This is a genomic window from Blastopirellula marina DSM 3645, from assembly GCF_000153105.1.
Taxonomy (GTDB): domain Bacteria; phylum Planctomycetota; class Planctomycetia; order Pirellulales; family Pirellulaceae; genus Blastopirellula; species Blastopirellula marina.
The window spans coordinates 1893489-2006611 of sequence record NZ_CH672377.1; the positions used below are offsets into that span (position 1 = coordinate 1893489).

Sequence of the window (113123 nt, forward strand, 5' to 3'; positions counted from 1 at the left end):
ACGATCCCCGGATCGTACTGGTAAAAAGCTTCTCCAGATGAAAAAGAGATTGCCCCGCCGACGGTCGCTCGTTTGCGCCCCACGGTTTATTTTCACGGATGAAGATAATTCCAAGGCGAATTTGGCAGCAACTCCTTCGTACGATTCGACCCTGATCGCGAATCTATGTACTCACATCGTTTGATAGGGAGAGAAAACGATGAGCAAAGTTGTCATTCTAGCAGGCGGCCGTGGTACTCGGCTGGCGGAAGAAACGTCGCTGCGTCCGAAACCGATGGTCGAAATTGGCGGAGTACCAATTCTTGCGCACATCCTGGCGACCTACGCTCACTTCGGACATCAGGACTTCTTGATTGCTTGCGGCTATATGGGCGACTACATCGCCAATTATTTTTCCCAATGGCAGGCGGGAAAGCTGCACAATCAGGATTGCGCCCCCTACATTCGTTCGATGCAAAATCAGTGGTCTGTCGGTTGCATCGACACCGGTCTTGATTCGCTGACCGGCGGTCGCGTCTTGCGACTTCGCGAATATCTGCAAGACGATCGATTCATGGTCACTTATGGCGACGGCGTCTGCAACGTCGACATTGATCGGCTGCTCGCATTCCACAAGTCGCATGGTCGTCTGGCCACCGTGACCGCCGTCCGCCCGCCGGCTCGCTGGGGAGCGCTGGTGATGGAGGGCCAACAGGTACGCGCCTTCACCGAAAAATGCTCTGGCATGGAAAATTGGATCAACGGCGGATACTTCGTTTTTGAGCCGGAAGTTCTCGATTATATCACCGATGACTCGACTATTCTCGAAAGAGGTCCGCTGGAAGCACTAGCCCAACAAGGCGAACTGATGGCCTATAAGCACGACGGTTTCTGGCAACCGATGGATACGATTCATGAACGGGATTTGTTAAGAAAAGCGTGGGACACAGAGTCCGCTGAATGGGCAACCAGCGCCCATGAATTTGAGAAGTGGGCGATCCAAGCGTACGGCATCTCGACATCTCGCAAACAAGCCGCCTAGCCGCCTACTGGCGAAATGGACAAGGAGGTCCAGCTAAAAATGATTACCGATACTGACGCATTGAAGCGTGAAAAAGCGCTCGCCGCGTGCCGAGAATATCATGAGTCGCTTCCCAAGCCGAACTTCGTTCCCGGCGAGACCTATGTGCCGGTCACGGGCAAGATTGTCGACGCGGATGATCTAACGCATCTAGTCGACGCTTCGTTAGATCTGTGGCTCACGACGGGTCGCTTTAATACCCGCTTCGAGGCGGCGCTAGGCGATCGATTGGGACTGAAACATGTCCGTTCCACCGTTTCCGGCTCGGCGGCAAATCTGTTGGCGTTCACTGCGCTGACTTCACCCAAGTTGCGAAATCGCCGCATCAAGCCCGGCAGCGAAGTGATCACCGTCGCAGCAGGCTTTCCAACCACCGTGACCCCCATCGTTCAAAACGGCTGCGTACCGGTCTTTGTGGATGTCGATCTAGAAACCGCAAATGCGGACGTCAGCCGAATTGCGGACGCGATCACCGACAAAACGCGGGCCATCATGCTGGCTCACACGCTTGGCAATCCGTTCAACCTGGCGGCGATCAGCCAACTGTGCAAACAGCACGATCTGTTTTTGATCGAAGACTGCTGCGACGCGTTTGGCGCAACGTTTGAAGGACGCGGCGTCGGCACGTGGGGAGACCTGGCGACGCTTAGCTTTTATCCCGCTCACCATTTGACCACCGGCGAAGGGGGCGCGGTTTTAAGCGATCACGGCTACATGATGAAGCTAGTCGAATCGTTCCGCGACTGGGGACGCGACTGCTGGTGCGCACCCGGCGAAGACAATTCGTGCTGCCGTCGATTTGAATGGCAACTCGGCTCGCTGCCAAAAGGCTACGACCACAAGTACACCTATTCCCATTTGGGATACAACATGAAGATCACCGACATGCAGGCGGCGATCGGATTGAGCCAGCTCAACAAAGTCGACGGGTTTATTGATCGCCGTCGCGAAAACTTCGGGGAACTGACGAAGGCGTTTGTCGCCGCTGGAATGGAAGAACACTTCATCTTGCCGCAGGCGACGCCGGGCTCCGATCCTAGTTGGTTTGGATATTTGCTGACGATTCGCGACTCGTCGCCGCTGGATCGGACCGAAGCGGTTCGTTATCTCGAGAAACATCGAATCGGCACGCGACTATTGTTCGCCGGCAATCTGACTCGCCAACCAGCGTTCGCCGATGTCGAGCACCGCGTTGTCGGCGGTTTGGAAAATACCGACAAAATCATGAACGATTCGTTCTGGATCGGCGTTTGGCCTGGGATCGACGCTCAGCGTCGCCAGTACATCTGTTCGACCATGGAAAACATGGTGCAAGAACTGACCGCTGCGAAAGCCGCCTAGTTTGATTTTCCACGATCGCCAAATAGTACCGCAGAGAAACGCCGATGGGTTTTGAACCAACGATAGATTTTTGGTCTGGCAAACGCGTGCTTGTTACCGGGCACACCGGATTCAAAGGCGCCTGGCTCACTTGTTTGCTGCATGAATTGGGCGCTAATGTCTGCGGCTATTCTTTGCCGCCTGAGACCACTCCCAGCGCATTTGACGCGATGGAAGTCGCGGCGATTTGCGATCACCATCTTGGCGATATTCGCGATCTGTCAAAGCTCAAGCAAGTCTTTCAGGACTTCGATCCCGAAATCGTTCTGCATCTTGCCGCTCAACCGTTGGTGCGACTTTCGTACGAGATCCCGCTCGAAACGTTTGACGTCAACGTGCTCGGAACCGCCAACGTTTTGGAAGCCTGCCGCGGTTTGCAATCGCTACAAGCTGCCGTCATGGTGACGACCGACAAATGCTACGAAAACCGAGAATGGGATTGGAGCTATCGCGAAACCGATCCGCTGGGCGGCAAAGACCCCTATAGCGCAAGCAAAGCGTGCGCCGAGATCGTCACCTCCTCGTATCGCGATTCGTACTTTCCGACCGATCGGTTCCAGCAACATGGCGTTGTTGTCGCGAGTGCTCGCGCCGGTAACGTATTCGGCGGCGGCGACTGGGCGAAAGATCGTTTGATTCCAGACTGCATTCGCGCTTTTACCGCCGGAGACGAAGTCGTCCTCCGTATGCCTAGCTCCGTTCGTCCTTGGCAGCATGTCGCGGACGCGTTGTCTGGCTACTTGACGCTGGCTCGCGCCTGCGTCGAAGGGGGCGTCGATTTCGCTCGCGGTTGGAATTTTGGCCCTCCGGCCGAACAACTTTTGACTACTGAAGAACTGGTTCGCCTGACTGCCGTCGCTTGGGGCGATGGCGCCGCCTACCGTTGCGATCCGCCGCAAGACATGCCGCGAGAAGCGGGCTTGCTCCTGCTCGACTCTGGCCTGGCCGCTCGCGCATTACGTTGGAGCCCTCGGCTAACAATGGAAGCCGGCGTAGGCCACACCGTCGCTTGGCACAAAGCGCATGTCGATCGCGCCGACGCGGCGACGCTACGAGCGATGGCGACCGAAACGATCCTGTCCGCTCCGCAGAGGATCCTGAAATGCGCATAGCCATTACCGGCGCAACGGGCTTTGTTGGCCGACATTTGGTGCGACGACTTGTCGAGCGCGGCGAAAGCGTCCGTTTGATCATGCGCAGTGAATCGGACGCGGCGGTAATCGGTGAAGCGCTCTTTCACTGCGAAGTCTTTCGCCACGACGGCAATACAGAATCCCTCTCTAACTACTTTCAACAATCGCGACCGGAGGTTGTGATCCATCTGGCGTCTCTCGTCGCAGCGGAGCATCAACCAAGTGATGTCCGCCAGCTAATCGAGTCGAACGTCACGTTGGCGACGCAACTAGTTGAAGCGATGTGCGCCGCCGGGACAGGCAAATTGATCAACACTGGCACATCGTGGCAGCACTATCAAAATGAAAGCTATAACCCGGTCAATCTCTACGCCGCGACGAAGCAAGCGTTCGAGTCGATCGTCCGGTACTATGTCGAAGCGCATGAATTGCAAGTGATTCATCTGAAGCTATACGACACCTATGGCCCCGATGATCCCCGTCAAAAGCTAATTCCACTGCTGAATCATTGCCGGCAGAGTCGTGAACTGCTTCGTCTTTCGCCCGGCGAGCAATGGATCGACATTTTGCATGTCGATGACGTCGTCGATGCCTATGTTGCCGCGATCGCTCGATTTGACGTAAGCGCATTACCGGAAGAGACTTTCGCTGTCTCGTCAGGCGCTCCGGTCAGCCTGCGAAACCTGGTTGGCCAATTTGAACAAATTGTGGGGCAGAAGCTGAACGTCGACTGGGGATCGCGTCCCTATCGCAATCGCGAAGTGATGCGTCCCTGGTCATCAGGAACGCCGATACCCGGGTGGCGTCCCAAAGTCAAATTCCACTCAGGTATCGCCAATCTCCTGGGAACAGATCTTCGCGCGGCCTGAATCTTCCTTGGACTCGAACTCATACTTTGGCATTTAAAACGAAATCATGAACGCTTGCCCCCCCATTTCAATCAACGACGATCCACGGCCATTGATTACCATTGTCGTTCCGGTCCTGAATGAGGAAGCGAACATTCAACGGCTCTATTCGACCGTGAACGAAACGATGCAACCGGTTGCAGATCGGTACCGAATTGAATTTCTTTTTACAGACAATCACAGCACGGATCGTTCCTTCGAATTGTTGAGCAATATTGCCGCAACCGATTCTCGCGTGCGTGTGCTGCGTTTTTCTCGAAATTTCGGTTATCAGCGGTCGATCTTAACCGGTTATCTCAACGCTTCAGGGGAAGCCGTTATTCAACTTGACTGCGACTTGCAAGATCCGCCGGCAATGATCCTTGAATTTCTCGCGAAATGGGAAGTTGGGTACAAGGTTATCTATGGCGTTCGCAAACAGCGGCGAGAGGGAGTTGGGATCACGCTCGCTCGTAAAGCTTTTTATCGCTTGATCAATTGGCTCAGTGACGATCCGTTACCTTTGGATGCCGGCGACTTTCGCTTGGTCGACCGACGGATTGTGGAAGTTCTGCGCAAACACCAAGATGCAACCCCTTACTTGCGCGGTCAGATCGCCGCGATGGGATTCCGTCAAATTGGCCTCGAATACAGTCGCAGTCCGCGTTTGGATGGCGAAAGCAAATTCGGCTACTACGATCTGATCAACCTAGCGATCGATGGCATCCTCAACCATTCGCCGATCCCCCTGCGTTTGGCCAAATATGTCAGTCAAGCGGCCTTCGTCGTGACTTGCATATTTATCGCGGTATACGCCTCAATGAAACTAACGGTGGGAACTGACTGGACCGCCGGCTTTGCCACGTTGGCCGTGCTGACTCTTTCATCGATCTGCATTAATTCATTGCTGATCGGAATTCAAGGAGAGTATATCGCCAGGATCTATAAGCACACCAAACAACAGCCGTTGACCATTATCGAAGAATCGGTCAACGGTTCGACCGAGTGGACAAGTTCATCGTCCTACAACGCTGAAGAAGCAACGCGACCACAACGCGATGACTTGGCCAAACAATCGCACGCAGCGTAAGCCATCCTCACACAATAAGACTAATACTTCACTAGTTTGGACCAGGAAGATCATCATGGAAGCTTTGTCCAAAAATACGACAAACGCTTCTCCGAACGCCGGAGTAGAATCGATCACCTTACCTGCTCGACTCACCGGAGTTGTTTTGGCGACCGTGAAGAACCCTGTCTTCTGGTCTGCCTGCGTGTTTGCCTGCTCCTTCGTTCTACTCTATTTGCGAATTGGCACTCATTCGGACATGTACGGGTGGTATCAAGGGGACAGCTTGTTTCCCGTGCATGTAGCCCAGGACTTTTTACTTCAGGATTTCTCGTTACGAGGCTGGCGGTTCTGCCCCTCCAATTATGTTTTTCCGGACGCCGTCATCGCCGGAGTGTTTTACCTGTTCACTGGTAATTCTATACTTTCCAGCTTCTTGTCCGGAGTCTTCTTCGTCACGATGACGGTCCTCGGCTATTGCTACCTGGGCCATGTCTGCCACTTGGGTGAAGCACGCACCAGGAACACGTTGGTCCTGTTGGGCGGTGCAATATTCATCCTTTTTTTCGTCGCAACGATGCAATTCGAGGTGTATTTCGTCTTGTTAATTCCGGCAATTCACTCCGGCGCCTACATGTTAATCATCTGGATGACAGGGCTACTGATCTCGATCATTTATGAACCACGCGGTACTCCACGTCGCAAGAAACAACTTTGGATCTTGGCGCTTCTGACATTGCTGACGGCGACCGGCGAACCCCTTATTTTGCCGATGTTCGTTGCCGCTGCAACGGCAGCTGGACTCGCATGTTGGCTGGGCGGTTTGATCGAGCGCCGCAAATTGGACGGCCCGATTTGGATGCTGTGGAGCGTAAGCATCGTCGGTATCCTTGGCTCCTTTTTGCTAATAGACGTCTCTTCTCCGCGAGCGTTCGCTCGCCCCGGGCTTGGCCGATCATGGATCGCGTTGAAAAACTTTATAGGCCTCTTTAGCGAAAGACTGGCCGCAGGAGATCTGATGCACTGGCTAGGCGTCATTTGGATGGTCGGCTGTCTAGGAACCTTCCTCTATTACGTCATTCAGCGAAAACCGAACGAAGGCAACGCAATTCACGCCGCCAAAGGGCGAGTCGCATTCTTAGCCGCATATCTTCTGCTTTCGGCCCTTGGCATGCTCGCTGCGCCGATTGTGGGAGGGCATAGTTCGCTCGTCGACTCTTTAAATTATGGTTATTTGCTTCACTATTGGCACCCGTTTATCTACGGTCCCATTTTCACACTACCGTTGTTGTTGGCTGTGGCGTTTCGCAATATTCATGTACCCAATTGGATTAAGAATTGGTCAGGCGTTACCGTTGGCGCGCCAAGTCTGATCGCGATGATTGTGGTGATGTCGCAAATCGGAATAGGCGACTACTTGCCGCATACCGGACGGACCCAATTTGTCGTGGAAGTAGACGCAATCATCGCTAAACACAAGCTCCATCGCGGCGTTACCAATTTTTGGAAGTCTCGTGCAATTACGACCATGACCAACTCGGACGTGCGGACGGTTCCAATCATGCCGAATTTTGAGTTTCACGACTGGATGCACAACTCGCGAGACATAACCGAAAATAGATTCAATTCAGGAGAATACGTTCCTTTCGATTTCGCCGTCGCGAGCGCAAGTTTCGAATTGCCTGCCAGTCTGTTCATCGCACGATTCGGTGAACCTGCCTGCATTGAAAAAATTGGAGCTGATATCGAAGTCCTCATTTACAACCGTCCCGAGGACGAACAATTCCATCGTTTATTCCGCTCTCCCTATGAATCACCCGGCTATCGAAATCTTTTTGCAGCCGCGGATTTGCCATCACTAGTTGGAGAACTCGAAGACGAAGAACGGGTCGCTGAGTTTGGTCGGGATGACGCCGGAGTCTTGACCTATGGCCCTTGCATCAAGCTTCCAGCGGGAAATTATTCGATCGCGTTCCAATTTTCTGCGGAAAATGAAACGAAAGCGCCGGTCGGAAGCTGGGACATCCTGCTTTCCGAACAAAATGGAAAAGCAGTAAAATCTGTCGCGAGCGGAACTATCTCACCCGACAAAAATGAAATCCGGTACGAATTGAACGTCGAGCCAAACCAAGAGAATAGTCTTCTCGAAGCTCGCGTTCACTATTCCGGCAGCGGTCGCATAGCAGTGAAGGGCATTGAATTACTGCGCCTGCGCTAGGATAAACCGCGTCTGGAAATCACTATGAGTCGATTTTCATGATGACCTATTTTTTGACGACAAGCTCCGAACCCGGTCGTCTCGACTTCAGTGTGACTGTCGCCGGAGCGAATTAATTTGAGCACTTGGCCGAGCGTACTATGAACGGCGCTGGCGGCGAAGCCCGCGCCGAGATTGACATTTTGTAAAACGACGCCTACAGCAGTTCGAATCGCGGATCCGTTCCCCGGAGAATGGCCATCATGGCGCAATCGCCGTGCGCTGTCCGCCTATTTCAAGAGAACTTTCCTCAACATTATTCTAGCGAATCTTGGCTTTTATTGGTCGCTTAACGATCACTCAGGAAGTCTTGAAAGCCGCTGTTTTTCCCGTAAGCGGGCGAAAATCTTATCTGTGAGAGTTTTGCTGGAGCGAATGTCCGTGCGTTCTCTGCGGAAATGCTCTAACGGCCACAAATAGGTCGTTTTTCAATTATTTCTTGGGGCCTTTTCTCCCGCAATCTTCTCAGTTCGAGACGTTCATTCCTGTTTTTCATGAATCGGCATAGAGGTTGCATCTTGGTCCGCCCAAATTAAATGGTCGAACGTAGATTGCCGACTAGAAAGACGGGGTCGGCGATCTAATAGTTAGGGGGAAATTGGTCATGGGCAATTCACCAGAGCTGCCGCGTTCTCGTGATGGTCACGCGGATGAAATCGTCCGGGAACTGCGCGACTTGGACGAGACGGAAGAGGGCGAGATGCCCCTGGATGGTGATTCTAACTCTACCCGAATGTCTCAGTTTTCTGTGGTTGGTTTAGGCGCTTCGGCTGGCGGCTTAGAGTCACTAGAAATCTTCTTCGCCAACATGCCTTATGACTCCGGAATGGCGTTCATCGTCGTTCAACATTTGTCGCCTGACTTCAAGAGCGTGATGGACGAACTGCTGGCGCGGCAAACGAAAATCCCGATCTATCGCGTCACTGATGGAATTGAAGTCAAGCCCAACTCGATCTATCTGATCCCCCCCAAAAAGGAAATGATCATCGCCAACGGCAAGTTGCTGTTGAGCGACAAAGATCCAAAATCGGGTTTGGCGCTGCCGATCGATATCTTCTTCCGCTCGTTGGCGCAAGACTGCGGTCCGCGCTCGATCGGGATCGTCTTGTCCGGAACCGGCAGCGACGGGTCGCGGGGAATCCGTGATATTCATGAGGCAGGCGGTTTGGTGATCGCGCAAGAATCAGATTCCGCCAAATTCGATGGAATGCCGAAAAGCGCCGTCGAAACTGGCGAAGTGGATTTAATTCTCCCCCCTGAGAAAATCCCGCCAGCGTTGTTGTCTTACGTTCGGCATCATAGCGCCGAGGGATACGCACTAGAGCAGGCGCAAACAAATCCGTCGATTCTGGAAGGCTTTGACGCGATCTTCCAATTACTGCGGACCAACTATGACATCAACTTCTCGTTCTACAAACGGACGACGGTCACGCGCCGCGTGCAGCGCCGTTTGCTGATGAGTCAGATCACCGATTTGGAAGAATACGTCGATCGCCTGCGCGAAGATCCGGAAGAGCTTAATCGGTTGTACAAAGATCTGCTGATCGGCGTGACGAAGTTCTTTCGTGATGGCGAAGCATTCGAGCGACTGCAGAAGGAGATCTTACCGTCGCTGATTGAGAAGGTTCCCGACGATGGGGAACTCCGGATTTGGGTCGCCGGCTGCGCGACGGGAGAAGAACCGTATTCGATCGCGATTTTGGTGCAAGAGCTGCTAGAGCAGTTGAAGCGGCCGCTCCAGGTCAAGATCTTTGCGACCGACGTCCACCGAACTTCGTTGGAGTTCGCCAGCGTCGGGATCTATAGCGAAGCGTCCGTTTCTGAGGTGCCGATCAGTCGCATGGAACGCTTTTTTACACGGGTTAAAGGAGGCTATCGCGTCTCCCAAGAGCTTCGTCAGATGATCGTCTTCGCACCGCACAACATCATCAAAGACGCTCCATTCACCAAGATCGACTTGATCACCTGCCGCAATTTGTTGATCTACCTGGAAACCTTGGCGCAGAAAAAAGCGATCTCGTTGTTTCATTTTGCGCTGAATACCGGCGGCGTCATGATGATGGGGCCCAGTGAGAGTCCTGGTGAATTGGCCGAAGAATTTGAGGCCCTCGACGAGCGTTGGAAAGTCTATCGCAAGCGACGCGACAAGCGTTTGCCGCCTGACATGCGTTTGCCGCTTTCCGCCGGATATGCGAAGCCGCAAGGAGTCTCACGATTTAGCGTCGCCTCAGCGGCGGTCGCTCCGCCGGACGGTCCGCTGCTGCGAGCGTATGACGAGTTGCTGAAAGAGCATGCGCCCCCCAGCTTGCTCGTCAACGACCATCGCGAACTGATCCAATCGTTCGGCGGCGGATCGGACTATTTGAAGATGCGCGATGGTCGTCCTTCGCACGACTTCCTCGATCTGATGATCCCTGATCTGCGAATTCCCGTGACGACGGCGATCCAACAGGCCGCAAAAAAGCGAACGCCAGTCAGCTTTCGCGGGATTCGAATTCAAGTCGGCGACACGCAACAAGTCGTTCATCTGGCGGTCAAACCGATCCAAGATCGTCAAACGGGCGGCGAGTTTTTTCTCATCACGTTCCAACCGCTGACGTCTCGCTCCACTGCAGAAGTCGCCGCCGAGGCCGATATCGGCCTCGGTATTGAGGAGGCCTCACGCGATCAGATCGTGGCGCTCGAAGGAGAACTGCGCTACACGAAAGAAAATCTGCAAGCGACAGTCGAGGAGATGGAGACCAGCAATGAAGAATTGCAAGCGACTAACGAAGAGCTGGTCGCATCGAATGAAGAGTTGCAGAGCACCAATGAAGAACTGCACAGCGTCAATGAAGAGCTCTATACGGTCAACGCCGAATATCAGAAGAAAATCGCTGAGCTGACGGAGATGACCGCGGATCTCGACAGCTTGTTGTATAGCACCGACTTGGGCGTTATTTTTTTGGATCGCGAACTTTGCATTCGAAAATACACTCCCAAGATCGGCGATGCGTTTCATCTCGTCGCTTCCGACATCGGCCGCCGGATCGACAGCTTTTCGCACAACATCGAACACGCCGGACTGATGGACGATCTGAATGCGGTCCTGGAGAACGGCGAGCCGATCGAAAGGGAAGTTCGCGCCGGCCAGTCGCAGACGCTGTTACTGCGAGTATTGCCCTATCGGCCCAAACAAACGGTGCAAGGAGTCGTACTGACGCTGATTGACATCAGCCGATTGAAGCAAGCCGAAAACGAATCGCGGCTCATGTCGAAAGTATTTGTTGACGCAGCGGATCCGATCGTCGTCGAAGACCTAGAGGGCCGAATCACCGATTTAAACGCCGAAGCGCAGCGTGTGTACGACTATTCGCGCAGTGAGTTGATTGGACAGAGATTCGAACTGTTGGTCCCGCCGGAGGATTCTCTCCGATCGCGCGAGCTGCGCCAGCGCTGCTTGGAAAAAGGGGGGCTGCGCAATATCGAAACGGTCAAACAAGATCGTCAAGGAAATGTCTTTCCCGTCTTGTTGACGCTCTCTGTTCTGACTGACGAGCAAGGGAAGCCTGTCGCGATCGCCAGCAGCGCGAAGGACATCACCGATCGAATCAATGCCGAGAAAGAGGCGCGAGCCGCCGTGAACAATCGCGACCAGTTTCTGGCGATGCTCTCGCACGAACTGCGAAATCCGCTAGGAGCCACGCTGACGGCGACCTATGTCTTGGATCTAGAGCCGAACCTCTCGCCCGATGTGCGCGAAGTATGCGACGTAATTCAAAGACAAACGCTGCAAGCGGCGCGGTTGCTGGACGATTTGCTGGATGTGTCGCGCGTCATGCGAGGAAAGATCGAGATTCGCCCGCAAGTGGTCGACTTGCGAACCTTGGTCGAGGACGTCACCCAGGCGGTCGCCCCACTCATTCAAGCGCGAGAACATAACCTGGTGATTGAAGTGCCCGAGACGCCGGTGCTGGTCGAAGGAGATCCGACGCGTCTACTGCAAATTCAGGAAAATCTGTTGGCGAACGCGGCGCGGTACACCGCGCCAGGGGGCGAAATCCGATTCTCCCTGTCACGCGAAGATGGAGAGGCCGTCAATCGCGTCAAAGACAACGGAAGTGGAATACCGCCTCACATGCTGGAACGCATTTTTGAGTTGTTCGTGCAATCGGATGATACCCTGGATCGAACCGATGGCGGGATGGGGCTCGGCTTGACCTTGGTGAAGACACTGGTCGAGTTACATGGTGGACGGGTTTCGGCCCATAGCGATGGACCGGGGAAGGGGAGTGAGTTTGTTCTGCGATTGCCGCTGTTGGCCGATGGACGAATCCAGCAACACCCCGATGCGAACGGGAGTCCGAGCATCACCCAAACTCATCGACGCATCGTATTGATCGAAGACAACAAAGATTGCCGCGAAATGCTGGAGACAATGCTCCGACTTGATGGGCACGATGTCTGCACCGCCAATGAAGGGCAGCAGGGGCTTGACCTGATCTTGCATCAGAATCCTGATGTCGCGATCGTCGATATTGGCCTACCGCAATTGAGCGGCTACCAAATCGCCCAGAATGTTCGCAAAAAACTCGGCGACGCGATCTACTTGATCGCGCTGACCGGCTATGGCCGCACGGAAGATCGCAAAGCGGTGCGTAACGCCGGTTTCGACATGCATTTAGTCAAGCCGCTAAAGCCGGCCGAATTAACCCGCGCCCTCGAAGAGCTAAATCGCTCCCAATAATCGGGCTACCAGTTCACGCCGACCGAAGTGACCACGCCGAAGAAGCCGACATTACCTTCTTCGCTTGTCGCGTTGCCGACGCCGTTCCAGAATTGCCCTTCCATCGCGACGGTCGCAAAAGGTTTCCAGATGCGGCAAGTCTGGCCGCCGCTCCATTGCAGCCCCAACTGCAATTCGCCGATCGACAACAGGTCATCGCGACTGGAAGTGCTGGTCGTCGTAAAAGGGGTCGTCAGATCGAGATCTTCGCCAGCATTCAAGTTGCTGTGGGCATCGCCAAACAATAGCGAACCACGGCCGCGCGTGAACAGGGACCAACAAGGCGCGACAGGAACCGATGCGAACATCGACAACGTCGGACCGAATCCGCTGAGGCCATGTTGATAGTCGATCTGCCCCGCAAGCGTGCCTGCGGCGTCGACCGTCTGTGAGAGATAACTCTGGTTGATCTCGGCATAACGAACGCCGCCGGCGACCCCAAAGTTCCAGCACGAAAAACAGCCTTTCTTCGTTAACTCGAGATCGATCGTGTAGGCGGTCAGTCCTGAGTTGGCGGTAAATGTCTCGCCGGGAATCGTGGTCGAGGTATCAACATCGCCAAACAGCGGCGGCGTTATTCGGCCAAATCCATCGGCCGGCGGCTGCGCGGTGATGCTGGCGGGATCATGAGAGAAACGCCACCAGGTCGCCTGAAAGCCGATGTTGTCGTTGAGTTGAACTCCCGTGAAAACACGCGGAGCAAACGCCATCTTCGATTCGAACTCGACCTGCTGATACGACTCGAAACTCGCGCCGTCTGACTGCATCAAGTTATAAGCGGGGTTTTCGCTGAACCGCGGCGCCAAAAAAGTCGCCTCGAAGCCGGCGTACCAGTTGGAGCGACAAGGGACGCATTCATCCATACAACCGCCTGACATGTCTTCGCCGGTCATCATCCTCGAATCACCGGGCGAATAGGTCGTCTCGGTCGGCATCATCGTCGTCGCGTGATAGCTGACCGGCGCAACGTGATCGTTAGTGGCGATCATCGCCACCGACTGCGGGCTAGCAGTCCGCTTGGGCGCCGTCGTCATGGGACGCGCGACGGCCGGTTGTCGGAGCCGCTGCGGTTGGGCGTTGGAACGGGCGCCGCCCACGTTATGAGCCGACTCCGCAAAAGCGGCGGTCGTAAAAACTCCGATGAGCAGCGCGACGGCGAGTAAGCGAGTAAATGACATCCAACAGTCTCCACAAACGAAGCTCGGGATTGAGCCAGAAACGGACTCTAAATTTCCCTACAATCGTCTATCGGTAGGCTGCGCAGAATAATCCAGCTTTTCCGGTTGTATCAATTTTGCAGCTGCTAGCAGCTATCAGACAGGAGCGGAGAGCGTGACGACAAACTCCTCGTCGTCGGCAAGTGGAGGTTCGCCGTTATCGATGACAAGCACGCGGAAAGAGACAGGGCCAGGTAGGTCCGCCGCCGTCGGAGTCCAACGAATAATTGCGTGGTTGTTATCTATCTTTTCAATGGTCGCACCCGCGGGCGAATCTTCGGCGTCGAGAATGTAGGTGAGCGTATCCCCGGGGTTGGGATCGGTTGCGGTAATTTCGATGACCAGTTCGACCCCGACTTGGGCCATTTGATCGGGGATCGGCGCGAGATCAGGCGACAAGTTGACAACCGCTTCCGCCGGGACGCAGAGCAAATAGACTCCGTCGTGATCGACGACGCCATCTCCGTTCCATGCGATCGCAAACGCGGCGTCCGATGCGGCGATGTTCGGAGCACGCTGGTGACCGAACTGCGGCGTCGCGGTCGACGCGTTGACAAAAAATTCATCTGCAAGCGCCGGCGTCGGCGTCGAGAGATCAATGCTGCGGGCTTTCACATTCCAGCCGGTTCCATCCAACACGCCATCGGTCCAGGCCGCGATGATCGCCCCGTCGGCGGTCGCCGCCAAATTCACTTCGAATTGCTGCCCCGCGGTCGCCGCATTGATCAGGAACTCGGATCCGATCAGCCCGGTCGAAACGCCGACTTGTTGGGCATAGATTCCCCAGCCGTCGCCATCTTGATTGCGACTTTGCCAGGCGACCGCGAAACTATCGCCGAGCGCAACGACGCTCGCCGCTTCTTGACTTTGAGCCGTGTTGGCGTTGACCAGAAACTCGCTCCCCAGCTTCGTTCCGTCCGCGCTGAATCGCTGAGCGTAAATGCCCCAATCGCTGCCATCCTGGTGGCGACTGCTCCACGTGACCAGCATGATTCCGTCCGCGTTGATCGCGATGTCGGCGTACGCTTGTTCGCGAAAGGTCGTCGTGTTGACCAGCATTTCCCCAGACAGCGCGACGCCGGCGCTGCTGAACCGGCGAGCAAAGATTCCATCAAAATCGCCGCTGCCGACTCCTTGCCAAACGAAAGTCGCCGTGCCGTCGGACGCGATCGCGACCTCCGGGTTTTCCTGCACGCCGCCGGTCGTTTGATTGATCAGCACTTCGCCTGTCATCGCATTGCCGGAAGCGTCGTACCAGCGAGCAAAAACGCCGGACCGATCTCCAACTCCGCGGCCTTGCCAGACGGCGAGAAATCCGCCGCTGGGGAGCAGCGTGATCGAGACATTTGATTGCTCGCCCGCCGTGGTCTGATTGATCAATTGCGAAGAACCAAGCGGTTGCCCCGATTCATCCAGAAGGCGAAAGAAGACGCCGTCGCGATCGCCGAACCCCACGCCGGAGTAAGCGACAACGATTGATCCATCGTCCAAAAACGAGGCCGAATTTCCGGCATCCGTAATTTGGTCCCCGATGCTCGGCTCGTTGACCAACTGTTCTACGCCGGTCGGAGAAACGCTCAGCAGTTGGCGACCTTCCAGCCGCTCACAAGATAAAGCTCGTCGGTAGGACATGCAGAAATGAATCTTTTGAGGGTGAAAGGGGGGCTGACAACACCATGATAATCACGACCTTTCAACGATCATCCTGAATCTGCTGTTTGGTTCGTAATAAAAGAAAGGACACCTCGATTGAGATGTCCTTTCTCCCAAAAAAATGAGACAGGTCTAACGACTTCGCTGACGGTTACAGCCAAGGTTCGTCTAGGACTTCGGTCAGGGCGAGATCAAATTCATCGTTGTTGATCGATTCCCCTTCCAAAGGAGGTTCGCCTGCCGTGACGATCGTCACGGTACCGACAGCGGCCACGCTGGCGAGCGTGCCGTCATCGACGACCACTTCCACCAGGCGATCGGTTTCGTCCGGATCTTCCGCACTGTTCTCGTAGGTGAGCGTTCGCAGCACTAGCTCGTAGTTGGCCAGCGTATCTGCTCCGCTTAGCGTCAGCACGCCGTTCAGATAACTAGCGGTAATCGCTGTCCCGGTCGTGTCGACCGCAAGGGTTTCGGCGGCGCCATCGAGCAGGTTGGAGATGGTTACCGTCGCCGAGGCCAAGGTGGCGTTGTCGACATCGGTCACCGTCAGATCGGTATCGACAATCACAACCGGCCCAGCATCCTCGGTGAAGGTTGCGGCGAAACCGGTTCCGGCGTCCTCCCCGTTCAGGTCGACTTCCGGAGCGTTATTAACGGCGACAACCGTGACCGTGCTGACCACTGCGACGCTGTCGTCCGTCCCGTCGTTAACCGTCACTTCGACCAGACGATCCGCTTCGCTCGGGTTGCCTGAGGTGTTCTCGTAGGCGAGCGTACCCAGCACCAACTGGTAGTTGGCCAACGTATCTTCTCCGATCATCGTCAGTACGCCATCCACATAGGTCGCGATAATCGACGTGCCGGTAACATCGACAGTCAGCGCCTCGGCGTCGCCGTCCAGCAAGTTTGTGATTGTCACCGTGGCCGAAGTCAACGTCAGGTCGTCGGTATCAAACACCCCTAGGTCAGAATCGACGATCGTTACCGCACCACCATCTTCAGTAAAGGTGACGGCAAAGCCGGTTCCCTCGTCCTCACCGTTCAGATCAACGATCGGCAAAGCGTTCGTCAACGTGACGGTGAATGACTCCGAGTCGGTTCCCGGAGCGTCGGGGTCGTTATCGGTCACCAACACGACAAACACAAACGGGCCGGCGCCTTCTTCCACAGTCGGAGTCCACTCGATCAATGCCGTCGTATCACTGGTTTTCGTGATCGTCGCCGAGGCTGGCATGCTGCTGCTCGGATCATCAAAATCAAGTTGGAACGTCAGATCGTTCCCCTCCAGATCGGACGCGGTGACAATCACCTGCATCGCGACGCCAACTTGCGCTTCCTGATCGGCGATCGCTTCCAGATTCGGCGATTCGTTCACGTCCACAACGGTGACCGTGCTGACCGCCGCGACGCTATCGTCGGCGCCATCGTTGACGATCACTTCGATCACCCGAGCGGTCTCGGTCGGTTCTTGCGACGTGTTCTCGTAAGTGAGCGTACGCAAGACCAACTCATAGTTGGCCAGCGTATCTTCGCCGGTCAACGTCAACACGCCGTCGACGTAACTGGCCGTGATCGCTGTCCCGGTCGTATCCACCGCCAGCTCTTCGGCGGCGCCGTCCAGCAGATTGGTGATTGTGACGGTGGCCGAAACCAGCGTCGTATTGTCGACATCGGTCAGCGTCAGATCGGTATCAACGATCGCGACGGGACCTTCGTCTTCAGTAAAGGTCGCCGTGAAGCTGGTCCCTTCATCTTCGCCGTTCAAATCGACGATCGGCAAAGCGTTGATGAGCGTGACGGTGAAGGTCTCCGAATCGGACAGCGCATCCGTCGCATCATCATCGGTTACCAGAACGACAAACACGAACGGGCCGGCGCCATCTTCAATACTCGGCGTCCAGGAGATCAACGCCGTCGTATCGCTGGTCTTGGTGATCGTCGCCGATGCAGGCATGTTGCCGCTGGGATCATCAAAGTCGAGCTGGAATTCCAGCGCATCCCCTTCTGAATCGGAAGCGGTGACGATCACTTCCATCAATTCGCCGACCTGGGCGTCTTGATCGGAGATCGCTTCCAGATTCGGCGCGTCATTGACTCCCACGACGGCGACCGTACTAACCGCCGCGACGCTATCGACAGCGCCATCGTTGACAGTCACTTCGATCAGACGAGCGGTCTCGGTTGGATTCTCCGACGTGTTCTCGTAAGTGAGCGTACGCAAGACCAACTCATAGTTGGCCAGCGTATCTTCGCCGGTCAACGTCAACACGCCGTCGATGTAACTGGCCGTGATCGCTGTCCCGGTCGTATCCACCGTCAGTTCTTCGGCGGCTCCATCCAGCAGATTCGTTATCGTGACGGCGGCCGATGCTAACGTCGTATTATCAATGTCCGAAATCGTCAGATCGGTATCGACGATCGCGACGGGACCTTCGTCTTCGGTAAAGGTCGCCGCGAAGCCGGTTTCTTCATCCTCACCGTTCAGATCGATGATCGGCGGATCGTTGACGAGCGTGACGGTGAAGGTCTCCGAATCGGAAAGCGCATCGGTCGGATGATCATCAGTTACCAACACGACAAACACAAACGGCCCGGCGCCATCTTCAATACTCGGCGTCCAGGAGATCAACGCCGTCGTATCGCTGGTCTTGGTGATCGTCGCCGATGCAGGCATGTTGCCGCTGGGATCATCAAAGTCGAGCTGGAATTCCAGCACATCCCCTTCCGGATCGGAAGCGGTGACGATCACTTCCATCACCACGCCGAGATGAGCTTCTTGATCGGAGATCGTCTCCAAATCGGGAGCGTCGTTCACGCCTACAACCGTGACCGTGCTGACCGCCGCAACGCTATCACTTTCGCCATCATTGACGATTACTTCGATCAGACGAGCGGTCTCAGTCGGGTTTTCCGAAGTATTATTGTAGGTGAGCGAACGCAAGACCAGCTCATAGTTGGCCAGCGTATCTTCACCGGTCAATGTCAGCACGCCGCCAACATAGCTGGCCGTGATCGCCGTCCCGGTCGTATCGACCGCTAAGATTTCGGCGGCGTCGTCCAGCAGATTGGTGATCGTCACGGTCGCCGAAGTCAACGTCGCGCTATCGGCGTCGGCGATCGCCAGATCGGCGTCGACAATCGCGACGGGGCCTCCATCTTCGGTGAAGGTCGCACTGAAATCGATGCCTGCGTCGTCGCCGTTCAGATCGACGCTCGGCGCATTATCCTCAAGCAAGATCGAGACGGTGCTGATCGCGGCGACGCTATCGTCGACGCCATCGTTGACGACCACTTCGATCACGCGAGCGGTCTCGGTCGGATCAAGCGAGGTATTGTCATAGGTAAGCGAACGCAGGACCAGCTCATAGTTGGCCAGCGTATCCTCGCCGCTCAAGGTCAATACGCCGCCGACATAACTCGCGGTGATCGCCGTGCCGGTGGTGTCGACCGCCAAGACCTCGGAGTCGCCATCCAACCAGTTGGTGATCGTCACGGTCGCCGAAGTCAACGTCGTGTTGTCGACATCCGCTAGCGCCAGATCGGTATCGACAATCGCCGCCGGACCATCTCCTTCGGCAAATGTCGCTTCAAAACTAGTTCCCGCATCGTCGCCGTTCAGGTCGACCGTCGGCGCATCGTTGACCGGAACGACCGTAATCTTCGACGCAGCTTTGACGCTGTCAGAAACCCCGTCGTTGACCGTCACTTCAATCGTGCGAACGGTGGAGTCCGGATCTTGCGACGTATTGTTGTACTGGAGCGTTCGCAGGACTTGCTGGTAATTGGCCAGCGAATCAGCCCCCGAGAGGAGCAGTTCTCCGGTGTTGGGGTCATAGCTGGTCACGACGATGCTCGTGCCGGTTACATCCACCGAAAGCGACTCCGCCGCTCCATCGGGACGATTCACCAGCACAATCTTGGCCGAGTCGAGCAGCGGACTGTCCGCATCCGTCACCGTCAGGTTTGCCCCGACGGCGGCGACTGGCCCGCCATCTTCCGTAAATTGGCCGTTGTAGCCGGTTCCGGCCGTGGGGCCGTTCAGATCGACCGACGGGGTCTGGTTTCCTGCGGCCGAAACGACAATCGTGAATGTTTCAGCGTCCGCTAGCGGCGTCGTTCCCCGGTCGATCGCGATGACGATGATTTTATGAGACCCCACCTGATCTGCCGTCGGCGTCCAAGTGAAGATGCCGGAGGTCGAAATCTTCGCTCCTTCCGGCGTGTCGGTGCCGACATCGGGATCCAGCACCAGGCGAATCTGATCGCCGGTCGGATCTCCGCTCGCGTCCAAGTCGACAACGGTTGCGCCATTGGCGAACAAATCGATCGTGAACGCTTGCCCCACGACCAGATTGATCTGGGGAACGTCCGCGAGATTGAGGTCCGGAGCGCAATCATTGCCAGGCACGCCGGAAGCCGTCAGCACCACGCGCGGCTCCAGCGACTCCAATTGTGAGACATGGTTCCGGCTTCGGCGAGCTTTGGGGGAGGAGGCGCGGAAGGGACGCAATGAGTTTAGATCACGGCGATTTTGCATAGAGATGTTTCTGTAGGTCTTCGTTGGAATAGGGGAAGGAACGGAGGCCGACCAGATTCCACCTGGTCAGTCTAGGTAAAGCGTGGCAATTCTAACGGATAGGGTGCGAAGTCAACTAATCCACTTTCACGCATGCTTTACCCAGCCAAGCGGGACGCTGAAATGGCCGATCGCGCCGAATCTGTCACCCTGGATAAAAGGGGCAATTTGCGGCCATGTTGTCTGGTGAATCTTCGTCTTTAGTTCGACTTAACAACGCGAAAATTGGTTCCACCGACGCTGGTTTACTCCTCCTAAAATCCCAAGATTCTTGAAAATTGCGCATAAGATTTATTCGGACAATTCTTCGCAAACACCCAAGACGTCAACGCTAGCATTCGCCAGTTGGTATGCGCTGCGTAACAAGTTCTCGGCGACGGAGCGGCGATCGCGTTTTGATTGAAACACCAAACGCGTTCCTTCGAGTCGCCAAATTTTCCCCAATCTCGCCAAGCGGACATTTCTAATGGACGCGAAGTCGCCGCTCGAAACTCCTATGCCTTAAGCCGTAGACCACTCCAACACCTGCCAATCGCCCCGCGGTTCGCCCTAGCGAGCGTTTCTCGGCGCGATTTGCGTCACTGCTTCCGTCCAGGAATAATGGCGAGGACCAACTTGCCCCCGTCGCTCGTCTTTTGTGTGAGCCTGCTATGCGAAATGCCCTCCTGACGCTTTGTCTTGCCGTTGCCGGCGCCGCCTACGCCGAAGCGGCGGAGCGCCCGAACTTTGTCTTCTTCCTGGTCGACGACCTCGGCTGGGCTGACGTAGGGTGCAACGGCAGCACGTTTCACGAAACGCCGAACATCGACAAGTTGGCCGGCAGCGGCATGCGTTTCACCAACGGGTACGCCGCTTGTCCCGTTTGCTCGCCGACGCGGGCCAGCATCATGACGGGTCGGCATCCGGTCCGGGTCGACATCACCGATTGGATCCCGGGGATGAAAGCGAAGGGGGCGAAGAATCACCGCTTCCAACATATCCACGATCGCGATGATCTGGCGCCGGAAGAAACGACGATCGCCGAGTCGCTGCGAGCCGACGGTTACTCCACCTTCTTCGCCGGCAAATGGCATTTGGGCGACCAAGGAAACTGGCCGACCGAGCAAGGGTTCGACATCAACATCGGCGGGCACGACCGAGGCTCCCCTCCCGGCGGCTACTATTCGCCCTGGAACAATCCGGTGCTAGAAGCGAAACATGACGGCGAGTATCTGACCGAACGGTTGACCGAAGAGTCGATTCACTTTTTGGAGACGCGCGACCAGGCGAAACCATTTTTGCTGTACCTGGCCTACTACAACGTTCACACGCCGATCCAGCCCTATCAAAAACGGGTCAAACACTACCAAGAAAAGGCGAAGCAGTTTGAGGGGGAAACGCCCGTTCAAAAAGAAGGGGGCGGAAAGTCGCGCATGCGACAAGACAACCCGCAGTACGCATCGATGGTCGCCGCAGTCGATGACAGCGTCGGAGCCATTTTGGCTGCGCTCGATCGTTTGAGTCTGACCGATAATACGGTCGTCATCTTCTTCTCCGATAACGGCGGGCTTTGCACGACCGGCGGCGCGGGACCGACCAGCAACTTGCCGCTCCGCTCTGGCAAAGGCTGGCTGTACGAAGGGGGGGTCCGCGAGCCGATGATCATTCGTGCCCCCGGCGTGACCAAGGCCGGTTCCGTTTGCGATACGCCGGTCGTCAGCATGGATTTCTTCCCCACCATCCGCTCGCTCGCCGGACTGCCGGCGCAGCCGAAATTGCACGTGGACGGGCAAAGCCTGGTTCCGCTGCTCGCAGGGAAGTCTCCCTCCGAGGACCGCACGTTCTATTGGCACTATCCGCACTATCACGGATCGAAATGGACGCCGGGAGCATCAATTCGCGACGGCGACTGGAAGCTGATCGAATTTTATGAAGATGACCGAGCCGAGTTGTACAACCTTCAACACGACCCCGGCGAGTTACAAGACTTGAGCCAATCGAACCCAGAAAAAGCGGCCGAGTTACGCCAGAAGCTTCAAACCTGGCAAACGAAAATGAACGCCAAAATGCCGCAGGAAGTCGACGGACAGCAATAAAGTTAGCTGGCTTACAAGCCGCTTGTTCGAGGTGAGCTAACCTAACGGAAATGTTATTCTGGGCGGAGCGATGTTCGGAATATTTCACGGTAAAAAGAGCAAACATCATGATCGCGCGACTTATCCTCCTGAGCGTCGTTTTCGTTTCGTCTTCCACAATGCTGCAAGCTGGCGACTGGCTCCATTGGCGCGGACCGCACGATTTGGGAATCGCCGAACCTGGGCAGAGCCCGCCGACCAAGTTTAGCGACAGTGAGAATGTGGTTTGGAAAACGTCGGTCCCAGGTCGCGGGCACTCGTCCCCGATTTTGGTGGGCGACAAAGTCGTGCTGACAACCGCCGACAAAGAAAAGCAAACGCAGTCGGTGCTCTGCTTTGATCGTAAGACCGGCAAGTCGCTCTGGACGACGGTCGTCAATACCGGCGGACTGCCGCCTGAGATTCACTCGAAAAACACTCACGCTTCACCGACCGTCGCGTGCGACGGCAAGCAGTTATTCGCACTATTCAATAACAACAACTCGGTGCAATTAGCGGCGTTGGATCTCAACGGCAAGCTCCTCTGGAAGAAACAGGGCCCCTTTACGCCGCAGCAGTTCAAATTTGGTTTTGGCCCTTCACCGCTTCTTTATGGCGATCTAGTGATCTTGGCCGCCGAGTACGAACAAGGCTATATCATCGCGCTCCGCAAGAAAAACGGCGCGATCGCTTGGAAAATTGATCGACCGCAAATTAGTTTTTCATCACCGATCGTCGCCAAACTCGCCGGTCGAGACCAGATGCTGATTAGCGGTCTCAGCAAGGTTTGCAGCTATGATCCGCAAAGCGGCAAGCTCCTTTGGTCGGTCGATGGGCCGGCGCTGGCGACATGCGGCACGTTGGTCTGGTTGGGCGATACGGTCTTCGCCAGCGGCGGCTATCCCGAGAAAGAAACCATCGCCGTCAAAGCGGATGGTTCAGGCAAGATCTTGTGGCGCCAACCGGTTAAGTGTTACGAGCAATCGCTGGTCGCCGCCGATGGCTTTGTCTACGCGGTCAGCGACGATGGGATCGCCTATTGCTGGAACGCCGTGACTGGGCAAGAGATGTGGAAACAGCGACTGGGAGGAGGTTCGGTCAGTTCTTCCCCCACGCTGGTCGGCGATTCGATCTATCTGTTCAACGAGCGCGGCAAATGCTTCGTCTTCAAGGCGAATCCGCAGAAGTTCGAGCTGGTCGCAGAAAATCAACTCGGCGACGAGGCGTTCGCTTCCCCCTCATTTTGCGAAGACCAAATGTTCATGCGGACCGCCGATTCCAGCAGCGGAACCCGGCTGGAGACGCTCTATTGCATCGGGCAATAGAGCGCGGCGACTTACGATTCTGGCTTCGTCGGATTATCGATCGGCTTCAAGCTGATGCCGCCAGAGGCGCGTAATTCCAACTCGTACGTCTTTCCTTCGAGCATCTGAATACTGGCCGCTTCTCCATGCGCGGCGCGGATCCCCTTTTCTTGGGCCGCTTTGGGATCGTTGGCCAGTTTCCAAAAGTCAGACCAGAGCTCATTTTCAAATTCGGTCGCTTCGGGATTTTGACCGTAGACCAGGGGACGATCACCGACCTTATCGATATCGGGAACTTCGTCCGCCGATTGCGAGTCTCCAAAGATCTTGCGGAAGAGAAAAATAGACGTGTTACGAAAGGGATCGTTTTCTTCGACGAATTTGTCCTCGAACTTGACCACCCAATAATCGATGTAAACCACGTCGCCTTTGACGACAAACTCGCGCGGCGCACCAATCGTCTCTCCCTGGCGATCGACTTCGACAAAACGAATCTTCGAAGTCTTCTTGCCGGTCTGCTCATCGACCGTTTGATCGACGACATAGAACTGGCCGATGCGGCGATCGACCTTTAACAGCTTCAGGCGAACCTCCAGCTTTTCGATCGCCTCTTTTTTCAGCAAGACTTCCGTTTCGAGCGCAACAACTTTGGTTTGCGCATCTTGCAAGGCCAGCTCTTTTTCGTGGTAGACGTTGTAGCCAAAGAAGGATGCGAAACCGAGCACGATTGCAACGAGCAATGCGAGAAGCGTTCGAATCGTCGTGTTGATTGTAGAGATCGTATCCATCATCTTCGCCATGAAGGCTTTCCCAGTTGCCGTGCGATTGCTGCGCCTACCGGAATTGTACACCACCACGCGGCGCTGCGAAGTGAAAAAGAAAACGGCCCGCTACGGGCCGTTCCACAATCGTCCAGCACCCTACAAACTCTGACGGTTATGCCGGATCTTGCGAGAAAATCTGGAAGCTGTAGGGAGCCAGCGCCACCGTGTCGGAGAAACCCTGGCCGTCATACGGAGCCGGTTCGGCCTGACTGTCTCCATCGGCATGGTTGCTGAAGTCGTCGCTATAGACTTTCGCGTCTGAATTCAAACGCAATCGCCAGACGCCCTCTCGCGGAAAGCCGATTCGATAGTCATGCAATTCTTGGTTCGCGAAGTTGGCGACCACCACGACGCTATCGCCGGGACCACCTTCGCTCCAGCGACGAAACGCGATCACTTTGTTGGCGTCGTCAAGATGAAAGACTTCGATGTTTTGGCCGGTCAACCCACGCGAACATCCTACGCGATTGAGCCGCAAGTGGATCAGATCGCGATAGAGTCGTTTGATGCCGCGAAACTCCGCCTCTAGTTCCCACTTCAGCGGTTTGTCGTCGCGGAACCAGCCATCCTGCAGGAACTCTTGGCCTTGAAACAGCATCGGGATGCCGGGCGCGGTGAACATCATCGCCGCGGCCAACGTCGAGCGCCGCTTTGCATACACGTCGTGCGGGTGCTGAGCACTTACTTCACTGACGACGCGCGCCTTGCCGTTGGCGACTTCATCATGCGATTCGCTATAAACAACTCGCTGAAAAGCGTCGCCGTTATAGCGATACAGCAGCGCGTCGCGCACGACTTCCATTGAGCGATCGGAGTCGTTCAAGATCGTCACGACGCTCCGAATGGGGTGAACGAATTTGGCGTCCCATTGCGAGAGAAAGCCGGCGCCTCCTTCCTCGGGAGACTTCGTTAACCATTCGTTGTTTTGCAGATCTTCCGCGATGAGGATGCGGCCTGGAAAACGCTTGCGGATGACGTCGTTCACCCACCGGGTCATCGACCATCCTTCCGGCAGTTCGGTTCCGCCGTCGACACTGCGGATGAAAAGCGTCATATCATAACGGAGTCCGTCGACATGAAAATCGTCCAGCCACATCAGCGCGTTGTCGTGGATGTATTGCCGGACTTCGCCGCGACCATAGTCGGGACGCGTGTCTCCCCACGGAGTCGTCGATTTCCAGTCGTTGTAGAAATAGATGCCCCCTTTCCCGTTTTCGCTCCAGCCGTCGAACTGCCAGATGCTCAAGTCGCTCGGCCCAAAGTGGTTGTAAACGACATCCAAGATGACGCCGATTCCCCGCCGATGGGCTTCCTTTACAAATCGTTTCAGGCCGTTCGGTCCTCCGTAGGCGCCTTCGACCGCAAAGATTTGCGCGGGGTTGTAACCCCATGAATAGTCGCCGGCAAACTCGGCCGCCGGCATCAATTCAATCGCGTTGATCCCCAGGTTTTTCAGATAGTCAAGTTTTTGGATCGCATCGGCGAAACCGCCGGGGCCGTTTTCGTCCTGACCATTGAACGTGCCGACGTGCATCTCGTAGATGACCAGCTCGTTGAAGGTCGGGAGTTGAAACGCGTCCTCTTCCCAGTCGAAGCTATGCGTGTCGTAGATCACGCCGTCGCCGACCGAGTTGGTCACTTCACGAGCGTACGGGTCAATCCGCGACAGTTCTTGCTCTCCATTGCGCAGGAAAAAGCGATAACGCTGCCCCGGCTCGGCGCCGGTGACGTCGGCGTACCAGAAACCATGCTCTTCGTGCGCCATCGGATTGGCGTCGGCGTTCCAATCGTTGAACTCGCCGACAACGGCGACAGAGTCGGCGTTCGGCGCCCAAACGCGAAACGCCGTTCCCTCTTCGTGTGGGATCGCTCCCATACCGAGCTGATGCTTCGTCTCGTCCAACTTCTGCTCAGTCGATGTCCCCATCGCATTCTCCACGAACCGTTCAAAGGAATTTTAAACGCCAATCCCCAGCAGCACTTCGGCAAATATCGCGTTCGTTAAACGACGGGTCGACGGAAGCCGCCCACCACCAGACTGATAATGAACATGATCACGAACACGACCGCCAGAAACTTGGCGATACCTGCCGCCATACCGGCGACACCGCCAAAACCCAACAAAGCGGCAATCAAAGCAATCACGAGAAATGTAATGGCCCAACCTAACATGACGTTCTCCTTGGAAATGATGGAAGCGTCCGCAATAAGTTGCGAACAATCCACCCAAGAGCATACGGCGTGCCAATTCGCGCAAGTCCATAAATAGCAACGTTTTCTGTACTAAATGCCGCGCAGATCTGATCGTGCGCCAGCCGGTCAGGCCGCAAGTCAGCCGCGCCGGGCGAGAAGGGGGGGTAACGTAAGGTAGAATGGATGGTTTGGACCGAATCCATTGGCGGCCCCGCAAAATCATGACAACCGAATCTGCTCCGACGACAGATCGCTCGGCGATCGTACGGCTGGATCACGTCGGTCGCGTCTTCACCATGGGCGAGGTGAAAGTCGAAGTGCTGCGCGACTTTTCGCTCGATATATATGAAGGCGAGTTCCTGGCGATCGTCGGCCCCAGCGGCAGCGGCAAATCGACGATTCTGAACCTGGTCGGCGGGCTCGATCAGCCAACCTCAGGAGAAGTCTTATTTCGCGGTGAAGATCTGACGTCCGCTTCCAATCGCCGACTGACCGCCTACCGCCGTGATCATGTCGGCTTCGTCTTCCAGTTTTATAATTTGGCGCCCAATCTGACCGCTCGTGAGAATGTGCTGACCGCAACCGAGATCGCCCGCGATCCGGCCGATGTCGACGAAGTCCTCGAAATGGTCGGTCTCACCGAGCGGGCCGATCACTTTCCGGCCCAGCTCTCCGGCGGCGAGCAACAGCGCGTCGCTATCGCTCGGGCCGTCGCAAAAAATCCCGATCTTTTATTATGCGACGAACCAACCGGTGCGCTCGACTACACGACCGGCATAAAAGCGCTGCGCTTGTTGGTGGACGTCAATCGCCGCTTGGGCGCGACGATCGTGCTGATTACGCATAACAGCGCGATCGCCGAAACGGCTGATCGGGTCGTTCACTTGCGCAGCGGACAGATTAGCGATCTCGTGATCAACCCACATCCGATCGCGCCAGAAGAGGTGACCTGGTGAGCATGCTCGACCGCAAACTGGCGCGGGACCTCGTGCAGTCGCGAGGTCTGCTCCTAGCGATCGTCAGCATCATGACGCTGGGGATCGGCCTGTTTGTCGGCATGCAGTCAACCTATCGCAGCTTGAGCGGCGCCAAACAGCGCTACTACGCAGATTGCCGCGTCGCCGACTTTTGGATCGACCTGAAAAAACTGCCGCTAGCCGAAGTCGAAGCGGTCCGCCAGATCGAAGGAATCCGCCAGCTGCAGCCGCGGATTCAATTTCCCGCGACGGTCGATCTCGATAACCGCGTCAAGCCGCTCAACGGCTTGGTCATCGCGATGCCCGAGCGCCGCCAACCGGTGCTGAATGATATCTTGATGGTTCGCGGCAGCTATTTTACCGGGCGACGTGACAACGAAGTCGTGATCAATGACAAGTTCGCCGCCGCCAATCGCATCTCGCCGGGCGACTGGATTCATCTGCTAATGAATGATCGGCGGCAACAGTTTTTTGTTGTCGGCACGGCGATCAGCGCCGAGTTCACGTATCTGCTAGGGCCAGGGGCGCTGACTCCAGACCCCGAAAATTTCGGCGTCTTCTACGTACCGCAGCGTTTTGCCGAAGAGGCCTATGACTTCTCCGGCGCCGCCAATCAGTTGGTCGGCGCGGTAGCGCCGGGGACCAACCTGGATCGCTTGCTCGATGACATCGAACGGCAACTCAGTTCGTATGGAGTCTTCTCTGCGACGCCGCTGAAAGATTACACGTCGAACTACTATATCTCGAACGAAATCTCGCAACTGAGCAACTTCGCCACGTTTCTACCCTCGGTTTTTCTCGCGGTCGCGGCGCTGGTGTTAAACGTGTTGATGACGCGACTGGCGCGGCAGCAGCGCACCATCGTCGGCGCCTTCAAAGCGATCGGTTACAGCGACTGGGCGTTATTCGCCCATTTTTTGAAGTATGGCGCGGCGGTCGGAATCGCCGGCGCAATCGGCGGATCGATCTTGGGAATATTACTCGCCCAAGGAATGACCTCTCAGTATCAGATGTTGTTTCAGTTTCCCGATCTGCACGCCGACTTCTTCCTGGCGACCCATTTGACCGGTCTAGCGGTCAGTTTAAGCTGTGCGATCCTTGGTTCGCTGTATGGCGCTCGATCGATGCTGATCTTGAAACCGGTCGAAGCCATGCGGAGCGAACCGCCCAAACATGCAGGCCGAATCTGGCTCGAGCGCCTTCCCTGGTTCTGGAACCGTCTGTCGTCTCCCTGGCGAGCTGCGCTGCGCGGCATGGTGCGCAATCGCGTTCGAACAGCCGTCGCGATCTTCGCGTCCATGACCGGCGCGTCGATCCTGGTCGCCGGCCTGATGATGTTCGAAGCGACCGACTACTTCATTCGCGTCCAGTTTGAGGAGATCGTTCGCAGCGATATTGATTTGTCCTTTAAAGACGTGGTCGATCGCTCTGCGATCACCGAACTGCAACGTCTGCCCGGCGCCGATCTGATTGAACCCACCTTTAGCGTCGCGTGCACTCTCGAAAATGGATCGCACAGTCGACGGAGCGCCGTGATGGGAATCACCCCGGGCGCGAACTTGACTTCGCCGCGCGACCAGCAGGGACGGCGGATCGTCGTGCCGGATGTTGGCCTGATGCTTGATCGGCAGTTGGCTGCGATTCTGGGAGTCGGTCGGGGAGATCTGTTAGTGCTACGACCCGTACAAGGAGATCAAACGCCGTTGACGGTTCCGGTCACGCAGCTTTGCGACGGCATGTTTGGCTTGAGCTGTTATGCCGACATTCGCTATTTGAACAAATTGCGTGGGGAAGAGTTCGCCGCCAGCGGCGCTCAATTGAAAATCAATCCGGCCCCTGGAGAGATCGATCAGCTCTATCGCGAATTGAAACGTATGCCGGCGATCGAATCGGTGAACGCTCGCATCGACATGATCGCCAACATGCGTCAGACGTTCGTCCAGGGGCAACTGGTGATGATCTTTTCTATTATCTTGTTCGCCGGCATCATTTTCTTTGGCAGCGTGCTCAACGCCACATTGATCAATCTGGCCGAACGAGAGCGCGAAGCGGCGACGCTGGGCGCCCTGGGCTATACGCGGTGGGAAATTGGGGCGATGTTCCTGCGCGAAAGCATGTTAGCGAACGTCATCGGCACGCTGCTGGGATTTCCGCTGGGGTACGAACTGGTGGTCTTGATGACCTACACGATCGATAAAGATCTGATCCGCTTTCCGGTCGTGACCGCTGCGTGGATTTATTGGGCGGGCAGCGTCGCGTCCATTTCGTTCGCGCTGGCCGCACATGCGGTCGTCCAGCGGCAGATCAACAAAATGAATCTAATCGAGGCTCTTCAAGTAAAGGAATAGCCATGAACAAAAACCGTTCCGGCAACAGCTGGATTAACAAGTGGACCATCTCGGCGGTCGTGATCCTGGCGATCCTCGGCGGCTGGTTGGCTCTCGGGCAATCGTCCGGCGTTCCGGTCGAAACGACTCGACCGCGACGCGGCCCGATCGCACAATACGTCGACGAACAAGGGAAAACCCGCTTGCCGCGCACCTATGAGATCACGATGCCGCTGGGAGGGCGGATCGAAGCAATCGCATTGGAGCCCGGCGATCCCGTGAAAAAGGGAGAAACCGTCGCACGCTTGGTGCCGAGCGATCTGCAAAACGAACTAGACCAGGCGAAAGCCGCCGTCGAACGGTTAACCGCGTCCATCGCCGAAAACGCCGACACCACAGTCGAGGATACCAGCAAAACCCAAGCGTCCCACTTCGTCGAATCAATGAAATCGACCGTCGAAGCGGCCAAAGCTCGCATGGTCGCTGGTAAGTCGCGCGTCGACTATGCGATCACTTTTCTGGGTCGCGTTCAGACGTTAATTCCTTCTGGCGCTAAAACCGAAGATGAGCTCGATCGAGCGCAATTACGTAAAGTCGAAGCCGACACCGACTATCAACAAGACGTCCTGATCTTTCAGGCGATGAAATCCATTGACGCCGCCACCTTGCTTCTGCCGACCTTGGTGCAACAGTATATCGATCGCAAAGATTTGACCATCGCCGTGCTGAAACAAGAAAAGCTGGAAGCCGAAGCGCGACTACGTCAGGCGAAAACCAATGTTGAACGCGGCACGATGATCAGCCCGATTGACGGCGTCGTGCTGGAACGATCGATCGTCAACGAACAGCAACTCGCCGCCGGCGCGCAATTGCTGACGATCGGCGATTTGCACGAACTGGAAGTCGAAGCCGATCTGCTGAGTCAGGATGCCGTTAATCTGCATCACGGCTCGCGAGCGCTGATTTACGGCGCAGCGGTCGGACGCGCGGCGGAGAACGGCTTAGAGGGAGTCGTCGCACGAATTCGACCGGCCGGATTTACCAAACGAAGCTCGCTGGGAGTCGATCAACAACGTGTCAAAGTGATCGTCCGTCTGCGCAGCGGCGAACTCGAGAAGATCGCCGTCGATCGGACGCTGGGCGTCGACTACCGCGTGCAAGTTCGCGCGATCGAAGCGGAGAAAGAGGACGCATTGACGATCCCCCGCGCCTGTCTGTTTCGCGCCGCCGACGGCAATTGGCAAGTGATGGCCGTTCGCGACGAGATCGCTCGATTGGTTCGCGTCGAAGTCGGATTGATCAATGATCGCTTCGCCGAGATCACGGCAAATCTGACGCCCGAGGATTTGGTCATCCTAGCGCCGGATTCAAGCTTGCATGACGGGGACGCCGTGCGTGCTATCGAGCAAAATTGACCGCCGCGGATGGATGGCAAGAAAAGAAAAACCCCCACAAACGGGGCAGTGTCTGTGAGGGTCCTCCCGGTCGCAAGCGACCAAGGATATCGAACGCCTATTCTCTCAGAATCGGCGTAACTGTCGAATCAAAGGTTGTTTTATAAAGTTTTCTGCATTTGAATTGCAAGCGGAAAATGGGCTCACCCAGAAGAAACTGTCGTCCTCCCCAGAGCGATAATTTTCAGAAAGGGCGGTCGACGCGTGCTCAACATTCTAAGAAGATACGCCGCGTCGACTCACTCTGTTCAGGCGTAAACGCCGTCTCCTTCGTCGATCAAAAAAGTTCCGGAAATTTCGCATGTCAATAACCGTAGAACCGGTCGTATCGCGTCGCCTCCAAAAACAGTTCACGCAACTCGCCTGGGACCTCTACAAGGGGGATCCCTATTGGGTGCCGCCGCTGCGACAAAACCAACGAGAATTGCTGAACTTCGATCCGGATCCGTTTTATGAAAAAAACGAAATCCAATGTTTTCTGGCATTCAAGGACGGCAAGCCGGTCGGCCGCGTCGCCGCGATCATCAACAACGGCCATATCGAGCGCTACAAAGAGCGCCGCGGCTTCTTTGGCTTCTTTGAGTCGATTAACGACCAGGAAGTCGCCAACGCGCTGTTCGACGCCGCTCGAGCTTGGTTGAAAGAACACGACATTCTGCTCGTCCGCGGTCCCACCAACCCATCGCTCAATCATGAATGCGGTCTACTGATCGACGGTTTCGATTCGATGCCGACCTTTATGATGTCCTATAACCCACCTTATTACGCTGATTTGATTGAGGGCTATGGTTTTCGCAAAGTCGAAGACTTGTATGCGTTTTGGGGTGATCTGGCCATGCTTGAATCGCTCGATCCGAAGCTGAAATTTGTCGTTGACGAAGCGAAACGCCGTTTTCAACCGGTACTGCGCCCCATCGACAAGAGCCGCTTTGCGGAAGAAGTCCGGATGTTCCTCGACATCTACAACAAGTCGTTGGTCGCGACCTGGGGATTTGTTCCGCTCTCGGACGCCGAAGTCGACCACATGGCGAAAGGGTTGAAACAATTGGTCGTTCCCGAATTGACCACCGTTTGCGAGATCGAAGGCAAACCGGTCGGCGCCGTGTTCGGATTGCTCGATTACAATCCCCGCATCAAAAAGATCGATGGGCGGCTTTTTCCGTTTGGATTCTTACGACTGCTTTGGAATCGCAAGAAGATCCACCGCGTGCGCCTGATGAGCACCAATATATTGCCGGAGTTCCAACGTTGGGGGATCGGGCTGGTGCTTTTGGAACGGCTTGTTCCGGATAGTCTAAAATTTGGGATTCAAGAAGCGGAGTTCTCTTGGGTGCTGGAAAGCAATCATCTTTCGCGCGCTACCCTTGAACGGGGCGGTGCGAGAAAGGTGAAGAGTTTTCGCATCTATGATTACGCTCCGACAGAACCTGCGGCCGCCGAAAAGAGCTAGCGCGACGACATTATTTCGCACGCTTGTCGCAAGATAGAAAAGAGGACGCATCTGCGTCCTCTTCGTCGTTTGCGATCTGTTGATTCTGCTACGGCCAGCGCGATCCTTGGACGATCAAAAGTTCCAATGCGTCATCTTTGATCCAACATCGGCATTTTCGTAAAGTGCTTGAAAATGCGGGATTTGCTGGAGTTTCTCCACTTTTTCGCCGCATGGCACGACCATTGCGATGGTAGTTCGTTCAAGTCGCAGCGTCACTACGCTGCTGAGGGAATGAACAAGCTACTAACTGTTCTCTAGAGGAGAAACAACGATGAAACGCTTTTGGATGACTAGCGGCCTTACTGCCGCACTGTTGATTAGCGCCCCGCTGTTGGCCGACGACACGACTCCGGCCACCGAGCCAGGCGGCGTGAACGTCAAAGTAGACGCCCAGCGCGATGCGAATCGTGATGCTACCAAAGCCACCGAGAAGAAAGTTTGCACCGGCGCCGATCTGATCGGCATGACGGTGAAGAACTCGGAAGGCGAAAACCTGGGTACGATCAATGACGCCGTCATCGATCTGAAATCGGGCAAAATTCGCTATGTCGCCGTCAGCTTCGGCGGTTTCGCCGGCATCGGCGACAAATTGTTCGCCGTTCCGTTTCAAGCGGTCGCGGCCCATAAGGGAGACAACCCTTATATCGAATTTGACGCCACCGAGAAGTCGCTGGAAAACGCCCAAGGCTTCGACGAAGCTCATTGGCCTGATTTCGGCGACGCCAAATGGGTCATGACCAATGATCGCGCCTACGACTATGAACGTGAAAATGACGTTCGTAAGGGTGAACTTGCCACGGACGACGCCAAATCGCCAGTCGACGTCTCGGCGATGCGTCTCAGCACGCTGGACGGCATTACCGTGAAGAATCAACAGGGCGAAACGATCGGTTCGATCGCGGACGCCGCGTTGAATGCGGATCGCGGTAAGGTCGAATACGTCGCCCTGTCGTTTGGCGGATTCGTTGGTATCGGCGACAAGCTGCTCGCCGTGCCGTTGGACGCGTTGAAATTCCACAAAGGCGAGAACGAGAACTACTTGGTGATGAACGTCACCGAAAAGGAACTCGAAAATCGTCAGGGATTTGACCAGTCGAACTGGCCGCACCATGCCGATTCGGCTTGGTCCGGTAAAGTGATGAAGAAGGATCGTAAGATCAACGTCGATGTCAACGTCGGCGGTCAGAAGTAACCGCGAGCCGTCGCGCTTTATGGAATGACGTCACCCTCAGCGGGGCCGGCGCATGTTTCGACATGTGTCGGCTTCGTGCTGTTGGGGGACCACTGTTCGGACCTGAGCGACCCGATTTTGGAAGCGGCGACAGCAGTGATATCACAGGACGCCCCACCGACTGTTTTGCACCCGCGATTTCCCTCCGATTCTGTCGCTTGAACCCTGTTGACAGGGCCGTTGGAGAGCGGCATAATTCGAGGTTCCTGCAGCAGATTTGGCCCTTTTAAGGGTTTTTGCTGCCGGAGCACATTAAAAACGGATGGCGTGGAGGGCGGTTGATTCATCGCCCAGTTGACGTATAATCCGTTGTTTCCGTCGCTTGTCGGCGGACTACCAGTGCGGGTGTAGCTCAGTTGGTAGAGCACAACGTTGCCAACGTTGTTGTCGAGGGTTCGAATCCCTTCACCCGCTCTTTTTTGATTTCGCTTGGCCAAACCCGATTTCGCTCGGCAGGTTAAGCCCAGGACTCTCAGTAGCCGCAGCGGAAGCGTTTCGATCGTCGCTTCTCTTGGATTGGAACCTTGTCCCGCGCTCGGCGGATCCGCAACTCTCGGCTTCGCAGGCCGCTGTCGCTTCGAGCGGGTCTTCTTAAAAATACATTACGCAACCTCAGTATTTGGCAAGCATTCAGATGACGTCACCGGATGAAACCACGGCGGTCGAAGCCGAACAAACGGAAGAGTCGAAAAAACTGTCGCTGGAAGTGAAGGTCGAAAGCCCGAGCTCGTGCCAGCGTCACGTCACGGTGACCGTCTCGCATGAAGACGTCGATCGTTACTTCGACAAAGCCTTTGACGAGATGGCCCCCACGGCGGCTGTCCCCGGCTTCCGTCCCGGACATGCTCCGCGCAAGCTGGTCGAAAAGCGATTCCGCAAGGAAGTCGCCAATCAGGTCAAAGGCTCGCTGTTGATGGACAGCATGGCCCAGGCCAGCGACGAACAAAACTTCTCGGCGATTAGTGAGCCGGACTTCAAGTTCGACGCGGTCGAGCTTCCCGAAGAAGGCCCGCTGACGTTCGAGTTCGATATCGAAGTTCGTCCCGAGTTCGACCTGCCGAAATGGAAAGGCCTCGAGCTCAACAAGCCGGTCAAAACGTTCGAGAAGGCCGACATCGACAAGCATCTGGCAAAAGTGCTCGATCGCTTCAGCGAAATCGCCCCGATCGACGCTCCCGCCGAAATGGACGACTTCCTGACGTTGAACATCGTCAGCAAGCTGGACGGCAAAGAGATCGCTCGCACCGAAGAAATCAGCGTTCGCCTGCGTGACACGCTCAGCTTCCAAGACGCCAACTGGGAAGAATTCGGCAAGACGGTCCTCGGCGTCAAAGCCGGCGACAAAAAGTCGGGCAAAGCGACCGTCAGCGAAGAAGCCGCTAACGAAGATCTGAAGGGCAAAGAACTCGATCTTGAGATTGAAGTCCTGGAAGTGAAGCGTCTCGAATTGCCGGAAATGAACGCCGAGTTCCTGCAGAAGATCGGCAGCTTTGAAAGCGAAGGCGATCTACGCGATTTCGTCAAAGCCGACATGGAACGTCAGTTCGAGTATCACCAGCAACAACAATTGCGTGGCGCGATTACCGAACAGTTGATCAAAGACGCCGATTGGGACCTGCCGCCGGCACTCCTCCGACGCCAAGCCGGTCGCGAACTGGAACGAGCGATCCTCGATCTTCGTTCTTACGGTTTCGATGAAGATGCGATCCGCGGCTACGAAAATACGCTTCGCCAGAACAGCCTGCAGTCGACCGAAAAGGCGCTGAAAGAGCACTTTATTCTGGAACGGATCGCCGAAGAAGAAACGATCGAAGACGCTCCGGAAGACTACGAACGCGAGATCATGCAGATCGCCGCGCAAAGCAAGCAGTCGCCGCGAAGCGTGCGTGCTCGCCTCGAGAAGCAAGGCCTAATGGATACGCTTCGCAACCAGATCATCGAACGCAAGGTGATCGAGCTGATCACTGGCGAAGCGAAGTTCACCGAAGTTCCGGCGGAAGCGGACGCCCAAGCGAGCGTCTCGCCGATCGAATTCGCCATCACTGGCCAACCGGTCGAAGGCGATATTCCGGAAGCCCAGGAAGAAGGCAAAGAGGAAGCGTAAGCTCTTCTTTTTCTACCCTACAAAAAAAGCCGCTGGCGAATATGCCAGCGGCTTTTTTGTTTTCTTGAACCAGCGTCCCCAGCTTACAGCTTGGTGAGTGCGACGATCAGCAGCGCCAGCACCGCGACGCCAAGGCCGGCGTAACCGAAGATCGTAAACCAGTTTCGCATCCGATCGCGACGTCGCGCATCTTCGGTCCAACTGACGAAGTTCTGGGCGTTAAAGACCAGCGTCATCACACCAGGCAGGAAGCCTTGCTGGGTAAGTGGATCGCTGCCGGTCGCGGCCAGATACCAACCGGCGGGCATCCAATCGCCATGATGTTCTGGATAAAGTCCGCGAGTCAGAATACGCAGGATCGCGTCGCTGCGGCGGTCTAACGAGCTGACGAACTGGTAGAGCATTCGATTGCTTTCGATCTCGCGGCGTTGATCCCCGTGGAACGAATCGCGTTGGGCGAAGATCCGATAGACCAGGGCCGATGCAAGCGAACGATTGACCCACCGAACGCCGCTGTGCAAGATCTCTTTGATATTGCTGAAATCGGCGACCGGGATATTCGGCAATTCGGCGCCAAAGCGACGACGGCGATGTTCTTCCGGAAAACGACGAAGCAATTCGTCGCAGCCGTTGAATTGTTCGGCGTCACAGAAAATCGCCGTGACGGGACCGGCGACTTCGCTCGCTTGACGAACTTGCTGCAGATCATGCTGCATAAAGACCGCCGTTTGCTGCGCGACGGCCAGATTTTCGGTCGCATCGCCGGGGACCAACACGATCACCCCATTGTGCGTGCAATAGGGGGCGCGGGCATGGCGAATCAAGTCGATGACATAGTCGAGCCGATCGAGCGTTTCGTCAATCTCTTCTTTGGTGATCTCAACGGTCGTTTTGACTTCGGCTCGCGGCGTCGTCCGAATCATTGCGTTGGCCGAAGGTTCGGCGAAAGCTAACGCCAAGTTCGACTCGGCTTCGTCCAGTTTCGATTCGGCCGATACGGCGGTGCTTTCTAGTTTCTTCTGCGTCTTCGGCATGACGGCGACGCCAGAGCTCTCGCCGCTCAAAAAGTCGGAGTAGACAGGTTCGTTATACGGATCACTGCCGGCGACGACCACTTCCATCGGATTCGACTCTTCCGCTGCGCGGGCCATGTCTTGCAAACGTGAAGCTTGCAAGCCTAATAGCGACGCATCGCGCAGCGAAACGAAGACTCCCCGTTCATCGGCCCAAATGCGTAGCGGCGCGTCGGCGCCGCGCGGAGTCGGCGGCTGCGTAAGCGAAAGCCCGGCTGCGGAGCAAAAATTGGCGTCGCCGGCCGTCGTTTGGCCCAACACCAAAAACAGCGGCTCTTTGACCAATGAAACCCCATTACGCATCAGTTGTTCGGTCGCTTCGGTCCAGGCCTGGTCCAGATCAGGGTAGGGGGAAACGCTGACGCGTTGGCGCACCAGTCGCATCATCCACCAGACTTGCCAGCCCAATGCGTAGCCCAGCAAAAACAGAATCGGCAACCAACTAGAGCGGACGATGGTTGAAGGAAAGCGAACCGATTTTTCCAGTTCTAAATAGTCGTTCAGCCACCATAGCCCAATCAAAATGGCGACGATCGCCAGCCCATGGACCAGCCATAGCAGCAAGCGAACCGTCCCTTGAGCGCGGGCGGTTGCGGCGACAGGCGCGGTGATCAAATTGGCGAGACTCGCCAACGATTGCCCCATCGAACTAAGTATCTTCATGAACATCGCGTACGTTCCGTGTTTGAGGGTTAGCGGCCGAACCAGTCGACGACGACGAACGTGAGAAAAGGTGCGGCGACAAGCCCAACGACGCAAGCAGCGGCGATCATCGTTTGCATGCGGCCCTCGCCATGCAAGGGTCGAGCGTCGCACGACGGCGGGAGCTCCGCTTCTAGCGAAACTTGCAAGTCGTCGATGTCGCCAACGGCGACTCGAGCTCGCGAGATCCACGACATCAGCTTTTCAGGCTGCGCACGCATTTCGCCCCGAAATCCAAGCGTTACGCAAAGGTAATAGACTTCTAACGGATCGTGCTCGCCGTGACGCAGCGCCATTTCCGCTTCGTGCCAAAAGCGCCAAGCGCGATCGTTGGCGCCAAACAGATGCATCTCGATCTTTTGTTCGTTCCACGCATTCGTCGACTGGGGGCAGTCGGTAAAGATTTCATCCAACCAACACGCCAGCGCGTATTGCAGGTTAACCAACTGCTTCTCGCGACGCGTATGAACGACGGTTGCGATCGAGTCACGTTGCAATAGATCGAGCAGGACCACTTGTTCAAACTCAAGGTCCACCTTCTGCTGCGACTCGAGTCGACGGAGCAGATCGAGTCCGTAGTCCATTACGGCACGTACGTCTTCTGCCAAGGGAGATTGCATGGCGCGCGTCTCGTCTAGGGGGAAATAATTTGTACCCGGCGTGCCCGGCGGTGGGGCGATCCGATCAATTTCCGTTACAAGCGGCGGAGCCGAATTCGGCGACGGCATCCGCCGTTTGTAACGAATCGCAAGCGTTTCGGTATCTGCGTTTCACTCTTCAAAGCGAGGAGCGTCGCGGCGGATCCCAAGAAACGCTACGGCTGCGGTGGGTCTTACGTATCGGCATGGGCGCGGCGACAAATCGGCGAGATCGTCCGTGCGCTGCATAGGCGTGAGTTCGTTGCAATATAGGTCGCGGTATGGGACCAGTCGCCGGAGGTAAAAAATTTCGCGGCTTTTGCCCTGCGCCAATTCCTGACCTAACTTTGCCGGAACATCGATCGGTAACCCCCTACGGGTAACCGATCAGCACTCCCCAATATTCGCCCCTCCCCGCGGCGCACTCCCCCAACCAACCCACCAGCGACAATGGCCGAAGTAGACGTAGCCGAACTAATTTCGCCCGTCTCCGAAGATCGCCCAGCCGGCGATCCGGACGCCTATTCGCATCGTTTGCACGATCAATTTCGTGAATTACGCCGCGAAGAGGACGCCGACGACTTCGATGACGTCACGCGACCGGCCAACCTGAAGCAGGCCGATTGGGCCGGTATTGTCGATCTTGCTCGTAATTCGCTTTTGCACGACAGCAAAGATCTGCGAGTCGTCTGCCATTTGATCGAGGGTCTCGCTCGAACCGAAGGGATCCACGGCGTCGCCGCAGGACTTGACCTGCTAAAGAATCTCATTGAACAGCGTTGGGATAGTCTGAATCCGCCGCTGGATAACGGGCCAGAAGCTCGTCTTGCTCCGCTGGCCAATTTGCTGGATGACGAAGATCGCGGCGTGCTCTTTCCGCGAACGATTCGTCGCGTCCCGCTGCTCTCGAACAGCCAAGGGCAACTGACCGCCGTCGACTGGCTGCAATGGCAACAATCCAAGAACCCGGAAGAGCAAGCTTGTTTGTCGCGCATTCTGGCTTCGGCCACGCGAGACGATGTGCTGCACGCCGTCAAAGAAGCGCAGCGGTCGCACGACGCGGCCCGCGAAATCGCACGTCTGCTCGACGAACGACTCGGTTGTGATGCGACGGCGCTGTTGAATCTGCAAAAGGCGCTGGAGGAATGCCAACGTTTGTTGGCGGCCGAATTGGCCAAACGACCAGAACCAACCCCGGAAAGCGAAACCACGACCGCAGGCGAAGCGGGGGCCGATGGGTCCGCCGCCAACAACGGTCGCTCTGGCAACGTGGGCGACATCGTCGTTCGCCGCCAGGAACTTTATCGACAGCTTTCGGCGGCAGCCGATCTGCTGGAGCAAATTGAACCGAACAGCCCCGCGCCATTCCTTGTGCGTCGAGCTGTTCAACTCGGCCAGATGCCGTTTCCGCAATTGATGCAAGCCATCGTACGCGAGCAAACGGTGCTGGACGAACTACAACGGCAAATTGGCGATTCGCAGACGTCTGCGATCGCAAATTGATTCTCCGATTTCGTTTCGACGGCGAATTGACGCACCGCAGCGTGAGAGGCGGCTGCGATCGCGTAGCCGCCACAAACCCTTAAGGAAACTGACTGATGAGCGAAAGCCTGCAACACAAGCTTGATCGCGTGCGTCCTCCGCGCGTGCAAATTACGTATGACGTCGAGACCGGCGGCGCCATGGAAGTCAAAGAGCTTCCGTTGGTTGTCGGCGTGATGGCCGATCTTTCGGGTCAGCCGAAAGAAGCTTTGCCGGGCATCAAGCAACGCAAGTTTGTGCCGATCGATCGCGATAACTTCAACAGCGTTCTGGAAAAGAGCGGCGCTCGCGTCGCGATGCAGGTTCCGAACGTGTTGGAAGACGATAACACGAACCTCAGCGTCGAGCTGAACTTCAAAGACATGACCGACTTCGAGCCGACCAACGTCGCTCGCCAGGTTCCGGTCTTGGCCAATCTGCTCGAGATGCGTGATCGCTTGAAGCAACTGCTCAGCAAAATGGAAGGCAACGACGCTTTGTGCGGATTGCTGGACGACACGCTGGGTGACGACGCTGCTCGCGACACGATCAGCAAAGACCTTGGCGTCGAAGCTCCGACCGCCTAGTTCCCGTTCCGCAACAAACGCAACAAACGCAACGAAAGTAACAGGAGATACACATAATGGCTGCTGAAAACGAAACCACCGCCGGCGGAACGGCGACCCTAGAGCTGACCCTGTTGGATCAGATTCTGGAAAACACGCGTCCGCTCGACGACGCTGAAATGGAATTGAATAAGTCGTACATCGAAGAATTCGTGCGTCAGGCCTCTAAAGACCAGAACAAGGTCTCGAAGGACGCCGCCACGAAGATCAACTTCTGGATCGCCGAGCTCGACAAAAAGCTCTCGGCCCAGTTGAACGAAGTCATGCACCACGAGAAGTTCCAAGCCCTGGAAAGCAGCTGGCGCGGACTTAGCTTCCTGGTTCACGAATCGGAAACCGGCACGTCGCTGAAGATTCGCGTCATGAACGCGACCAAGCACGACCTGCTGAAAGACCTGGAGACCGCCGTCGAATTCGACCAGAGCGCGATCTTCAAGAAGATCTACGAAGAAGAATACGGCCAACTCGGCGGTCAGCCTTACGGTTTGTTGATCGGCGATTACGAGTTCTCGCGTCGTCCGGAAGACATCAACCTGTTGAAGCTGATGTCGAACGTCGCCGCTGCGGCTCACGCTCCGTTGATCTCGGCCGCTTCGCCGACGCTGTTCAATCTTGACAGCTTCTCGGATCTGCCGAACCCGCGTGACCTGGCCAAGATCTTCGAAGGTGCGACCCACACTTCGTGGCGTTCGTTCCGCGACAGCGAAGATTCGCGTTACGTCGCTTTGACTCTGCCGCACGTTCTGTCTCGCTTGCCTTACGGCGAAGAGTTCAAGAAGGTCGAAGAGTTCAACTTTGAAGAAGCCGTTGACGGCAAAGATTACCACAAGTATCTGTGGATGAACGCCGCTTGGGCTTATGGCGTCCGCATCACCAACGCCTTCTCGAAGTACGGCTGGTTCGCCAAAGTTCGTGGAGTCGAAGGCGGCGGTAAAGTGGAGAACCTTCCGGTTCACACCTTCCCGACCGATGACGGCGACATTGCGATGAAGTGCCCGACCGAAATCGCGATCAGCGATCGTCGTGAGTTCGAGCTGTCCAACCTCGGCTTCCTGCCGCTGTTGCACGCCAAGAACACGGATTACGCCGTCTTCATGGGCGCCCAAAGCGCTCAAAAGCCGAAGGTTTACTTCGACGACGACGCCAACTCCAACGCCGAACTTTCGTCGAAAATCAACTTCCTGCTGTGCGTCTCGCGATTCGCTCATTACCTGAAGGTCATGGCTCGCGACAAAATCGGCTCGAACCTGGAAGTCGCCGAAGCCGAACGTTGGTTGAACAGCTGGATCAGCAACTACGTTTGCGATCCCGCCACCGCCGGCGACGAGACCAAAGCGAAGTGCCCGCTGTCCGACGCTCGCGTTGAAGTTCGCGAAGTCAAAGGCAAGCCGGGCTGGTACGAAGCCGTCGCTTGGCTGCGTCCTCACTTCCAGCTCGAAACGCTCGAAGCCTCGATGCGTTTGGTCGCTGAAGTGCCGAAGCAAGGCTAGTTAACTATCGCGGGTCGCGCCGCTTTCGAGCGGCGCGCCTGCTTTTTCGCATTCCCAATATCCACACAAACTAACTGACATACGGAGCCAATATCATGGCAGTCGATTACTTCTTGAAAGTCTCGGACATCGATGGCGAATCGGGCGACTCGGTGCACGCCAAAGAAATCGAAATCTCGGAATTCAACTGGAGCGCTTCGCAGACCGGCACCTTCGCTCAAGGCGCAGGCGGCGGCGCCGGCAAGGTCCGCATGAACGATTTCGAGTTCATGACCCGCACCGGCAAAGCTTCGCCGAAACTGATGCTCGCTTGCGCCAAAGGGGATCACATTCCCGAAGTGACCCTCACCTGTCGTAAGGCGGGCGGCGGACAACAAGAGTTCTACATCATCACGATGAAGGACGTTTTGATCGCCCACTACCAAACCGGCAGCCATCGCAACAACGGTTCGACCGAAGAAGGTCAAGGCTACGATGACGGCCTGCCGCGTGACTTCGTGAAGTTGAACTTCGCGAAGATCGAATGCGAATATCGTCCGCAGAAGGACGACGGCAGCTTGGACAATCCGGTCAAAGCCGGCTACGACCTGAAGGCCAACAAGCCTGTCTAAGCGAACTCGTTCGCTCAACGCCAACATCGAAAGTCAGGCGCACCGCCGCCGCGGTCGCCTGATTTTCCTTATTTTTCCCGCTCGCCTCGACCGACGTCCGCTTCTTGACCCGCCGCAGGACGTTCAGCCAATACCTCCGCTCCCCTTACGGAGGCCCGGACATGCCGAGAACGACTCTCACTCCTGAACTAACGCCATCGATCTATGATCGCTTGGTGGACGCCTGTTTCGAGGTAGAGCCCGATAGCCGTGCGCAAAGCGTGCGCGGATTTGTGCTGGGCATCTGCCGCGATCTTGAAGACCTGCTGAACACCTCCGCGTCGCGTCCTGTGGACGAAATCGATGCGCTGGCGCTTCGCAACTCGGTCTTTTGCTACGGCGTTCCCGAGCTAACGCTGCATGATGGCGCCACGCGAGCCGACATGCTCGCTTTGGCGAGCGACATTGAAAACACGATTCGCCGCTTCGAACCTCGTCTCGACACGGTTCACGTCAACCTCGACGTTTCGAAGCAGAGCGTCTGGAATCGCATTTCGTTTGCGATAGAAGGAACGTCCAAAGCGTTGCCCAATGCGAAAATCCGCGTCGGCGCCGCGCTCAACCCCACCAACCGTCGCATTGAAGTGACGCCGAACGAATCATGAACGAAACGCTCTTCCCCTACTACGAACGTGAACTATTGCTCGCTCGCGAGCAATCGCAGCAGTTCGCGCGCAAGCACCCGGCCGCGGCCGGTCGTCTGCTTCTGGAAGCGAATCGTAGCCGCGACCCGCACGTCGAACGTCTGATCGAGTCGTTTGCGCTGATCGCCGGCCGCATTCAAAAGAAATTGGACGACGATTTTCCGGAAGTGACCGATGCGCTGCTCGAGGTTCTTTACCCGCATTACCTGGCGCCGATTCCGTCGATGACCACGGTCCAATTCCAGCCCGACCCAACCAATCCGCAAGCCTCCGGCGCCAAGATCGCCCGCGGCAGTCAACTCCGTACGCAGCGCGTGGGCGATGGCCCCTGCTTTTTCCGCACTTGCTACGACACGACGGTTTGGCCGGTCGAAGTGACTCACGTCGACACGCTCACGCCGCCGTGGAGCAATTCGTTAACCGTTCGCCGCGACGCGATGGCGGCGATACGCGTTCGCTTACGTTGCCAGGCTGACACGGCCTTTAGCACGCTGCCGATCGAGTCGCTGCGATTTCATTTGCACGGCGGCGATCAAGTTACCGCCAAGCTCTACGAATATCTGCTGAACCATTGCAATCGCGTCTCGATCGTCGCCGCCAACGACAATAAGGAAGAGACGCGCGTTAACTTTGAACCTCAGCAAGTGATCACTCCGGTTGGTTTTCAGCCCGAAGAAGCGTTGCTGCCGTCGGCCGCTCAAGGCCAGCCCGGCTATCAGCTATTAACCGATCTGTTCGCCTATCCCGAGAAGTTCCTCTACTTTGATCTGCATGGTTTTCGCAAAGCCGCCAAAGCAGGCTGGCAGCGTGAGATCGACGTTTGGTTCTTTTTCGACAGCATCGAACCGCTCGTCCATGGCGCGATTCATGCCGATACGTTCCAGCTTGGCTGCACGCCGGCGATCAACCTGTTTGACAAGATTTGTGAACCGATCGCGATCGATCATCGCCGCAGCGAGTATCGCATCACGCCGGACGTACAACGCCCCAACGACGTCGAGGTTCACTCGATTCGCCGCGTGACCACGCAAGGGACCGACGGAGACGTCGAGTTTCGTCCGTTTTATGCGATCGGGCACGCAAGTCGTTGGAATCCGGCGGCGCCCGACGAAGCCTATTGGCATCTGTCGCGGCGACCTTCGACTCAGCCGGGAGACGACGGCGACGATTCGTTCCTGCAACTCGTCGATTTGAACTTTGATCCCTGCCGCCCCGCGGACGCGGTCGCTACGGTGCAAGCCGTTTGCTCCAATCGCGATCTCCCGACCAAACTTTACAATCAATGGGGTTCGGCCGAATTCCAGTTGCAAGTCCCCGCGCCGATCAAAGCGACGCGCTGTTTGCGACAACCGACTCCGCCGCTGCGACCTCCGGTCGACAACGGCAATCGCTGGCGTTTGGTCTCGCACTTGTCACTCAATCACCTGTCGTTGACCGACAAGCATGGGATCGACAGCTTGCGTGAGATCTTGCGGCTGTACGATTTCTCGACCGATGGCAACGGCCATGAACGAGCGATTCGTAACCGCCAAATGATCGAAGGATTGCAGAAGCTGAAGTGCGATCGAACCGTCGCTCGCGTCGGCAGCTCGCTTAAAGGAGGCTTCTGCCGCGGCCTGGAGATTCGTATCGAACTGGATGACCAAAAGTATCACGGCGTCGGCTCTTACCTGTTCGCGTCGGTCTTAGAGCGATTCCTGGGATTGTACGTCAACATCAACTCGTTCACTCAATTGGTCGCCGTGACGCAACAGCGCGGCGTATTGAAACGCTTTGAACCTCGAGCCGGAGAGGCGATGCTCCTATGATCGCTTCCAGCCAACCTCCCCAACTGCGGGCGCCTGCCGGATCGGTCTTGGCGCGACTCTACAAAGAGCCGCAAACGTTTGACTTCTTCCAAGCGGTCCGCTTGCTAGAACGAAGCAATCAAGCGGAGCCGCACGAAGAACGGAGCCCTTGCGTTCGTTTCCGCGCTCACAATTCGTCCGCGTTTCCGGCCAGCGAGATTTACGACCTGGAAGCGTCGCCGGACGATCCGCAAGCCACGGAAATGACGGTCACGTTTCTCGGTCTGACCGGGCCGAGCGGCGTACTGCCGCATCACTATACCGAGATGCTGCTGCGACTGCATCGCGAACTGCGTGGTGACCACAAGTTCGCTCTGCGTGATTGGTTCGACCTGTTTAACGATCGCCTGACGCGGCTTTTTTATCGCGTCTGGGAAAAGAATCGCTTTTGGGTTCCTTACTCGCGGCGTGAATTTGAAAAAAAGTCTCCCGACGCGTTCACGCAAGGTTTGCTCAGCCTCGGCGGGTTCGGCTTGCCGACGCTACGGGATCGCCTGCAGCGCCCCAGCGACAATGCCGGCGTTAGCGATTTGGCGCTGCTTCGCTATAGCGGGTTGCTCGCCCAGCAACGCCGTTCGCCCGAGAACCTGCGGCGAATGCTGATCGACTACTTTCAGATCCCGATCGAGGTCAAGCCGTTGCAAGGTCAATGGCTCTCGCTGGACCAAAGCCAGCAAACGAAAATCGGCCGCTATCGACATAACCAACAATTGGGAAAAACGGCCGTATTAGGACGCCGCGTCTGGGAACTGCAACACAAGTTCCGCTTGCAACTTGGCCCCCTGACGCTCGATCAATTCAATGAGTTTTTGCCGGCGCCTCCCGAAATGGACGTCGCATCGCATCGTGGACAAGAAGCGTTATGTGGACAGGGGCAATGGTCGCTGGGTCAATTGACGCGCGTCTTTGTCGGACCGTCGCTCGACTTTGACGTACAACTCGTGCTCAAAAAAGACGAAGTCCCGCGAACGCAACTCTCTGGGCAGCCGGCCAAAGCGTCACGTCTGGGCTGGAACGCTTGGATCGGAACGCAACCTGCCAAAGAGGATCAGGCGAATGCTAGTTTCACGGTGGATAATTAGCGTCCACCGAGTGGACCGGACCGCGATGTTTTTTTCGTAGCCCGGGGCGCAAATTTTTGAGGTGGCGTTGTTTCAAGCCACGCGAACACCAGCCAGAGGCGCAAGCCGATGGATTGCGGCTGGTCGCTTCGATCGAAGTTGGTATCGCCAAACGCTTTCCATCGGCTCGCGCCTCTGGCTAGTATTGCATCCGACCTGCCGGCCGCGAGACTTCGTGAATTGTTTCACCATGTGGACTGGACCGCAGCGCGTTTTTTTTGAGCGGCGGACTGGACCGGACTGCGACGTTTTTTTCGTAACCCGGGGCGCAAATTTTTGAGGTGGCGTTGTTTCAAGCCACGCGAACACCAGCCAGAGGCGCAAGCCGATGGATTGCGGCTGGTCGCTTCGATCGAAGTTGGTATCGCTAAACGCTTTCCATCGGCTCGCGCCTCTGGCTAGTATTGCCTCCGACCTGCCGGCTGCGAAACTTCGTGAATTGTTTCACCATGTGGACTGGACCGCAGCGCGTTTTTTTTGAGCGGCGGACTGGACCGGACCGCGACGTTTTTTCGTAGCCCGGGGCGCAAATTTTTGAGGTGGCTTTTTTTCAAGCCACACGAACACCAGCCAGAGGCGCAAGCCGATGGATTGCGGCTGGTCGCTTCGATCGAAGTTGGTATCGCTAAACGCTTTCCATCGGCTTGCGCCCAGAAGCGTCCGGGATTTTCTTCGCAATTTCTTCACTTGCGCCAGCGACTTCAGTTTGTCATGATTTCGACATGCAGCCGAAATCGCGACAGCGCCGAACGAAACGGGAGTTGGCCGAATTGCCACTGTGGCCTGATCAGGTCATGGGGGGGAAGTTCGTGCGCTTATTGCAGAAGCAGCTTAGTGAGTTGCGGCGCCGTGACGATTCTCATGGCAATCGCGAGTTGTTTCTCGATGACGTCTTCGTCACTTACCTGCTCGCCTTTTTTAACCCAACGATTCGCACGCTGCGAACGATCGAAGATTTTAGTCAAACGCAGCAAGTCCAGCGGCATCTCTCGATTCAAAAAATCTGCCGCACTACGCTTTCCGACTTCCATCGACTCGTCGATCCTCAGCGGCTCGAGCCGATCCTGCAGGCGCTGCGCGAGCAGTTGAGCCGCAAAGAGGCCGGGCTCGGCCGCGCTGCGAACGACTTATCCGAATTGCTCAAGCGGACCGTCGCCGTCGATGGAACGTTTTTAGAAGCGGCGGCCGAGGTCGCGTGGGCCGTGCGCGGTTCAAATCAACATGGACGAGAAAATTCGTATATCCGACTCGATTTTCAAGTCGGCGTTACGAGTTGGGCGCCAGAGATGATTGTCGTCGCCGAACCGGGGCACAGCGAGTCGGCGTCGGCCGCGGCTAACGTGCAAGATGGTCGGCTTTATCTGTACGATCGCGGCTTCAGCGGCTTCGACGTCATCAACGCGCATTATCATCTGCAAAACGAATCTTGGACTCCCCGCGCGCAGTTCGTTATCCGTTACAAACCGGCTGGCGGCAATGCGCCGCACCTGGCTGACGCCGACGAAAATCCGCTAAGCGAAAAAGATCTCGCAGCAGGCGTCGTCAGTGATCGGCGCGGCCGTTTTCGCTCGTCGAAAGCAGCGCGACATATCGTTCTCGATGTGCCGTTGCGCGAGGTGATTATCGAGTATCAAGAGCAGGACGAAACGAAAACCGTGCGTCTGATTACGAACTTGCTCGACGTGTCGGCCGAAGTCATCGCCCAGCTCTATCAACAGCGCTGGCAGATCGAACTCTTCTTCCGCTGGTTGAAATGCTTCGCCAATTTCAATCACTTGATCAGTCATCACCGCTCGGGCGTGCTGCTCAGCTTCTACGTCGCGGTGATCGCGGCGCTGCTGACCTATCTGCACTTGGGACATCGTCCGAGCAAGTATATGTTCGTGATGCTGGAGCAAGTCGCCTGCGGCGCAGCGACGTGGGAAGAAATCGCGCCGATCCTACGCGAGCGCGAACGACAGCGTGACGTGGAACGAGCATCGGCCGCGAAGCGCCGCGCAAAAAAGAAAGCCGAGTCGTAATAAGCTGGCGTCTAACCCCGACGGCAAGCCGCGCCGCCGCCTGCGCGGATGTTGAACCGGCGCCGACCGCAAGATCAGCACACCAGCCTCTCATCCCAACACATGACGCACGCCAGGCGGCCGAAACGATGAAAAACCTGAAATCCCGGACGCTTCTGGGCTTGCGCCTCTGGCTAGTATTGCCTCCGACCTGCCGGCCGCGAGACTTCGTGAATTGTTTCACCATGTGGACTGGACCGCAGCGCGTTTTTTTTGAGCGGCGGACTGGACCGGACCGCGACGTTTTTTCGTAGCCCGGGGCGCAAATTTTTGAGGTGGCGCTTTTTCAAGCCACGCGAGCACCAGCCAGAGGCGCAAGCCGATGGATTTCGGCTGGCCGCTTCGATCGAAGTTGGTATCGCCAAACGCTTTCCATCGGCTCGCGCCTCTGGCTAGTATTGCCTCCGACCTGCCGGCCGCGAGACTTCGTGAATTGTTTCACCATGTGGACTGGACCGCGGCGCGTTTTTTTTGAGCGGTCGAGTGGACCGGACCGCTGCTGCTTTTCGAAGCACAAATTGTCAAAGAGCGTCGTGTGCCCACCGAGTAGGTTGCGTCAAGACGCAACAAGCCCTGCTGACTAGGCATGGAATAGGTTGCAGCGCCTCGACGCATACCCTGCCCGACTATCTCTTCTCGCCGCACGGCAATCGACCACGGATCCGTGCGTACTGTCAATCGACAATTGCTGACTGCGCACCCTACCCGACATTACCATGTATCGCGGCCCACCCATGGATGAAGAGCGGGGAAACCCCGTGCCGGTATCGCGAAGCGGAATCCCTCGCTTCCGCTTTTTGGCAGGTTCGCCAGAAATAGAACGCGGATGCCAAGGAGAAGGGACGGTAAGAAACGAGATCCTACCAACTTGTTCAACGAGACTCGCTCCCTTTCATTATTGCGGGGAGATGCTTTTCGGGCGGACCTAGTCGATGGGCTTTGATCTTGATTTCCGACCGTGTTTTCCCGCTCTTCATCCATGGCTCGGCCATGTTCTATTCTTCGCTTCTTCAAATAGAGCAACTTCAAAACGGGCGCAACGCGCCATCAAGAAAACGAAAACGGGCGACGGTCGTGGCAACCGTCGCCCGCTTCCTTCCCCGTCATTATGGTCGTTTGATTACTTCTTGAGCGTCTTGGCGGCCTGGACGATCTTCAGGAACTCGCCGCGATAGCTATCGTCGCCGACGTTGTTGCTGACCAGTTCGGTGATTTCGTCCAAATTCACTTTCGCGTCCTGGTCTCCTGCTCGCAGCAACATGCCAAACATCGCGACTCCAGCGGCAAATTGGAAATCGCCGCTCGCTTGGGCGAAACGATTCCCTGAGTCTTTGACCCCGACCGATATCAACGAGCTTTCGTCTTCGTCAGGCTGTTTGTAGCGAATCTTCAGCGTCAGCAGTTCGTCGCTGTCAGCGGCCGGCGTCACGTCGCGGGTCGCTTGATATTTCAGATCGTCCACCTTGGCGGTCGTGACCGGCGATTCGACCGAAGCCGGGACGATTTCGTAGAACGCTGTGACGCAATGTCCGGCCCCGATTTCGCCGGCGTCTTTTTTGTCGTCGTTGAAATCTTCATTGGCGAGCAGACGATTTTCGTAGCCCACCAAGCGATAAGCGGCGACTTTGGTCGGGTTAAATTCGATTTGAATTTTCACATCCTTCGCAATCGTCGTTAGCGTACCGCTCATCTGTTCGACCAACACTTTTTTCGCTTCGGTGATCGTATCGATGAACGCATAGTTGCCGTTCGCTTTGCCCGAGAGCTCTTCCATCATCGCATCGTTGTGGTTGCCGGTTCCAAAACCCATCACGCTGAGGAAGACGCCGGACTTCGCTTTGTCGGCCGCCATCGTGACCAAATCGCTGGTGCTGGTGACGCCAACATTAAAGTCGCCGTCGGTGCACAGGATCACGCGATTGACGCCTCCCTTGATAAAGTTCTCGGTTGCGGCCTGGTAGGCGAGTTCGATCCCTTGCCCGCCGTTGGTCGAACCGCCGGCCTGCAGTCGATCGAGCGCCTCCATGATGGTCGACTTGTCATCGCCGTTGGTGCTATTAAGCACCATGCCGGCGGCGCCGGCGTAAACGACGATCGCGACTTTGTCGTTTTCTCCCAACTGATCGACCAGCAGCTTCATTCCTTGCTTCAGCAGCGGCAGTTTCCGCGCGTTATTCATCGAGCCGGAGACGTCGAGCAAGAAGACCAGATTGCTGGCCGGGCGCTCGGCGTTGGCGATCTCTTTTCCCTTGATGCCGATCCGCACTAAGCGATGCTCCGCGTTCCAAGGGCAAGCCGCCGCTTCCACATTCGCGGCGAAGGGTTTCTGGTCCGTGGGGGTCGCGTAGTCGTAGGTGAAGTAGTTGATCAACTCTTCCACACGTACCGCGCCTTGCGGCGGCAGTTGGTGGTAATCGATCAGGTAAGAGCGAATCTTTGAATAGGAAGCGGTATCGACGTCGATCGAGAAGGTCGACAGCGGCTCGTCCGCCACCGCACGGAACGGGTTGTTCTCGACATAGGCGAACTTGTCGCCGCCCACCCCGGGGCCTTCTCCATGACCGGCGATTCCATCTAGCTGCGGCATGAAACCAGGCGCGGCGTTTGGCTGTTCAATGCCCAATCGACGGGACTCTGTCGGCAGGGTCGCCAACCGGTCTTGTCGGGCATCGCTTCGGACCTTGCCTGCTTCTTTTTCTCGGCCGGCGACCCGATCCCGATTCATCTCTACCGCTCGCGCCGCCGGCACTGGTTGACTCGCGACAGCGGAAAGCTCACTCGCCGGCTTGGCCTCTTGCTTGACGGACTTGTTGTTATCGGCGTAAACCGCTTCGGCTACCTTCTCCTCTCGTTCCGCGTCCAACACAACGACTGGACTCGACGAAGGCGCCGTCGCACTCGGCGCATTAGGATTTTGGTTCTGCCCGACTTGCGGCCGACAGCCGCAGACGGCGGCGACCGCCAGCAGCAATACAATTCTCGAAACTCGCATTCGATTCTCCCTCGAAAAGCTGGGCTGCGCCGGCGCTAATACGAACGCGGGCAGGGGAATGTCTTGATTCACCCAGCTAGACGAGGGTCGCAGCGCTACGGTTTTGGAGAATTTTCGCGAGCTTCTTTTTGCGCGAGCAGCGATGCGACCAATTCTGGATGGCTCGCGGCCAGATTCTCGGTTGGATCGGCTGTCTCCCGCAGGTCGTACAGTTCCACCGTTGGCCCATCTTCCTTGGATTGTTTCACAATCAAACGATGTGTCGGCGAACGGACCGAGGTCCCGCCGCCCCAGTAGCTGAGCGAAACTTCATGCACCTGGTCGACCTGACCGGTTAAAACCGGACGCAAACTTTTGCCGTCAAGCGGGTTGGCCGTTTGCGTAAAGCGCGGCTCGCACAGGTCGATCAATGTGGGATAAAGATCGATCGAGTCGACTATCGCATCGCTGACGCTACCCGGCTTGGTGACTCCTGGCGCACGGACAATCAACGTGCTGCGGACCGTACGTTCGTAAAGCGCATGCTTGCCCCACATCGCGTACTCGCCCAGATGCCAACCATGATCGCCCCAGACGACGACAATCGTATTTTCGGCCAGGCCGAGACGATCGACCTCATCCAACACTTTGCCGATCTGACGATCGACATACCGCACGCAGGCCAGGTAACCGCGTTTGGCGGTCAGCGCATCTTCTTTCGCGAGCGGATGTGACTTTTCGTACGGAGCGTCGTACCGATAGAACTCGCCGCTGCCAGACCAAAACTCCGAGTTCAATTTCTCCGGCGCCGTAGGAGGCGCGACCTCGCGCTCGGCGATCGCATCCCAATCTTGTTTGGTCGCGACAAACGGCAGATGCGGCTTGATGAAACCAAGCCCCAAAAAGAACGGCTCGTCTCGATCTTTCAACTCGCCCAGCTTTTTGATCGCCGCATTGGCCAACATGCCATCGGGCAAATCTTCGTCGCGCGTCGCGGTGAACTCCAGCAAGTCTTGGCGTCCGGTTCCATCTTCCCGGTGGCTTCCTCCTTCGTAACCAAAGAAGACTCCCCAACCTCTTTTCCAGGGACCGTACGGAGTCGCCAGCTCGTCCCAAGCACCCGGCATCTCGTCTCGTCCATCCCCTTTGCCGTCATATCCAAACACCTTGCCATCGGCGGTGTGCGAGATCTTGCCGATGCAAACGGTGTGATAGCCGTTGCGACGGAAAAGCTCTGGCATCGTTTGCGCGCCCGGCAATTGCTGGGGCGAAAGTTTGTTCCTGCCGGAATAGAACGCGGTGTTCGCCATCGCGCGGGTATTCACCGGACTGCGCCCGGTCAAAAGCGCAAAGCGAGACGCTCCGCAGGTCGGGACTTGAACATAGTGCCGTCGAAACAACATCCCTTGCGCCGCCAATTGATCCAGACGAGGGCTTTCGACATAGGGCAATCCATAGCAGCCCAGCTCGGTCCGCAAGTCGTCCACGGCGATCAGCAAGACATTGGGCTGCTTTTCGGCCGCGACAACCGACGTAGCGACAAAGAGAGTTAGCGCCGCAAAGAGATAATAGGGACGTGAGAACATAGCGAGACTCCGCAAACAGGTGGGGCCGAAGGGTCCCACTATCTTAGTCAAATTGTCACGGAATGTCGCGGCGCACGGGGGGAAGCGCAGCGCAACGCTTGTCGCGCGACGAAAGAGCGCGTAGAGTTGAGCGGCGCCTTTGTTCCTTCCGCCGCAAGAGATGACGCCATGACGAGCAAATATATCGAATCCCTGGTCTCCGATCCGATCGCAAATTATCCCGCCGCGACGGTCGCCAGTTTCGATCCGACCCGCGGCGATCTGCCGCGTCGAGAACTTGATCCAGAGCGTCTGGTCGCCTACCTGGAGAATCTGGCGCATGCCGGCGCGGCGGCCGTCTTGCTAGCCGCATCAACCGGACAAGGGCATCTGCGGACCGTGGACGAACTAGCCCAATGGTTCGCCGCAGCGGGCAAGGCCAAGGTCGGCGAGATGGTGAAGATGGCCCTGCTTCGTCCCGAAGATGGCGAAGAAGCGAACGCGCGGCTTTTGGACGTCATCGTCGAGCAAGAGATTCCCGTCGTCTTCTTGCGTCCCGGCGCCAATCTGCCGGCCGGCGCTAGCAATGCGGAAGTGGTCGACAACATGGCGCCGCTGCTGAAACAAACGGCTGCTGCGGGGCGCGCTATCGGCGTCTATTCGATCTCGGATGTCAGCGGCGTGCCGTTAACGGCCGCCGCGACCGAACAACTGCTCGACCTGCCAGGCGGAGAGCGAATCGTCGCCGCCAAAATCACCGAAGCCGACTACGACGCTAGCACGCTGCAATACTTGAATAGCCCGCGACTGACAAAGCTGAAGATCGTCCAAGGCTGGGATCCGCATCTCGCCCGAGCGCTGCAAGACGGGCCGAAGCACGACATCGAAGGTCGCCAGCGCGTAGGAGTCACATCCGGTCCGATGTCGCTCGCCGTCTATCAATACAAGTTTTTACTGCAAGCCGCCGCCGAGCAGCGCTGGAACGAAGTCGCGCAGTCGCAAGCGGCCGTTACGGCGCTCTTCGCCGCGATGCAAGACGATCCGCAAAAGTTCGCCGACTTGCAACGCGCCAAAGTGATTATGGGCCTTGGCCAACCGCTGGTCAGCGAGGTAACGGACGAACAGATCAACCGCGTCTTCACCGCGCTCGAAAGCTTACCCCGCGCCGAAGACCGCCGCCGTTTGGCGTGGAGTCTCGACCTGATGGAAGACGGGCCGTATCACGAGCGATTGGCGGCGCTGGCCGACGCGACGTAGCGTTTTTAATTCCTCTTCGTAGCCCGCCAGCGCGAGTTTTGTTTTGAAATTGTGCTATTTCGAACCATTCGCGCAACTTCAAACCTCACGTCGTGAGCGAAGGTGACATTTTTTTCGGGTGCGCCTACTTCGTGGGAATCACGTTCAACGTGTAATGCGCTTCGGCCGGGAAGAGCTTCTTGCCTTCGCCGGCGACGCTGTCATCGACATGCAACTCGTACACGAATCCGGCGCGTAGCTCTTCCAGCCGCAAGCGGACTTCCCGTTTGTCGGCGCTGACTTCGAGCAGGTCGATCGTCTCAGGGCGCGAGTCAATATCGTCGCCGCCATACGCAGGCGTGGACTGACGACGATACGAGTTGAGCGTATAGCTCCGCTTGTCGGCGGCGGCCGGTGCGTTGATCGGTTGCGTAAAGCGAATCACAAAGCCGTCGCTGGTCGCGCGGACTTCATCGATTCCGCTCGGCATCGTCGTTTCCTGCGGTCGCATCTTCACCAGCGAGCCGACGTTGGCGCCTCCGCCCCAGCCGCCTTCGCGCATGTTGCCGATCACCAATTCTCCGCTCGGCGAGACGGCGCAGGCGATCGGCCCGAGCAGCGCGTTCTTCACCTCGTCGCCGGGATCGTGGGTAAAGGGATAGATCGCTCCTTGAATGGCGTCGCCCACATGATCCAGACTCATGCGAACCAATCGTCGCGTGTCGTACTCGCAGCCGATCAGGTCGCCTTCAAACGGGCCGAAATAGTCTTCGTTGATCTGTCGCCGCAGCGCCGCCGGCGTTTCTAAGAAACAGATGCCGTTCACGCTGCGCGTCCAAGGATGCGGAATCGCGATCGCCGGCGTCGTCTCTTCCGGCGCAAAGCCGGGCCGGCGGTCGATTTTGTTGATAAATCCGTATCGCTTGCCCGGCACGATATGGTTCAATTCGTTGAAGGGGTTGTAGTTCCCTTGATTGTCGGTGACAAACAGTTCGCCAGCTTGGTTTCGAGCGATCCCAATCGGAAAGCGATGTCCCGCAGTAAGTTCTTCAATCTTAAAATAGCTCGGATCGTCGGCGGTCGGCTTGCGCGGGATCAGCTTCAGCACGACTCCGCGCCACTTGGAAGCGGCCTGCGAGCGGCCATCTTGCTGACAAGCGGTCGAGACGTAGTAGGCGCCGTCACTATCTTGCGGCAGTCCCATCGCCCAATCGTGATAGTCGGCCGTATGTCCCCAACCATCGACCAGCGTTTCGATCCGCTCGACATGTCCGGCGTCGTCGTGGAAGATCCGGAGCAACGAATATTTGTTGATCACATCGAGATAGCCTTCGTAAGCAGCCAGACCAAACGGCGCCGCCAACTCGATATCAAGCGGGATCAGCGTTTCTTGTTTTCCATCTCCATCGGCGTCGCGGACCAGCCAGATTCGCCCCTTGAGCGACGCGACCACCATGTCCCCGTTCGGCCGCCAGGCGATCGCCGTCGGCATCAGTTCGACCGTCAGCGGCAAGCGCTGCGCTGACCAACCCGGCGTGATCGTCAACTCGGCCGCCGCGGCGATCGACGGCTCCAACTGCGGTCGCGGCGGATAGCGATCTGTAGGCAAGCTCGATAGATAGCGGGCCGAAAAGTTCGCTTCCTGACCGGCCGGCGCGATTTGCACGACGCCGGACGCCAGCAGCTTGGCGTCGCCGGCGACCGAGATCGACAGTTTTTGTTTGGCGATCGTCAGCGTATCGCCGCTGATTTCGGCCGTTTGCGTCTGTTTAGAATCGAGCAACCGCAGCGCCAGTTGATAGCCGGATGGCGTCTGTTTGACTTGGAACGAGCGAACGAATCCATGGGCCCCTTGTTCGTCCCAGATCGGCGTGATGGTTTGTCGCACTAGCACCGTTTGCGGATTCTCTTTGCCAAACGTCAGACGATAGTCGGCCGAAACGCCGCCGTCGCTGTTGCGCCGCCAACGGTCGACGCTGGTGATAAACTGGCCCGTCGTCTGTGGCGCGAGCGACTTTCCGTTGGGCTGAACCAGCGCGAGTTCCGGCGTATCATCACCGACGGCCAGCAACTCGGCCCCGGCCAATTCCCAGAACCATGATTTCCCTTCGCTCCGCTCATACGCGGCGTCCCCTAATGTCCACGACGCCAGACGACCTGTTTCGAGATCAAACAACACGTTGTGCCGGTTCGGCAATCCAACGAGCAGCGGCTTGATGAATTGCAAATTGCGATCGACGTCGCGCAGGACGTCGGTCAACACCAGCGCGGTTTCGTTATCGCTGACGATACCGCTGCGGCGGGCCACGCGCACCGGGTTCGGTTTCGGCGGCTGAAAGCCGGGCGTGTTCAACACGCGCCAGACGGCGGCCAGTTGATCATCGATCTCGTCATGCAACACGCCGCTAACCGGAACTGTCACGCTCGGCATTTCCATCTGCGGCACGATGCGCGCCGGTTTTCGCACCCAACGATCAAACCAGTCGCGCCGAATCCGATCTCCCAACATCGAGAGAGTCGGCCCCTTTGCGTTAAGCGGCGCGTCCGACGGCCGCCAATCGCCGACCGCATGGCAGCTGGTGCAGTTGAACCCGTCGCCGCCAACTAGCCGCTCGCCGGCGATCGCCAGCGCCGCTGGATCGACTTCCGACGGGCGCCCTACCAGCGGATGTGCGGGGATCCGATCTTGTTCGACCAGATAGTCCTTGATCGCGGTCAACTCCGTATCCTGGAGTCGGAACCGCGGCATCTGCACTTTGAGCCAAGGACGATGGACCGGGTCTTTACGCAGAATGATGTCCATCAGCGCCTGGTCATGCAGTTTGTCTCCCACGCTGTTGAGTGATGGAGGAGTGAGCGTAGGCAATACCGCGCTGAGCGCCGAATCGGCGGCCGCCGCCTGCGCGGCGATTGGCGCTAAGCCTTTGCCGACGCCGCGAGCATGACACGCAAGGCAATTACGCTCGCGGACAATTTGAGCGCCGGAAATTGCGGCCGCAGCGGTTCCCTTATCCGGCGCCTTCTGACGCAGATAGATCCGAATCGCTTCCTGTTCATCCGCCGACAGGAGATAGCCGGGATGCTTTTCGACGGTGGGCGCCGCCAGGCAAGCGTCATGCCACAAGTCGCCAGAGGTCAAAGTCGATAACGGCTTCCGCTGGTCGTCTTTCAAATCGCCTGGCAAGCGGTGACATGCGTCACAGCGATTGGCCAGGACAAGGTCGCGGCCTTGCTTCACTTTGAGCGAGTTTGGCTTTTTCTGCGGCGTCGAAGCGAGTTTGCCCGACTTCGAGAGCGTCGCCAGGTAGGCGGCTAAATGCTTGCGAGAATCGCCATCGAGTTGATAAACGGGCATCCGGTGATCGGCGTTCAACGCCGCTGGGTCTTCCAGCCATTTGGCGAAAAAGTGGGGCGGTCGCTTGGCGGCGATATCGCTGAGGTCCCCTCCGCTAAAAGGTCCGGCCGCGCCCAACTCTCCCACGCGATGACAGGCCAAACAGCCGAGCGACTCAAACATTCGTTTGCCGCTACCGACCGAGCCCCCCTTGTCAGGCTTTCCTTTTGCTCCCACCATGTCCGACTCGGCCACCAGATACGCGGCGATCGCTTCGGCGTCCCCTTGGGGCAGGTTGTAGTGCGGCATCTTGCGGGTCGATGCGTCGCTTTCGTTGGCGGCGCTCATCAGTCGATCGACAATCCAAGGTTGCGACAGATGACCGGCGACCCGGTTCAGCGCCGGTGCTGGAAGTTCGGCCGAGCGATCTCCACCATGGCAAGCGCCGCAGCGATGCGATCGCACTAGATCTCGCCCGGTGTCAAACGGCTGTGCGAACGTATCGTCAATTTCATGGAAGAGCCACTCCGGCGTGATCGGCTCTAGCGTGTAATCGGGCCCGGCCCAATAGATGGCAATCTGCGCGTCGGGGGATGTTTTCGTGAATTCGACCTGCAGCGGGTGCCAGTCAAACTTCAGATCAATCGATTCGGCGGTCAGCCAACCCGGCCTCTTCGCTTCGGCGTCCAGCACGACTTCGTCTTCGATCAGGATCCGGACTTTCCCTTGCGCGTAAACATACAGCGTGTAAGGGCCCGGCGTTTTGGTCAGCAGCAATCCGTCCCACTTGGCGGCGAACTTGCCGCCGCTCACCCGAGCGTCGGGCGCCGCAGCGCCAAAGTGGAATGCGATCTGCGGATCGATCCGGCGACATTTTGTTCCGTCGGCGGCGACGTAATCGGCGATCAACCCCGAAGCGAACTCATCTTCAAATTGGGCCGAAACAAGCGAAACCGAACCGCAAACAAACAAGCAGACGACGGCGAAAATGCGATAGGCAGGCATGATGAACCGCAAATAAGGAAGGAGGATAGAGCGGGGTCTACGGCGTTTCCAGTCTACTACGCCGCAACATGAATTGCACTTGATCTCTCGTGATATTAAAAATAAACGAAACCCGTTAAAAGCCCAGGCGTTCGCAAACGGTTTCCGCCTGGGCTAAACTTGAGCGTGATCGTCGCCTTGAGTTCATGATACCCTGCCTTGCGAGTCTGTGATGAAGCATGCCCCCCCCGTTTTCGCCCTTATGGCCGTTCTGTTGTTTTCCGGCGTCGCCGCGGCCGCCGATCAGCCGAACATTTTGTTCATTATGTCGGACGACCACGCCTATAACGCGCTGAGTTGCTACGGCAGCAAAATCAACCAAACGCCGAATCTCGATCGCATCGCCAAAGAAGGAATGCGTTTCGACAATTGCATGGTCACCAATTCAATCTGCGGTCCCTGCCGCGCCGTGATCCTGACCGGCAAGTTCAGCCACAAGAATGGGTTTGTCGACAATCACAGCCGCTTTAACGGCAAGCAGTTGACCTATCCCAAGTTGCTGCAAAAGGCCGGCTATCAAACCGCCGTCGTCGGCAAATGGCACCTGGTCAGCGATCCGACCGGTTTTGATTACTGGGAAGTGCTGCAAGGCCAAGGACCGTACTACAACCCGACGATGCTCTCGAATACCGGAAAGCACAAGCACACCGGCTATACGACCGACATCATTACCGATCTGGCGCTCAACTGGCTAAAAGAAAGTCGCGACCCCAACAAGCCGTTCCTGCTGGTCTATCAGCACAAGGCTCCGCATCGCAACTGGCAGCCGGGGCCGAAGTACCTGAACATGTATGACGGCGAAACGATACCGGAGCCCGACACGCTGTTTGACGACTACGAAAATCGGGCCACGCCGGCGTCCGAGCAAGAGATGACGATCGCCAATCACATGAACGCGAACGATCTGAAGCTGACCCAACCCGGCGGTTTGACGAAAGAGCAACTAGCCGCTTGGAACGCCGCTTACGAGCCGAAGAACAAAGCGTTCCAAGAGGCCGACCTGAAGGGAGACGATCTTGTTCGCTGGAAGTATCAGCGCTACATCAAAGACTATCTCCGCTGCGTCGCTGCGGTCGATGATAACGTCGGTCGCGTCCTTGATTATCTGGATGAGAACGGATTGGCCGAAAACACGATTGTCGTTTACACGTCGGATCAAAGCTTTTATCTCGGCGAACACGGCTGGTACGACAAGCGTTGGATGTATGAAGAATCGTTCCGCACGCCGCTGATGGTTCGTTGGCCCGAGAAGATCAAAGCCGGCACGACTAACGACGCGTTGGTGATGAATCTGGACTTCGCCGAGACGTTTCTGAACGCCGCCGGCGTCGAGATCCCGGCCGAAATGCAAGGGCGCAGCTTTTTGCCGATGCTCGAAGGGAAAACGATTCCCGATTGGCGAAAGAGCGTTTACTACCACTACTACGAATATCCGCAGCCGCATCGCGTAGCGCCCCACTACGGCGTCCGCACCGATCGCTACAAGCTGATCCACTTCTACAAGACCGACGAGTGGGAACTGTTCGATCTAGAGAAAGATCCGAAAGAGCTGAAGAGCGTCTATGACGACTCCAAGTATGCGGAAGTTCAGAACGTCATGAAGTCGGAACTGAAAAAGTTGCGTAAACAGTACGAAGACGACGGCACGGTCGTCCAGTTTGACAAAGATGGAAACGTGAAGTCCTCGTAACTTCCGCTCCCTAAAAATCATGCAGGGCGCCCGATCAAGGCGCCCTGCGTTGTTTCTCGCAGAGCACGTCGTTGGGCGTGGAACCAGATCGCGCGCGATCCCCAGTTAAAGTTTTCCCGTTTCACGTTTTGGCCAACACGATGACGACTGATCTTCGAACGCCCTCTTGCTCTCGCCGCAACTTTCTCTCGCTGGCCGTTGCATCGGCGACCCTCGCCGGCGCCAGACCGCTGTTCGCCGCGACGGAATCAACCGATCGCGATCCGTTGCTGATGTCCCAAAATCGGGTCATTTCTCACGCTCGAGAAATCGGCCTCGAAGTTCTCCAGCCAACGCCGGCGGAGCTCGCAGCGGGCTTATCGTTGCACCGGCAATCGCTAGTGTTTGATATCTATGGCTTTGCGCCACGAGCCGCTCTCGATGCGCCGCGCGTGACCGCCGCGATCGAAGCCGGAGCTTCGGACGTGGAGCTGCAAGACTTGGAGGAAGATCTCGGCATGACCCAGGCTACGGTGGAGCCTGCGGAGCGCGAGGAGTTTGACGAAGCCATGCGATGCGGCGGCGTGACCGCCATCTTTCAGAACGCCGGCGAAGAAGGGCAAGATCCGCTGCGACTGATGAAGCGATTGGCGCGATTTACTTATCTGACCGACCGGCTGCGCGGCCTCCTCATGCGCGCCACCGTCCCTGCCGACATCGAAGCGGCCCATCAAGCGGGCAAGCATTGTCTGTATCTGACGGGCAATGGAGTCCCGCTCCCCGCCACCTGGATCAACGTCGAAGAAGAGCTGGGCTACATTCGGCTGTTCTATCAGTTGGGCATTCGCATGATGCACGTCACCTATAACCGGCGCAACTTGCTCGGCGACGGCTGTGCGGAAACGGCCAACGGGGGTCTCAGTGATTTGGGGCGCGCCGCGATCGCCGAGATGAATCGTGTCGGCGTCATCGTCGATGTGGCGCACAGCGGCCGGCAGACGAGTCTCGAAGCGGCTCAAACGTCGCAGAAACCGATGGTGGCCAGCCATACTGTTTGCGCCGGCCTGCGAGACCATATCCGCGCCAAGCCGGACAACGTGGTTCGCGCAATTTGCGACACCGGCGGCTTGATCGGTATTTGTTGGATTCCTAATTTTCTCGGCGGCAGCGGCGATCTGTCGGCTCTCCTCGACCATATCGACTATGCCGTCAAGCGTTTCGGCGTCGATCATGTGGCGATCGGCACGGACGTCGCGCATACGTCGCAGCATGCGGCGGCCGCGAGACAAGCAATTCCGAAACGTCCACGCCGCCGCAGACGCTACGAAGCTCTCTGGCCAGACGGCGCTCTCGGCGGTCACTGGCCGCGCGCGGCAAGTTTGGCTTGGACCAACTGGCCGCTGGTCACCGTCGGCCTGGTCCAGCGCGGTTACTCCGAAGACGACATCCGTAAGATCCTCGGCCAAAACATGCTGCGAGTTTGCCGCGCGCAAGCCAACGCCGAACTTCCAACCGTTGCAGAACTCACTTCCCCATCCCGCTGACGTCCCTTCCCCCAAAAACGCCACGCGCCGCTGGTGACGCCCCCACTCTCCGCTTTCCTACCTCTCTCTCCGCGCAAAAAAATCCCTCGATCGCCATGGCGTGCGAACGAGGGATTATTAATTCAAAGGCTTGCGTAACACGTCGTGTCGCCGCTGGATCGGTGACCTATCGCCGCGGCAATGGGTTCAAGATCGGCAACGAAGCTTCCTGCGGATGAAGCAACGACGGTTCGTCCAAATCCTTCGCTTCCAGTTGAACTTCCGCTGGTTCGCCGTTGGCCAGTTCTTCTTGCTCTTCCATCGGTTCCCCCTCTTCGTCGGTGATGACGATCATCGGGGGTTCGTCGATGCTCGACAGACCTTCGTCGATATTGCTGGGATAGTCTTGCGAACTAGCGACGCGGCCATCCGGGTTCCAGCTCATCCAGCGACCAATTTGCACGCCGTCTTTGAAGGCGCCGTCGGTCTTTTTCAGGCCGTTTTCGTGCCACCACAACCAGCGACCATCTTCTTTGCCGGCGATATACGATCCTTGAATCGCTTTCTGACCATTGCCGAACCACCAAATGAACTTGCCAACCGGCACGTCGAACTCGTATTCCCCTTCGACCTGAATCTGGCCGTTCGAGTAATAGGTGATCCACTTGCCGTGGCGTTCGTCTTTACCTTGCGGTTCAAAGTCGGCCAGTTGCGCGTCCCACCAGCTATCCTTGCTTTTGGCGACCAGCGGAGCGTGCAGGTAGACCCCTTCGCTCTTCTTACGCCCCCCCTTTTCTTGATCGACCTTGGCGGCCAGCTTACGACCTTTGATATAGATCGATCGACTGGGCGATTTGGCGCCGCGAGCGAACTCCAGCACTTCGCCGTCGAGCAAACCGTTCACATAGTTCGCTTCCTGCAGCTTCGAGCCGTCGACATTGTAGAAGTTCGCCGGTCCATGGCGCTCGCCATCGACAAAGCTGATCTCCATGATGATGCGCTGATTCGCGTCATGGATTCCCCAAACGCCGTGCAGCTCGCCCTCTTTGAAGGAAGCGGTCGACACGAAGGGAGGCTTGAATTGGTTGAACGGCGCCGAACGAAACATGTTCGACTCGCTGCCGCGAAACCATCGCGACCAGACGCCATCGCGGCGGTTGTGTTGGTATTGGCCTTCGGCCAGCATCGTGCCGCTTTCGTCCAGATGCTTCCAGTAGCCGTGATTGACGTAGTTTCCTTCGTCGTCCTGCGTCACTTCACGTTCGATCTTGATCGAGGCGTTCGGATAACGCTCTTGAATGAGTTCGACGTCGCCCGTCGCAGCTATCGCCGGCGAGCATAGCGCGACGCAGCCCAACAGGGCCCAAGCGGTCGCGTTCATGTGTCGTCGCATTTCGCACTCCTTTGCATTAGATCGTTCCAGAAGGGTCTATCAATCGTCACTTCGCACTGTCGGCTCGCTGCGGGCCGACGTTTGCGGACGAGACGTTCCCCCCGGCGCCCGTCTCCTGATTCCAGCCAACATCATTGACCGCCCCATCAAGATTCGTCCTGATTACTGTTTCGACGCGATCTGTAGGAATTTCCAGTTCCTTCGGTTCCTGCCGATTTAGCGGCAAATGCGCAAGCCTCCCGCTGACCGCTAACTCCTTGCTCAAATTACCCAGTGCCCCAGTCGGAAAGGGGGTCGCGAAATCAGCGCATGCGTCGACCCTGGCAAGTTGTTACGATAGGGCTGTTGGTCCCGCCTGTTTTCCTCCTGTGATTCGCCCATGGTTCGTTTATCGGGTTTCTGCACGTTGCTGGTTTTGCTGGCGAGCACTCATGCTAGCGCTCAAGCGATCGACGCCTACCGTTCACCGGTCGATGTCGCGATCGGTCCTCAGGCCAAGTGGTTGCTTACCGCCAATCAGACCTCGGGTACGCTTTCGCTAGTCGACCTGTCGACAGGCCGCGTTCTGGACGAGATCTCGGTCGGCGCTCGTCCCAGCTATGTCGTTCTGTGCGCGGATGGCCATACGGCGCTGGTCAGCGCGGCCGATGAAGGACTGCTGGTCAAAGTGCAGATCGACGCCGGTAAGCTCAAGAAAATCGCCGATATTGACGTCGGTTTCGACCCCCACGGCATCGCCGTGCGAAAAGATGGAACCCGCGCCTTTGTGGCGCTTCCCAGTGGACATGCGGTCGGCGTGGTCGATCTGGTGCAAAATCGCCTGATCGAGCATTCGTTTCCCGGGCCGCTGCCGCGTTATCTGACGCTCAGCCCTGATGATTCGCGTCTGGCGGTCGGTCTCTCCGGCGACGGAACCATCGCCGTGATGGAAACGGTCGGCAACTCAGTTCTGTATGCAACTCGCATCAAGGGCTTGAACATCGGCCACATGAAAACGTCGGCCGACGGCAAGCAAGTCTACTTCCCGTGGCTCCACTACGGTGAAAACATCCCGTCCCCCTCTAATATTCGCCGCGGTTGGGTGCTGGGAAATCGACTCGGTCGCGTCGACCTGACCGAAGATGCGCTGGACGAGGTTCTCTCGCTTGATACCGAAGGGAACGCCGTCGCTGACGCATTTGGACTCGACCTGTCCCCTGATGAGTCGCATGTGGTGATCTCGGCGAGCGGCACCCACGAGTTGTTGGTGCTGCGTCTGACCGATTTGAAGATGTACACGGTCGGCTCGACCGAACATATCGATCAAGAGCTGCTTGATGATTCCGCTCGCTTCGCACGGATCCCGGTTGGCGGACGTCCGATGGGACTGGAGATTACGCCGGATGGCGAAAGCGTTTACGTCGCGAACTATCTGTTAGACGCCGTCCAAGAGATCGATCTGGCGACGCGCACCATCCAGCGGACGATTCCGCTCGGCTCCCAGGTCGAAACGACCTTGGCCCGTCAGGGAGAAGCGCTCTTTTATGATGGAGACAAAAGCTTCGATCGTTGGTACAGCTGTCACAGCTGTCATTATGATGGGGGCAGCAATGCCGAGATTTTCGATACCCGCAACGACCGCACGATCGGCACCTATAAGACGGCGCCGGTCTTATGGAACGTCAGTCAGACGCAGCCCTGGACCTGGCATGGTTGGCAGCAAGATCTGCGCAGCGCGATGCAGACGTCATTTACCGAGACGATGCAAGGAAAGCGGTTGGAAGAACAGGAGGTCGACGCATTGATCGCCTATTTCGATCAATTGAAACCTCCCGCGAATCCGTACTCGCGCGAATCATCCGCGGCGGCCGCCGTCGCTCGCGGCAAAGCGATCTTCTTCAGCGACAAGTCGGCCTGCAGCAGTTGCCACGCCGGCGAGAACATGACCGACGGCCAAATGCATGACGTCGGCACCGGCCACCGGCGAGATCGCTATGACGGCTACAACACGCCGTCGCTATTGGGGGTCTACTCGAAGGTTCGGCTGTTGCATCACGGCCGAGCTCGCAACCTGAAAGAAGTGCTGACCGAGCACCACGCTCCTGAAAATGTCGCCGGTGAACCGCTGACGGACCAGGAGACGCGGGATTTGGTGGAGTATTTGAAGACGTTGTAGACAGACTCGGCGACGCGTTGGGCGTTGGTCATTGATCCACAATTCGTCGGCCGCCTCTTCGATCCCTTCTTCGAGATCTTCGGGATCGACTCAAACAGACGTTACGCGATTGCGCCTCGGCAGCTCACAATTCCAGATGACGTGCGCTGCGATCAAGCAAAAATCTTTGTCCTGCTCGACCACGCTTTTGCGATTAGCTAATTGAAGCGACTCTCAACAGCGCTTTTGCGAAGCGATCGAATTGGTTCAGCAGACGATCGCAGGGAAATACAACCTTAATCTCTGTGTCCCACGAATGCGTTCCTTTGCATTCCGCTGTTGTAATTACCCTACTACCCTACCTATTCGTGCGCAAGGGAATCTACTCGCCCCCAATTAATTGACTCCCCAAAAGAGGAGGTTTAGATTAACGGCTTAGATGTCAGCGCCAGTTTTCCCTTCGGCATATATCTGTCTACCCAAAGCAAGGAGGATGACGATGCGATTCCGAAAGCTCATCGCAGTTAGTGCTTTTTTTACGGTGGTGATCTTCTTGACGCCCCCTCTTTTCGCGCAAAAACTCTTCGGCGGAGGCGGAGGCGGAGGCGGAGGTGGCAATGCATGGGGCAACAATGGAGGTAAAAACAATTCGGGGCTCGAAAAAGCCATCGTCGGCGGAATTTTTGGGGCGATCGAACAAGGAATTCGAGCGAGCAGCCACAACGATCACCACGATCACCACGATCACCACGATCACCATGACCATCACGACCACTACAATCACCACGATCGGCACGGCCATTACAACACGCGGCCCTATTATCCCCAGTGGTCGAACAACAATTATCAGCAGTACTACTCCCCCCCGAACCCTGCGCCAGTGAAGGCCGCTCCGGCGCCTCCCAAAATCGTAACGCCGGCAAAAAATAAAGCGCCGGTGAAGATCGTGGCGGCCAAAAAGAACACCGTGCTCAACCCAAACGTTATCCGCGGTCTTAGTCTCGCCGACATCGATCGCGCCAATGAGAAGCTGCGAGATCAGCAAGACGAAAAGCTCGACGATATCGAGGACGATCTCGAGGAAGCGCTTCCTCCCAGCGACACGGATTTGATCACGCAAATGGACGCCGCCGGCATCCAAGATCCCACCATCCAGAAGCAGATTTTGGACGCGAAAAACAAGGGCGACTCGGCCCAGACGCAAATTCTCTTCAATACCAATGCTGATCCGGCTCATAAAGGGGAAGCCGCGGACCTGGCGAAGAAAATTGACCTGCAGAACGATCTCATCGATTTGCGAGAGGAAAATCGGGACGGTAAATTGAGCCAACGCGACATTGATCGGTTCAAAGACAAATCGAAAGGGCTGCTTCCTCCTGGCCCCAAACGGGACGATCTCCTCGCTGACTTCGATGACATGAGCAAAACGGCGGAAGTCCAGGACTTGCTCGATAATGCGGTTCCTAACCCCGGTATGAGCGGACTCGGCGGCGGCTCAGTGACGGTGATTTACAATCCCAACCTTCCGGAAGGTTCGGTCATTAACCTGGGCAACGGCTCGATGATGGTCGGCACAGGCGGCGCGGGAGATCTGTATATCAGCTCCTCTTCGTTGGCTGCGGCAATGGGTTTGCCGGTCGCTGTCTCGCAACCGGTTCCCGAATCAGATGGGAAGATTCCGACGAGCGGAGTCGTGCTGCGAAACGGCTCAGACAACGGCGCCGAGATCGCCTATGTCATCAACGACAAATACGACTACTTGATGAAATCGGGGCATCTCCAAACGCTGGGCGAAGGAAAATGGGTCGTTCGCTATGATCGCGGAGGATCCTTTGGGGAAGCGAAATATACGCTGACCACCGGCACGTATGAGTTCACCCCTACCGACTCAGGCTGGGCTCTCTTCGCCAAAAAGTTTGATATCAAAATCGACAACTCGGGCAATCCGAATGAATTTCAGTACGTGGTCAACAATGTCTCTGCGGTGGTGGGGCCTTACAGCGTGAAGACTCATCACAGCGCTTACCCGCTCGAAGTGCGCTTTGATCGCGGCGACGGCAAAGGAGAGGAACGCAAAGTTCTGAATGGGGGCACGTTCCTGGTCGCCGTCAGTCCCGGTGATAACCTATGGGACCTCTATTCGAACGACGGAATTCCAGTACTTGCCGGAGACCGCAGCGGCGGCATCAACTTGTTCGGCAACTAAACGCGGCCTCGGCGAAACGTTCCCACCAATGGGCGCGCAGGGACGTCGCAATGCGACGTCCCTTTTCTTTGCGCGCTAGGGGAATTGTTCCTGCAAAATCGGCCGAAGATGTCAAAAAAATCCTCCCTGCAGTGCTGTTTCTGGTTATCCGTTTCGGTTTAGGCTAGACTTAGCTTTGCATCCTGCCGCGGCGATCCCTCCTGACTTGCCGCGATTTTGGCGCCGCTCACCCCTGGCGCCCGAAGCTTTCCCGTCGAAATTCCATCCAACTCTATGAGAAAGACCCCATGAAGAAATTGCCTGGTCTTCTTCTACTCGCGGCGATCTTCGCGACCACCACGTTCCTTTCGGCAGCTCACGCCGAAGAAGGCTTCAAGTCGATCTTTGACGGCAAGACGCTTAACGGTTGGCGTGGAAAAGAGCAGTTCTGGAGCGTCCAAGATGGTGCGATCACCGGACAAACCACGTCGGAAAATCCGACCAAGGGAAACACCTTTCTGATTTGGGACCAAGGGAAAGTCGACGACTTTGAGCTCAAGCTGAAATACAAGATCGTCGGCGGCAACTCCGGCATTCAATATCGCTCGACCGACCTCGGCGACTTTGTCGTCAAAGGGTACCAGGCCGATATCGACAGCAAAGACACTTACAGCGGCATCAATTACGAAGAGCGCGGCCGCGGCATCATCGCCAATCGCGGCGTCAAAGCGACCGTCTATGACGGCAACCAAGGAAACAAGGACGAGCGATTCGCCGAATCGGCCGACATCCAAGCCAAAATCAATAAAGAAGATTGGAACGAGTACCACATCATCGCCAAGGGGAATCATCTCACGCACTTCATCAACGGCGTGAAGACCTCCGAAGTGATCGACGAAGGGAAAAAAGACAATCGCGAAAGCGGTATCCTCGCATTGCAATTGCATGCCGGTCCGCCGATGAACGTGCAGTTCAAAGATATCGAGCTAAAACGGACCAAGCTGGAAGATGGCGAAAAGAAAGTCGTGTTCGTCCCGGGGAAGCCGAGCCATGGTTGGGGACAGCACGAACATACCGGCGGCAGCCGTTTATTGATGCTGGCGCTGACCGAAAATGTCCCCGGCTTTCAAGGCGCGATCTATCCCGGCGGTTGGCCGGAAGATCCGACCGCTTTTGATAACGCCGATGCGGTTGTCGTCTTTTGCGACGGCGGCGGCGGACACTTGCTGAACGCCCATCTGGACGAGTTCGACAAGTTGATGAAAGATGGCGTCGGCTTGGCTTGTCTCCACTACGGCGTCGAAGTGCCGAAGGGAGAGCCCGGCGCGAAGTTCCTCGACTGGATCGGCGGTTACTTTGAAACCGATTGGAGCGTCAACCCGCACTGGACCGCTGACTTCAAAACGTTCCCCGATCATCCGATCGCCAACGGCGTGAAGCCGTTTTCGATCAATGACGAGTGGTACTACAACATGCGGTTTCGCAACGACATGGACGGCGTTACGCCGATCTTGTCGGCCGTTCCGCCCAAGTCGACCCTCGATCGTCCTGATGGGCCGCATAGCGGCAATCCTCACGTTCGAGCGATGATCGGGCAACCGCAGCATGTCGCCTGGGCGGCCGAGCGACCTGACGGCGGTCGCGGCTTTGGCTTCACCGGCGGACACTTTCATAGCAACTGGGGCAACGACGACTTCCGCAAAGTCGTCCTGAACGCGATCGTCTGGGTCGCCGGCGAAGAAGTCCCGACGACCGGCGTCGAGTCGAAGTCGCTCACCCAGGACGACCTGGAAGGCTTGATCGGTCCCAATCCCAAAGCAGAAAAAAAAAAGTTAACTAAGCCGCAGGCCGAAGCTGCCAAAACTCCGGCGAACGCGGAGAAAACTGCGGACAAGGCCAAATTTCAATCCAAAGTGGTGACCACGCGTACGCCTGGTCACGCGATCGATATTGATGTCGATATCACCGGCGCGAAACAGCTCTATCTGGTCGTGTCGGACGGCGGCGACGGTTTCTCATGCGACTGGGCCGATTGGGTCGAGCCGCGGCTCATTGGCCCGGCCGGCGAAAAGAAGCTGACCGAACTCGAGTGGAAGTCGGCCACTTCGCAGTGGCGCTCGGTCAATCGCAATCGTAACGTCGACGGCAGTCCCTTGCGTGTCAACGGTCAGCCGGTCGAAAATGGCATCGGTACGCACGCGAATTCGATCATCGCCTACGATCTGCCGGAAGGTTACACCCGCTTCAAAGCCCAAGGCGCACTCGACAACGGCGGCAGCGATCAACAGGGAGGCAAAGTCACCAGCGTCAGCTTTTCGGTCTATACGACGAAGCCTTCCGCCCAAGCGTTGCGCGTCATCTCGGACGGGGGAACGACTCGCGAACCAGAAGACGCGTTGCAAAGCCTGGACGTTTACGAAGGCCTGGAAGCGACGCTCGCCGCTTCCGAACCAACCCTGAAAAGTTTGACCAACTTGGATGTCGACCATCGCGGCCGCGTCTGGGTTTGCGACGTGATGAACTATCGTCGCAACAACGGCTCGCGCGAGGAAGGGGATCGCATTTTGATCCTGGAAGATGCAGACGGGGATGGAGTTTGCGAAAAGTCCAAGGTCTACTACCAAGGTCGCGACGTCGACTCGGCGATGGGCATCTGCGTGCTCGGCAACAAGGTGATCGTTTCGGCGGCGCCCAACATCATCGTCTTTACCGACACGGACGGCGACGACAAGCCCGACCAAAAAGAGTTCCTCTTCACCAAGACCGGCCAGCCCCAGCACGATCACTCGGCGCACTCGTTTCTGTTCGGTCCCGATGGGAAGCTTTACTGGAACGTCGGCAACACCGGCAAGCAGGTCTTTGATAAGGATGGTGAACCGGTTGTCGATATTCATGGCCGCGAAGTGGTCGATAACGGTCATCCTTTCTTCGGCGGCATGCCGTTCCGCTGCAATCTGGATGGCAGTGAGTTTGAAGTGCTCGCCCATAACTTTCGTAACAACTACGAAGTGAACGTCGACTCCTTCGGCACGCTTTGGCAAAGCGACAACGATGACGACGGCAACCGCGGCGTTCGCATCAACTATGTGATGGAGCAGGGAAACTTCGGCTATAAGGACCAGATGAACGGTTCGAGTTGGCAGACGCCGCGCACCGGTATGAGTGATGAAATTCCGCTGCGTCACTGGCATCTGAACGACCCCGGCGTCGTGCCGAACTTTGTGCAAACCGGCGCCGGCTCGCCGACCGGCATCTGCGTCTACGAAGGTCGCTTGCTGCCAAAAGTCTTCTGGGACCAGGTGATCCACTGCGACGCCGGACCCAACATCGTCCGGGCCTACCCAGCCCAAAACGACGGCGCCGGCTACCAAGGCGAGATAGTCGACATCTTGTTCGGTGCGCGGGACAACTGGTTCCGCCCGGCCGACGTTTGCGTCGCGCCTGACGGATCTCTCTTCGTCTCTGACTGGTACGACCCAGGCGTCGGCGGTCACGGGCAGCGCGATCTTGATCGGGGCCGCTTGTTCCGTATCGCTCCTCAGGGAGAAGGTTACCACGTGCCGAAGTACGACTTCGATACGATCGACGGCTCCCTCGCGGCGCTGGAAAACCCCAATCTTTCGGTCCGCTACATGGCCTGGACTTCGCTCCACAAGCAAGGAGCGAAAGCGGAAGACGGCCTGCGCAAGATGTTTGAAACCAACGCCAACCCACGCATTCGCGCTCGGGCGCTCTGGCTGCTGGGCAAAATCGAAGGACGCGGCGAGCACTACGTCGCTCAAGCGTTGGCCGACAAGAACTCGGACATCCGGATCACTGGCTTGCGATTGGCGAAGCAACTGAAACTGCCGATCGAGCCGCTAGTCGCCAAGTTGGTCAGCGATCCTTCGCCGCAAGTTCGTCGCGAAGCGGCGCTCTCCTTGCGTTGGGCTGATAACTCGGCAGGGGCCAAGTTGTGGGCGCAGCTCGCCGCACAACATGACGGCCAGGACCGTTGGTATCTGGAAGCGCTCGGCATCGGCGCCGATTTAAACTGGGACGCTTGCCTGGACGCTTACAACAGCCAAGTCAGCGGCAAGTGGGATACGCCGACCGGTCGCGATATCGTCTGGCGCAGCCGCTCCGCAGAAACGCCGGGCCTGTTGTCGGCGATCATTCGCGAAAACTCAACGCCGTATGAGATGCTGCCGCATTACTTTCGTGCGTTTGACTTTCAAGCGAAGAGCGAAGCCAAAAATCAGACTCTCGCCGATCTTGCTTTTTCTGGCGCCGGAGCCGACGCCAAGTCGCAGTCATTGATCCTTAGTGAAGCGATCAGCCGGCTCGATGGATTTGATGTCTCGAAGAACCCGGAACACGCGACCGCGTTGAAATCGGCGCTTGAAAAACTGTCAGGGACGCCGGTCTTCGTCCAGTTGGTCGACAAGTTCAACGTGAGTGATCGCTACGGTGATCTGTTGGCGATCGCCCAGCAGCAACCAGGCGAAGCGACCGGCGTCGCCGCGATGAAGGTGCTGCTGGACAAGAACCAACGCGACATAGTGGTCAGCGCGATCAACGACAAAGATCTCGAGAAAGCGATCGCCACGGCCGAAGCGGTCGGCAACTCAGCCGCTGGCCCGGCATTGGGCATCATGCAGAAACTGGTTGACGACCCGTCCAAAGATCTCAGCCTTCGTCGCATCGCCGTAAAAGCGCTCGCCGCTAATCGCGGCAGCGCGAACAAGTTGGTCGCGCTGGCCAAGTCGGGCAAGCTCGATCCGGCGCTGATGCAAGCGGCCGCAGCGCCGTTAACCGCTTCCACTTGGCAAGAGGTTCGCGATCAAGCGACGGCGATCTTCCCGGCGCCGCCCAGCAAAGACAACAAGCCGCTGCCGCCGCTGACCGAACTGGTCAAGATGCGCGGCGACGCCGTCAACGGGCAAAAGCTATTCGCCGGCGAGGCGACCTGCTCCAAGTGCCATATCGTCAATAATCAAGGAAAAGAAGTCGGTCCCAATCTGAGCGAGATCGGATCGAAACTCAGTCGCGAAGCGGCGTTTGAATCGATCTTGTATCCGAGCGCCGGCATTAGTCACAACTTTGAGAACTTTGCGCTCTTGTTGGAAAACGGCACGGCGATCACCGGGCTGTTGGTTAGCGAAACCGACGAAGCGATCACGATCAAAAATCAGGAAGGGCTGGTTCGCTCGTTCTCGCAAGACGAAGTCGAAGAGATGAAAAAGCTGTCGACTTCCTTGATGCCCAACGACCTGCAAAAACTGATGACGGTGCAGGAATTGGTCGACGTGACCGCTTACCTGGAGACGCTGAAAAAGAAGAACTAGCGTTCTGGCGCATCGTTCAACTTCGTCCCTACGCGAAAGGTGTTGCTCTACGAGAGCAACACCTTTTTTCATGGCTAGCCGCTCCATCAAGACGCGCAGGAGACAAGCCGGCAGACGCGATTCATCGCTGGTTCCGATAAGCCTAAAGGATCCGCTGAGCGTAGAGACCGCACGCATAGCGGACCCAGCGGCTTTTCCGCTAAGCCTCGGCCGGGCTTCTTAGCGCCCGATAGGTGGTCACCAACAACGTGATCACCGTCAGCGGGACCACAAAGCCAAGCATCATCACCCCGTACGGATAGACCAGCGGCGACTTAACCGCGTCCAGAATCAAATAGCCGGTGTAGGCGCAGTAGTAAAAGACGAACAACAACCCTTCCCATCGTGCGATCGAGTAGCCGGTAAAGAAGATCGGCAAACAGGCGACCGCCACCGCGATCATCACCGGAATATCAAACCGCAGCGCCTCGTCCGAAACGGGAATGCCGCTCGGCGGCACGAGCGCCGATAACCCCAATACGCAGCAGATGTTAAATATATTGCTCCCCACAATGTTGCCGACGGCGATATCGCGTTCACCTCGAATGCTGGCCATCACCGACGCCGCCGCTTCGGGCAATGACGTGCCGACCGCGACGATCGTCAGCCCGATCAACAGCTGACTCATCCCAAAGTAGGTCGCGATCTTGCTCGCTCCGTCGACCAGCGCTTGAGCGCTAAAAGTCAGCGCAACTAAACCGGCGACGATCAGCGCCAACTGCACTAGCAGCGTGCCGACGCTCACCTTCTCTTTGGTTCCATACTCGCCGGCGAACTGATCTTTGACGGCCTGTTGCTCTTTGCGGCTTTGAAAGACGAGCCAAACCAGGTAGACGATCAAAATGCCAAACAAGATGCCGCCATCCAGTTGGCTGATTTCTCCATCTAAACCGAGCGCCAGCACCAAAAACGAAATCGCCACCATCAGCGGCACGTCCAACCGCACCAATTGGCTCGAAACGACCAACGGCGCAACCAGCGCCGACATTCCCAATACCGCAAGCACGTTGAAGATATTACTGCCGACCACATTGCCGACGCCGATGTCGGTATTCCCTTGCAAGCTGGCGCTTAGCGAAACCGCTAACTCCGGCGCGCTGGTCCCAAACGCGACGACCGTCAAACCAACGACCAGCGGAGAAATCCCGACGAGCGCCGCTAGTTTGGACGCTCCGCGCACCAGCAACTCACCCCCAACAACGAGCCCGACTAGCCCGATAATCATCCATACAATAGGCCAAAACATGGCGCGGCGGCTTTCCAGCAAAAGGAAGAATTCAACCAAGGCTCAAGTGTGGCGACCCCCGAGAAATTCAGCAAGCCGCCTAATAGTTCCATTCGCTGCGACGAATCGTTTCTTAGACCGCAAGAGAAGGGGGGAAGCTCATCAAAACGAGGAGAAACCGCGGCACGAGGTCGAAACCGATGGCGACCGTTCGCTGAATCCCGCTTCAAACCCTCCCTTGCAGAGCGAGTTAGAGCTCTGTCCCGCGCGTATCGCCAAGCGACCGAACCAAAGGCGCAGGAATCACCGCCGCCGGAATCACCCACTCTTACCGCTGCGGTAGTGCGAATCGGATCGTTTGTTCGGGTCGCTGTGCCCGTTTTCGTTTTGTCCACTTTCGCCGCGATGCATCGCGACCGGGATGACGCTCGGCGAGTCGAGATCGTCGTCTCCGTCATGCGGCGCGTCTTCAGAGTTTCCCGAGGGATCTTGTCCCAGATGGGTCTTCTTGTCAGGGCGGAACATCGCGCCTAGCGGTCCTGCTAACAGGGCCGGCAAAAAGACAAGGTCGCCGACCAGGGCCGCCGCCAAGAGCGAGACCATGAGGTAACCAAAGCGTTGTGTCGGCGTGAACGAACTGACGGCGAAGACCGCCAATCCCAGCCCGCCGATGATGGTGGTCTGCATCATCGCGACGGCGCAACGTCGATAAGCTTCGCGAATCGCATCGCTACGGCTCAGCCCCTTATCCAGCCCCCAGCGGAACCAAGTGAGGAAGTGGATCGTATCGTCGACCGCGACGCCCATCGCAACGCTGGCGGTCATCATCGTGCCGATGTCGACTTCGATTCCGGCAAGCCCCATGAAGCCGAAGATCAACACCACGGGGAAGACGTTCGGCAACATCGACACAATACCGGCTCGGATGCTCTTCAGCACGAACGACATGACGATCGCGATCAACGCAAAGGCCCACAGCGTGCTCTCGACCAGGCTCGACAACAGGGTGCGAGCCGCTTTGTAGACGACCGGGACGACGCCGGTATAGATAACCGTCAACTCGGGCAAGTCGGGATCGGTTACCGACAACTGCGGCGAGCTGGGACTGTATTGATAATCGGTCGCGTCGATGATCGTCTTGCCGGCCGTTTTGATCTTGGCCAGATCGTATTTGTTGGAGTCGGCGACGACGACGAAATACTGATCGCGCTTCATCAAAGCGTCCAGTCGCGCCTGAGAGTTGCCGTCGGGATGTTCGGCGTCGCCGATCGGGTCGAAATAGTTGACGTTTAAACGCGCATTGACCAACAGATCGCGGAGGGTCGTCGCGAAGATCTTCTGCGGATCAAGCTTGTACTCGACCTCTTCCCCGGCCGCTTTGGCGGCGGCCTGTTGGTCGTAGACCATAAAGTTAGGGCCCAGGATAGTGACTCTTTCGGTCACAAATCCTTGGTTGTCGTTCGCCTTGTCGATCGTACGTAAAATCTCGTCCCGCTTGCGATAGGCGGCGATGACCGGTTCGGCGATCTCTTTCAGGTCGGTGACAAATCGCCCGTACTCAATGTTTTGCAGTGCGCCTAAGCGAAGACTGACTCGCCACAGTTCGGCGCCTGACGCGTCTTCTTGACGCAGATAGTCGGTTTTGAGGAACTCGTCGCGGTGTTCTTCCAGGCGACGATTGTAGGCGCCGCGAACGGCGAAATCGCGAGTTGAGCCGCCCGACTCCGGCAATACCGGAGCGAACGTGGCGACGCTCATGCCGTTGCCGACAAGATCCCGTCCTTGCGGCCCAAGAACGTCTTCCACCGCGTTCTGCACGCGCTGGGCCATCTCCATTCGTTCGAGAAACGTATATTGGAACTTTTCTTGCTCAGCCGCTTCCGGATCGCGCGGCTCGTCCGTCCCAATCGATCCCATCAGCTGGGGCTCGACGCGAATGACCAGTTCCATCGGCACGAGCTTGCCAATTTTTTGTTCGAGCCATCCGTAGTCTTTAATAATCTCGGAGTTGGCGTCAAACATCTTGAGCAACTGCACAGACGTTTTGATGTACGTCAATCCGAAGCCGAAGATGATGAAAGCGACAAAGCACATGGTCGCGACGACGGTGCTGCGTTGGATGATGAAGTCAGCGACACGAAGCGCGAAGTTTTCCATCCAGACCGACGCCGGCGACTTCGCTTGCAGGCTCCCATCTTTCGATTTTTTGGCTTTGGGAGGCCATTGCTGCAGCGCCGCCGGCAAGTAGGTGAAGAGCAGCGCCAGCGTCGCCAAGACGCCCATGGCTGAGAAGATGCCGAACTTTTTGATCGGAGCGATATTGCTGGTCGCCAGCGAACCAAGTCCGACCGCAGTGGTCAGCGCGGCGATCAAGCAGGGATACCAACCGTGAGAGACGGCCAACTCGGGAGCGCCGTCGATTCCATCTTCTTCGACGGCGTCTTTGTAGTAGTTGATGATATGGATCGCGCCGGCGAGTCCCAGTACGTAAACGACGGCCGGCATCGACATCAACACGGCGTCAGGCCAGCTGCCGCACCAATAGACGAGCGACATGCTGGTAATCGCGGCGACGCCGCCGACGAAGAAGACCATGATCGTCAGCTTGACGCTGCGCAAGCAAAGGTACGACAAGCCAACCCCAACGGCCACGGCGAATAGCACCAGGCGCGCCAGAGTAATCTCACCCTCTTCGTCGATCGCGACGTTGTCGACCGGAGGGCCGCCGAGATGAAGCTCATCCTGTGGAATTCCGGCTTCAATGCAGAGTTGACGCATTCGTCCCAACGGACGTCCCATAAAGCCGCGACCGAGCGTGCGGCGCAAGTCGACTTTGCCTGCTTCGCTGAGCGTTGCGATCAAGCAGGTCTGCTGGCCGTCAGGACCAAACAGCACGCCTTGCAGACGCTCGTGCGCGATGCGGTTGGCTTCGTCCAGATCGGCCGCGTCGGCTGCTTCTGGATCGCGTAATAGCGATCCGCCGGGCTCGGCAAGTTGCGCCAGCACCTGCGGACCGGTCACGACCGATTTGAAGAGGTGAGCCTGAAGCGTCGCGGGGCGCTTGTAATATTCGGTATCAACAGTTGCGGCATATTCGCCGGAGAGTTCGTTCGTGCCGGTAAAGAGACGCTCCATGGTGCGATAGGCGGCGCCAAGCATGGTGCTGCCGCCGTTCCAGCTTTGTATTTCACCATTGGGCAGAATGTAGTACCACTTTTCGCCGGTCCCCTTGAGCCACTTCTCCTCTTGGCCTCCCCAGTTCTCATAAAGATTACCGGTCAGGTAGAGACCATAGCGATCCCCGGCGAAATCATCGCCGTGACCGGCGACGTCGGCGCCAAATTTCTTCTCACCGTCCGTCGGCGCCGAAGGGACCAATTTCTTGGCCAACAACTGCAAGCGTTGATCGTCGGGGGTGCAACCATCCCAGCTGACGAGGACGAATTGTTCGCCCAAGAAGTGCTCGCGAAACCAGTTCAGATCTTTGGTTTCGGTGAAGTCGCTCGGCAGCCAATCTTTGACGTCATTCTTCATCCGTTCCAGCGACAACCGCGCACCGCGGAGCGAGAACGGCACCAAGAAAAAGACCGCCATCAAAATGAGCAGAGAGTAACGTTGGAAAAACGTAGGACGGCGTTCTTGCATGGACATCAGCGCCAAGTGGTTCGATGCGGCGGTGCGGGGCAGTTATGGTTCGCGACGATCGTAACGATCAACGCACTAACAGCACATCTAACTAAAAAGATGCGCAAGTTCCCACCACTATCTAAGCTTCCAGACTAATGTTTCGAGGGAAGTGCGTAAATGCCAAGCGCTAGCGTCCAGATCGCTTCCTCGCTATTCGGAGGATGCTATGTTTTCCTATTCTTCCTAACCCCACCTCGGCCATTGTTGATGCATCCTTCATTTTGGCAAATCGTCGCTTTGGCGATCGTTCAAGGAGTCGCCGAATTCTTGCCGATCAGCTCTTCCGGCCATGTCGTCATCTTGGCGACGCTGCTAGGCGCTACGGCGGAGCAATTTGATGTGGTCGAATTGAACATTTTCCTCCACTTGGGGACGTTCGCATCCATCGTCGCTTACTATTGGCGAGAAATCTTGCGGCTCTTGACCGAAGATCGGCGCGTGATTGGACTTTTGGTGCTGGGAACCCTTCCGGCAATCGCCGCAGCCCTGTTGCTGAAAGCGACCGGCTTCGATCATTTGCTGCAAAGTCCGCTGGTCGCGGCGGTTTGCTTGCTAGCAACCGGGATGCTGCTGCTGTGGACAAGTCGACAAACCGGGGGCGACGCGGATTACCGTAAACTCCCCCCATTGCGGGCATTGGGGATCGGCATCGCCCAAGCGGTCGCGATCTTGCCCGGAATCTCGCGCAGCGGCACGACGATCGCCGCCGGTTTGAAAACGGAACTGAAGCCGCAGCAAGCGGCGACGTTTTCGTTTTTGCTGGCGTTGCCGGCGATCTTGGGAGCATCAATTTGGGAGATCATCCAGCGCGTGCGCGAGACCGATGCTGGTCCGCAGCTATCGATTTCATGGCTACTCGGAGGCGCCCTGATCGCCGCGGTGGTCGGTTACGCTTCGATCGGCGTGTTGATCCGCGTCCTCGAGAAGAAGCGGCTGCACTATTTCGCGTGGTGGTGCTTCTTGGCTGGCGGCGGCATGCTGACCTATCTGGCGACGCGTTAGAGCGAGCGCTCCTTCGCGATCGCGTCAGCGCCATGTCTTCGCGGGGGCGATTATTGTCTCCGCGCTGGAGATCGGACATGCACTTTCGCTTCGCCTCCACTCGGTATGACAATCAACGGCGACGACTTCGCCTGGCTCCTAGCCATACCAGGGATCTGCTGCTGCACTTAGCGATGTTGCTGACAGCGCAAAAAAAAGGCCCCCGGAAAGTCTCGGTATCCCAGGGGGGCTTAGGATCCGTTGCTCTTCCGGGAGCGATTGGATGCTACTTGGCCGGCGTCATCCTTGACGCGGCCGAGTCGCGGGTCTTTAGCTCACAAGGTTCACGCGTCGAGCAGATTTCAAATTTCACCATCCGCATCCGTGCCGACAGTTGGATTCGCGATCCGCAGAAAACTACAAGTAGAATTCCGGTGCTGGACTCTATCTTTTCAAGCGTGGCGAGTCGCTGCCAAAGTTGTTCCAAAGAACATTTCCTGGCGGTGACTCGCGTCGTGAGGCGGCAAGATATGCCATCACAGAAATCGGGTCAAGTGCGATTTCCGCTCAAGAAAAAAAGAAGTCGCACCGGCTTGCCGCGACGCTCGCTAGCGTCATCTTTAGGAGCAAGCCGTGAACTTGCCTAACGCGAGGTCGTTGTTGAGCCTGGTTCGCTACGGTCGGTCGGTCCCGACGAGGTGCGAATCAGAACAGGCGAGTCGATTTCCATTTCGCTGCCGCACAATGCGACGCGGTTGCCTGCCGCTTCGATCGCTTTGCCCAGGGCCGCTTCGGCACGCAGGAAAATATGATCCAAACCGTCTCCTTGCAGCGCCTCGGTCACGCCGCACGAGATCGAAAACTGGCGAACGTCGTCGTCTTTGCGAATCTTGAAACGCTCCACCGCTTTTCGCAGACGATCCGATACCGCCGCGGCGCGATTGATGCTGGCCGACGGCAAGAGGATGCCGTAACGTCCGTCGGCGATGCGGCCGACGTGATCCATGTCTCGCATTGCGGCGATCAGCATTCGTTCGAGCGTTTCACTAAACGCTTTGACGATTCCCTTGGGGTTGTTAGCGACAAAGTCTTCGTATCGATCGACAGCCAACACGATCAAGGAAATCGGGAGCGAGTCTCGTTTGAATTGGTGCAATCGACGGTGAATGTCGCCGCGAAATTCTTCGCCGCCGGATACCGTGACTCGCTTTTCTTCGACGACGGGCGTTTCTTCGGCAGGTTCCTCGATTCGTTGCGACTCGCTCAACACCGGACGCGATTTCTCACCGTCGTTCCAATAGGCGCGATTGCGGCCGGCATTCTTGGCTGCGTACAAAGCCGAGTCAGCCCGTTTGATCAAGTTCGCTTCGTCGTCGTTGCGGTTCACTTCGGCTACGCCGCAGCTGGTGGTGACCTGCAGCAGCTGCCCTTCAAAGACGATTTCCATCGAAGCGACGGCGCGAACTACGCGAGCGGCGGCGATCTGCGAATCGAAAATATTTGAGCCCGGCAAAATGACGGCGAATTCTTCTCCGCCAAAGCGAATCGCGGCGCCGCCGATGGTCGAAGCGACGCGTTCCAGCGTGCGGGCGGCGCTCTTCAGAACTTCATCGCCCGCCATGTGGCCGTAGGTGTCATTGAATTTTTTGAAATGGTCGATGTCGAGCATCATCAGCGAAGTAGGACGACGCGTCTTTTGGAACTCTTGCAGCCGGCGCGACATCTCGTGATCGAAGACGCGGCGGTTGGGAAGCGCGGTCAACGCGTCGGTCCGCGCTTCGACCGTTTGCGATTGGATAATTTGAGATTGTTGCAGCAGGCGCATTTCGGCTTGATTCAACCGATCGCCCAGCGACTTGTTGGCGTCGATCAGCTGCGAGATGGCGCCGGTCACCGAGTTGGCGTCGGTCGAGCGTGAAACGAGACCTTCGTTGATCCTGGCCATTCGATCGGTATGTTCACCGACGTCGCTGCGAACCGACTCGGTCAGTTCGTGGACTTGCTCCAGCAATCGCTCCAATTCCTTTTGCGTGATGTTGGCGGCGCGGTCTTCGTCCGCTTCCGGATTCCCGATTCGTTCGCCTTTGGCTGCAGCCGCACTCATGACCGCTGACGACGCCGGTTTTCTCTCGTGCAAATAATTGACGAACTTTTCGATCGAGATAGCCAACAGCTTGATCGGCGAAAGCGAATGACTGCCAAACAGGAACCATCCGCAAGCTATGCCGATAGCTGTGCAGCCGATGCTCAATAGAATGTCGATAAAAAAGACGCTCATGCGATCTTCCGAGTACGGAACAGGGAGGGCGCCGACCGCGCCTCACGGAGACGCAATGGTGACACCCTTTATTTAGTTCACGCCGGGCGACAGTCAATTTGCACCTACGGGGAAATCAATATGAACTGCTGCTGGGCAAGCGAATTACGGCGGTTGTTCAGCGCATTTGGCGCATTCGGCACAACCGGAAACCGTCGTTCATTCGCGAACTGTTTGCGCTTCGCCGCAATTCGTACTCGGAAGTGACAAATACGACCTAACTTTTTCTAGTTGCGCGATTTAAGTAGGCTGACGGCGCGTGACGAAGATAGGCGTTTTTTGGAAGTTGCTGGGGGGCAAATCATGAAATCAGACGAAGCAGAAAAAGGGCCTCGCGTACGTGGACCACGCGTCGTGTTGGTCGATGACGACGAGGCCATCATGCGTTGCGTAGGACGCGTGCTGGAACTGGACGAAGACATTGAAGTAGTTGGACAAACGGGACACGCCCAGGCAGGCGTCGCGCTCGTATGTGAGAAGCGCCCTGATGTCGTTCTGATGGACATCCACATGCCGGGCGCCGATCCTTTTCTCGCTTGCCGCGAGATCCAAACGGCCCTCGACGGGGCTTGCCAGGTTCTCTACTACACTGGTTTTCCACGCGACCAGTATCTCGATCGATGCATCGCCAGCGGAGCGGCCGGCATCGTTTCGAAACATACCGAATCAATCCGCAACGTCGCGTTGGCGATTCGACATGTCGCCGCCGGCAACACCTACTTCTCGCCGGAACTGGCCAATCGCTTGATCGAACTCGAGGCCGGGCACCCCATGTCGCGTATCGCCACGCTGACGCATCGCGAGATTTCGGTCTTACGCGAACTAGCGGCCGGCAAGACGCAATTGGAAATCGCCGCAGCGCTCGATCTGAGTGAACGGACAGTCAACAAAGAGGTTGGCGATCTGAAAGAAAAGCTCGCTCTTCGTTCGCTGAACGAGTTGCTGATCTTTTCCGTGAACGAGGGCTTGTCTCATCCAGAACTGATTCACAAGTACGGCGCCTAAAAAGCGCACTTATGAACCCGTAGAAGCCGTTTTATTGGGTACTAGCCGACCATACGCTAAAAATCCGTGTTTATTTGCCCACAAAATACGGCATTTGTTGCGACAATAGTTGCGAACTGTCCTTTCATACCCTAAATCACTTACATCTCGGGTGTGCTGCCCCTTCATCCGAGCGAAACCGCGTCGAACCTGCTGACGACGCGGTTTCTTTTTTTCTTGCGACCCACGGTGACAAAAAAAGTCGCTTTGCGAACTTCGCAAAGCGACCGATGTTGGTGAACGGAAACGTCGCATCAATGCGCCGTCGCCGGTCGATCTAATTGGCGAGAAGCCTAGTCCTTCTTGAGCTGCGATTCGATCGCTTGGACCACTTCCGGCGAATCGGGTTCGATCTTCGTACGGAATCTTGCGACCACTTTGCCATCGCGATCGATCAGGAACTTTTCAAAGTTCCATTTCACATCGCCGGGATCTTGCTGGAAGCTTTTCAGCTTCTTATAGACGGCGGCCGTCTCTGGTCCGTTGACGTTGATCTTTTCCATCATGTCGAACGAGACGTTGTATTTGTCGGTGCAGAATTCCTGAATTTCCAGCGCGGTCCCCGGTTCCTGGCCGCCAAATTGATTGCAGGGAAAGCCGACCACTTCGAGACCTTCGTCATGGTATTTTTCGTACAACGCTTGCAGCGGTTTGTACTGCGGCGTCTTGCCGCACTTGCTCGCGACGTTCACAACCAACACGACCTTGCCCTTGTACTTGGACAGATCCACTTTTTCGCCGCTGAGCGAATTGACTTCGCCTTCGAGCAACGTATCCGCAGCCGAAGCGAACGAAGCTAACGCGAAGACCGCGGCAAACACTCCGCCGCTAAACAATACTCGCATCATCGCAATTTCCTCCAAGGGAATGGCCGCACGCTTGCAGAACGAGCGCCGGCGACAAAGGGGTGATTTGATACCAGGCAGGCGCGTGCCGCAGCGGCTCGCGATCCTTCTGATTCTACCCGGGCAAATAGGGGTTACAAGTTTCCCCTCCCCCCCCTACGCCGCCTTTGGGGGTGTTCTCGCGCAGGCCGATGGCCGGTAGAACCAAGGTTTCGCATTTCACCGACTAACGACCGAATCGCATGTCCGCCGTCCTATCTCCCCCGTTTCTGTTCCATTTTTCGGTGCCGCTCCGCTATCGCGCGAAGATTTGGAGCGATAAACCGCTCGCATTTGGGGAAGAATATCGCCTGCAATCGTTCGGACATTTAGAGGGACGCCGGCAATTTGCCGATATTCGCGCCGCTTGGAACGAGCGCGGAATCGCTTTTTCGATCAATGTGACAGGCAAACGTCAGGCCGCCTGGTGCCGCGAAAGCCGAGCCGTCGAGAGCGACGGAGTCCAGATCTGGCTCGATACGCGAGCGACCAACAATGTCCACCGAGCGACCAAATTCTGCCATCGGTATGTTTTCTTACCAACCGGCGGGGGGCACTCGCTGCGGGAACCGGCGGCCGATCAGCTGCTGATCAATCGAGCGCGCGAAAACGCCAAGCCGATCCGGCCCGGCGAACTGCGCATCCGCAGTCAGATGAAAGCGGACGGCTACTTTCTCGAATGTTGCGTGCCGGCGACGGCGCTGACCGGATACGACCCGAGCGAATATGATCGCGTCGGTTTCTACTACGCCGTCATGGACCGCGAACTGGGTTGGCAGAACTTTAGCGTCGGCACCCAATTCCCATTTGATGAAGATCCCAGCACATGGGGCGTCTGCGAACTAGTTCGCGACTAAGAGCAAAACCAAAAGCCAGGGAAATCCCCTTTTATCGAATGCGTCTAGCGGCATATTTTGCTCCTCTGCTTGGGACGGCTCGCGGCTTCCATGGAGTGCGCAGTCCCGTTTCGGTTCCCTCCTTGGCGACGATTTATCATCGAACAGACTTCTCTCCCCTCGCGGCGCGATATAAATAGAGGAATGATTCGACGATCTTGACCGGCATTTAACGCGAGCACTGATCTATGGCGGAAGCGACCTTCGGCGGCGGTTGTTTTTGGTGTACCGAAGCGATTTTTCAGCGTCTCGACGGGGTGACGTATGTCGAACCCGGCTACTCCGGTGGAAAGACCGCCAACCCAACGTACGAGGCCGTCTGCCGGGGAACGACAGGGCATGCCGAAGTGATTCGGATCGAATTCGACCCGGCCGTGGTCGACTATGAGTCGCTGCTGGAGATCTTTTTTCAGACGCACGACCCAACCACGCTCAACCGCCAAGGCGCCGACGTCGGGACGCAGTATCGCTCGGTCATCTTCTATCATGACGCCGCGCAAAAAGAAGCGGCGGAGCAGTTTCTTCAGCAGTTGGATGCGGCCCAAGCCTATCCTTCGCCGATCGTGACCGAGATTTCCCCGCTCACCAACTATTTTACGGCCGAAAACTATCACCAGAACTATTTTGACAGCCACCCCAATCAATCTTATTGTGCGGCGGTAATTGCCCCCAAAGTCGACAAATTTCGCCGAAAATTCGCCGCGAAACTGAAAGAGGGGGGCGCCTAGCGCCGGCCAATTCGCTCCTCGCCAGAGGGCGTAAGGTGTGTTAGCATTTCGGGTTTAGATCGTCGCTTTGAGCGACGGATGAACGAGACCAGACCCATACGCGGAGTCGTCATGTCGATTGATCCCTATTCGAACTCCCCCTGCGGAACGAATAAGAAAATCAAATTCTACTGCCCCGAGATGATTCCCGATCTAGAGAAGATCGAGCGGATGCTGGCCGGCGAGCAGCGTGTCGCCGCGTTGGACGTCGTGCAGAAATTGCTAGAGCGTTACCCCGATCACTCGGTCCCGCTGTTCTATCGCACGATTTTGCAGATGCAGATCGGCGAAGAAGGGCAAATCGCCGCCGCGATCAGCGAGTTCCTTGACAAGCACCCCGACAATCCGGCGGCGCACGCACTTTACGCGTCTCATCTGTCTGCGACCGGGAAGCCGACCGAAGCGGTCGAAGAGTTGCAAACGGCCCTCGAACTGTCGCCGCAACAGTTGCACTTTACCGTCTACGAAGCGCTAGGCGCCGTCGGTCAAGGGCTGTTGATGGATAGCAAGATCCCAGCGGCTCGCGCTCATCTGATGCTGCAAAGCAGTATCGCCCCCGAAGATGATGATATGGCGATGCAGCTGTTGATGCGAATCAACTCATCGCGTGAGCTCCCTTCGCTGCTGAAGACCGACCCGACGTTGGCCGAGTGTCCCAGCGATTTCCCGAAAAAAGATGAATTTGAAGCGGCCCTGGCCGAAGCAGGCGCCGGTCGCTGGCGAAAAGCGGTTAGCCAGTTCGAGCAATTGAAGGCCGCCGCGCCGCGCAATACGGCGCTGCTGGAGAACTTGGCCGTGTTGTCGGCGACCTTGGGATACAACGAAGCGGCGATCGGCTACTTGCATTCTTACGCCGCCGCCGCCGAGCGCAGCGACTTTGAAGCAGCGGTCGAAGCGGAATCGCTCGCCCAGTTGTTGTCGGACGACCCCGGTTCGCAATACGACATGGTGACCGTTCCCTTCCCGGTTCAAGACCTGGAAGTGGTCTTAGAGAAGTTGCGCGTCGATGATCGCGCCAACGTACTGCCGGTCGACGTCTCGCAGTTGGCCGATGGCGACAGCCCTCCGCCCAAGGTCGCCTATTGGCTGTTGGATCGCGCGGTGCCGGAATCGGCCGATGGCTTGACTGTCGACACCGCTCCCAACGTGCTGGGCGAAATGTTGGTCTACGGCAAAGAGACCGACCGCGACGCGCGAGTCGAGCTGTCGACGATGAAGAACGACAAGTATGACGCGACGATCGCGACGCTTCGCGAAATCTGCGGCGACGCAATTGGCGCCGCCGGCGAAGAAAAGAAGCTGGGGCAAATTCCGATGTCAGAAGCGGTTCTGACCTGGAGTTGGCGCCTGCCTGATTCGGCTAGCGCCGCGCAAAAACAAGCGTTGACCCACGAGCGACGCCGTCAAGCGTTGCTCGAGTCTTGGACCGCCCAGCCGCAACCGTCGCTCGGCGGCAAATCGCCCAGCGAAGCAGTGGGCGACGCCGCGTTGCGCGTGAAGCTGGCCGCCGCCGTGTTGGTGCTGGAAAACGCCGGACAGCAGCAACAATGGCAGTTTGAATTCAACGAGCTCCGCACCAAGCTGCAACTGCCGACGCTCGATCCGCTCGTCGGTTCGCAGATCGAGATCGACTCGCTCCCCAGCGTGCGTCTCTATCGCATCGATCCGGCGACATTGGACGACACGAACCTGATCAAAGCGTACGGCCGCTCGGTGATCTCGGCCGAGCGAGCCGCGATTCGCATCTTCGCCGAAGCGCTGCTCAGCCGTGAGTCGCTGACCGGCCAGATCGACAAGAGCGAACTGTACGGACAACTCGCTCGCAACTGCGGCGATCCGGATCTCGCGATCGGATACTTAAAGCAGGCGCAAGCCGCGGCCGTCGCCGATGGACAATCGCCCGGCATGTGGAAGTTGGCCGAGCTGGGTCTGCGGCTCGAACGCCGCGAATCGCAAGAGTCGCAAATGCTGCTGAACGACCTGACGCAGAATCACATGCACGAGGCCGAAGTCGCACGTCCCTTGATGCAGCTGCTTTATCAGTTTGGCATCATCGGCGCGGATGGTCGTCCTACCGGAATGCCTCCCGGCGGCGGCGGACAACCTGCGGCAGCTCCGGCACCGGCTGCCGGCGGCGGACTTTGGACGCCTGAAAATCCAAGCGGCGCCGCCGCTCCTGCAGGCGAAGAGCAAAAGTCGAAGCTTTGGATGCCCGGCATGGACTAGCCGCGAATGCGGTGAGACAAAATGCAATTTTCCGCCGATGATGAGCGACACATGCGCGAAGCCCTGCAATTGGCCGCGCTCGGGCAAGGCGCCGCCGAACCCAACCCCATGGTCGGCTGCGTCCTCGTTCAGCACGGTCAGGTCATCGGCCGGGGTTATCACGCCAAGTATGGCGGGCCGCATGCCGAACGCGCCGCGCTATCCGATTGCGGCGACAAGCAAGTCAACGGCGCTACCGCCTACGTGACGCTGGAGCCTTGCTGCCACCACGGCAAAACTCCTCCTTGCACCGACGCACTGATCGCGGCGAAAGTCGCGCGCGTCGTGATCGCACAGCAAGACCCGTTTGGTCTGGTCGACGGCGGCGGAATCGACCAACTGAAAGCGGCCGGCATTTCGGTCCAGGTCGGCTTATTGGAGGCGGAAGCGCAACGGCTGAACGCTCCCTATCGCAAATTGCTCGCGACGGGACGTCCCTGGGTCATCGCCAAATGGGCGATGACGCTGGATGGCAAACTAGCGACGCATACCGGACATAGTCGTTGGATCTCGAACGAACTAGCTCGCGAGCGCGTGCATCAATTGCGCGGCCGGATGGACGCGATTGTGGTCGGTAGTCGAACGGCCCAACTGGATGATCCGCTGCTGACGGTTCGGCCGGCCGGTTTGCGAACTCCGCTCCGCGTCGTTGTCGATGGGGACGCAACTCTTTCGCCAACCCATCAGTTGGTGCAGACCGCTAGAGAAGTTCCGGTGCTGGTCGCCGTGAAAGCAGAAGCCGATCCGGCGCGGTGCGCTGCACTGCAGCAAGCTGGCTGCGAGATTTTTGCCGGTGGCGGCGCGGACCATGGTCAGCGGCTCGACGCGTTGCTGATCGAGTTAGGCCAGCGGCGGCTGACGAACATTCTGGTCGAAGGAGGCGCCGGACTGCTCGGGCAATTCTTGGCCCTCGGGCAAATCGACGAGGTATTCGCGTTTATTGCTCCCAAACTGATCGGCGGCGCCCAAGCGCCCAGTCCGATCGGCGGCGACGGTTGGTCGGACATGAGCGAAGCGCTGGCCTTGAGCGACGTTTCGATCGAATCGCTCGGCGACAATGTGCTGATGCACGGACTGGCCGGGAATAATTTCACGAAACGATAACGGTCAGGCCCCAGCAAAGCGACGCGCTTCTGAGTTAAGATTCGAGGTTTCCTCGCGAAATCCTCCTGGTCGACGACGCTCTCTTGAAAGTCTCCATCGGCATTATTGTGCGAAACGAAGCCGGCGCGATTGGTCCGCTGCTGGAGAGCGTTGCGCGGCTCGAATTTTCGGACCTCTGGGAGCTGATCATCATTGATGGTCATTCGACCGATGGGACGCAAGCCGTCGTCACGCAGTTCCAACTGGCGCATCCCAAATTGTCGATTCGGCTGATCGAAGAACGCGGCGTCGGCAGCCACGGCAATGCGCGGAACAATGTCATCGACGTTGCGCTCGGCGAGTTCATTGCGTTCACCGACGCCGACTGCGTGGTCGCCAACAATTGGTTGACCGCCCTGGTCGAGACGCTTCAGGCAGAGCGGGCCGTCGACGATGCGGTTGTCGCGGCGGGCGGAATTCGAACGCCGATCGAGTCGGACGACTGGAAAGAGCAAACGCTCAACGCAATGCTGGCGACGACGCTTGGCTCGGGGGGAAGCGCCGGTTTCGTCTCCCGCGCCAATCGCTTTGTCGACAGCGTCGGCAACTATAACGCGATCTATGTGGGCGACGTGTTACGCGAACAACGTTATCTGCCGCTGCGATTTGGCGAAGACTTTGAGTTGAATCGCCGTCTGAACCAGTTGGGCTACAAGATCGTCTTGTCGTCGAGTCCGGTGGTGCGACATCGCCAAGAGGGGAGCTTTGCGGCGTTTGCTCAGCAACTTTACTCGTATGGTCGAGGACAGGCGAACGTCTATCGCCAGACAGGGCACGTTCGCTGGTTTGCTCCGGCCGTCAGTTTGTTCTGGCTGGGAGTCTTGCTGGGATGGTCGGCGGCGCTTGTCTGGCCGCCGCTGATCTTGGGATACGTCGGCGTGATCGCAATCTACTTGTTCGCGGTTGGCCTTAGCACGGCGCAAGTCTGCCGCGCTACGCGTGACCTGCGTTCGTTGATCACGCTTACGATCTACCCGCTGGGGCACTTTTGTTACGGCGTCGGTTTCTTACGCGGGATTCTCGTCCCCCGTTAAGCTCAAGCGAACAGCGCTTCAAACTTCGCTTGCGCGACGGCGAAGGTTTCGTCGTTGATGACCGGCATCAGGCCTTCCGACGAAGGAGGATCGGGGAGTTCGATCCAACTTTTGCAGCCGGCGATCTCGGGGGTCTCGACATAAAGTTGAACTTGCGGCGCAGCGAAGATGCGAACCAGAAAGAGATAGAGACCCGGCTCGCGATAGTGGAACCGCGTCCGCACGGTGTCTGCGGCCAGGATATGCATGCCGGTTAGCTTGTCGAGCAACGCTTCTTGCGTGATGTACCGAACGTCTTCGACGACAGCTAGCAGGTCGACGGCGAAACGATTGCCGCCTGCATGCTTTTCGCGCAGTTGGGCCAGCAGTTGTTGACCGTCGCTGGAGAGTTGATCGGGCGATTGATGAAAGCGGGTCGGCCAAAACCAAAACGCGTCATGCTCGGCCCGAAACTGATCGTCCTGTTCGCGAATGCCGCCCTTACGGAGCAAAAGATGTTGTCGACCGGCGCGCAGCGCATCGCAGACGACATCCCACTCTTTCATAACGTAGGGGCAGTTCGCTTCGTTCATCGCAGAGACTTCCAAGGGGAGGTTAAGTTGCTAGTTGGCGTTTGGCCAAACGGCCCAGTTCGATGATCGCCTGCTCGACGCGATCGCTCGCTTGAATCGCGCAGTTCAACCGGACGAAATTGCGAAACCGATCTCCCGGCGAAAATAACACGCCGGGGGCGACGCTGATATTTCGCTCGGCCGCTTCTTCAAACAGTTGTACGCTATCAAAGCCGCGGGGGAGTTCGAGCCACAGGACTTGTCCTCCTTGCGGCGCCGTGGCGCGGGTCTCTTCGGGAAAGTGCTGGTGAACCGAATAGGCCATTTGCCGAGCGCGATCTTGCAGCGTACGCCGCAGTCGCCGCAAGTGCAGGTCAAAACCGCCGATTTCCAGGTATTTGGCCACCGCCGATTGCATGGCGATCGAGACAGCCGGGTTGAGCGCTATTTTCGCTTGTAAAAACGATTCGAGATAGATCCCCGGAGCACACCACCCGACGCGCATCCCCGGCGAAATCGTTTTGCTAAACGAGCAGCAATAGAGCACGATTCCGTCACGATCGAACGCTTTCAGCGCGTTGGGGCGCACGCCGGAGTCAAAATGGAGTTCACCAAAAATATCGTCTTCGATCAGCGGAAGTTGATGCTGGCTCATAATTTCGACCAACCGACGCTTCGCCGCGTCCGGCATGCGGCAGCCGAGCGGATTGTTGAAGTTGGCGATAATCACCGCGGCTTGGATCCGCTTTTCTTCGGCCAAACGCTCGATCGCATCGACGTCGACGCCGGTTTGCGGGTCGGACGCAACTTCGATCGCTTTCAGGCCAAGCGTTTCAAGCTTGTCCAAAATCCCAAAGTAAGTCGGCGATTCGACCGCGACCGTATCGCCGGGCTGCAGCGCCGCGTGCAGCGCCAAATAAACCGCTTCGCTGGCTCCGCTGGTGGTGACAATGTCGGCCGGCGCGACTTCGGCGCCGGCGTCGATCATGCGGCGGGCGATCTCTTTGCGTAGCGGCGGATAGCCGAGTGGAACGTCGTACCGATGCCCCAGATCGGGAAATCGCCGCAGCATTTGGCTAAACAAGCGGTTGAGCCGTTGGGTCGGAAAGAGCTCGATGTCAGGAACCGCGGCCCCCAGTTTGACCACTTCCGGCGAAGCCAGCACATCTTGCAAGCGGCGCGAGAGCCGCGCGACGTTGACCCGCAAAGGTCGGATATTTGAGCGAGACGCTTTGGGGGGAAGCGGCACGCGGATCGCCGCATCGCGAACAAAGTATCCCGATTTGGGTCGTGCTTCTATCAGCCCGCGACTTTCGAGCAAGCGATACGCATGCGTCACCGTGGATAGCGAGACCGACATCTGCCCGCGCATGCGGCGAACCGAAGGGATTCGATCGCCGGGGCGCAACGTTCCCTGTTCGATCAACCTCGCAACATGCCCGGCGACGCGGTCGTAAAGGCGTTGTTCGTCCGCCGATGGCGGAACAGCGACGTCAGGCATCACAGTTCCCTTAGTTGGGGACCATAACAGATTTGAAACTTCCATCTGTCATGGTAACAAATCATGTTTTGTGCGCCTGTACTCATTCGAAAAATCGCCGAATACTTGAAATACCCCCCACCGATTCTTTCCCAAGGAGACTCCCCCATCATGTTCTGGACAGCCGTTTATCTGGTGATCTTAGGTTTCTATTTATTAATGTGTCTGGCCACCGTCCTCTATTGGGCGGTATTATCGATAACAGACGGCCGCAGTCGCAAACTTCGGCCGCAACTCGAATGTCGCGTCCACAAGGCGCCGCGGGCCGCTCCGCTGCAAGAGAGCCTGACTGCGGAGAATAAGGGCTCTACGAAGAGGTAAGCGACGCCGAAAAAGACGCGTCGCCTTGTTTCGTACTGATGGGTGACGATGGTCAAAGATTTGCTCGCAGCGATCTTCCGAAAGAGCCCCGGCGTCCAATCGGCGTCCAGGTGGAACCTGCGCGAGTCGGTGACGTTAATCGCTGTCGTCGCCGGATTGGGGATCATCGAATGGATCGGCCGCACGCAAACGTCCGAGCTAAAAGATCTGGCCTGCGCCATCTTGCTGGCGACCCTGTTTCGGCTGGTCTTCTCTCGTTATTTTTGTCGCCGCGTTCGCTGGGCGTCGGCCTTGTCGCGGCGAATGCGCCGCGTCTGGAATCGGATCATAGTGACGTTCCGCTATGACTGGGGATTGGATCTGCGCCGCTCACCGCCGATCGAGCGCGGCTTGCCGCGGTTGTTTCTACTGGGGCCGCTCTTGGCTTTGGCGGCGGTGTCGGCGGCGACGTTGTTTAACTATGCGACCGGCGTAACGCTGCGCGAGACGGTTCCGGTCGTTTGTTATCTGGCCTATCTAACGCCGATGGCGATCATTTGGGGATCGCTGATCGTGCTGGTGTTTGGAGCGGCGTTCTCACCCGGCTACGTAATGTTTGACGCGCTGCTCGTGTATGGCAAACGTCCCGAACGCGAGTCGTTTCGCTTATCGATGGTGTTCGCATCGATCGTCGCCGGCGGCATCTTGGCGCTGACGCTGCTCGCGCCGACATGGCTCGCGACGCTGCTGTGGAGTCTGACGTTGCTGTTGAGTCTCACCGCCAACTGGCTGACTCCGGCTTGGCGGCCCGATTGTCTCTGGCGCAAAGGAGAGACCGCCGTTCGGGCGATGCCGATGTATCTGTTTCTAACGATCACCGATTTGTTGATCGCACTGGTCCCGGCGATTCCGGTTTCACTGGCGTTGGGAGGCGAAGTGATCGGGCTCGGCTCGCATTTTGAATCATCACCGATCAGCACCGGACTGGGACGTCTGGCGATTTGGTACGGAACATTCGCCCTGTTGGCGTCGACGCTGTTGATGGAATCGCACTATTTTCTCGCTCGCTTGAGCGATCCGTCGCGCAAGAGCCCGTTAGCTTTGCACTTGAGCGGAGTCGAACGACCTCGTCAGCGGCGCGAGCTGCGACTGTTGGCGAAACGAAACGGTTGGAAAATCCGCTTTGCGCCAAACGATCCCGAGCGACTGGACGTACGGCTGCAAGTCGTCGAGTCAGCGCCGCGCACGGACGAATCCAACACGATCTGTTTGCATTTGGACGATCTGGAAGCGGAAGAAACGTTGCTGCGAATTCGCCGCCGTGATCAAGTGCAAAAGCGACGAGCGTTGGTGAAAGGGATCGAAGCGATCTTCCGCCGCGCCGCGGCCCGCAAACAACGGGAAGGGAGCGGCTATTGGTTGGCGCCGCACTACTGGTTCTTTCCGGGACTGACGCGTGATGTCGTCTCGTCGGACGACGCCAACTCGCTGGACGTGATTCCGCCGCTCTATCGCGACGTAATGCCGCGCGGGGCGCGACATCACTTTTTTGAAATCTGCCAGGCCCTGAAGATCGATCTGATCTTTGTTGAAGACGGAGTCGACTTCTACGCCGTGCGACGCGTCCTGCGCGTCATGTTCGAGCGTTTCGACATCGACGCCGATAAACGACCGCTGGAAGAAGTTCACTTCTCTGGGCTGCCGAAAATTCGCGTGCTAATTCACGAATTTACGATCGACCAACCGCCCCGAAAGACGAAATACCCCGAGCCAAGCTATCAATACCTGGGCCGCGCCAGAATCTTGCACGTTTATCGCGATCGCGGCGACGACGAAGCGCTAACCCCAACGCCGGACGTGCCAGAGCAGCTGTTAAGCCCGGTAGGATCGTTCTAACGACGTAGGCGTAGGGTCCTCTGTGCGGACCAAGAATCAGGGGAGACTCGACGGTTCGCATAGCGGACCCTACGCCAAGACTTCCTTCACCACGCGGGCAGGTTCGACGCCCGTTAGTTTCATGTCCAGCCCCTGAAACTTGACGCTGAAGTGATTGTGGTCGATCCCTAGCAAGTGCAGCATCGTTGCGTGCAGATCGCGGACGTGGACGACGTCTTGCACGGCGTTGTAGCCCAGCTCGTCGGTAGCGCCGTAGGTGGTTCCCCCTTTAACAGGACCGCCGGCCATCCACATGCTGAAGCCTTTGATGTGATGATCGCGGCCGACGCCTCCTTTGCCTTGGAACATCGGCGTGCGGCCGAATTCACCCCCCCAGACGATCAGCGTGTCTTCCAGCATGCCCCGCTGTTTCAGATCTTGGACCAGCGCGTAGGTCGGCTTGTCGGTCAGGCCGGTGCAGACGCCCATGAACTTCTTCAGATCGCCGTGGTGATCCCAGCCGCGATGATACAGATGAATGAAGCGAACGCCGCGTTCGGCGAGTCGTCGCGCGAGCAGGCAATTGGAAGCGTACGAACCGTCGCCAGGCGTTGCGCCGTACATGTCGAGCACGCTTTGCGGCTCGTCCGACATGTCCGTCAATTCCGGCACCGACATCTGCATTCGATAGGCCATCTCATAGGCCGAAATGCGCGTCGCAATTTCCGGATCCTGCAACTTGTCGAGCCGGCCCCGATTGAGCTGCGCGACGGCGTCGACGATCTGTCGTTGTTGGCCCACCGAGACGCCAGGCGGATTGCGGACATAGCTGACCGGATCACCGGTCGAACTGAACTCGACTCCTTGATAGCGACTCGGCAGAAATCCCGTTCCCCATTGGCGTGACGCGATCGGCTGCGGATTGCGCCCGCCGACGCTGCTAAGGACGACAAAGCCGGGCAACTCGTTGGTTTCGCAGCCTAAGCCATAGTTGACCCAAGCGCCCATCGACGGCCGCCCACTGATGACGGTGCCGGTGTTCATAAAGGTATGAGCCGGATCGTGATTGATCTGCTCGGTCGTCATCGAGCGAATCACGCAAATGTCATCGGCCATCTTGGCGTGCCAGGGCAAGAAGTCGCTGATCTCCACTCCGCCGGCGCCATACTTTTTGAACTTGGTCATCGCGCCCAAACAGCGGAGCTCTTGCCCTTGCAGCTGCGCGATCGGTTGTCCGGCGGTGAACGATTCCGGCATCGGCTGGCCATCCATGCGCGACAGTTCCGGCTTGTTGTCGAACGTCTCGAATTGCGACGGGCCGCCAGACATGCAGAGGAAGATGACCCGCTTGATCCGTGACGGAAAGTGAGGAAGGCCAGGCTGCGCTGCAATTCCCGCTGGAGCCGAAGCCTGCGAATCGGCGGCGAGCGCGTCCCCGGCCAACAGTGAAGCGAGCGCAGTCGAGCCAAGTCCGAAGCCGACGTTGGAGAGAAACGAGCGACGGGACTGTTCAACCGACAGATCGAAGGGGGAAGGATTCATGGCACGTTAGTTCCGGGTAATCGTCTCGTCCAGGTTCAAAATCACGCGGGCAACTTGCGTCCACGCGGCGAGTTCGGCGACATCCGCTTTTTTGTCGGTCGGTTTCAAACCGACGTGCAGCAACTGGGCCGCGGCGTCGGTATCGTCTTGATAGATTTCACGATTGTCCGCCAACACGGCGGTCACGATCTCCAGCTCTTGTTGCTCAGGATCGCGCGAGAGCGCCAGTTGGTAAGCGTGGGTAATCCGCTGCTCATCGGTCGGCGGCGCTTCGGATAAGATGCGGGAAGCGAAGGCGCGAGCCGCTTCGACAAAGGTTGGATCGTTCAGCAGCACCAACGCGGCCAGCGGCGTGTTGGATTGGGGCCGCTGTGCGGTGCATTCTTCGCGGCTAGGTGCGTCAAACGCTTTCAGCATCGGATGCAAAAATTGACGCTGCCAATGGACGTAAACGCCGCGACGCCATTGCTGGGCGTTCTTGTCCGAATGGTACTTGCGCTGCGGGAAATTCAAGTGGCGATAGTAGCCTTCCGGTTGATACGGCCTGACGCTTGGACCGCCGTATTCCAGATTCAACAGTCCGCTGACCGCCAACGCGTTGTCACGAACCATCTCGGCCGGTAAGCGATGGCGTGACTGATGGCTGTAGTAGCGGTTGTACGGATCGGCGGTTCGGACTTCGGCAGTCGTTTGCGAAGACTGCCGATAAGCGGCGGTCAGCACCATTTGTTTGACCATCCGTTTGATGTTCCAGCCATGCGAATAGAAATCGATCGCCAGGTTATCGAGCAGTTCGGGATGGACGGGGGGTTCTCCTTGGCCGCCGAAATCGTCCAAGCTCTTCGACAGGCCGACGCCGTAAAAAAGATACCAGAGTCGATTGACCATGACCCGCGCGGTTAGGCCGCCGGCGCCGTTCTCGGCATCGACAAACCAATTGGCCAAATCCAACCGCGTGGCGCGATCGCCGCTGGCGTTGACCTTTCCCAAAAACTGGGGGACGGCGGCGGTGACAATCTCGCCGCTATCGTCGAGCCAGTTGCCGCGCGGCAGCACGCGCATCTCGCGCGGAGCGATCGACTCGGTCACCATCGTCAAGCGCGCGGAATCGTTCAGCCGTTTGATCGCGTCGACCAGTCGCTTTTCGGCAGGGGAGAGCGACGGCTGCTGTTCCTCCGCCGACTTTTGGGCCTGATCTTTGGCGGCAGTATCTTCGACCGAGACTTCGGTGGTCGCCGCTTCTTGCTGTTCGACTTCCTGCTGTTGGCGCAGCTGAGAGAGCTCGGCTTCAAGTCGCGCAATCTCGGCTCGCTCGCGGCGCGTGTTGACTTTGATCTCGGGCGGACGCTTGGTCGGCAGCGCGTTGGAGCCCATCGTGAAGTGCTTCGCCTCATCGACATCGGCGAAAAAGGCGCCCAGCGAGTAGAAGTCTTTGATCGTGTAAGGATCGTACTTGTGGTCATGACACTGAGCACAACCGACCGTAGCGCCCATCCAGACCACCGACACGTTACGGACGCGATCGGCGGCGTAGATCGCCAGGTATTCTTTTTGCTGCAGCCCCCCTTCATGGGTCGTCTGCAGTAAGCGGTTGTAGCCGGTGGCGATTTTTTGATCGATAGTGCTGTCAGGAAGCAAATCGCCGGCCAGTTGATCGCGGGTGAATTGATCGAACGGCAAGTTGCTGTTGAATGCATCCAGCACGTAATCGCGATAGGGCGAAATATTGTGATCCTGATCGCCGTGATAACCGACCGTATCGGCGTAGCGGACGAGATCGAGCCAATAGATCGCCATCCGTTCGCCAAACTGCTTGGAGGCCAGCAAGCGGTCGACGACTTTCTCCAACGCTTGCGGCGAATCGTCGGCGACGAACTCGGCCACTTCGGCCGGCGTCGGCGGCAGACCAGTCAGATCAAACGTAACGCGGCGGATGAGCGTCACCTTGTCGGCAGGCGGCGAAGGCGTGAGCCCGGCCGATTGCATCTTTTCGAGTAGAAAACGATCGATGTCGGTCTGCGACCACGCTTGGTCGTCGACTTGAGGAGCGTCATGCGGTTGCGGTTTGACATAGGCCCAATAGGGATCGTACTGGGCGCCTTCTTCAATCCAGCGTTTCAGCACCGCGACTTCCTCGGGCTTCAGCTTTTTGCCCGATTCCGCAGGCGGCATTTGCATATCGGCGTCGGTGCTGATGATCCGCTGAAACACATCGCTGCCGTCGAGATCGCCCGGCACAATCGCATAATCTTTAGCTGCTTCCTCCACGTCCAGGCGCAGATCGGCCTGGCGATGCTCGCCGTCGGGCCCGTGACAGAAAAAGCAGTTCTCAGACAGGATCGGTCGAACGTCGCGATTGTAGTCGAGCTTTTTCTGGGCAAGCGCAGGGGATGCGACCAGCATCGCGGTGAACAGCGTGAGGGACGAACATACGAAAAGAAAGTAGCGTTTCATGCGTCACTGTTGGGCGGGAATGTTAGTAGGCCTGATTACCGGACATGACTTTGTAGTGTCGATTGACGTCGGCAGCTGAGAGCGCTTTTTGATAAATCGCCACTTCATCGATTTGGCCATCGAATTGCCTTTCAACCCGCACCGTATCCAACTGCCCCAAGACTGCAGTATAAGGCTGAAGATCATCCAACATCAAATTATCGCTCACCTCACGCAGTTTGCCGTTCAAATACAGGCGAATGCCGTCGCTATCGCGTACGGCGACTAGATGTTGCCACATTCCGGGTATGCATGTCTCGGCGCTAAAGACGTTCATGCCCCCCTGGTAGGTTGTCGGCGGATACCTGAAGAGAAAGCGGATCGTCGCTGGTCGGTGGACCAGGTTGGTTTGGTTGGCGTATTCGATGACGCACAGATGGCTTTCACGATCGGGTTCGGCCTGCTGTAGCGGCAACAAACCGAATATCGTACCCCAGTGCATCCTTTGCGGTCGAACCCAAAACTCGACGGTGAAATCGCCAGCATTCAATCGCTCGATCGGCTCGTCCAGTTTCAAATAGCGGGATTGCTTGCTGGGATTAAAGTGGAGACTTCCCCGATCAAGGTGGAGAGCCTGGGGATCGCTGGTCTGCAAACGTCCCGCAAAGCGATCCGACATCTGATTGCGGATCATGTCGCCTTGTTGGTCCTCCGGTTCAAAACGCCAATAGACGAGCGGCCGGTCGGCGATGATCGCGGCGGCGTAGGCGTCCGAAACGCTGAGTGAAGCCTGATCGATCGGCAAGACGCGGGTCCGGTCTGATTGAGCGAAATCGCCTTGCGCGATTTGGATCTTCTCGCCTGTGAATATGGCGGTCTCGTTGGCGCGAACCAGTTCGTTGAGCAAAGTATCACCGCTTTCTCCCAGCAGTGAAGTCATCAGTTCGCCTTGGTAAACGTCGATATTGCACGCGTTGGGAGATTGAATCGCATACGTAAATTCGCTGGAGTCGCCCGCAATTGCCGACATGGGGCCGTTAAGCGTAAATGTCTTTACTCCCGGTGGGACTACCGCGGACGCCTGACCGTAAATCAGGGTCGCGCTGCTATCGGACAACAAGTGAAGTTCGGCCGGACCATTGAGTCGAACGACGACGCCAGAAAGGAATTCAATTTGCACCGCTCCCTGTTCCACATTCATCACGCCGGGCTTCATGTGATCGCCAGGCTTGAGCGCTGTCGTTTCCGGTTCGATGGTTCCTTCGATCTTGGTCACGATGGCGACAGGTCGCAAACCGCTCAGCCGAGCCTCGGCGAATTCCAGCGACCTCGGCTTGGACTGGGACGCCAACGGTTCGCTTCGCAGGAAAACGAGGGCCGCTAAAGTCAGAATCAGCAGCACCGTCGCTGCGAGAACCAGGACCGAATACTTTAGGTAAACGGGCGTCGTCGCCGGCCTCGGCCAATCGACGGGGAGCGATTTAAAGCGAGTTTCTAGCTCCGCTTCCAGATCAGACTGTTCGACGTAGGCCTGGCGAAAGCCCTCATCCTCCAGGAGTCGCGACTCGAGCGCTGCGAATTCTTCGTCCGAAAAAGAGCCGTCGATCAGACGATCGATCGCTTGACGCGCTTCACTTTCAAATTTTTGCGATTTGGAGTTCATCGGTATGGAAAAACGAAAACGGGAGGAGCCTCACGGCGTGGTGAAAAACTAATCATCCGCAAGCTGAGCGTGCACGCGCACACAACGAGCAAGTCGATCGCGAATCCGATCCAATTTTCGATAGAGCGACTTGGCGGTCGTGTTGCATTTCTTCGCCAGGTCGCCGATGGTCATTTCGGACTCGTAACGCGATCGCAGCAAATTCAAGTCGGTGTCTGTCAATTTTTGCAGGCAACCCTGCAGGGCTTGCATCCGTCGCTCCAGTATTTCACGTGATGCAACATGCGTCTCGGCGACGGTCTGCATAACGTCTTCGGAGAAAAACATGCGATCACGCGCCTTAGAGCGGCGAAACTTGAGCGCCTCAAAATAGGCGAATCGTTGCGCCCAAGGGAGGAAATCACGCGTTGCGTCATATTCGGCGAACTTCTCCCATAAGACGATTGCGGATGATTGCCATACCTCTTCGGCATCTTCTATCCGCGGGACCATGCTTCGGATGTATCGCAACAATGCTCGCTCATGCTTGACGATCAACTCGACAAAGGGGGTGGGATCGGTTGTTTGGGGAGCGGAAATCTCAGGCATCGAGAAATAGTAATGGACGGGGGCAAATCAAATACAACGACAACGCTTCTCTCTTGTTATTCTCCTTCCCACGCCCAAATTCCCCGAACAGATTCAGGAAGAATTGGCGGAAGCTCCATATTTACGGCGAAAAGAGCCGCTCAAAGATAAAAATATAATTTTTGAGGGGAATTTTGCGATGAGCGGCGGAGACTAGGTGAGGCCGCGAGCCATTCAAGGTTGCGGCGATCTTCATTCTCTCATCTCACTCTTCTTCGCTCGGAGACTCGTTATGAAATGGAACGCGTTGCGTGGTTTTACGCTCGTAGAATTGCTGGTGGTGATTGCGATTATCGGCGTCTTAATCGCCCTGTTATTGCCCGCCGTACAGCAAGCTCGGGAAGCGGCTCGCCGCATGCAGTGCAGCAATAACTTAAAGCAACTAGGACTGGCTCTTCACAACTATCATGATCAGTTTCTGGCGTTTCCGCCGGGAAGCGTTAGTTCGACAGTTCCGCGTAACGGCGGCGGCAGCGGTAATAGTTTTGGCCCCAGCTTTTACGGCATGCTGCTCGCATTCTTTGAACAGGGGGCGCTGCATGATCAAATGGTCTGGGTTGGAGAATCCCCTGGCTACATTAACGAGGGCGCCGGCAGCGCTGGCGATCTCAACAAAGTTCCGGTGTTGGCGGCCGGTCCGATTGCGGCGATGCGCTGCACCTCATCGGCCGGACCAATCTCGAACGGTTTCGAATCTCAGGCGCATTACGCCGGCATTTCTGGCTGTGCGGAACCGACCACGTTTACCGAAAGCCGCATCTCGACAGTGACCGTTTCTAGTCAACCGACCTTGGTCTCGGGCGGCGGCATGATGTTGACGAACTTTTCGACCGGATTTCATAGCTGCAGCGACGGATCCTCCAACACGCTGATGCTGGGCGAAATGTCAGGCGGTCTGCTTCGGACCGATGGCAACAAAAGCTATCCCTCCGCGTCCGGCACGGATCATGGTTGGCTCATGGGGAACCGCGTTACGGGATATCCCCCCAATCTCGATTCTGGATCGAACAGTAGTGACATGCGCTGCTTTAACACCAATACGATCCGTTACTCCCCCAACCAACAGCCGTTCGCCTATCAGTTGTTTCCCGGCATGGCCAGCAACGTGGGCGCTAACAACCCGCTTAGCTCCGAGCATCCCGGCGGAGTCATGGTCTTGTTGGCGGACGGATCAGTGCAGTTTATTGCCGATACCATTCAGCTGGAAACCTTAAAGCAACTCGCGACCCGCGACGATGGCCAGGTCCAGAGTCAGTACTGATTAGTCCCAACGCATCTTCTCTATTTTCGGATGACGATTTCTATGAATTGCAAACGCTTCGCGATCCTGTTGATTGCTGTCGCAACGCTGGGATGCGGCAATCAAAATGACATCGGACCGACCGGACGAGTAAACGGCGTGCTTACGAATAAAGGCGTGATTTTATCTCCCCATACGCAAGTCGTTTTTCTTCACTCCCAAGGGGGAACCGCTGCTTACGGCGGAACGGATGAGAAGGGCAATTTTGCGATTGATTCATTCAACGACGGCAACATTCCGATCGGCGCTTATCGCGTCATGATTCAACCGCCAGAGTCGCAGTTAGGAGCGGAAGACGAGCCCTCAGCCGAGGAATTGCTCGAAAATTCGAATGGCCGCAAGGCGCAAAAAAAGGACGCCGAGTTTGCCTTCAAATATCGTCAGCTTTCGACCAGCGGACTAGAGTTCGAAGTCAAAGAAGGGGAGAACGTCTTTCAGATCGACCTGAAATAGCCCGCATCACTTCGCCAGCAGCTGCGCGATCTTCCGCCCGGTCGTGCTCAGCGCAAAATCAGCCAGCTTGTCGACCGCCGCCCAGACCAAGGGGGCGGTCGCGTCTTTGCGCAGTCGGCCGGTCATCCCTTCCGCTTCGTGACAGTGCAGCGTGATCCGGTACTTGGTGACGCCGTGCTTGATGGTCGTCAGTCGCGATCCGATCGCGGCCGACAATCCGGTTCTTTCTTCCAACTGCGACGCCAGTTCTCCGCTCAACAGTTCCGCTTCGCTAGCGACTTGAAACCGCGGAAAATCCCATAGTCCGGCCCAACGTTCGTCCGCGCCGCATTGGCGCAACAGCACTTCTTTCTTGCGGCGGACGATGATCGCGACTTCGGTCCGATCTTCGTACTGCATCTTCTTTTTCGGGACCGGGATTTCGGCGACGGCGTTCTCTCGCTTCGCTTGGCAGAGCGTCGCAACGGGGCAGACGCCGCACTGCGGATTGCGGGGAGTGCAGATTTCGCTGCCCAGTTCCATCAGCGCCTGATTGAAGCTGCTGACATCCTCCGTGGGCAAGATATGCTCGGCAAATTGCCATAGCAATCGTTGCCCGGCGGTTTTGGTCGGATCTTCGCGATAGGCCAGCAGCCGCGCGTGGAGACGAATCGTGTTCGCTTCTAAGATCGGCGCCGGTTGGTCATAGGCGATCGAGCAAATCGCGCCAGCCGTGTAGCGACCAACGCCAGGCAGCGCAAGAATCGCGGCGAACTCGCGGGGAAATTTGCCGCGATGCTCATCGGCGATCACCTGGGCGGCGGCGTGCAACTGCCGAGCCCGGCGATAGTAGCCGAGCCCTTCCCACAGCCGCAACACCTCCGCTTCGTCGGCGGCGGCCAGATCGGTGACCGTCGGAAACGCAGCGCTGAACCGCTCGAAATAGGCCCGCACCGTTGCGACCTGGGTTTGCTGGAGCATGATCTCGCTGATCCAGACCCGGTAGGGATCGCGATCGGCGCGCCAGGGAAGATCACGAGCCGCGCCGCCGTACCAAGCGAGAATCTGTCGCTGAAACTTCCGCAGCCAAGCGGAGTTGGGCATCGTGGGGCGAGAAGAAGCGAGTGCGTCCATGCGAAGCGGCGAAAGTCAACGAAGGAAAATGGGAGAACTAGGCGAGATTATATCGATTCCCGGCGAATCTGTGGTCGTCGCAGCAACCCAATCCGTGCCTCCGGTTTCTCGTCCATTTTTCTAGGAACAAAGCACGGCAATATTTATTTCGCTAAGATTCACGTTCCATCAGCGAATAGATGAGCAAAACAAGCCAGGGCGAGGATCTCAAATGTTTGAAAGAGAATTCTATCTTTCGACCGCGATTCGAACGCAAAAGCCTCCGACGGAAGTGATGCCTGAAGTTGTAAATGCGTTTCGGCGGGTCGGCGGACAATTAAGTGAAAACGGAACCACGCTGACCATTCGCGATGGATTTGCAGGTGTTCAATTTGACTTCATCTGCGAAGGATCGAGTTTCGTGGAAGTTCGACAACGCAACGAAAACCAATATGATGTTGAAGTCAGAATCGAGTTGAAACCCAATCAGCTCTTTTGGATTTGCGCCATCGGCGGTTTCTTTTGTCTCTGGTTCTTGTGGATCGCAAATCTATTCTATTTTTTTGTTGATCCGAATCGCCCCTATCAACATGCCTTAGACAGTCTGCGACGCGAGCTTGAACCAACCCCACAAGGATTTCCTACCGGCTATTAGCTCAAAAATACGTACCACGTATTTTTTCGCCACCGCGACTGGGTGTGCATTCTGCGAGTCACCGCTACCATAGACAGTACCGATGATTCGACATGCACCCAGGGAGACGAGAGCGATGGCGGACTGGATTGAAGAGGGCAAAAAGGCCCCCGCGTTTACGTTGACGGCTGACGACGGGACGAAGGTCAAACTGGCCGATCTGGTCGGCTCGCCGGTCGTCCTTTATTTCTACCCGAAGGATGATACGCCTGGCTGCACCAAAGAAGCGTGCGCCTTCCGCGATCAGAAAAAAGAATTGACCAAGCGCGGCGCCAAGGTCTTTGGCGTCAGCCCCGACGGGGTCGAGAGCCACGTGAAGTTTCGCGACAAGTTCCAGCTCAACTTTCCGCTGCTAGCCGACATCGACCACAAAGTGGCCGAGAAGTACGGCGCGTGGCGCGAGAAGAACATGTACGGCAAAGTCTCGATGGGCATCCAGCGCAGCACGTTTTTGATTGACGGGACCGGCAAGGTCGCCAAGGTCTGGAAACGCGTCCAGGTTGACGGCCACGACGCGAAAGTGCTTGAGGCGCTCGACGCACTCGGCTAGTCGCCGCTGCGTTCATTCTCTCGGCCTTGCTCGCCGGCCCGTTTGCGGCGGCGAGCATCTTCGGCAAACGCGATCGCATCGGCCTTGTTTTTGGCGGCCGCTCGTCGCGCTCGTAATACGCCGCTGGTGACGTAAGGAATGCGCAGCGTCACATAACCAGCCAACACGCCGAAGTAGATCACGTAAAACCAGACGAGATTCTCGCGGTAGGGCAACAGTCGCAGCCAAGCCGCCAACAAACTGACCAGCAATGTCAGCAGCATGATCTGCCACAAGCTGAACTGATATTGCGACGGCTCCACTTCAGACGCGGTGACGTCCGTTCGTTCGCTAGCAGCGCCCGATTCTTCCCCAGGCGAATCTTCCAAGCTGGTCCCTGACTGCTAGCGGATTATGCCGACTTTGCGGATTGGGTAAAGACTGCCGCCCGGCATGCCGATGAAATGAAGACGTGCCGTTGTTTTACCACGCCGCTCCTGATTGATCGAACAGTTCCGTCGCATGGCAGATTTTACCGCAAAGCTTAAAGACGAAGTTCTCGCCGCCTGCGAAGTCGGCAAAGACGAAGCCAGCGAAGCCCTGAGTCGTGCGCTGGGCAATCCGATGACGCTGGCCGTGGGAGAAGCAGGCGCCTATTCCGCCGCCGTTGCGCCCGAAGAAGCCGGGCTGGCGATCGTCTTAAAGGTCGATCTTGAAGCGGCGATCGTGTTGATTCCTGCGAGCAGCGGACTGTTGCCAGACTGGTACGCCGAACCGGACGCGACCGGTGAAAGCAAGCTGGCGACCTTGGCGCAAGAGTTGGGGATGCTGCTGCTGCCGGAAGAGTTCATGCCGCTCGATTTCAAAGCGGGCAAAATCGAAAACATCCGCGCCGGCTTGAAAAAAGCAGGCTGCACCGATGCGGCCGCCTGCGTCAGCTTGCCGCTGACCGGCGAAAACGGTTCGAGCGAAGCGCTGTTGGTTTGGCCGGCGCCGCAAGCCGACGCGATCTTCAAGTCGACCGCCGCTCCGCAGCAACCAACCGACACGCCGAAAAACGATCCCAATTTGGCCGTCGAAGTGAAACCGGCGCCAGCGCCCACGCCGGCAACGCCGCCGCCGCGAACAGAGCCAGTTGGCCAGCGCAACTTGCCGCACTACGCGAAAAGCTTGTTGAAGATTGCGATCGAAGTGAACGTCACGCTGGCGTCGAAAAAAATGCGAGTCCGTGAGATTACCGAACTCGGCATCGGCTCGATCATTCAGTTTGACAAGTCGTGCGAAGAATCGATCGATCTAGAAGTAGGCGAGCACCGCATCGCTCAAGGAGAAGCGGTGAAGATCGGCGATAAGTTCGGCATGCGAGTCACCAACGTCCTCTTGCCGGAAGAACGCTTCATCTCGATCAAAGGCAAACGCCGCGTCCGCTAGCGAAGGGGCGAGCTTCAACTCGCGTCCGCTTTCAGCATCGCCATGTTGGCGAAGACCGCGGCCATCATCCCCTCCGACGCGGCCGAAGCGACGCTCGTCACGCCGACCGATGCGGCGTCGCCGGCGATAAACAAGCCGAGGACCGGCGTCACTCCATTCAGCTCTGTCTTCACCATCCCTGCGATATGCCCTTCCGTCTCTAACTCGCAACCTAAGGGAATCGCCAGCGGCGATTGTTGCGAGAATTGCGAAGAGATAAACACCGCCGCGCAATCGAGTCGCTCCCCTTGCGCAAACGTGACGCCGGTAAACCGCGTCTCGTCTCCCTCGAAGGCCGTGATCGGCTCTTCTCGGATCGAGATCGCATGCTCCGTCAGCCAACTACGCTGATCCGGCGATAGTTGAACGTCACCGCACAAGTAGGTCAAATCTTTGGTCCACCCCAACAGCACCGTTGCGCGATCGATCAGTTGTTCCGTCGGCGCCATAAACGCCCACGGCTGATTGCGGATTTCCCAGCCGTGACAGTAAGGGCAAAGCAGCACGCCGCGGCCCCACCAAGTTTTGGCGCCGGGGATCTCCGGCAATTTATCCGTGATGCCGGTCGCCAGAATCAGGGTCCGACATTGCACGATCGCCTGGTCGATCGTCGCTTCAAATCCAACCTCTAGCTTTTTGACGCTCGTCACCGTCGCGTCATGCACGTCGACATCGTATGGCTGCAATTGTGCTCGCCCGATCCGCCGCAACTCGCTGGGCGACGTTCCATCGTTCCCCAAAAAGCCATGAATCGCCGACGCGGGCGCATTGCGTCCCGCCCCGGCATCGACCAGCAGCACTTGACGACATGCGCGGCCCAACACCAGCGCCGCACTCAACCCAGCCGGACCGCCGCCGATCACTACCGCGTCATAACTTTGCCGCAACTTTCCGCTCATCGTGCTTCCCTCGGTTTTGATCGTTGAACACCGATTAATACTGCTACAGTTAACAAGTGACTTGCCGCTGACGATTTCCGCGTTCGCAGATTAATACCTTCGGGGGCGATTGTCACGCGAGTCGTGCCCATGGGGCCTGTGCTTATTCCGATATTCGTTAACTCCTCCACTCTTTGCGCATCCTCGCTCTTTCCTCATCCCTGGAAGGGTTGTGCCCCTTATTTCCCGCTGGTAGAGTCCATCATCAACTTCTCTTTATGCGACGTTCTGCTCACTGCTCGTCAGCTTTTGGCGGGTTACTGCCCCCTGTTTAGTGCTCGCGGGTCAGGAAGCTCCGGCTTCTTTTTCTTCTTGTTGTTTGGGTGAAACGCTCTTTGTGGAGCCTTTCCTTCTGGACTTCAACGCGGACTTCACCCATGAACCCGGCTCCTGGAAGCTGGGGCAAAGGAACTCTTGTGAAACGTATTCTCCCCACGTTCCTGCTCTTCGCCGCGATCAGCGGTCTCTCTTCGGTCACCGCGGCCGAACCGGTCGACATCAACCGGGTGAGCTACGTCATCCACACCCAGACCAAGCCGGAGCGAGACGCCGGTACAGGTCATATCGTCGAATTGACCATGTATGGAACCAATGGATCGACCGAAGTTCTCAAGTTAAACAACCCTGACATCGATGACTTCGCCGAGGGCGGCGCGTACACCGATTTCAAATTCAAAGCGGCCCAAACCAGGGTCGGCGATGTTGGCCGCGTCCTCAAGATCGACATCAAGTTGGATGGCGACGGCGATGATGATTGGCATTATGGAACGTGGAGCATCGAGCGGATGGTCGATGGAAAGCCAGCGCCTGGCGGTTACTCGATTTTTAGCTACGACGGCTGGCTCGGCAACGAAACGGATCGTGGCTGGAAAGTAGATGCGACACTGGTGATCGATGAATTGCGAAGTGCACAAATCAAGCACGGCAAAAAAGAAACGATCGTCCTCCGCAATGATTGGGTCATGTTCAACAATTTAGGCGCCTCCAAAGATGAACGGACCCAGACGGTCAGCCTGACCTTAAACCAAGGAATGTGGAGCAGCAAAACCCGCGAGCTTTCGCAAAACAATGAGCTGACGCTCGGCTGGGGAACGAAGGTCCTGGGCGTGAAATATACCGGCGAACTAAAAACCTCGCTGGGGATTCACAATACCGACGCCGAAGGAGAAGACATGTCCTTCTCGAAAACGGGATCGGAAGAGATCAAAATGACGATCCCCGACGATACGTTGGTGCTGCGGAGAGTCCAATGGGTGGTCGACGGGAAAAAAGTGTCGCTCGGTTCGTTCTCGCAATGGGTCCCGGAACCGGCGTCACTGAGAACCGAGTCTTCCGAAAAGATTGAGTTCACCCAAGACAAGACGACCAACGGCCTGATCGATCGCCAGAAGCGTCCGATCTCGGACCACCATATGAAGTTGATCAAGATCCTGAACCCGAGTTTTCGCGCTCCTGGGACATAATCCGAGCAGCCGACTTGACGGCATTGATCTGACGACGCCGGCGCAGCGACTGCGCCGGCGTAGGTGGGATCTGGGTGAAGAATTGGAACGAAACTGCACGTTCACATTGATTGGCTAACGCAGCCGGGCAGGGTCCGGTTTTCTTCGCGCTGTGAGCTGAGCGTGCAACTCAGCCAGCTAGTCCAAGCAATTCGCAGCGCCCCACAACAGGGGAGTAAAAATCACCGCCAGACGAAAAGCATAGCCCCAGCCATCGTCTCTTCTGACCAGCTTGCGCCCGATCCAAGCGGCCGCGCACGACAAAATCGTCAGGCCCAGCGTAAGCGGCCAGACTCGCGACATCCACGCGCCCATATCCGCCGGCGACAGCAGCAACAGTGACAACGCCGCCAAGGCAGCAGTCGCCATCCACAGGCTCAACCATTGACGGATCATGGATGCCGGCACGACGACAGCGATGACCGCTCCGATTGCGAATACCGCCATTCCAGTGGTCCTTCCAGTCAGCTCGTTACGTCCGCTGTGCGCATAGACCGGGCACATAGGTAACACTTTTTGTAACCTGGAATACTTTCTCTCGGGAGGGCTTTCCTCGCTTGAAGCAGTTTGATCCGCTGTCTCTGCGATGCGGTGCTGTTCCGCATTGCGTCAGGCCGAGGCCCAACCTACCCCCTGGGTGGTTGCTAAAGTGCCGCCAATCTCCGGTTTTCCGCCGGTTTTGCTCAGAAACTTGACCCTGGGCAATTTAGGCAAGTATACTTAAAGGCTTGGGTTACGGCTTTTTGGTGGCCCTGACTCGTCTTCGATAGCTCTACCCGTCTGGAATCACCAGCATGTTGCGTCGTTCAAATACCACTGCGCTGCTCCTGTTCGCCTTCTGCGCCGCGCCTTTGGCTATGGCTCAACAGCCTGGCGTCGGTGCTGTGGCTATTAATACTGCGGCGGCGCAACCCGCGGCTGGCCCCAAAAATCCGCATAATCCGCCTCGTCGGGTCTTTGCCGAGGGTGTGTTGACCAACATTCCGCTCGACCTGCGATCCGAAGAAACGTTTACCGGCCCCGAGCCGATCCTGGAAATCCTGAAAGGCGCCCAAGGGCTGGATTGGACGCCCGAGACGTTGCCCGAGACGCGGACGTTGAAAGCGATGGCCGAACAGGTCATTTATCGCCGCAACATCTGGGGGCTCGATTTCTCGTTCAAACCGATCCGCATGATCGAAGTCGACGTCCCGCAGCCGACCGGCAAGATGCAGCGCAAGACGTTGTGGTATCTAGTTTTCCGTGTTCGCAACATGGGCAATCCGCTAGAAGCGACGGCGACCACCTTTGAGACCGGCGACACCCTGTACGAAGCGGTTCAGGCCAGCGGTTCGACCGCGCCGATCCGCTTTTTCCCGCGATTCGTGCTCGAATCGAGCGATCAGAAAAAGGAATATCTCGACCGGCTGGTTCCGGTGGCGATGGAGCCGATTGCGGCTCGTGAAATGGGAGGAACTCCGCTCTACGACACGGTTTCGATCAGCCGTTTCGACATGCCGGTCAGTTCGGAAGAGGTCGACAACGGCGTCTGGGGCGTCGCGATCTGGGAAGACATTGACCCCGATACCGACTACTTCTCGATCTATGTCGACGGGCTGACCAACGCCTATCGCTGGACCGACAAGCCAGAAAACGTCGATCCGATGAAGATCGGGGCGCATCGCGAGTACCAAACCAAGACGCTCAAGCTCAATTTTTGGCGTCCCGGCGACCGCTACAACGAACATGAAGATGAGATTCGTTTCGGCGTCCAGGGTCAGGTTGACTACGAGTGGGTTTACCGTTAAAAAAGTAGTTTCGTCCCGGTCTTTCGGCGGCGCTAGGTAAATTGCATCTTCTCGCCTTCGGCGGAAATCACATACCAGGAGTTAGGTGACATGGCCCATAAGAAAGGTCAAGGTTCGAGCCGCAACGGTCGCGATTCGAATCCCCAGTATCGCGGCGTCAAGAAGTTTGGCGGCGAAAAGGTTCGCGCCGGCAACATTCTCATTCGCCAACTGGGCACCAAATGGCGCCCCGGCAAGAATGTCGGTTGCGGCAATGACTGGACGCTGTTCGCCCTCTGCGACGGCTCGGTGATGTTTGACCAAGAGGGTCGCCGCATCAACATCGTTCCGGCCCCCGTGGCCGTCGAAGCGAACTAGCGCAACCGAAGCATCGGCGAAATTGTACTTTCGCGCTAGCTAAACCGTAAAATACCAGGGATGATCCAGTTCGGGTCATCCCTGTTTTCGTTCGTAGGCAGACTATGTTTGTAGATCGCGTTGTTATCGAAGTTGAAGGGGGTTCTGGCGGCGACGGCTGCATGAGCTTTCGTCGTGAAAAATACGTTCCCAACGGCGGCCCCGACGGCGGGGACGGCGGCAGCGGTTCGAACATCATCATGGTCGCCGAAGATGGAGTCGACAGCCTCATGGCGATGTCGCACATCAAGCATTGGCGCGGCCAACGCGGCAACAACGGCGGCCCCGCCAACCGCACCGGCAAATCAGCCGAAGACGTCATCATCAAGGTTCCGCTCGGGACCGTCGTGATCGAAGCTGACGCGGGCTTTGTGATGAAAGACCTGAACGTCGCCGGCGAGCAGATGATCGCCGCGCGCGGCGGTTCTGGCGGTCGCGGAAACCTAAGCTTCAAGAACTCGACCAATCGCGCTCCGCGGCAGTCGACCCCCGGCGGCAAAGGGGAACGCCGCAAGCTGATCCTCGAACTAAAGTCGATCGCCGACATCGGCCTGATCGGCAAGCCGAACGCCGGCAAGAGCACGCTGCTATCGCGACTCTCGCGCGCTCGTCCAGAGATCGCCGACTATCCCTTCACCACCAAGTTCCCGAACCTGGGGCAAGTGCAGATCGACTACGATCGCACGTTTGTGCTCGCCGACATTCCCGGCTTGATCGAAGGGGCCAGCGAAGGGGTCGGCCTCGGACACGAGTTCCTGCGTCACGTCGAACGCGCCGGCATCTTGATTCACCTGGTCGAGCCGGCGCCGGTCGACGGCACCGATCCGATCGAGAACTACCAATCGATCCGTCACGAACTGATGCAGTACGACGCCGACCTGGCCGCGCGGCCTGAGATCCTCTGCGTCACCAAAGCGGAACTGCCTGAGGGAAAAGAGGTCCGCGACAAGCTGGCCGAGATCACCGGCGGCGAGGTCCTACTGATCTCGGCCGTGACCGGCGAAAACCTAAACGTGCTGCTCAACCGCGCCGGCGACGAGCTTGATCGAGCCCGGCAAAAGGCCAAGTCGTAAGCGAGTTCTAGTCATGAGCGGCGTTTGGGGAGCGGTCGACGTCGGCAATACGTCGATTCACATCGGCCTATTTGATAGGGCCGATTCGCGCCCTTTGCCTGCGCCGACAACCACGTTCAGCACCGCTTCGCGGGAACCCGACTTCTCGCCGTGGGCCGCACGATTGCCGCGCGAGCCGATCACCTGGAACATCGTCAGCGTCAATCGCGCCGGTCAAGCAGCATTCGAAAACTGGCTGACCGCAACACGCCCCCACGATCACCATCACGCTTTGGATCACGCCGAATTGCCGTTGGCGATTTCGGTCGCCGCTCCCGAAAAAGTTGGCATGGATCGCCTGGCGGCGGCGGTCGGCGCCAATGCGATTCGCGATCCGCAGCGCCCGGCGATCATCATCGACGCCGGCAGCGCGATCACGGTCGACGTCGTTTCGGTCGCCGGCGCCTTCCTGGGGGGAGCGATCGTACCGGGCATGAAGATGGCCGCCCGCGCCTTGGCCGGTCAAACCGATATGTTGCCGGAGATCACCGTCGACGTCGGCGAAGTTCCGACTGCGATCGGCGCCGATACGCTGGCCGCGATGCGCAGCGGGCTCTTCTACAGCGCCGTCGGCGGCGTCCGTGAGTTGATCGAGCGTTTTACAGCGCAGCTGAACGGCCCAGCGCCGCAAGTGATCTTCGCCGGCGGCGACGCCGCAAAACTAGCGCCGCAAATGCCGGTCGCCAGCGTCACGATCGATCACCTAGTGCTGGGGGGAGTCGCCATCGCCGCCAGACACGCCAAGGCGCCGCGATGAACATTGCCGCTGACACGATCGCCGTGCTGGTGACACCGAGCGGCCGCAGCGCGATCGCGACGATTGTGGTCGTAGGCCCCACCGCCGACGCAGCGGTCGATCGCCACTTCTTTCCCTTGGGCAAAACCAATGCGTCGACCAGTTCTGTTGGCGACATCTTGGTCGGTCACTGGCGCGACTCTGCCGAAGGGCAGGGCGAAGAGTTGGTCGTTAGTCGAACCGGCCCTGAGCGGCTCGAGGTTCATTGTCACGGAGGCGTCGCCGCATCGCGGCGTATTCTAAATCACTTACAAGCCGCTGGCTGCCGCGAGATCGCTTGGACGGAATACGCCGAGCGGACCGAAGCCGCGCCCACAATCGCCGCCGCCCGCATCGCGCTCGCTCGTGCGCGCACGTCGCGCACCGCCGCCCATCTGCTTGACCAATACAACGGCGCGCTGCAGTCGGAGTTAGCGTCGATCGCAGCGCTGCTCGACTCGCAGGAAACGAGCGACGCCCAGTTGCGGATCACGGCGCTGCTGGCGACCGCGCGCTTCGGCTTGCATTTGACCCGCCCGTGGAAGGTGGTGATTGCAGGTCGCCCCAACGTCGGCAAAAGCAGCCTGATCAACGCGCTGGTCGGCTACGAACGGGCAATCGTCTTCGATCAACCCGGCACCACCCGCGACGCCGTCACCGCAGCAGCCGCGTTTGACGGCTGGCCGGTCGAACTGGCCGACACCGCCGGCCTGCGTGAGAGCGACGACGCGATCGAAAGAGAAGGGGTCTCGCGCGCTCGCCAATTGCAAAGCGAAGCCGATCTCATCTTGCTGGCGTTTGACGCATCGGCCGCATGGACCGACGAAGACCAACAATTGGTCGACGCGCATCCCGACGCGATCATCGTCCACAACAAGTGCGACCTGCCGATCAGCAGCAGCGGCCATCGCCCTGCCGGGCTCAAGGTCTCGGCCCAACGCGGCGACGGTATCGCGTTGCTGATCGAAACCATCGGCCACGCGCTCGTCCCGACTCCGCCCACGCCCGAGACGCCGCTGCTATTTACCGACGAACAAGTCGCCGCGTTGCGACAAGCGGCGCGGTGGATCGCTGAGAAAAATCACCCAGCCGCCAGCGCCATGCTGCAAGCGCTGCTCCGCTCTTCGTAAACCACGGAGCGAGTTTTGAGGCTGCGCTATTGGAGTGAGCTTCATTTCATCGTAGCCCGAGGCGCAGGCGAGGGAAGGCGGCTCGCCACTTCAATCCGTGCTCGCAGCGCCAACCCCATTCCGTCGGCTCGCGCCTCGGGCTAGTGTTAAATTGGTTCGAAATAGCGCGTCCGGTTGGCCCGGTTAGCTCCGCTATCGGTAAGCGGACTTATTCCGCGGTTGGCCTTTCGACGGTTGTTAGTCCGACCGATCAGCATCGACAATCTCGCGAGCTGCTATCCGCTAACAGAGCCCGCGTACGGCTGCGCCGCACCGATAGCGAAGCTATCGCGGCCAACCCGGGCTCGCTGCTTCACCCACAAATCAGCCGCACGGCGTTAGCC

At 57.4% G+C, this 113123-nt stretch carries 75 protein-coding genes and 1 tRNA gene; 50 read left to right on the top strand and 26 right to left on the bottom strand.

Features of this window, described 5'->3' with window-relative positions; translation table 11 throughout:
* Positions 1–199: 199 nt before the first annotated feature.
* From rfbF to DSM3645_RS26955, 7 genes are all read left to right on the top strand, one after another.
* Positions 200–1021, top strand: a complete 822-nt coding sequence (gene rfbF, locus DSM3645_RS26915) for a glucose-1-phosphate cytidylyltransferase (protein ID WP_002655833.1) — start codon at positions 200–202, stop codon at positions 1019–1021.
* A 39-nt stretch (positions 1022–1060) separates the two neighbouring features.
* Positions 1061–2401 (top strand): lipopolysaccharide biosynthesis protein RfbH, encoded by a 1341-nt coding sequence (rfbH, locus tag DSM3645_RS26920; protein WP_116344619.1) that lies wholly within the window; start codon positions 1061–1063, stop codon positions 2399–2401.
* A 44-nt stretch (positions 2402–2445) separates the two neighbouring features.
* Positions 2446–3552 (top strand): CDP-glucose 4,6-dehydratase, encoded by a 1107-nt coding sequence (gene rfbG / locus DSM3645_RS26925; RefSeq protein WP_002655835.1) that lies wholly within the window; start codon positions 2446–2448, stop codon positions 3550–3552.
* Positions 3543–4442 carry an NAD-dependent epimerase/dehydratase family protein gene (locus tag DSM3645_RS26930; protein WP_002655836.1) on the top strand — a complete coding sequence of 300 codons (900 nt, stop codon included), beginning with the start codon at positions 3543–3545 and terminating at the stop codon, positions 4440–4442. Before rfbG ends, DSM3645_RS26930 begins: the two co-directional genes overlap by 10 nt.
* Positions 4443–4533: 91 nt before the next feature.
* A complete protein-coding gene (locus tag DSM3645_RS26935; RefSeq protein WP_237564943.1) occupies positions 4534–5550 on the top strand; it encodes a glycosyltransferase family 2 protein in 1017 nt (338 codons plus the stop codon).
* 55 nt (positions 5551–5605) lie between these two features.
* Positions 5606–7747: a hypothetical protein gene (locus DSM3645_RS26945; protein WP_131282856.1), complete on the top strand. Its 2142-nt coding sequence runs from the start codon at positions 5606–5608 to the stop codon at positions 7745–7747.
* Between the two features lie 643 nt (positions 7748–8390).
* On the top strand, positions 8391–12512 hold the full coding sequence (locus tag DSM3645_RS26955; protein WP_002655839.1) for a chemotaxis protein CheB: 4122 nt from the start codon (positions 8391–8393) through the stop codon (positions 12510–12512).
* A gap of 5 nt (positions 12513–12517) precedes the next feature.
* Here DSM3645_RS26955 and DSM3645_RS26960 read toward each other — a convergent pair whose 3' ends face one another.
* From DSM3645_RS26960 to DSM3645_RS26970, 3 genes are all read right to left on the bottom strand, one after another.
* Positions 12518–13729, bottom strand: coding sequence for an Lpg1974 family pore-forming outer membrane protein (locus DSM3645_RS26960; RefSeq protein ID WP_002655840.1), 1212 nt, complete (start codon positions 13727–13729; stop codon positions 12518–12520).
* Between the two features lie 135 nt (positions 13730–13864).
* Positions 13865–15400, bottom strand: coding sequence for a hypothetical protein (locus tag DSM3645_RS26965; RefSeq protein ID WP_002655841.1), 1536 nt, complete (start codon positions 15398–15400; stop codon positions 13865–13867).
* Positions 15401–15572: 172 nt separating this feature from the next.
* The gene (locus tag DSM3645_RS26970; protein WP_131282858.1) at positions 15573–19958 is read right to left on the bottom strand and encodes a hypothetical protein; all 4386 of its coding nucleotides are present in this window, start codon (positions 19956–19958) and stop codon (positions 15573–15575) included.
* Positions 19959–20647: 689 nt separating this feature from the next.
* Here DSM3645_RS26970 and DSM3645_RS26975 point away from each other — a divergent pair.
* Together DSM3645_RS26975 and DSM3645_RS26980 are read left to right on the top strand one after the other, a co-directional pair.
* Positions 20648–22072 carry a sulfatase gene (locus tag DSM3645_RS26975; protein ID WP_002655844.1) on the top strand — a complete coding sequence of 475 codons (1425 nt, stop codon included), beginning with the start codon at positions 20648–20650 and terminating at the stop codon, positions 22070–22072.
* Between the two features lie 107 nt (positions 22073–22179).
* Entirely contained in the window at positions 22180–23415 is a 1236-nt protein-coding gene (locus tag DSM3645_RS26980; protein ID WP_002655845.1) for an outer membrane protein assembly factor BamB family protein, read from the top strand.
* A gap of 11 nt (positions 23416–23426) precedes the next feature.
* Here the strand turns inward: DSM3645_RS26980 and DSM3645_RS26985 are convergent, their stop codons facing one another.
* From DSM3645_RS26985 to DSM3645_RS29785, 3 genes are all read right to left on the bottom strand, one after another.
* A complete protein-coding gene (locus tag DSM3645_RS26985) occupies positions 23427–24194 on the bottom strand; it encodes a hypothetical protein (protein ID WP_002655846.1) in 768 nt (255 codons plus the stop codon).
* A gap of 136 nt (positions 24195–24330) precedes the next feature.
* Entirely contained in the window at positions 24331–26145 is a 1815-nt protein-coding gene (locus tag DSM3645_RS26990) for an alpha-amylase family glycosyl hydrolase (protein WP_002655847.1), read from the bottom strand.
* Between the two features lie 74 nt (positions 26146–26219).
* Entirely contained in the window at positions 26220–26390 is a 171-nt protein-coding gene (locus DSM3645_RS29785; protein ID WP_002655848.1) for a DUF1328 domain-containing protein, read from the bottom strand.
* Positions 26391–26632: 242 nt separating this feature from the next.
* On the opposite strand from DSM3645_RS29785, the gene DSM3645_RS27000 reads away from it, so the two are divergent.
* The 7 genes from DSM3645_RS27000 to tig all read left to right on the top strand — a co-directional run bounded on the left by DSM3645_RS27000 (position 26633) and on the right by tig (position 35996).
* Positions 26633–27367 carry an ABC transporter ATP-binding protein gene (locus DSM3645_RS27000; RefSeq protein WP_002655849.1) on the top strand — a complete coding sequence of 245 codons (735 nt, stop codon included), beginning with the start codon at positions 26633–26635 and terminating at the stop codon, positions 27365–27367.
* 2 nt (positions 27368–27369) lie between these two features.
* On the top strand, positions 27370–29736 hold the full coding sequence (locus tag DSM3645_RS27005; protein ID WP_002655850.1) for an ABC transporter permease: 2367 nt from the start codon (positions 27370–27372) through the stop codon (positions 29734–29736).
* A 2-nt stretch (positions 29737–29738) separates the two neighbouring features.
* Entirely contained in the window at positions 29739–31130 is a 1392-nt protein-coding gene (locus DSM3645_RS27010) for an efflux RND transporter periplasmic adaptor subunit (protein ID WP_002655851.1), read from the top strand.
* 340 nt (positions 31131–31470) lie between these two features.
* Positions 31471–32619 (top strand): GNAT family N-acetyltransferase, encoded by a 1149-nt coding sequence (locus tag DSM3645_RS27015; protein ID WP_002655852.1) that lies wholly within the window; start codon positions 31471–31473, stop codon positions 32617–32619.
* A gap of 313 nt (positions 32620–32932) precedes the next feature.
* Positions 32933–33853, top strand: coding sequence for a PRC-barrel domain-containing protein (locus DSM3645_RS27020; RefSeq protein ID WP_002655854.1), 921 nt, complete (start codon positions 32933–32935; stop codon positions 33851–33853).
* Between the two features lie 380 nt (positions 33854–34233).
* Positions 34234–34306: transfer RNA gene (locus DSM3645_RS27025), tRNA-Gly, on the top strand.
* Positions 34307–34526: 220 nt separating this feature from the next.
* The gene (gene tig, locus DSM3645_RS27030; protein ID WP_002655855.1) at positions 34527–35996 is read left to right on the top strand and encodes a trigger factor; all 1470 of its coding nucleotides are present in this window, start codon (positions 34527–34529) and stop codon (positions 35994–35996) included.
* Between the two features lie 83 nt (positions 35997–36079).
* Here the strand turns inward: tig and DSM3645_RS27035 are convergent, their stop codons facing one another.
* Positions 36080–37738 carry a type VI secretion protein IcmF/TssM N-terminal domain-containing protein gene (locus DSM3645_RS27035; protein WP_081445027.1) on the bottom strand — a complete coding sequence of 553 codons (1659 nt, stop codon included), beginning with the start codon at positions 37736–37738 and terminating at the stop codon, positions 36080–36082.
* 23 nt (positions 37739–37761) lie between these two features.
* On the bottom strand, positions 37762–38391 hold the full coding sequence (locus DSM3645_RS29105) for a DotU family type IV/VI secretion system protein (RefSeq protein WP_002655857.1): 630 nt from the start codon (positions 38389–38391) through the stop codon (positions 37762–37764).
* Positions 38392–38859: 468 nt separating this feature from the next.
* Here DSM3645_RS29105 and tssA point away from each other — a divergent pair, with 468 nt between their 5' ends.
* The 8 genes from tssA (at position 38860) to DSM3645_RS27090 (ending at position 48329) form a co-directional block, all read left to right on the top strand.
* Complete coding sequence (gene tssA / locus DSM3645_RS27050; protein ID WP_002655859.1) at positions 38860–39912, top strand: type VI secretion system protein TssA; 1053 nt, start codon at positions 38860–38862, stop codon at positions 39910–39912.
* 95 nt (positions 39913–40007) lie between these two features.
* Positions 40008–40517, top strand: coding sequence for a type VI secretion system contractile sheath small subunit (gene tssB, locus DSM3645_RS27055; RefSeq protein ID WP_002655860.1), 510 nt, complete (start codon positions 40008–40010; stop codon positions 40515–40517).
* Positions 40518–40573: 56 nt separating this feature from the next.
* A complete protein-coding gene (gene tssC / locus DSM3645_RS27060) occupies positions 40574–42046 on the top strand; it encodes a type VI secretion system contractile sheath large subunit (RefSeq protein WP_002655861.1) in 1473 nt (490 codons plus the stop codon).
* Between the two features lie 95 nt (positions 42047–42141).
* Positions 42142–42657 carry an Hcp family type VI secretion system effector gene (locus DSM3645_RS27065; RefSeq protein ID WP_002655862.1) on the top strand — a complete coding sequence of 172 codons (516 nt, stop codon included), beginning with the start codon at positions 42142–42144 and terminating at the stop codon, positions 42655–42657.
* A 161-nt stretch (positions 42658–42818) separates the two neighbouring features.
* Positions 42819–43301: a type VI secretion system baseplate subunit TssE gene (tssE, locus tag DSM3645_RS27070; protein WP_002655863.1), complete on the top strand. Its 483-nt coding sequence runs from the start codon at positions 42819–42821 to the stop codon at positions 43299–43301.
* Complete coding sequence (gene tssF / locus DSM3645_RS27075) at positions 43298–45148, top strand: type VI secretion system baseplate subunit TssF (RefSeq protein WP_002655864.1); 1851 nt, start codon at positions 43298–43300, stop codon at positions 45146–45148. The genes tssE and tssF overlap by 4 nt, the downstream gene beginning before the upstream one ends.
* On the top strand, positions 45145–46269 hold the full coding sequence (tssG, locus tag DSM3645_RS27080) for a type VI secretion system baseplate subunit TssG (RefSeq protein WP_002655865.1): 1125 nt from the start codon (positions 45145–45147) through the stop codon (positions 46267–46269). The genes tssF and tssG overlap by 4 nt, the downstream gene beginning before the upstream one ends.
* Positions 46270–47030: 761 nt before the next feature.
* Positions 47031–48329 (top strand): IS4-like element ISBlma1 family transposase, encoded by a 1299-nt coding sequence (locus DSM3645_RS27090; protein WP_002652236.1) that lies wholly within the window; start codon positions 47031–47033, stop codon positions 48327–48329.
* A 1159-nt stretch (positions 48330–49488) separates the two neighbouring features.
* Here the strand turns inward: DSM3645_RS27090 and DSM3645_RS27100 are convergent.
* Positions 49489–51360, bottom strand: coding sequence for a vWA domain-containing protein (locus tag DSM3645_RS27100; protein ID WP_116344580.1), 1872 nt, complete (start codon positions 51358–51360; stop codon positions 49489–49491).
* A 95-nt stretch (positions 51361–51455) separates the two neighbouring features.
* Entirely contained in the window at positions 51456–52925 is a 1470-nt protein-coding gene (locus tag DSM3645_RS27105) for a sulfatase (protein WP_002655870.1), read from the bottom strand.
* Between the two features lie 168 nt (positions 52926–53093).
* Between DSM3645_RS27105 and DSM3645_RS27110 the strand changes: the two genes are divergently transcribed.
* Positions 53094–54161 (top strand): hypothetical protein, encoded by a 1068-nt coding sequence (locus DSM3645_RS27110; protein WP_002655871.1) that lies wholly within the window; start codon positions 53094–53096, stop codon positions 54159–54161.
* A gap of 124 nt (positions 54162–54285) precedes the next feature.
* Here DSM3645_RS27110 and DSM3645_RS27115 read toward each other — a convergent pair whose 3' ends face one another.
* Positions 54286–58479 carry a PA14 domain-containing protein gene (locus DSM3645_RS27115; protein WP_002655872.1) on the bottom strand — a complete coding sequence of 1398 codons (4194 nt, stop codon included), beginning with the start codon at positions 58477–58479 and terminating at the stop codon, positions 54286–54288.
* 241 nt (positions 58480–58720) lie between these two features.
* On the opposite strand from DSM3645_RS27115, the gene DSM3645_RS27120 reads away from it, so the two are divergent.
* Positions 58721–60208 carry a sulfatase family protein gene (locus DSM3645_RS27120; RefSeq protein WP_002655873.1) on the top strand — a complete coding sequence of 496 codons (1488 nt, stop codon included), beginning with the start codon at positions 58721–58723 and terminating at the stop codon, positions 60206–60208.
* Positions 60209–60348: 140 nt separating this feature from the next.
* Complete coding sequence (locus DSM3645_RS27125; RefSeq protein WP_050769548.1) at positions 60349–61731, top strand: dipeptidase; 1383 nt, start codon at positions 60349–60351, stop codon at positions 61729–61731.
* 166 nt (positions 61732–61897) lie between these two features.
* On the opposite strand, the gene DSM3645_RS29110 is transcribed toward DSM3645_RS27125, so the two are convergent.
* Complete coding sequence (locus tag DSM3645_RS29110) at positions 61898–63103, bottom strand: toxin-antitoxin system YwqK family antitoxin (protein WP_081445030.1); 1206 nt, start codon at positions 63101–63103, stop codon at positions 61898–61900.
* Positions 63104–63482: 379 nt separating this feature from the next.
* Between DSM3645_RS29110 and DSM3645_RS27140 the strand changes: the two genes are divergently transcribed.
* From DSM3645_RS27140 to DSM3645_RS27150, 3 genes are all read left to right on the top strand, one after another.
* Positions 63483–65258, top strand: coding sequence for a cytochrome c peroxidase (locus DSM3645_RS27140; RefSeq protein WP_002655877.1), 1776 nt, complete (start codon positions 63483–63485; stop codon positions 65256–65258).
* 478 nt (positions 65259–65736) lie between these two features.
* The gene (locus DSM3645_RS31055) at positions 65737–67443 is read left to right on the top strand and encodes a hypothetical protein (protein ID WP_131282862.1); all 1707 of its coding nucleotides are present in this window, start codon (positions 65737–65739) and stop codon (positions 67441–67443) included.
* Between the two features lie 287 nt (positions 67444–67730).
* A complete protein-coding gene (locus tag DSM3645_RS27150; RefSeq protein WP_002655880.1) occupies positions 67731–72749 on the top strand; it encodes a PVC-type heme-binding CxxCH protein in 5019 nt (1672 codons plus the stop codon).
* Between the two features lie 199 nt (positions 72750–72948).
* Here the strand turns inward: DSM3645_RS27150 and DSM3645_RS27155 are convergent, their stop codons facing one another.
* Both DSM3645_RS27155 and DSM3645_RS31570 read right to left on the bottom strand, forming a co-directional pair.
* On the bottom strand, positions 72949–74034 hold the full coding sequence (locus tag DSM3645_RS27155; protein WP_040353049.1) for a calcium/sodium antiporter: 1086 nt from the start codon (positions 74032–74034) through the stop codon (positions 72949–72951).
* Positions 74035–74331: 297 nt separating this feature from the next.
* The gene (locus tag DSM3645_RS31570) at positions 74332–77607 is read right to left on the bottom strand and encodes an efflux RND transporter permease subunit (protein WP_002655882.1); all 3276 of its coding nucleotides are present in this window, start codon (positions 77605–77607) and stop codon (positions 74332–74334) included.
* A 300-nt stretch (positions 77608–77907) separates the two neighbouring features.
* Between DSM3645_RS31570 and DSM3645_RS27165 the strand changes: the two genes are divergently transcribed.
* Positions 77908–78702 carry an undecaprenyl-diphosphate phosphatase gene (locus DSM3645_RS27165; RefSeq protein ID WP_002655883.1) on the top strand — a complete coding sequence of 265 codons (795 nt, stop codon included), beginning with the start codon at positions 77908–77910 and terminating at the stop codon, positions 78700–78702.
* 622 nt (positions 78703–79324) lie between these two features.
* Here the strand turns inward: DSM3645_RS27165 and DSM3645_RS29115 are convergent.
* Entirely contained in the window at positions 79325–80959 is a 1635-nt protein-coding gene (locus DSM3645_RS29115) for a GGDEF domain-containing protein (RefSeq protein WP_002655884.1), read from the bottom strand.
* A 98-nt stretch (positions 80960–81057) separates the two neighbouring features.
* On the opposite strand from DSM3645_RS29115, the gene DSM3645_RS31575 reads away from it, so the two are divergent.
* Together DSM3645_RS31575 and DSM3645_RS27175 are read left to right on the top strand one after the other, a co-directional pair.
* Positions 81058–81219, top strand: a complete 162-nt coding sequence (locus tag DSM3645_RS31575) for a hypothetical protein (RefSeq protein ID WP_002655885.1) — start codon at positions 81058–81060, stop codon at positions 81217–81219.
* A gap of 82 nt (positions 81220–81301) precedes the next feature.
* Positions 81302–82003 (top strand): response regulator transcription factor, encoded by a 702-nt coding sequence (locus tag DSM3645_RS27175; protein WP_002655886.1) that lies wholly within the window; start codon positions 81302–81304, stop codon positions 82001–82003.
* A gap of 332 nt (positions 82004–82335) precedes the next feature.
* On the opposite strand, the gene DSM3645_RS27180 is transcribed toward DSM3645_RS27175, so the two are convergent.
* Positions 82336–82890, bottom strand: coding sequence for a glutathione peroxidase (locus tag DSM3645_RS27180; protein ID WP_002655887.1), 555 nt, complete (start codon positions 82888–82890; stop codon positions 82336–82338).
* 239 nt (positions 82891–83129) lie between these two features.
* Here DSM3645_RS27180 and DSM3645_RS27185 point away from each other — a divergent pair, with 239 nt between their 5' ends.
* The 5 genes from DSM3645_RS27185 to DSM3645_RS27205 all read left to right on the top strand — a co-directional run bounded on the left by DSM3645_RS27185 (position 83130) and on the right by DSM3645_RS27205 (position 89031).
* On the top strand, positions 83130–83783 hold the full coding sequence (locus DSM3645_RS27185) for a sugar-binding protein (RefSeq protein WP_002655888.1): 654 nt from the start codon (positions 83130–83132) through the stop codon (positions 83781–83783).
* Positions 83784–84010: 227 nt separating this feature from the next.
* Positions 84011–84550, top strand: a complete 540-nt coding sequence (gene msrA, locus DSM3645_RS27190; protein WP_002655889.1) for a peptide-methionine (S)-S-oxide reductase MsrA — start codon at positions 84011–84013, stop codon at positions 84548–84550.
* A gap of 111 nt (positions 84551–84661) precedes the next feature.
* Positions 84662–86815, top strand: coding sequence for a tetratricopeptide repeat protein (locus DSM3645_RS27195; RefSeq protein WP_002655890.1), 2154 nt, complete (start codon positions 84662–84664; stop codon positions 86813–86815).
* A 21-nt stretch (positions 86816–86836) separates the two neighbouring features.
* Positions 86837–87958: a bifunctional diaminohydroxyphosphoribosylaminopyrimidine deaminase/5-amino-6-(5-phosphoribosylamino)uracil reductase RibD gene (gene ribD, locus DSM3645_RS27200; protein WP_002655891.1), complete on the top strand. Its 1122-nt coding sequence runs from the start codon at positions 86837–86839 to the stop codon at positions 87956–87958.
* 83 nt (positions 87959–88041) lie between these two features.
* On the top strand, positions 88042–89031 hold the full coding sequence (locus tag DSM3645_RS27205) for a glycosyltransferase (protein ID WP_002655892.1): 990 nt from the start codon (positions 88042–88044) through the stop codon (positions 89029–89031).
* 2 nt (positions 89032–89033) lie between these two features.
* Here the strand turns inward: DSM3645_RS27205 and DSM3645_RS27210 are convergent, their stop codons facing one another.
* The gene (locus DSM3645_RS27210; protein ID WP_002655894.1) at positions 89034–89603 is read right to left on the bottom strand and encodes a DUF1802 family protein; all 570 of its coding nucleotides are present in this window, start codon (positions 89601–89603) and stop codon (positions 89034–89036) included.
* Positions 89604–89625: 22 nt separating this feature from the next.
* Complete coding sequence (locus DSM3645_RS27215; protein WP_002655896.1) at positions 89626–91083, bottom strand: aminotransferase-like domain-containing protein; 1458 nt, start codon at positions 91081–91083, stop codon at positions 89626–89628.
* Between the two features lie 408 nt (positions 91084–91491).
* On the opposite strand from DSM3645_RS27215, the gene DSM3645_RS27225 reads away from it, so the two are divergent.
* Positions 91492–93318 carry a hypothetical protein gene (locus tag DSM3645_RS27225; RefSeq protein ID WP_002655899.1) on the top strand — a complete coding sequence of 609 codons (1827 nt, stop codon included), beginning with the start codon at positions 91492–91494 and terminating at the stop codon, positions 93316–93318.
* 69 nt (positions 93319–93387) lie between these two features.
* Here DSM3645_RS27225 and DSM3645_RS27230 read toward each other — a convergent pair whose 3' ends face one another.
* From DSM3645_RS27230 to DSM3645_RS27245, 4 genes are read right to left on the bottom strand one after another with little or no spacing between them, the layout of a single operon-like run.
* Positions 93388–94839, bottom strand: a complete 1452-nt coding sequence (locus tag DSM3645_RS27230; RefSeq protein WP_002655900.1) for a DUF1501 domain-containing protein — start codon at positions 94837–94839, stop codon at positions 93388–93390.
* Between the two features lie 6 nt (positions 94840–94845).
* Positions 94846–97293, bottom strand: a complete 2448-nt coding sequence (locus DSM3645_RS27235; RefSeq protein ID WP_002655901.1) for a PSD1 and planctomycete cytochrome C domain-containing protein — start codon at positions 97291–97293, stop codon at positions 94846–94848.
* A 22-nt stretch (positions 97294–97315) separates the two neighbouring features.
* The gene (locus DSM3645_RS27240) at positions 97316–98935 is read right to left on the bottom strand and encodes a LamG domain-containing protein (protein ID WP_002655902.1); all 1620 of its coding nucleotides are present in this window, start codon (positions 98933–98935) and stop codon (positions 97316–97318) included.
* A gap of 48 nt (positions 98936–98983) precedes the next feature.
* Positions 98984–99523 carry a sigma-70 family RNA polymerase sigma factor gene (locus tag DSM3645_RS27245; protein ID WP_002655903.1) on the bottom strand — a complete coding sequence of 180 codons (540 nt, stop codon included), beginning with the start codon at positions 99521–99523 and terminating at the stop codon, positions 98984–98986.
* A 271-nt stretch (positions 99524–99794) separates the two neighbouring features.
* On the opposite strand from DSM3645_RS27245, the gene DSM3645_RS27250 reads away from it, so the two are divergent.
* Both DSM3645_RS27250 and DSM3645_RS27255 read left to right on the top strand, forming a co-directional pair.
* Positions 99795–100823 carry a DUF1559 family PulG-like putative transporter gene (locus tag DSM3645_RS27250; RefSeq protein WP_002655905.1) on the top strand — a complete coding sequence of 343 codons (1029 nt, stop codon included), beginning with the start codon at positions 99795–99797 and terminating at the stop codon, positions 100821–100823.
* A 42-nt stretch (positions 100824–100865) separates the two neighbouring features.
* Positions 100866–101315, top strand: coding sequence for a hypothetical protein (locus DSM3645_RS27255; RefSeq protein ID WP_131282863.1), 450 nt, complete (start codon positions 100866–100868; stop codon positions 101313–101315).
* A gap of 6 nt (positions 101316–101321) precedes the next feature.
* Here DSM3645_RS27255 and mutY read toward each other — a convergent pair whose 3' ends face one another.
* On the bottom strand, positions 101322–102428 hold the full coding sequence (gene mutY / locus DSM3645_RS27260) for an A/G-specific adenine glycosylase (protein WP_237564944.1): 1107 nt from the start codon (positions 102426–102428) through the stop codon (positions 101322–101324).
* Between the two features lie 211 nt (positions 102429–102639).
* Here mutY and DSM3645_RS27265 point away from each other — a divergent pair, with 211 nt between their 5' ends.
* Positions 102640–103062, top strand: a complete 423-nt coding sequence (locus tag DSM3645_RS27265) for a hypothetical protein (RefSeq protein WP_002655908.1) — start codon at positions 102640–102642, stop codon at positions 103060–103062.
* 115 nt (positions 103063–103177) lie between these two features.
* On the top strand, positions 103178–103651 hold the full coding sequence (bcp, locus tag DSM3645_RS27270; RefSeq protein ID WP_002655909.1) for a thioredoxin-dependent thiol peroxidase: 474 nt from the start codon (positions 103178–103180) through the stop codon (positions 103649–103651).
* On the opposite strand, the gene DSM3645_RS27275 is transcribed toward bcp, so the two are convergent.
* Positions 103648–104019, bottom strand: coding sequence for a hypothetical protein (locus DSM3645_RS27275; protein WP_002655910.1), 372 nt, complete (start codon positions 104017–104019; stop codon positions 103648–103650). The genes bcp and DSM3645_RS27275 overlap by 4 nt on opposite strands.
* A gap of 133 nt (positions 104020–104152) precedes the next feature.
* Here DSM3645_RS27275 and DSM3645_RS31585 point away from each other — a divergent pair, with 133 nt between their 5' ends.
* Entirely contained in the window at positions 104153–105061 is a 909-nt protein-coding gene (locus tag DSM3645_RS31585) for a FliM/FliN family flagellar motor switch protein (RefSeq protein WP_237564945.1), read from the top strand.
* A 14-nt stretch (positions 105062–105075) separates the two neighbouring features.
* Here DSM3645_RS31585 and DSM3645_RS27285 read toward each other — a convergent pair whose 3' ends face one another.
* Positions 105076–105999, bottom strand: a complete 924-nt coding sequence (locus DSM3645_RS27285) for an NAD(P)/FAD-dependent oxidoreductase (protein WP_002655912.1) — start codon at positions 105997–105999, stop codon at positions 105076–105078.
* Between the two features lie 455 nt (positions 106000–106454).
* On the opposite strand from DSM3645_RS27285, the gene DSM3645_RS27290 reads away from it, so the two are divergent.
* Entirely contained in the window at positions 106455–107501 is a 1047-nt protein-coding gene (locus tag DSM3645_RS27290; RefSeq protein ID WP_040353052.1) for a PLAT/LH2 domain-containing protein, read from the top strand.
* A gap of 177 nt (positions 107502–107678) precedes the next feature.
* Here DSM3645_RS27290 and DSM3645_RS27295 read toward each other — a convergent pair whose 3' ends face one another.
* Positions 107679–107987 (bottom strand): hypothetical protein, encoded by a 309-nt coding sequence (locus DSM3645_RS27295; RefSeq protein WP_002655914.1) that lies wholly within the window; start codon positions 107985–107987, stop codon positions 107679–107681.
* Between the two features lie 437 nt (positions 107988–108424).
* Between DSM3645_RS27295 and DSM3645_RS27300 the strand changes: the two genes are divergently transcribed.
* From DSM3645_RS27300 to DSM3645_RS27320, 5 genes are all read left to right on the top strand, one after another.
* A complete protein-coding gene (locus DSM3645_RS27300; RefSeq protein ID WP_131282865.1) occupies positions 108425–109327 on the top strand; it encodes a hypothetical protein in 903 nt (300 codons plus the stop codon).
* Between the two features lie 90 nt (positions 109328–109417).
* The gene (rpmA, locus tag DSM3645_RS27305) at positions 109418–109684 is read left to right on the top strand and encodes a 50S ribosomal protein L27 (RefSeq protein WP_002655916.1); all 267 of its coding nucleotides are present in this window, start codon (positions 109418–109420) and stop codon (positions 109682–109684) included.
* 104 nt (positions 109685–109788) lie between these two features.
* The gene (gene obgE, locus DSM3645_RS27310; protein WP_002655917.1) at positions 109789–110796 is read left to right on the top strand and encodes a GTPase ObgE; all 1008 of its coding nucleotides are present in this window, start codon (positions 109789–109791) and stop codon (positions 110794–110796) included.
* Positions 110797–110809: 13 nt separating this feature from the next.
* Positions 110810–111592, top strand: a complete 783-nt coding sequence (locus tag DSM3645_RS27315) for a type III pantothenate kinase (protein WP_002655918.1) — start codon at positions 110810–110812, stop codon at positions 111590–111592.
* On the top strand, positions 111589–112740 hold the full coding sequence (locus tag DSM3645_RS27320; protein WP_002655919.1) for a GTPase: 1152 nt from the start codon (positions 111589–111591) through the stop codon (positions 112738–112740). Before DSM3645_RS27315 ends, DSM3645_RS27320 begins: the two co-directional genes overlap by 4 nt.
* Positions 112741–113123 lie beyond the last annotated feature (383 nt).

Bases quoted from the DNA above. Each gene is read 5' to 3' on its own strand.
- DSM3645_RS29115 (WP_002655884.1), bottom strand. From the start codon at position 80,959: ATGAGCGTCTTTTTTATCGACATTCTATTGAGCATCGGCTGCACAGCT.
- DSM3645_RS26930 (WP_002655836.1), top strand. From the start codon at position 3,543: ATGCGCATAGCCATTACCGGCGCAACGGGCTTTGTTGGCCGACATTTG.
- DSM3645_RS27110 (WP_002655871.1), top strand. From the start codon at position 53,094: ATGACGAGCAAATATATCGAATCCCTGGTCTCCGATCCGATCGCAAAT.
- DSM3645_RS27010 (WP_002655851.1), top strand. From the start codon at position 29,739: ATGAACAAAAACCGTTCCGGCAACAGCTGGATTAACAAGTGGACCATC.
- DSM3645_RS27265 (WP_002655908.1), top strand. From the start codon at position 102,640: ATGTTTGAAAGAGAATTCTATCTTTCGACCGCGATTCGAACGCAAAAG.
- DSM3645_RS27285 (WP_002655912.1), bottom strand. From the start codon at position 105,999: ATGAGCGGAAAGTTGCGGCAAAGTTATGACGCGGTAGTGATCGGCGGC.
- DSM3645_RS27165 (WP_002655883.1), top strand. From the start codon at position 77,908: ATGCATCCTTCATTTTGGCAAATCGTCGCTTTGGCGATCGTTCAAGGA.
- DSM3645_RS27195 (WP_002655890.1), top strand. From the start codon at position 84,662: ATGTCGATTGATCCCTATTCGAACTCCCCCTGCGGAACGAATAAGAAA.
- DSM3645_RS27235 (WP_002655901.1), bottom strand. From the start codon at position 97,293: ATGAAACGCTACTTTCTTTTCGTATGTTCGTCCCTCACGCTGTTCACC.
- tssB (WP_002655860.1), top strand. From the start codon at position 40,008: ATGAGCGAAAGCCTGCAACACAAGCTTGATCGCGTGCGTCCTCCGCGC.
- DSM3645_RS26955 (WP_002655839.1), top strand. From the start codon at position 8,391: ATGGGCAATTCACCAGAGCTGCCGCGTTCTCGTGATGGTCACGCGGAT.
- DSM3645_RS27150 (WP_002655880.1), top strand. From the start codon at position 67,731: ATGAAGAAATTGCCTGGTCTTCTTCTACTCGCGGCGATCTTCGCGACC.
- DSM3645_RS27295 (WP_002655914.1), bottom strand. From the start codon at position 107,987: ATGGCGGTATTCGCAATCGGAGCGGTCATCGCTGTCGTCGTGCCGGCA.
- DSM3645_RS27315 (WP_002655918.1), top strand. From the start codon at position 110,810: ATGAGCGGCGTTTGGGGAGCGGTCGACGTCGGCAATACGTCGATTCAC.
- DSM3645_RS26945 (WP_131282856.1), top strand. From the start codon at position 5,606: ATGGAAGCTTTGTCCAAAAATACGACAAACGCTTCTCCGAACGCCGGA.
- DSM3645_RS27115 (WP_002655872.1), bottom strand. From the start codon at position 58,479: ATGCCTGCCTATCGCATTTTCGCCGTCGTCTGCTTGTTTGTTTGCGGT.
- DSM3645_RS27015 (WP_002655852.1), top strand. From the start codon at position 31,471: ATGTCAATAACCGTAGAACCGGTCGTATCGCGTCGCCTCCAAAAACAG.
- tssE (WP_002655863.1), top strand. From the start codon at position 42,819: ATGCCGAGAACGACTCTCACTCCTGAACTAACGCCATCGATCTATGAT.
- tssC (WP_002655861.1), top strand. From the start codon at position 40,574: ATGGCTGCTGAAAACGAAACCACCGCCGGCGGAACGGCGACCCTAGAG.
- DSM3645_RS26985 (WP_002655846.1), bottom strand. From the start codon at position 24,194: ATGGCGAAGATGATGGATACGATCTCTACAATCAACACGACGATTCGA.
- DSM3645_RS27000 (WP_002655849.1), top strand. From the start codon at position 26,633: ATGACAACCGAATCTGCTCCGACGACAGATCGCTCGGCGATCGTACGG.
- DSM3645_RS27250 (WP_002655905.1), top strand. From the start codon at position 99,795: ATGAAATGGAACGCGTTGCGTGGTTTTACGCTCGTAGAATTGCTGGTG.
- DSM3645_RS26965 (WP_002655841.1), bottom strand. From the start codon at position 15,400: ATGTCCTACCGACGAGCTTTATCTTGTGAGCGGCTGGAAGGTCGCCAA.
- DSM3645_RS26970 (WP_131282858.1), bottom strand. From the start codon at position 19,958: ATGCAAAATCGCCGTGATCTAAACTCATTGCGTCCCTTCCGCGCCTCC.
- obgE (WP_002655917.1), top strand. From the start codon at position 109,789: ATGTTTGTAGATCGCGTTGTTATCGAAGTTGAAGGGGGTTCTGGCGGC.
- DSM3645_RS27140 (WP_002655877.1), top strand. From the start codon at position 63,483: ATGGTTCGTTTATCGGGTTTCTGCACGTTGCTGGTTTTGCTGGCGAGC.
- DSM3645_RS27245 (WP_002655903.1), bottom strand. From the start codon at position 99,523: ATGCCTGAGATTTCCGCTCCCCAAACAACCGATCCCACCCCCTTTGTC.
- DSM3645_RS27120 (WP_002655873.1), top strand. From the start codon at position 58,721: ATGGCCGTTCTGTTGTTTTCCGGCGTCGCCGCGGCCGCCGATCAGCCG.
- tssG (WP_002655865.1), top strand. From the start codon at position 45,145: ATGATCGCTTCCAGCCAACCTCCCCAACTGCGGGCGCCTGCCGGATCG.
- DSM3645_RS27210 (WP_002655894.1), bottom strand. From the start codon at position 89,603: ATGAACGAAGCGAACTGCCCCTACGTTATGAAAGAGTGGGATGTCGTC.
- msrA (WP_002655889.1), top strand. From the start codon at position 84,011: ATGGCGGAAGCGACCTTCGGCGGCGGTTGTTTTTGGTGTACCGAAGCG.
- DSM3645_RS27155 (WP_040353049.1), bottom strand. From the start codon at position 74,034: ATGTTTTGGCCTATTGTATGGATGATTATCGGGCTAGTCGGGCTCGTT.
- DSM3645_RS27100 (WP_116344580.1), bottom strand. From the start codon at position 51,360: ATGCGAGTTTCGAGAATTGTATTGCTGCTGGCGGTCGCCGCCGTCTGC.
- DSM3645_RS27065 (WP_002655862.1), top strand. From the start codon at position 42,142: ATGGCAGTCGATTACTTCTTGAAAGTCTCGGACATCGATGGCGAATCG.
- tig (WP_002655855.1), top strand. From the start codon at position 34,527: ATGACGTCACCGGATGAAACCACGGCGGTCGAAGCCGAACAAACGGAA.
- DSM3645_RS27185 (WP_002655888.1), top strand. From the start codon at position 83,130: ATGTCCGCCGTCCTATCTCCCCCGTTTCTGTTCCATTTTTCGGTGCCG.
- DSM3645_RS27020 (WP_002655854.1), top strand. From the start codon at position 32,933: ATGAAACGCTTTTGGATGACTAGCGGCCTTACTGCCGCACTGTTGATT.
- rfbF (WP_002655833.1), top strand. From the start codon at position 200: ATGAGCAAAGTTGTCATTCTAGCAGGCGGCCGTGGTACTCGGCTGGCG.
- DSM3645_RS27180 (WP_002655887.1), bottom strand. From the start codon at position 82,890: ATGATGCGAGTATTGTTTAGCGGCGGAGTGTTTGCCGCGGTCTTCGCG.
- tssF (WP_002655864.1), top strand. From the start codon at position 43,298: ATGAACGAAACGCTCTTCCCCTACTACGAACGTGAACTATTGCTCGCT.
- DSM3645_RS27125 (WP_050769548.1), top strand. From the start codon at position 60,349: ATGACGACTGATCTTCGAACGCCCTCTTGCTCTCGCCGCAACTTTCTC.
- tssA (WP_002655859.1), top strand. From the start codon at position 38,860: ATGGCCGAAGTAGACGTAGCCGAACTAATTTCGCCCGTCTCCGAAGAT.
- DSM3645_RS27090 (WP_002652236.1), top strand. From the start codon at position 47,031: ATGCAGCCGAAATCGCGACAGCGCCGAACGAAACGGGAGTTGGCCGAA.
- DSM3645_RS29105 (WP_002655857.1), bottom strand. From the start codon at position 38,391: ATGCAATCTCCCTTGGCAGAAGACGTACGTGCCGTAATGGACTACGGA.
- DSM3645_RS27035 (WP_081445027.1), bottom strand. From the start codon at position 37,738: ATGTTCATGAAGATACTTAGTTCGATGGGGCAATCGTTGGCGAGTCTC.
- DSM3645_RS27005 (WP_002655850.1), top strand. From the start codon at position 27,370: ATGCTCGACCGCAAACTGGCGCGGGACCTCGTGCAGTCGCGAGGTCTG.
- DSM3645_RS27255 (WP_131282863.1), top strand. From the start codon at position 100,866: ATGAATTGCAAACGCTTCGCGATCCTGTTGATTGCTGTCGCAACGCTG.
- DSM3645_RS27215 (WP_002655896.1), bottom strand. From the start codon at position 91,083: ATGCCTGACGTCGCTGTTCCGCCATCGGCGGACGAACAACGCCTTTAC.
- bcp (WP_002655909.1), top strand. From the start codon at position 103,178: ATGGCGGACTGGATTGAAGAGGGCAAAAAGGCCCCCGCGTTTACGTTG.
- DSM3645_RS31585 (WP_237564945.1), top strand. From the start codon at position 104,153: ATGGCAGATTTTACCGCAAAGCTTAAAGACGAAGTTCTCGCCGCCTGC.
- DSM3645_RS31055 (WP_131282862.1), top strand. From the start codon at position 65,737: ATGCGATTCCGAAAGCTCATCGCAGTTAGTGCTTTTTTTACGGTGGTG.
- DSM3645_RS26990 (WP_002655847.1), bottom strand. From the start codon at position 26,145: ATGGGGACATCGACTGAGCAGAAGTTGGACGAGACGAAGCATCAGCTC.
- rfbG (WP_002655835.1), top strand. From the start codon at position 2,446: ATGGGTTTTGAACCAACGATAGATTTTTGGTCTGGCAAACGCGTGCTT.
- ribD (WP_002655891.1), top strand. From the start codon at position 86,837: ATGCAATTTTCCGCCGATGATGAGCGACACATGCGCGAAGCCCTGCAA.
- DSM3645_RS27175 (WP_002655886.1), top strand. From the start codon at position 81,302: ATGAAATCAGACGAAGCAGAAAAAGGGCCTCGCGTACGTGGACCACGC.
- DSM3645_RS27230 (WP_002655900.1), bottom strand. From the start codon at position 94,839: ATGAATCCTTCCCCCTTCGATCTGTCGGTTGAACAGTCCCGTCGCTCG.
- DSM3645_RS27105 (WP_002655870.1), bottom strand. From the start codon at position 52,925: ATGTTCTCACGTCCCTATTATCTCTTTGCGGCGCTAACTCTCTTTGTC.
- DSM3645_RS26960 (WP_002655840.1), bottom strand. From the start codon at position 13,729: ATGTCATTTACTCGCTTACTCGCCGTCGCGCTGCTCATCGGAGTTTTT.
- DSM3645_RS29785 (WP_002655848.1), bottom strand. From the start codon at position 26,390: ATGTTAGGTTGGGCCATTACATTTCTCGTGATTGCTTTGATTGCCGCT.
- DSM3645_RS27225 (WP_002655899.1), top strand. From the start codon at position 91,492: ATGGTCAAAGATTTGCTCGCAGCGATCTTCCGAAAGAGCCCCGGCGTC.
- DSM3645_RS27320 (WP_002655919.1), top strand. From the start codon at position 111,589: ATGAACATTGCCGCTGACACGATCGCCGTGCTGGTGACACCGAGCGGC.
- DSM3645_RS26980 (WP_002655845.1), top strand. From the start codon at position 22,180: ATGATCGCGCGACTTATCCTCCTGAGCGTCGTTTTCGTTTCGTCTTCC.
- DSM3645_RS29110 (WP_081445030.1), bottom strand. From the start codon at position 63,103: ATGCGACGACACATGAACGCGACCGCTTGGGCCCTGTTGGGCTGCGTC.
- DSM3645_RS26975 (WP_002655844.1), top strand. From the start codon at position 20,648: ATGCGAAATGCCCTCCTGACGCTTTGTCTTGCCGTTGCCGGCGCCGCC.
- rfbH (WP_116344619.1), top strand. From the start codon at position 1,061: ATGATTACCGATACTGACGCATTGAAGCGTGAAAAAGCGCTCGCCGCG.
- DSM3645_RS27240 (WP_002655902.1), bottom strand. From the start codon at position 98,935: ATGAACTCCAAATCGCAAAAATTTGAAAGTGAAGCGCGTCAAGCGATC.
- DSM3645_RS31570 (WP_002655882.1), bottom strand. From the start codon at position 77,607: ATGGCGGTCTTTTTCTTGGTGCCGTTCTCGCTCCGCGGTGCGCGGTTG.
- mutY (WP_237564944.1), bottom strand. From the start codon at position 102,428: ATGGACGCACTCGCTTCTTCTCGCCCCACGATGCCCAACTCCGCTTGG.
- rpmA (WP_002655916.1), top strand. From the start codon at position 109,418: ATGGCCCATAAGAAAGGTCAAGGTTCGAGCCGCAACGGTCGCGATTCG.